Raw genomic sequence first — 88,491 nt, forward strand, 5'->3', positions numbered from 1 at the left:
CCGCCTACTCGACAAACCTCGAGGGGCCGTCTTTTCCAGTCCGGTCGAGCGCGCACCCCTCTTAGGCTGGTTGAGCGAGCGAAGCGAGTCGAAACTTTGCACAGAGGCAGAGTCGCCTCGATACGCCGTGCTCGCTACGCTCACTCGCCTACTCGACGAGCCTCGGGGCGACGGCTGGTTGAGCCCGAAGCGAGCCGAAACCATCACACGAGGCGCAGAGTGGTCTCGATACGGCGTGCTCGCTGCGCTCGCCCGCCTACTCGACGATCCTCGGGGGACGGCGATCGGCTTCCCGCAGTTATGGACTGTGTTGATACGGCGGGGTTCGTGTGCGGGGGCCGCGGCGCGATCTGGGCTACGAGGTTGCGGGCAGCAGCTCGCGGCCGAGGCGGTCTCGTTCGGGGTCGGGGGCGGGGACCGCGTGCACCAGAGTGCGGGTGTAATCGGTGGCGGGCTGAACGAAGATCCTTGTCGCACTGCCGGACTCGACGACACGCCCGGCCTTGAGGACGGTCACGCGGTCGGACACCTGGCGGACGACGGCGAGGTCGTGGCTGATGAACAGTGCCGCGAAGCCGATGTCGGCCTGCAACTGTGCGAACAGCTCCAATACGCGGGCCTGGACGGAGACGTCCAGCGCGCTCGTCGGCTCGTCGGCGATGAGGAGTTTGGGGTCCGTCGAGAGCGCACGGGCGAGGGCGACGCGCTGACGCTGACCACCCGACAACTCGTGTGGCAGGCGAGAGGCGAACGAGGTCGGCAATTGCACGGCCGACAGCAGTTCGGCGACCCGAGCCGCGCGTGAGCGGCGGTCCCCGATCCTTTGGATCTCCAGCGGCTCACGGATGGACTCGGCGACGGTGAAGCGCGGGTCGAGAGAGGCGGTCGGGTCTTGCGGAACGAAGGCGATGCGGCGCCGCGCTGCTCGGAGGTCCTTGCCGGAGAGTTCGGCGAGATCGTCGCCATCCAGCAGGATACGGCCGCCGGCCAGGGGCAGCAGGCCGCCGATGGCTCGCCCGAGGGTCGTCTTTCCGGAGCCGGACTCGCCGACCACCCCGACCACCTCACCGGACTCGACCACCAGCGACACGTCCGACAGCGCTACGTGCGGGTTCGACCCGAACGATCCCGGATGCTCGACGGTCACGCCGTCGACCACGACGACCGGCGTCGGTCCGTGCGCGGCGTGGCGTCTGCTGTCCCGCGACGCGGTGTCCAAGCGCGGAACGGCGGCCAGCAACTGGCGTGTGTAGGGTGCGGAGGGCTCGGCGAAGATCCGTCCCACGTCGCCGGTCTCCACCGTCTCCCCGAGTTGCACCACCACTACGCGGTCAGCGATCTCGGCGACGACACCGAGGTTGTGCGTGATGAGCAGAATGCCTGCGCCCGTGCGCTCGCGGAGACGGACGAGGAGTTCGAGGATCTCTCGCTGCACCGAGACGTCGAGGGCTGTGGTCGGCTCGTCGGCGAGCAGCAGGGCCGGGTCGCCGGCGAGCGCGAGTGCGATGACCACACGCTGTTTCTGGCCGCCGGATAGCTGGTGCGGATAATAGCCGACACGGACCTCCGGTTCAGGTAGGTCGACGAGTCGGAGCAGTTCCACGGCCCTGGCGCGCACCGCCGCCCGGGACAGACCGCTGTGCCGGGTGAGCGCCTGGCGAAGCTGCCAGCCGATGGTCTGGACCGGGTTCAGCGCGGTCTGCGGTTCCTGGAAGACCATGGCCACGCGGTCGCCCCGAAGGCGAGCGAGGTCCTTCTCCGGAAGACCGAGAATCTCGCGTCCGTCGACCCGAACCGAACCGGTGGCCGTCGCACCGTCGGGCAGGAGACCGATCGCGGCCCGTGCGGTCATGGTCTTGCCCGATCCGGATTCTCCTACGAGAGCGACGATTTCGCCGCGATCGACGCGGAGGCTGATTCCGGAGACCGCCGGACGCGGATAGGCGAACCGCACGTGCAGGTCGGTCACTTCCAGGGCCGGAGGAACGGACGGTACGGGTACGGCGGGGGAGGACGCGGCGGTCATCGGAGGTTCCTTCTGTCGTTCGAGATCGACTGGGCGATCAGGTAGAGCCCGAGTACGAGAGCGGAGATGACGAACAGTGGTCCGAGCGAGAACCACGGATTGGTCTCCAGGTAGTTGTTTCCGGCGGCGATGAGGCCGCCGAGCGACGGAGTCGATGGGACGACGCCGATCCCCAGATAGCCCAGCGCACCTTCGATGAAGACCCCGAGCGACAGCGACAGCGCGAACTGCACGCCGAGCGCCTCCACCGAGTTCGGCAGCACATGCCGCAGCAGGATCCGTCCGGTCCCGGCGCCGCTGACCCGCGCTGCTTCGACATACGGCTGCTCGCGTACTCGCAGTACCGAGGTCCGCACCAGTCGGCCGAAGACGGGGATCTCGGCGATCGCGATGACGATGCCGACCGTGAGCGCGCCGGGACCCAGGATCGCGGCCAGCGCGATGCCGAGGATCAGCGCCGGGAAAGCGAGGATCACGTCGAAGACGCGCTGCGCGACGCTGTCGGCGAGCGGCACGGTGACCGACACAAGCCCGACGAGCGTGCCGAGGGCGGCACCGATGGGGACGGCGATGAGAATGATGAGCAGGTCCACGCGGATGCCGACGAGCGTGCGTGCGAGGACGTCGCGGTTCACGTCGTCGGTGCCGAACCAGTGATCGGCGCTGGGCGCAAGCAGATACGCGCCCTCGATCTGCTGGTCGGCGCCGTGCGAGAGGAAAAGGGGACCGAATACCCCGGCGGCGACGACAGCGAGGACGAGAACGGTCCCGACGAGGCCGGAGCCGCGTAGGAGGCTCCGGTAGAGCGGCAGCCGCGCGCGTGTCTCGTCACGGTCTGCGGGTGCCTCCGGCAGCAGTCCCGGACCGACGGGCAGGGCTTCGCCGGACGAACTGGATGGTGGCTGCGGTATCAGCACCCCGGGCCTGGGGTCGGATGGTCGGGCGTCGGAAGAACGAGTCACTGTGCACCTGCCAGTCGGATTCGAGGGTCGAGCCAGGCGTGTACGACGTCGGCGGCGAGCTGAATCAGCACGAACGCGGTGACCGACAGGAGCACGAGCACCTGGACGAGGGGGTAGTCGCGGGCGGAGATGCCCTCTTCGGTGAGCAACCCGAGCCCCGGCCAACCGAAGATCGATTCGACGAGCACCGCCCCGCCGAGCAATGCGCCGACGATCAGACCGAAAGCGGTGACGGTGGACGGCAGCGCGTTGCGCAGAGCGTGCTTGAGGACGACATCACGACGGGTCGCGCCGGTGGCGATCGCAGTGGTGGCGTACGGCTGTGCGAGTTCGGTCCGCAGGGCTTCGGTGAGGAACCGCGCCAGCATCGCCCCGGCGGGAAGCCCGAGGGTGAGGGCGGGCAACAGCAGATACTGCGCGGTGATCCCGAGGTCGTCGGTGAGTCCGTTGGGCGGGGTGCCGCCTGCGGGCAGTACTCGCCAGCGGATGCCGAAGAGGGCGATCAGGACAGTGCCGACCACGAAGGTGGGCAACGCTATCGCGACCGCGTTGATCCCGGTGAGGACCGCGTTGAGTACCCGTCCTCGCCAGATCACGGCGCTCAGCGACAACGCCAGCCCGAGGCTCACCGCCACCGTGGTCGCAGCCGCGGTCAGCACGAGGGTGTTGGTGAGGCCGAAGGAGATCAGATCGCCGATGTCGCCGCCCACCTGGTAGCTGGTTCCGAAGTCGAGGGTGACCAGGGCGCTGATCCATGCCCAGTACTGACTGAAGAAGCCACGGTCGAGTCCGAGGTCATGACGGATGGCGGCGAGTTGCTCCGGCCCGGCGTCGGGACCCGCCAGAGCCGATTCCGGACCTCCGGGGATGAGCCGGAGCACGGCGAACACGAGCAGAGAGGCGGCGAGCAGAACGACGACGGCCGTCGGAATCCGACGAATGAGATATCTGGTCATGGTCAGGACCTCCGATCAGAGGTGGCGAGGCTGGTGTGATCGAAATGGAGCTGGTCGCGGCGGTCCCAGTCGACTCCGTGGACCGTCGGCGCCGCGGTCACGCTCGAGATGACGACACCGATCTCGATCAGGAAGAGGTCGTCGAGCCAGACACGGTCGAGTCGGCGATAGGCGTCCAGAGCCTGCGGAGACGCCGGATCGGCGATCTTCCAGGCGGCGTCGGCCGCCGACGAGTACTCGGCGCTCGAGTAGTTCGAGGAGTTCTTGGCTGCGTTGAACGGATACGCCGAGACCGCCAGCGTCGACGGTGTGAACTGCGCGAAGGCATGCTGCAGTATCCACAGCCCGGAGAACTGACCGCCGATCAGTTTGGTGGCCTGCACGGTCCGGTCATTGGGAACGAGATTCGCGGTGATCCCGACCTCGCGCAGGTTCGACTGGATGATCTCCGCAACGATCCGGTCCGAGCCGCCGGTGGTGTAGTCGAGGTCGATCGGCGGGACCGGCCCGGCCTCACGCAGGAGGTCGCGGGCCCGCTGGAGATCCCGGCGATAGGTACGGTTGCCCGACTCGTCGTAGGCGGGCGAGGTCCGGGGCCACGGCAGATTCACCGGATAGCCGGAGCCGCGATAGACGTCCTTGATGATCCGATCCCTGTCGACCGCGTAGGCGATGGCGCGACGCACCCGGGGGTCGCCGAGCGCCGGGTTGGCCACATTGACGCCCACATACACCTGGGACTCGCCGCCGGTGAGCTGAATGTCGCTGAAGCCGTAACGGCGCGTGGCGATCTGGTGGTCGCTGTCGGTCAGTCCGCTGGCCACGTCGAGCTGTCCGGTGCGCAGCCGGGTGTAGAGCGACTTGGGATCGCGGGCTTCGACGAAGGTGACGGCGTCGAGCGGCGCCGCCCCGCCCCAGTACCCGGTGTTGCGGACCAGACGCACCGAGGAGTTCGGCGTCCACGAGTCGAACCGGAACGGGCCGGTGCCGTTGAACGACTTGCCGGCCTTGAGCTCATCGATCTTGGATCCGTCGAGGACGGGCGCGGAGTCGAGCAGGTCGAAGACGTTGCCCGTGGGGTGCGCGAACGTCAGCACGATGCGGTGGGGATCGCTGACGTCGTACGAGGTGATGGCGGCCGCGGTGCGCTTGAACTGCGGTGTCCACGGACCGCCCAGGTACGCCTGGAGCGACGCGCGAACGTCTGTCGAGGTGAACGGGCGCCCGTCGTGGAAGCGGACGTGCTCGCGCAGATTCAGCGTCAGCGTCTTGCCGTCCGGTGCCGTGCTCCACGAGGTCGCCAGTGAGGGCCGCGGCGTGAGGGTGGCGTGGTCGTAGGTGATCAGAGTGTCGTACACGTTCGCGAGAACGTGGCCGTTGACGCTGCCGGTACCGATCTGCAGGAAGGTCTTGGGCGAGAGGTCGCCGAGTACTCCCACGCGCAGATCACCGCCGGCCGCGACGGGGCCGGACGTCGCGGTGGTCTGCTGCGCCTCGACCGCGCTGCGGCAACCACCGAGGCCGAGCACGACGACGACGGTCAGGGCGAGCACCCACGGTTTTCGCGAGCGCGGAATCGGGAACATGCGAAGGTCTGCTTTCTCGAAGAGGACGGTGATCGCGGAAATGCGCGACTTCGAGGAATCATTCGCGGGTGGCGACCGAATGTAATCGGTTGCGTTCAGCCCGAATCTAAACTTTGACCGCAGATCGGAGAGTGAGGCATCTTCGCGCAAGCGCCGAAACGCTGATTCGGCGAATAACGCGAACAGGAAGCAGGCAGATGTCCGGCAACGACGGCAATTCAATTCCCGCTCACGCGCGAGGTTACGAGGATTTCGGCGGCGCAGTCGGCCGCACCACCTCGGTGTCGACGCCGTGGTGGCCGCCCGAGCCCGAACCGCCGGCCGGCGCGCCGAACATCGTCGTGGTCCTGGTCGACGATCTCGGATACTCCGATGTCGGTCCCTTCGGCGCCGAGATCCCGACGCCGAACATCGACCGGCTCGCGCGGAGCGGGTTCCGGCTGAGCAACTACCACACCACACCGGTGTGCTCACCGGCGCGTGCGGCGCTGCTGACCGGCGTCAACCCGCACCGTGCGGGCTACGGCAGCGTCGCCAACTCCGACCCCGGCTTTCCCGGGCTGCGCCTGGAACTGGCCGACGACGTGCTCACGCTGCCGGAGATACTGCGGGAGTCCGGGTACGCCACCTTCGCTGTCGGCAAGTGGCATCTGGTGCGGGACGCCGACATGAGCCCGGGGCGGTCGCGGAAGTCGTGGCCCCTGCAGCGCGGCTTCGACAGCTACTACGGTTCGCTGGAGGGCTTGAACTCGTTCTTCAACCCGAATCAGCTGATCGCCGACAACTCGGTGGTCGACGTCGACGAGTATCCCGACGGGTACTATGTCACCGACGATCTCACGGACCGGGCGATCGACCAGATCACAGCGTTGCGCGCACACGACGCGGACAAGCCCTTCTTCCTGTACTTCGCGCACATCGCGATGCATGGACCGCACCAGGCGAAAGCCGACGACCTGGCTCGTCACCGCGGCAGGTACGCCGAAGGCTGGGACGAGGTGCGCCGCAAACGCTTCGCGCGACAGATCGCCGACGGTCTGTTCGACCCCGGCACGCCGATCGCCGAGCGCAACACCGAACCCGGCTACGACGCGCCGTGCTGGGACGACTTGAACGACGACGAGAAGCGCCGCTACCAGCGTTACCAGGAGGTGTACGCGGCGCTCGTCGACAGCGTCGACCAGAGCGTCGGGCGGCTCATCGGCCTACTCGAGGATCTCGGTGAGCTCGAGGACACGATCATCGTGTTCACCTCCGACAACGGTGGCACCGCAGAGGGCGGGGCCACCGGAACACGGTCGTACTTCAGCCAGTTCGTGCACGGTCCGGTGCCCGATGACTGGGAGCGCGACGTGCCGCACGACGAGGAGCTGATCGGCTCGGCCGACCTCGGCGTTCACTATCCGCGTGGCTGGGGCCAGGCGTCCAACACCCCCTTCCGCTTCTACAAGGGCCAGACCTTCGCAGGCGGCGTGCGGGTGCCGTTCGTGATGTCGTGGCCGAGCGGGCTGCCGCGGACCGAGGGAGACAACGGCGTCCGGCGGCAGTTCTCGTACGTCACCGACCTCGCGCCGACTCTGCTGGAGCTGGCCGGCGTGCCGACTCCCGCGACACGTCAGGGCGTGCCCGCGGTGGAACGGGACGGCGTCAGCATCGCCGAGGTGCTCCGCGACCCGGCGGCGTCCTCGCCGCACATCGAGCAGTACGCGGAGTTCGGGGGCCATCGCGGTTTCTATCGTGACGGCTGGAAGCTGTTGTCGCTGCACGACCACCGCCCCGACCGCGTCGACGCACCCCGCTGGCAGCTGTACGACGTGCGCACCGACCCCGCGGAGACGAACGACGTGGCCGCGGAGCATCCCGACCTCGTGGCGGAACTGGCGCGGGCATGGGACGCCGCGGCCTGGCACAACACGGTGTTCCCGCTCTTCGACACCGCGGACGCACCGCAGCGGCGACGCCCGGCCGAGGGCCGCCGGTACGCATCGCCGGTCCGGATCCTGGCCGGGACGCCGACCCTCGAACGGTACCGGTCGAGTCGGCTCATCGCCTACCGAGACTTCGACGTGATCGTCGAACTGCGGGGCTGGTCGGCCGAGGACGAAGGGGTGCTGGTCGCGCACGGCGACCAGCAGGGCGGCTACCTGCTGGCGGTGGAGGACGGGCGGCTGACGTTCACCTTCAATTCCTACGGCCGGATCCAGCGGGTCACCGGTGCTCTGCCGCCCGGAACGGACACCGTCACCCTCCGGGCGGCCGCGACACCGCGGGTGAGGTGGGACTTCACCGTGCTCGCCTCGGCCTCAGGCGATGAGACGGTGGTCGCGTCCCTGCCCGATGCGGTGCAACTGGTCGGAATGGCGCCGTGGACCGGGATCTCGGTGGGTCGCGACGCACGCGGCGCCGTGGACCCGCAGCTGCGCCGCCGTCGCGGCGTCTTCCGTGCCGGTCCCGCCCTGGTGGCCGTCACCTACCGGCCCGGCCCGGTGCGGGTCCCCGAAGACGTGCGGCGAGAGATCGACGATCACGCCGCCGACCACGCGGATTGAGGCTCTGCGTCCTTTCGATCAGGGTGAGTGAATATCTCGCGGCAGATCGAGCCGACTGATTTCATTGAATTACCGAATCGGTATCTCATCAATCAGTTCCTCACTCACAGGCGAAGCATCGGCATTCGCCGATTCAGTGATGAATTCACACCATTCCAACCACATTCTTCGAGAGGGATCTCGCTATGACCGTCACGTCCATCTCCAATCGCGCCGACCGCGAAGAGGCCGCGCGAAAGATCTATTCCGAAGCAGGCATCACGGTCGACCGACTCGGTGAGAACATCGGCGCCAGAATCGGCGGAGTGCGCCTGGGCGGGGAGTTGCCCGCCGAACAGGTCGAGGCGATCCGCCTCGCCCTCGCCGCGAACAAGGTGGTCGTCTTCACCGACCAGCATCGTCTCGACGACGACGGTCAGTACGCGTTCGCCGAACTGCTCGGCGATCCGACTCTTCCGCACCCCACGGTCACCTCCCGCGGTTCGCAGCTGTTGACGATCGAAGGCGCCGCCAACAGCTGGCATACGGACGTCTCCTTCGTCGACCGCGTCCCGAAGGCGTCCATCCTGCGCGCGGTGACGCTGCCGGCGTGGGGCGGAGCCACCACCTGGGCCTCGACCGTGGCGGCCTACGAGCAACTGCCCGCGCCGCTGCGGGCGCTGGTCGACGGGCTGTGGGCCAAGCACACCAACTTCTACGACTACGTGACCGCCGAACACGACGGCGGTGACGAGGAGACGCGCCGTCGCGCCGACCACTACCGCGAGTTCACGAGCGCCGCGTACGAGACGCTCCATCCGGTGGTGCGGGTGCATCCGGAGACCGGGGAGCGGAGTCTGCTGCTCGGGCATTTCGTCAAGGAGTTCCCGGCGCTCAAGCCCGCCGAGTTCGGTCCGCTGTACCAGCTGCTGCAGAACCGAATCACCCGGCTCGAGAACACCTTCCGGTGGAATTGGAGTCTCGGCGATGTGGCGATCTGGGACAACCGTGCCACGCAGCACTACGGCATCGCCGACTTCGGCGGGCAGAAGCGGGAACTGCACCGGATCACGCTCGCCGGCGACGTCCCGGTGAGCATCGACGGCGAGAGCAGCCGGATCATCGCCGGCGACGCATCGCACTACTCGGTGGTGGAGGAGCCGCGCCGGTTGGGCGTATACGCGGCGTGACCTACGCTGCGTGACTTACGCGGCGGCGGCCCGGCACTGCGGTGTCGGGCCGCCTCGGGCTCACCGCGGCCGGGGTCCGCCCGCCGTCTCACTACTCTCCCGCGCAAAAGAACGCCCACATCACGCCGAATCGGTCGAACACCTGGCCGTACCATCCGCCCCAGGGCGCGCGGGCGAAGGGCATGGCCTCGCGGCCGCCGCCCTCGACCAACCGCTGGAGGTAGGTGCGCGCCTGGTCCGGAGTGTCCGTCGTGTAGAGCAGCGAGTAGGCCGTTCCCTGCACGGCGTAGTCGTGACCGTCCGGCATCGCGTCGGCGCCGGCGATGATGCCTGCGTCCGTCACCAGAGTCGCGTGCGCTACCGCCTGCGGGTCGGGGTCGAAGGGCATTCCGGGCATCGGGTTGTCTCCGTAGCGGAGGATCTGGAGCTCCCCTCCGAAGACGTCGTGCCAGTGCTGCATTGCCTCGGCTGTGGTGCCGGGCAATGCGATGTACGTTGCGATCGACTCTGCCATGTCTCGCTCCTTCGGGGCCGGTGGTCTCTGTAGTATGCGCGCACCTCGAGGGCGCGGGGGAGGTGTCCGGCCGACCTGGCTCATACCGCGGCCCGTGAGTGAAACCGGACTCTTTCCGCGCCGGAGGCTAACGCGTGGTGCGTCGTCGACGACACTCTGGATAGGGAGTGAGCCTACTGCGGGCTCGGAGCGGAAAGGACAGACATGCCGACGAGTCGCCAACGACGCAAGACCCCGCGAACGATGCTCGCGCGTGTCGTCGGCAACTGGCGCCGTGTTCCCCGGGAGCTGTCTGAGCAGCGAGAACGTCTCGTCACTCAGCAGGAGCTCACGGAGTTGAAACTCGCACGCTGATTCCGCCCAGCTCGACCACGTCGCCGTCGCGCAGCTGACGGCCGCGGCGGATCTCCGGCCGGCCGTTGACCGTGACCAGCCCGTCGGCGATCACCGCCTTGGCGTCGGCCCCGGACTCGATCAGGTTCGCAAGCTTCAGGAACTGCCCGAGTCGGATGCTGTCATCCCGGATTTCGATCTGATCCACTCCTGCATTGTGCCGCGCGTCCTTCTCCGTCGGCCGGGCGCCCGGATAATTTGAAGGCATGCCAGAACTGGAGAACGGATCCCGTGACGCGATGCCGAGTGCGGCGACGCGGGAGGCGAGTCGACACGTGACCGCCAATCGTCGATCGTCCGCGATCGTCCGGCGCATCTCCAATCCCAGCGGCTTCGGCCGGCGGATACCGCGGATCGCGGGGACCGTCGTGGGGTTGCTCGCGACCGTCTCACTGCTGTCGACGCTGATCCCGCCGTTCCGGCATCTGATCCGCATTCCGCGGATGTTCGTCGACGACTACCTGTTCCCCATGCCCAGCACCAGCCTCGCGTGGACGGTGGTTCTGGGGCTGCTCGCGGTGTCGCTGTCGCTGCGCAAACGTGTGGCGTGGTGGATCACGGTCGCCTACTTATCGCTCTACACCGTGCTGAACCTGCTGGTGGTCCTGGTCGCCGCGTCGGACCCGGGCTGGGCGGACGAGTGGCGGCAGTCGGTGAGCGGTCTGATCGTCAACATCGCGCTGATGGTCGTGCTGATCGCGGGCTACCGGCAGTTCAACACCCGTGTCCGGCGCGGCGCCCTCCGGTGGGCGGCGGTGGTGCTGGTCGGCGGACTGGCCGCCGGAACCCTCGCCGGCTGGGCGCTGCTCAGCGTCGCACCCGGTACCGTGGCACCGAACGAACGGCTGCCGTACGCCTTCAACCACGTGGTCGCCTTCGCGACCATCGATGTGAAACCCTTCGCGAATCATCACGCGCCCTGGATGGTGAACTGGCTGCTCGGTCTGTTCGGGGCGCTCGCGCTGATCTGTGCGGCCGTCGTGCTGTTCCGGTCGCAGCGGCTCAGCTCGCTCATGACCGCTGAGGACGAACGCCTGGTGCGTGCGCTTGTGGACGCCTACGGCGACGAGGACTCGCTCGGCTACTTCTCGACGCGGCGCGACAAGGCGGTCGTCTTCTCCCCCGACGGACGTGCGGCGATCACCTATCGAGTGGAGATGTCGACAGCGCTCGCCGGCGGCGATCCCGTGGGCGATCCGGACTCCTGGACCGAGGCCATCGCCGAGTTCTTCGCGCTCTGCGAGACCTATGGGTGGCATCCGGCAGTGCTCGGCGCCAGCACCAGGGGAGCCGAAGTCCTGCACGCTGCCGGCCTCGACGCAATCAACCTCGGCGACGAGGCGATCCTGAACGCGGCCGACTTCAGCCTGTCCGGGCCCACCATGAAGGGTGTGCGGGGGTCGGTGTCGCGGGTCAGACGGCTCGGTGTGACCGTCCGGATGCGGCGCATGAGCGAACTGCCGTGGGCCGAGGTGGAAGGAGTGGTCCGGCGCGCCGACGAATGGCGCGACACCGAGCAGGAGCGCGGCTTCGCGATGGCGCTGGGCCGGGTGGGTGACCCGGCGGACGGCGATGCACTGCTCGTCGAGGCGGTGGAGGCCGAGGGCACCGCCGACGAGAAGGTCATCGGCATGCTGTCGTTCGTTCCCTGGGGCCGCAGCGGTGTCTCGCTGGACCTGATGCGGCGCGACCGCAACGGCCCGAACGGCGTGGTGGAGACCATGGTGTCCGAGCTGGCGCAGAACGCCGAGTCGGTCGGCGTCACGAAGATCTCCCTCAACTTCGCCACCTTCCGAGACGTCTTCGAGCACGGGCCGCAGGTGGGGGCCCGACCGGTGCTGCGGCTGGTGTACGCGGTGCTGAAGTTCTTCTCGAAGTTCTTCCAGATGGAGTCGCTGTACAAGTCGAATGCGAAGTATCAGCCCCGGTGGAAGCCGCGCTACATCTGCTACGAAGACGCCAAGGTGATTCCACGCGTCGCTCTGGCCGCGATGGTCGCCGAGGGATTCGTCCAGCTTCCCGGCAAGCACTGGCGGGCCAGGCACTATCGGAGCGGTGCGTCGTCGGTCCCGGACGGCATCGACGTCGACGAACTGGTCGCCGACCTCGAATCGGAGTCGCGGACCCGAGGGATCGCCGAGGTGCGTCGGCCCGAACAGGTGCGCGTGCGGCTGGACAAGCTGGAGCGGCTGATCGACGACGGAGTGGACCCGTACCCGGTGGCGCAACCGCCCACGCACACCGTGGCCCAGGCCGCGGCCGCGCCGCTCGGGACCGTAGTGCGCATCGCCGGAAGGCTCACGCGCAAACGCGATTTCGGTCGAGTCACGTTTGCCGACGTGCACGACCAGAGCGGCGAGATCCAGATCCTCGTGGAGCCCGCGGCGATGGGGGAGCACTCGCTCGACTTCGCTTCCACCGTGGATCTGGGAGACCTCGTCGAGATCACCGGAACCATCGGGACCAGCCGATCGGGCGAGCTGTCGGTGCTCGCGACGCAGTGGCGTCTGAACGGCAAGTGCCTGCACCCGCTTCCGGACAAATGGAGCGGTCTCACCGATCCGGAGGCCCGGGTGCGGCAGCGCTACCTCGACCTGGCGGTCAACGCTCGCAGCCGCGAACTGCTGGCGACCCGCAGCGCCGTGGTCCGCGCCCTCCGCGATCATCTCGCCTCGGAGGGATTCCTGGAGGTGGAGACGCCGATCCTGCAGCAGGTGCACGGAGGGGCGAACGCGACTCCGTTCCGTACGCACATCAACGCCTACGACATGGACCTGTACCTGCGCATCGCCCCCGAACTGTTCCTGAAACGACTGTGCGTGGGAGGCATCGAGAAGGTCTTCGAGATCGGCCGGAACTTCCGCAACGAAGGCGTCGATTTCTCACACAACCCGGAGTTCACCAGTCTGGAAGCCTATGCGGCACACCATGATTACGAGTCGATGATGACGCTCGCGCGGGAGCTGATCGTCGCAGCGGCCACCGCCGCCAACGGGCGGGCGGTGATCGAGCGCACCGGGGACGCCGGCGTGGAGACGGTCGACATCTCCGGACAGTGGCCGGTGAAGTCCGTCCACGCCGCGGTGTCGGAGGCTGCGGGAGTGCAGATCGCTCCGGAGACGGGGGTGGACGAGTTGCGGCACGTGTGCCGCGGGCTCGACATCGCGTTCCGCCCCGACTGGGACGCCGGGCATCTGGTCCTGGAACTGTACGAACACCTGGTGGAGGCACGGACCACGTTCCCGACGTTCTACAAGGACTTCCCGACCTCGACGTCGCCGCTCACCCGCGCGCACCGCCTCGTCGACGGCGTCGCGGAGCGCTGGGATCTGGTGGCCTGGGGTGTGGAACTCGGCACCGCCTACACCGAACTGACGGACCCGGTGGACCAGCGAACGAGGCTCACCGAGCAGTCGATCCTGGCGGCGGGCGGTGACTCGGAGGCGATGGAACTCGACGAGGACTTCCTCACCGCGCTCGAGTACGCGATGCCTCCGACCGGCGGTCTCGGCCTCGGCGTTGACCGCATCGTCATGTTGATCACCGGTCAGTCGATCCGCGAGTCGCTCGCGTTCCCGCTGGCCAAGCCGCACCAATAGACCCCGAAAACTCTTGGCTCCCGGAACGGGCTGTGAGACCGGTCCGGGAGCCAAAGTTTTCGAGCGCGTGCGGTCAGACCGCGGCGAGCGACAGCGTGCTGTCCGCCGCGGCCATCACCTCGGGGTCGTGGGTCGCGATGACCGTGATGCAGCCGGACTCGGCGGTCACCTGCTTGATCAGGGCGGTGATGCGGCCGGCCTGGCTGCGGTCCACCGCAGCCGTCGGCTCGTCGATCAGCAGCAGTCGTGGCTCGTGGACCAGGGCGCGTGCGATCGCGACTCGCTGGCGCTGGCCGCCGGAGAGTTCATCGGGCCGCTGCTTCTCGTGTCCGGCCAGCCCCACTTCATCGAGCAGGTGCAGGGCGCGGTCGCGGGCCTGCGACGGTCGGCGTCCGGAGATGACGGCCTGGGCCAGCACCTGGTCGAGAACGGTGAGTCCGGGAAACAGGTTGCCGGACTGGAACACGTAGCCCACCCGGGTGCGCCGCATCCGGTCGCGGGCGCGGACCGACAGGCCCGTGACCTCGGTGTCGTCGAGGGTGACGCTCCCGCTGTCGGGCTGTCGCAGGATGCCGCACACACCGAGAAGGGTGGACTTGCCCGAGCCCGACGGGCCGACGATGGCCGTGGCCTCACCGGCTCGGAAGGTCGCGTCGAATCCGTCGAGGACGGTGAGACGCTCCTCACCCGAGTGGTATTCGACGCGGACGTCGCGGAGGTCGAGGCTCATCGGGATGCTCCCAGCATGGTCAGGGGATCGGCAGAGACCACCCAGCGGAGGGTGACGGCGGAGCCGACGAGCGATGCCGCGATCACCGCCAGCGTGGTCGTCGCCAGGGACGAGAACGAGAGGTCGAAGGGAACGGCGTCGCCGAGCAACAGGCCGAGCAGATACGCGACCGCCGAGCCGATGATGGTGGAGAGCGCGACGACCACCGCGGCCTGGGCGAGTGCGGAACCGATCAGCGACCAGCGAGACACGCCGAGCGCCCGCTGCAACGCGTACACGCCCTGACGCTGCAGCACCCAGACGGCGAAGAACGCGGCGACGATCAGCGGAGCGATCACGTAGAGGAAGGCGAGGATCGAGTTCATGGTGAGCCGCTCGCCGGAGTAGCCGGGAGCCGCGGCGAGCAGGACGCCCTCGCTCTGCGTGGTGGTGCCGCCGAGCGTATCGGGCGGTGTCCCGCCGACGATGACCACGGCGGCGGCGGTTCCCTGCTGGCGCGGGCCCAGACCGGTGGTGCCGTACCGGATGGTCCGCCAGGTGTCGAGCGAGGTGTACGCGGCGGGGACGTGGCCGTACGAGCGGGCCTCGGAGATACCGACCACCCGCAGTCGGACGTCGCTGTTGTCGATCGCGAGCACGTCGCCGATGCCGACGCCGTCGTCGTGCAGCTTCTCGGAGACGACCACTTCGCCGGGTGCCGGCGTCAGTCGATCACCGCTCTCGGTGTCCGGAGCCAGCGGACCGTCCGGATCGACGCCGAAGACCGCGAGGTCGACCATCGTGCCCTTCTGCGTCTCGCCGTGCGACATGGTGACGCCCATCGGCGCCGCCTCGACGCCGGACTGGAATCGCCAGGCATCCACGTCTTTCGCCGAGATCACGCTCCGGTTGAAGTCGGAGGTTCCGTCGGCGAAGGCCACGGACTGGGCGTTGAGCGCACGCAGCGCCGACACCGTGTCGTTGCCCAGGCCGATCGTGAAGCCCGACACCATTCCGACCAGGGCCGCGACCAGCGCGACCACCAGGCCGATCATCGCGAAGCGGCCCCAGGCCGCTCGCAGTTCACGCAATGCGATGAACACCATCGCTCCCATCTTAGAGACACTATGTCGCGAAGGACGGTACATGATCGCGACAGGGTGTCCCTAACTGGGCTCAGTCGGAGTCGACGATCGCCTCCGCGGCGCCGCACATGAAGTCGATGACCGACTCCGAGTCCTGTTCCGGACCGACCAGGGCGAGTGAGGAGTCCACGAGCGCCCCGACCGCGGCGATGACCAGGTCGGGGTGCGCGGCGCCGGAACGCGCGACCGCCTCGTGCAGCACGGCTGCGATCTGTCCGTGCAGGTCGGAGATCCGCTCACGGGCGGACTCCGACAGACCGGCGTGGGCGAGTGACCGCTGCAGAGCGTGCTCGCCGCCGGCCGCGAGTGTGAGGTTGCTGCGCACGTAGGCGACCACGGCGGCGCGCGGGTCGGCAGCGGCGGCGACGTCCGCGCGGACCTGCGACGCCCACTCCTCGAAGCCTCGCGCGACCACCATGTCCACCAGATCGTCGATCGAGGAGACGTAGCGGTAGATGCTGTTCCGGGCGATGCCCGCCTCGGCGGCGACCGAGGCCGCGGTGAGCCGTTCCCGGCTCAGCAGAATCCGCTCGGTTCCGTCGATCAACGCCGACAGCACTGCCTCGCGGTGCTCGGCGAGCGAGTCGGCACTGATCTTCGGCACGTCGGTCGGCCGCCTTTCCGGAAGTGGAGACTCGGGTCGTACGGATAGAACACGCTACCGCCGCCGCGCGGGCCGCCGAAGCCGGTGCCCGAAGCCGGTGCTCACCGGCTGCGGCAGCTGTGACGTAACCGGGCGTTACAGATAAGAGTCCGCCCGCCTAGAATCGATGGCCATGAGCACGTTGAACTTCACCCCGACCGCCGACCTCGTCGACGAGATCGGCGCCGATGTCCGGAGCTGCGACACCCAGTTCACCCAGTACGGCGGGAACCGTGAGTTCGTCGGTACCGTGACCACGGTCCGGTGCTTCCAGGACAACGCGCTGCTCAAGTCGATCCTGTCGGAGCCCAACCCGGGCGGCGTGCTCGTGATCGACGGCGACGCGTCGGTGCACACCGCGCTCGTCGGCGACATCATCGCCGAACTCGGTCGGTCCAACGGCTGGGTGGGAATCATCGCCAACGGCGCGATCCGCGACGCGAAGACCATCGGCGGCATGGCCATCGGTGTCAAGGCGCTCGGCACCAACCCGCGCAAGTCGACGAAGACCGGTGCGGGCGAACGGGACGTGCCGGTGGAGCTCGGCGGCGTCACCTTCAATCCGGGCGACATCGTCTACTCCGACGACGACGGCATCGTCCTCGTCGCGCCCCAAGCCTGACCGCAGGCCACAGAACTCTAGGAGCACATCATGCCGAAGCCCGCACCCGCATACTTCCAGCGTCTGGCGGCGCTGGCCGCGATCGACAACCCGGCCGACCGCCCGACCCGACCGGTTCTCGAGGCCTACAGCGGCGTCGAGATGGCGACCGTGCCAGTGGGCACCGCCGAGGATCTCGAGTTGGCCGTGGCCCGCGCCCGCGCAGCTCAGAGCGCATGGGGCGATCGTTCGGCCGCCGACCGAGCCAAGGTGATCAACCGCTTCTCCGAGCTGGTCAACGACCACGCCGAGGAGCTCATGGACATCGCGCAGGCCGAGACCGGCAAGGCGCGGATCTATGCGCAGGAAGAGGTCATCGACGTCGCGCTTACCGCCCGCTTCTACGCGCAGCACGGTCCGAAGATGCTTGCCGATCGCAAGGTGCAGGGCATGCTTCCGGGCGCGACCGACACTCGGGTCCGCTACCAGCCCAAGGGCGTCGTCGGCGTCATCAGCCCGTGGAACTACCCGCTGACGCTGGCGGTCTCCGACGCGGTGGCCGCGCTCATCGCGGGCAACGCCGTCGTCATCAAGCCCGACAGCAACACCCCGTACTGCTGCCTCGCGCTGGCTGAACTCCTGTACCAGGCGGGACTCCCGCGCGAGCTGTACGCCGTGGTGCCCGGTCCGGGCTCGGTGGTCGGGCAGGCGATCGTCGCGCAGACCGACTACGTCATGTTCACCGGATCCTCGGCCACCGGGTCGACTCTCGCGGCTCAGGCGGGCAAGCGGCTGATCGGTTTCTCGGCCGAGCTCGGTGGAAAGAATCCGCTGATCATCACCCGCAACGCCGATGTCGACCGGGCCGTCGCCGGTGCCGCCCGCGCGTGCTACTCGAACTCCGGGCAACTGTGCATCTCGATCGAGCGGATCTACGTCGATCGGGCCATCGCCGACGAGTTCTCGGAGAAGTTCGCCGAGCACGTCAAGGGCATGAACCTGGCGGGCACCTATGACTTCAGCGCCGACATGGGCTCGCTCGCCTCGGCACAGCAGGTCGACACCGTCGACGCGCACGTCACCGACGCCGTCGCCAAGGGCGCCAAGGTGCTCGCCGGCGGACGCAAGCGCGCCGACCTGGGCCCGTTCTTCTACGAGCCGACCGTGCTCGCCGGCGTCACCGAACAGATGACCTGCTACGCGGACGAGACCTTCGGCCCGCTGGTGTCGATCTACCCGGTCGACTCCACCGACGAGGCGATCAAGCGCGCCAACGACACCGAGTACGGTCTCAACGCCAGCGTCTTCGCGGGCAGCAACGACGAAGCGCAGAAGATCGCCGAGCAGATCCACGCGGGCACGGTCAACATCAACGAGGGCTACGCCGCCGCATGGGGTTCCACGGCAGCTCCGATGGGCGGCATGGGCATCTCGGGCATGGGACGCCGACACGGTGAGGAGGGGCTGCTCAAGTACACCGAGCCGCAGACCATCGCCACCCAGCGGTTCATCGGTCTCGACGGCATCCGCGGGATCCCGCAGAGCCTGTACTTGAAGCTGACCCCGCAGATCATCAAGTCGCTCAAGTACCTGCCCGGCCGGTAAGCGTGGGTTCGAGGCCCGGTCGCGTTACCCGCGGCCGGGCCTATCGTCAAGGTGGCAGATCTGCCAATGGCTCCTGTCGACGGCTCCGAGTGAACTGTGGGACACCTCATAGTTTCGACAAGGAGTCCCTGATGCACCTCGACGAGTACACCACCCACGACGCCACCGGTCTGGCCGAGCTGATCTCGACCGGTCAGGTCGGTGCCGACGAAGTCCACGCCGCCGCGCGCGAAGCACTCGCCACAGTCAACGACGATCTCAACGCGGTCGTCGCCGGACCGTTCGAGGAACCGCTCGAGTACTCGTCCGACGGTCCGCTGGGTGGCGTCCCGTTCGTCATCAAAGACCTCATCTGCCACGCGGCCGGAGTCCGGACGTGGATGGGCACCCGGCTGACGGGCCCCGACGGTGTCGTGTTCGATCACGACACCGAACTGATGTCGCGGTTCCGCGCGAGCGGTCTGGCGACGCTGGCCACGTCCACGACCCCGGAGCTGGGCTACAACGCGAACACCGAGCCGGTGACGTCGGGATCCACCCGCAACCCGTGGGACACCTCCCGGTCGGCGGGCGGATCCAGCGGCGGCTCGGCCGCGTTGGTGGCGGCCGGTGCGGTGCCCGTCGCGCATGCGAACGACGGCGGCGGTTCGACGAGGATCCCGGCGGCGTACAACGGTCTGGTCGGATTCAAACCGAGTCGTGGGCGGGTCAGCCTGGCGCCGGACATGCAGGAGGCCTTGTACGGGTGCGCGGCGGAGTCGGTGGTGACCAGGTCGGTGCGCGACACCGCGACCGTGTTCGACACGATCTGCGGAGCCGCACCGGGTGACAAGTACGCCTGGTCCGGCGAGGACTACGGCTTCGCCGGGCTCGCTCGGCAGGACCCGAGGCGATTGCGCATCGCCGTCCACACCGAGTCGTGGGCTGGCACGTACGTCGATCCGGAGGTCGTGGCCTCGGTGGAGGCCGCAGTGCAGACGCTGCAGGATCTCGGCCATCGTGTGGAGGTCGCGACGCCGTCCTTCGACTGGGACCAGTTCATGGAGGCGCACTACCGCTACTGGGGCGGGTTCGTCGCCGAGTCGATCGCGGGGATCAGCGCGATGTCCGGCCTGGAACCCGGGCCGGAGACCCTTGAAGCCGCGATCCTGAAGGGCTGGGAGTACGGCAGGTCGCTGACCGTGCTCGACATGGCGGAAGCGTCGGCCGTGGTGAACACGATCACCCGGTCGGTCGCCGCGTTCTATCGGGACTACGATGTGCTGCTGACCCCGACCACCAACACGGTCGCGCCTGTTCTCGGTCATCTCGACTCCGACGACTCCTCGTTGAGCCACGAGGAGTGGACTCGGAGGATCTTCGACACCGTCAGCTTCACGCCGTTGCAGAATCTCACCGGGACCCCGGCGGTGAGCGTTCCGGCACGGCCGAGTTCCACCGGTCTGCCGATCGGTGTGCAGTTCGCCGGGCGCATCAACGAGGACGGGCTGCTGATGCAGTTGGCCGGCGAGTACGAGCGGGCCGCCGGATGGTCGGACCGTCGTCCGCGCGTTCACGCCTCGGCGATCAGCTGACGGGGACTTGTCAGGAGCTCGGGCTGCGGAGATCCTGGTCTGAGGTCGACGGACGGAGTGGTGCATGGCCGATGGCATCGGGTCGCTGGGGTTCGAACTGGCCGAGATCTGCGTCGCCGAATCCGTCGACCGCGCCCGGAGCGTTCTGCAAGTGCTGATGAATGCGACGGGCGCGGTCGCTGGTCTGCTCGCCGGACCGGATGGTGTCCGGACCGGTCCGGTTCTGGCGGTTCAGGAGTATTCGCCGCCGCTGGTCGAGGCGATCACCGGCGATTTCACCCGCGGACCCAGTTACCGGGCGCTGGCCGACGACCCCGTCCGGCCCCTCCGCAGCTGGCGGGACGTGGGTGAGGAGTTCGTGTCCAGCGCCATGACCCGCGACCTTCTCATCCCTGCCGGATACCGGGGCGGGGTGTCGATGAGAATCGTCGACGAGACCGACGGCTACGTCGGAGACCTCCACCTGAGTACGACCTGCCGGAGTCGGCCCACCGAGTCCGGGATGGTGGCGTTGCATCGGGTCCGCCCCATCCTGGCCGGTCTGTGCCGCAGCGAACTCCCGCGGACCGAACCGGTCCACGGGACGGGTGACGATGCTTCCGTGCAGACCGTGGCCCGGCTGATCGTCTGCTCGGACGGCTGCGTGGAGACGCTGCTCGCGCCGGGTGGGCCCGAGGGGAGTCGGCTGAGGGCTCTGGCGGCCAGTCTGAGCCGCGTTCGCGATCGACGTGATGTGCGCTGTCTGTGGTCGGCGGCGGACGGTCGTCCGTTTCGGGTCCAGGTCCGCTACTTTCCCGACGGTGCGTCCGTGACGGTGCTTGACGCGCCTGTCCCGTATGGACTGACGCATCGGGAGACCGAGGTGCTCTCGTACGTCTGGGCGGGGCTGTCGAACTATTCGATCTCCATCCGCACCGGCGTTCGCGAACGGACCGTCGCCGCCCACGTCAGTTCGATCCTGGCCAAAACGGGCACGTCGTCGCGGGCACGGGCGGCGGTGCTCGCTGAACGGGAAGGGCTGGTGTGGGCAGGGCTGCTCGCGAACTGATGCCGCCGGGCCCGGCCGCCTGACCCTCAGGCGGCCAGGGCCGATCGGCCGGGCGCCAGGGACGCCGCCGTGATGCCGAAGTCGGCGAGGTCGGCGGGCAGATCGTCGGTGAGTGCCAGCGACGCTCCGGCGCGCGCGAGCGCCGGGGCCATCTGGATTCCGTAGCCGCCCTGGCCTGCGAACCAGAAGAGGCCGTCGACCGCGGGATCGGGTCCGACCACCGGCGTGCGGTCGGCGGTGAAGCTGCGGAGGCCGGCCCACGACGTCGAGACGCTGCGCACGGCCAGCAGCGTCGCCTCGTTGAGCCGTTCGATCGCGCGGGCGATCTCCAGATCGTCCGGTTTGGCGTCCGAGGGCGGCTGCGGTGTCTCCTCCGCGGGCGAACACAAGAAGCCGGCGCCGTCGGGTTTGAAGTAGAAGTCCTCGCTCGCCGACATCGTCATGGTGCGGCGCGCCGCGATGGAGCGGGCAGGGGTCTCCCGCGGGCCGGGAACCATGAACGCGGTCCGGCGGAGCGGAGCGATGCCGATCGGGGCGGCGCCGAACATGCCCGCGACTTCGTCGCACCACGCCCCCGCCGCGTTGACCACGGTGCGGGCGCGCAGTTCGTCGCCGGCCGCATCGCGCAGCACCCAGGACGACCGCTCGCGGCGGGCTTCGACGATGCCCGCCGACTTGAGCACGGTGCCGCCCCGGCGCCGGAGCCCGCGCAGAAATCCCTGGTGCAGGCCGTGAACGTCGAGTTCCAGCGAACCGTAGTCGACCATCGCGAGGTCGGTGTAACCCGACCGGAGCATCGGATTCAGCTGTTCCGCCGCGTTCCCGTCGACCAGCTCGATGGTCTGGCTGCGCGGACTCACCGTCTCGTACAGGGCGCGAAGTCCGTCGACCTCGGTCTCCTCGGCGACGATCAGCAACGGCAGTTCGGCCACCAGCGGGCCGTCGACGATGTCGGGCGGCGCGACGAAGAAGTCGCGGCTGGCCCGGGTGAGCGCACGCACGGTGGCGTTGCCGTAGCTCTCCAGGAAGGTCGCGGCCGAACGGCCGGTGGTGTGGTAGGCCAGCGTCGATTCACGTTCGACGAGGGCGACCGATCGGTGGGCGGCCAGTTCGTACGCGATCGAGACGCCGGCGATTCCGCCGCCGACGACGATTGTGTCGAAGTCGGCGGCGGTGATCGAAGCGGTGTTGTCCATGGGGCTTCCCCTCGGCAGGTCGAAGAGGCGAGATGTGTCCTCCCCTCCGAGGGTAGGCACGAGATGTGATCCACGTCTTGGTCATCAGCACGAATCGGTAGGCCGCCGATCGGTGAGATCCACAAACCGACCAGTCGGAGAGGTCAGTCGGGCGGACGTCCGCCGGCGAGGCGCTCGATCAGCGGAAGGGTCCGATACCCGATCGCCTCGTGCATCACCACCGATACCGTCGTCCGTTCCACTCCCGGAACGGCCAGCACATGTCCGGCGATCCGGTAGAGATCGTCGGCGTCGGCGGCGACCACCAGCAGCTGCAGATCGGCGATGCCGGAGACGCCTACGGCTTCGAGTACTTCGGGAATCCCGTCGAGCGAGTCCAGCACCTGCTCCAGGCGATGCTGGTCGACCACCACGGCGATATAGGCGCGCAGGGGGAAGCCGAGGTCGCGCGGATGCACGCGACGGTCGAAAGGGGCCAGCACGCCTTCGGTCTCCCACCGCCCGATCCGGGCCTGGACGGTGTTGCGCGCCATGTCGACCAGTCCCGCCAACTGCACGCCGGTGGCGCGCGGGAACTCGCACAGAGCACGGAGAATCTTCGCGTCGGTTCGGTCCAGCCTGGCCATAGCGCACAGTATCGCTCGTCGAACGGTGCCGATGTTGGGCATTCTGATCAATTTCCCCGATGGACCTTGCGCAGGCTGCAATCTACTGAGACGGTGGCCACACGGACCAGGAAGCGTGCGATCCACGCGGACGTCCCGAAGGAGGCAGTCGTGTCCGACATCGACGAAATCGTTCAACTCGTCACCATCACCGGCGAGCGGCACATCCATCCCGACTTCTCGACCTACGTCGACGACATCGACATGGCCGAACTGCGGAGACTCTACGAGGACATGGTCGTCGTCCGACGCATCGACGCCGAGGCCACGGCGCTGCAACGCCAGGGGCAGCTCGGTCTGTGGGCGCCGCTGCTCGGGCAGGAGGCCGCTCAGATCGGTTCGGCCCGAGCGCTCGACGCCGAGGACTTCGTCTTCCCGAGCTACCGAGAACACGGCGTCGCCTACTGCCGCGGCGTGGCGCTCGAGGAGATGATGCCGTTCTGGCGCGGCACGTCATTGTCCGGCTGGGATCCGCACGAGTACAACATCGCGACTCCGGCGATCATCATCGGGGCGCAGACCCTGCACGCCGCGGGCTACGGGATGGGACTGAACCTCGAGGGTGCGGGCAGCGCGGTCATCACCTACTTCGGCGACGGCGCCACCAGCCAGGGCGATGTCTCGGAGGCGATGGGCTTCGCGGCGAGCTTCGCCGCGCCGGTGGTCTTCTTCTGCCAGAACAACCAGTGGGCCATCTCCGAGCCGGTGACCCTCCAGAGCAAGACGCCGATCGTCAACCGCGGCCGCGGATACGGGATGCCGACCGTGCGGGTGGACGGAAACGACGTGCTGGCCGTGCTGGCGGTCACCCGGGCGGCTCTGGAACTGGCGCGAGAGGGCGGCGGCCCCACCTTCATCGAAGCGGTCACCTACCGCCGCGGACCGCACACCACGTCCGACGATCCCACCCGCTACCGCACCGCGGCCGATGATGCCGAGTGGATCCGGCGCGACCCGATCGAGCGCATCCGCCTGCTGCTCGAGGCCGCGGGCGCGCTGTCGGACGAGGACGCGAAGCTGATCGGTGAGCACGCCGACGCCGCGGCCGCCGAACTCCGGCGGGGATGCCTCGCGCTGGACGACCCGCCTGCGCTGTCGATCTTCGACGACGTGTACGCCGAACCGCACCCGTTGATCGACGCCGAACGGCGCGAGTACGCCGCCTACCTCGACACCCTGGAGGCATGATGACCGCCGCGGCGCCCGCCCCGACTCCACTCGGGAAGGCCGTTACCGCGGGTCTGCGAAAGGCGCTCGCCGACGATCCGAAGGTCGTCCTGATGGGCGAGGACATCGGTCGCCTCGGCGGGGTCTTCCGCATCACCGACGGATTGCAGGAGGAGTTCGGGACCGGCCGGGTCATCGACACCCCGCTCGCCGAGTCCGGCATCATCGGTACGGCGGTCGGGCTCGCCTTCCGCGGCTACCGCCCGGTGTGCGAGATCCAGTTCGACGGCTTCATCTATCCGGGGTTCGATCAAATCGTGTCGCAGGTGGCCAAACTGCACTACCGGACTGCGGGCCATGTCTCGATGCCCATCACCATCCGGGTCCCCTTCGGCGGCGGCATCGGCGCGGTGGAACATCACTCCGAGTCGCCTGAGGGCTACTTCGCGGCGACCGCCGGTCTGCGGGTGGTGACCTGCAGCAACGCGGCAGACGCCTACACGATGATCCAGCAGGCGATCGCCTCAGACGATCCGGTGCTGTTCTTCGAGCCCAAACGACGCTACTGGGAGAAGGGCGAGACGGACTACCCGGCTCTGGACGCCGATCCGTATCCCCTCCACAAGGCGCGCGTCGCACGTCCCGGCGAGGATGTCACGCTGGTGGCCTACGGGCCGCTGGTCACCACCGCGCTGCAGGCGGCCGCCGTCGCAGAGGACGAGGGACGGTCCGTCGAAGTGGTCGATCTGCGATCGATCTCGCCCCTCGACACGGACACGCTCTCGGCCTCGGTCCGGCGCACCGGCCGGCTGGTGATCGCGCATGAGGCGCCGGTGTTCATGGGCGTCGGCGCCGAGATCGCCGCCCGCGTGATGTCGGAGTGCTTCTACCATCTGGAGGCACCGATCCAGCGGGTCGGCGGGTTCGCGACCCCCTATCCGCCGGCGAAACTCGAACGTCACTTCCTGCCCGACGTCGACCGCATCCTCGCCGCCGTCGACGCGGTACTCCTCGACTGACTCCTGCGGAAGGACCCGGCATGTCCGTCATCTCGACCTTCGATCTGCCCGACCTCGGTGAGGGGCTCACTGACGCCGAACTGGTGCGCTGGGAGGTGACGGTCGGTGACACCGTGGAACTCAACCAGGTGATCGCCGAGGTGGAGACCGCGAAGGCCGCCGTCGAACTGCCGTCGCCGTATGCGGGCACCGTGGTGAAGCTGCACGTTCAGGAGGGGGAGACCGTCGACGTCGGCAGCCCGTTCATCGACATCCGGGTCGCCGGCGACGAGGCGGATGCGCCGGAGGCCGATGCCGCCGAGCCGCAGGCACCCGAACCCGTGCTCGTCGGGTACGGCGTCGCGGCGGAGAGCGGCACCCGGAGGCGGCGGAAGCCCGCGCCCGCCTCCGACGCGCGCGACACGGTCGGGGCGGTCGGCGACAGCGCTCCGGAACGACCGCTCGCTGCTCCGCCCGTCCGCAAGCTCGCGCGCGAACACGGCGTGGACCTGACTGACGTGCGGCCGACCGGACGCTCGGGCGAAGTGACTCGAGCCGACCTCGACCGGCATCTGACCGCGGTGAAGGCCGGTGCGGTCGACGAGGCAGCGCCGACCGCGGCGGGGGCCGCCGGGCCGGACGAGGAGCGCACCGCGATCCGCGGCGTCCGGCGCCGCACCGCCGAGGCGATGGTGGCGAGCGCGTTCACGGCTCCGCACGTCACCGAGTTCGTGGACGTGGACGTGACGGCGATGACCGAACTCGTCGACGACCTCGCCGCTCACCGACGCTTCTCCGGAGTACGGCTGACACCTCTCGCACTCGTCGCGAAGGCGGCGCTGGTGGCGCTGCGCGGCAACCCGTCGCTCAACTCGACGTGGGACGAGGACGCGCAGGAGATCGTCACCAAGCACTATGTGAACCTCGGGATCGCGGCGGCCACGCCCCGCGGACTGCTGGTCCCCAACATCAAGAACGCCCACACGATGAGCCTGCTGGAACTCGCTCGGGAGCTGGGCGAACTGACGACCGTCGCGAAGGCCGGTGCGACGCCGACCGCCGACCTGCTCGGCGGCACGTTCTCGATCACCAACGTGGGCGTCTTCGGCGTCGACTCGGGTACGCCGATCATCAACCCGGGTGAGGCGGCGATCCTCTGCTTCGGCGCGGTCCGGCCTCGACCCTGGGAATGGCAGGGTGAGATCGCGTTGCGGCAGGTGACGACCCTCAGCCTCTCCTTCGACCATCGGCTCGTCGACGGCGAGCAGGGCTCGGTCTTCCTGGCGACGGTCGCCGACGCGCTCTCGGACCCGCTGTCGCTGATCGCTCTGAGCTGAGCGGGGTACCGGGCCGGGGCTCGCGGGTCGCGCTACAGGTGCCGGGCGACGTAATCGGCGGCCTGATCGGCCATGCCGTTCACCGAGTACAGCAGGTGCAGCGCGTTCGGGCCGCCGAGCGGTGCGCCGTTGCAGATCGTGTCGCCCTGGATGCAGTACTCGACGGTCCGGTTCCGGTAGACCGCCTGCGGCTGGACCGGGGGAGCGCCTGCCTCGCGGAGGAAGCGCGCCGACGGCGGTGCGAACTCCACTACGGCGGCGATGTGGGGCGCGACGGCCGCGGGCAGGGGTTCGGGCACGTATGTGCGGTACTGCTGATAGCGATCGGGGACCCGGTAGGCCGAACTGATCGCGTATCCGGCGAGTGCGCCGCCCTGCGAGTAGCCACCGATGACGATCCGCGTGTCCGGGCACGCGGCGGCGATCGACTTCACCCGCCGCTGCGCGGTCTTGACTCCGTCGACGAAGGTGCGCGCGAACGCGAGCCGGTCGGTGAAGTTGCCGCTCGCGGCGTAGTCGACGGCTTCGATGCGGACAGACTTACCGGGCAACCGGTTCCTGACGGCGTTGCCGAACGCGATCCCGGTGACGCCCAGCGGGGGAGCCTCCTCGACGGTGCCGCGCGCGAACAGGACGTGCACGTCGACGCACCGCGGTGCCGCGGTCGAGGGGGCGCGGCCGAGGGTCGCGCCGCCGGTCAGCAGACCGGCGGCCGCAACGATCAGGCAGGACAGCAGCGCGAGTACCCGGCGCGTCACGGCTCAGCCCGCCTGGACCGGATGGACGTTGAGCCGCGCCAGCAGATCGTTGTCGATCGCCGTCAACTCGTTGTCGATGGCGCGCTGGGCGTTCTTCCGCTGCTGAGCGGGCATGGTGTCGGCGGCATCGGCAGCGACCTGGAGGTTGTCCAGGCGGCTGGACATCGCCGAGACGAAGGCCTTGCCCTCGGCCGACTGCTCGAGCTCCGCGACCTCGTCCGCGGTGGCGCGACAGGCCGCGATGCGCGCCCGCAGCGATGCGCTGGGGCCGCCGTACTGGGTCAGGAGCGCCGGCGACACGCCCGCTCGGCGGGCCTGGACGGCGGTCACCTGGCTGCGGGCGCCGACCGCGGCCCGATACGCGATCGGAACCACGATCGGGGCCGCCATCCGGGCCACCGCGAGGTACCGTTTCATCTTCGCCGGCGTGAAGAACGCCGCGGCGGCGTCGGCCTTCGCCTGTTCGGCTATCGCCTTGGCCTCGGCGGCCGCCGCCTTCTGCTGGGCCTTGCCGGTGGCCTTGACCGTTTTGCGATCCTGTTTCTGCGCCCGCTTGTGGAACTTGTGCTCATCCTTGAGCCGACGCTTCTGCGCCTTGCGGCTCGCGCGGGACTCGGCCTCCGCCTGGACCTCGGCGCGCTTGCGGATCGCCTTCTCCTCCGCCTTGCGAACCTTCGCATCGGCCTTGCGCTGAGCCCTCTTCGAGCTCATAGATGAGAGCAGTCCCATGGCGACCTTCCCGTCGGATACCCGACACCTGCGATCAGTTGTCTCCAGCTTTGCATAGTCTCTGTGGGTAATGAACAACTCGGCCCCCGTGGCCGTGTTGCCGCTCGGAAACGGAAAGTCGAGGCCGATCACGTGGGATCTGCGATTCTCGGTGCGCGGAATCTCACGGGTTGCGAGCACCGGCTGGCGCTCGACTCCGCGGCTGCCGCGGACGGTGTCGCGAAGCCGGAGACCGCCGAGGCGAATCGACGGATCGAGGCAGCTCAGGCGCATCGACGTCACGTGCTCGATCTGATCCGCGGGTTCTGGAGCGACCGTCCGGAGGGAACGGTGGTCGTGGTGGAGGCGGCCGATCACCGAGACCGGGTGGCGGCGACCCGTGCGGCGATGGATCGCGGGGCGCAGTGGATTCTCCAGGCCGCACTGCCGACCGACGTGGAGCGCGGCCGTCGCGGTCACGCCGAGGCGCTGCTGCGGCAGGGGGAGGGCTATCTCCCGATCATCGTCGTCAACCACCGTGTCACCACGACGATCGCCGAACCCCGCGAGGGCGAGGTGCCGACGTTGCGGACCAGTCCGTTGTTCGGCTGGCATCCCGAGCCGGATGCGACGCGGTCGTTCCGCAGCCGGCGCGGCGACGTGATGCGGCTGGCGCAGATCGCGGCGATGCTCGACGACCTCGGACGGCTGCACGCCGCGCGGGAGGAGGCGCTCGGCGGACTGATCGGTCTCGACGCCGACTGCATCGTCGTGGTCCCGCTCGGCGAATCGGCCCACGACTACGACGAGACCTTCGATCGCCGCCGGGCGATCGCCGCGGGGGACATCGCGACCTCGCCCCGACGGGTGAGCGAGTGCCGCAGTTGTCACTGGTGGCCGCGGTGCGAGGCCGAACTCACTGAGAAACGTGACGTGAGTCTGGTGGTCGGCGGGAACCAGGGGCAGATTCTCCGCGACATCGGGGTCGTCACCATCGATCAGCTCGCCGATTATCGCGGCGCGGAGCCGGCCGAGTGGGTGGGTGCGGTGCGCTTCGACGACACCGTCGTGTCCGCGAAGTGCTGGGTCCGCGAGATCCCGCTGGTCCGGCGGCACGACCGTCCGCGCGTCCAGCGGGCCGATGTCGAGGTCGACGTTGACATGGAGAGCTATTCCGAGCGTGGCGCGTACATGTGGGGCACACTCCTGACCGACAACACCGATCCGGCGCGGCCGGTGGCCTATCGTCCGTTCGTCACGTGGGATCCGCTGCCCACGCGCGACGAGGGGCGGTCGTTCGCGCAGTTCTGGGCGTGGCTGACGGCCGAACGCGATGCGGCGCGTGCCGCAGGCAAGACCTTCGCCGCCTACTGCTATTCGCAGCATGCCGAGAACCGGTGGCTGCGCGGCAGCGCCGACCGGTTCGCCGGCATGCCGGGTGTTCCGTCGCGGACCGCGGTGGACGCCTTCATCGCATCCCGCGAGTGGGTGGACGTGTTCGAGGCCGTCAACGCCAACTTCGTGTGCCCGAAGGGTAAGGGACTCAAGCGCATCGCTCCGGTGGCCGGGTTCAACTGGCGCGACGACGAGGCGGGCGGCGAGGCGTCGATGGAGTGGTACGCCGCCGCGGTGGGTCTGGACGGCGCGGTGCGCGACGAGAGTCAGCGCGAGCGTCTGCTTCAGTACAACGAGGACGACGTCCGCGCCACCAAGGTGCTCCGCGAATGGATCGACTCGGACGAAGTGCTCGAGCTTCCGCTGGCCGCCGATCTGTTGGCCGAGAACGCCGGCGGCGGCGTTCGGCCCGGCGGGCGGTGACGGGCCGGCGTTCACCGGCCGGCCCGCCACCGCTGCGCGAGGTCCTCTAGCGCGGAGCCATGCGCAGTGCGCCGTCCATGCGGATGGTCTCGCCGTTGAGGTAGTCGTGGGAGACGATGAACGCCGCGAGGTCGGCGTACTCCGAAGGCTCGCCGAGACGCTGCGGGAACGGGATGCCCGCCTCGAGCGTCTTCTTGAACTCGTCGGTGACGCCGGCGAGCATCGGGGTGTTGATGGTGCCCGGGGCGATGGTGCACACGCGGACGCCGGCTCGAGCGAGGTCGCGGGCGGCGGAGATCGTCATGGCATGCACGGCACCCTTCGAGGCCGTGTAGGCGATCTGCCCGATCTGGCCCTCGAAGGCCGCGACCGACGCGGTGTTGACGATGACGCCGCGAGCGCCGTCGTCGGTGACCGCGGACTCATGCTGCATCCGGTTGGCGGCCAGGCGCATCACGTTGAACGTGCCGACGAGGTTGATGTCGATGACCTTGCGGAAGAGCTCCAGATCGTGCGGGCCCTCCTTGCCGAGGATGCGTGACGCCCAGCCCACGCCCGCGCAGTTGACCGCCGCGCGCAAGGGCAGACCGGCTTCGACGATCTGATCGATGACGGCCTGGACCTCGGATTCGCTGGTGACGTCGGCGGCCACCAACTGCACGCCCGGGACGGACTCCGCCTTCTCGATCGACTGCGGCAGGTCGATGCCGAAGACGGTCGCTCCCTGCTCGGCGAACCGACGTGCCGTGGCGGCACCCAGGCCGGATGCGGCGCCGGTGACGATGACTGCGGAACCTGTGACGTCCATGGACGAATTCCTTTCAGGCGGGTGCGGCCCGCACCGGACCGGGCACCGTGACGGATTGATCGGCCACAACCCCGAGCGCTCGCTCGGTAGGGCCGATGCAATAGTACCCGCAAGCCTCTCTCAGTACAGTTCGCGGATCCGTTCGGCTTCGGCGACGTCGTGTTCGGCGACCTGCGAGCGCGCCTGCCTGCGCCGATGCGTCACCCGGATCCAGAACACACCCGCGACGACGATCAGGACCGCGGCCGGGACCGCGACGGCCACGAGGACTCCGGAAGCACCCGACAGACCCTCGACCAGCAGCCAGACGGCGAATCCGAAGAACAGGACCGCCGCGCCCACCGCGATGGCGCGCTCGGGGAGATGCCTGCCGAGCAGTCGGCCGACGACGATCGCGAGCGCGTCGGCGGCGACCATGCCGACCGTCGAGCCGATCCACACGCCCACCCAGTCGTGATCGGTGGCGAGCGTGATGGTGGCGAGCATCGTCTTGTCGCCGAGTTCGGCCAGCATGAACGAGCTCATCACGGCCAGGAACACCGATGCACCGACCCGTCGCGCCCGGGCGGACTCCGCTTCGTCGAGCTCGTCGCCCCGCAACGTCCAGAGTCCGAAGACCAGCATCGACAGTCCGGCCAGCACCGACATGATGTCGGACGGTATCGACAGGCCCAGGAAATGACCGAAGAAGACCGAGACGGCGTGGACGAGGGTGGTCGCGGTCAGGATCGCGGCCAGTACCACCCACCAGCGGTATCGGAGAGCGTAAGTCATCGCCATGAGCTGAGACTTGTCGCCCAGCTCGGCGACGAAGATGATGCCCGAGCTGAGCATCAGAGCGGCGAACATATCGCCAGGTTAGGGCGGCCTATCTGCCGTACGCAACAGATCGTCGGCCTGGAAAATCGCTGGTAGGGAGCCCAAAAGGGGTGATTCGGGTACCCGTACCGACCCGCCCCGGGAGCCCTGAGCGTCGGTGTCCGGCACCCCGACCGGGCACAATGGACAGGTGGTCAGCAAAGCAATCGACGTCCCGGCGACGCCGACAGGGGGCCTGCGTGCCCGTGAGATCGCGGCCATCGCGATCTTCAGTGGTCTGACGGTGGTGCCCGCCGTCATCGTCTCCGTGGTGCCGTTGGCGGCGGCGCTCGGGTTCATGACACCGGTGCCGGTCGCGCTGCTCGCGGCGCGCACCCGCCCGCGGGCGGTCCTGGCGGCGATCGTCACGACGGTGGCGGTGACCTTCGTGGTCGCCGGGCTGGGGCCCGCCTTCGCGGTGCTCGTCTCGGCGGTGATGGGCGGATTGATCGGCGAGGTGCATCGGCGCGGCGGGCGGATGCCCGCCATGGCGCTGATGTCGCTGCTGGCCTCGCCGATCCTCGCCGGGGTGTCGGTACTGCTGATGTGGGTACTGGTGCCGCTGCGCAAACTGGCACTCGAAGTCCTCGACAACGTGCTGACCGGAATCGCGAAGACCGCGCGCGCGATCAGACTCGACGCCGTCGGCGACGCGATGGACGCGCTCTCGCGCAATGTGGTCGACAACTGGTGGCTGTGGATGTGGATTCCCGGCGTGATCGGAACGCTGGTGACGCTGCTGATCGCCGGGTGGCTGCTGGGCAAGGTGCTCGACCGCCTCGACGAGGTGCCGCTGGAGGACACCCTGGAGATCGCCGGGATCGCCGACGGCGATCGCCCCGTGGAGCCCCTTCCGCTGCGCATGGCCGGGGTCGGCTACACCTATCCGGGGTCGGACCGGCAGGTGCTCCACAACATCGACCTCTCGCTGATCAGCGGTGAGTTCGTGGCTGTCGTCGGCGCAAACGGTTCGGGGAAGTCGACGCTCGCCAAGCTCTTGGCCGGCGTGGATCCGACCATCGGTATCGTCGACCGCCCGGGTGCGCCCGGCCTCGGCCGAGAGGGCGGAACGGCACTCGTCCTGCAGCGGCCCGAAGCACAGATGCTCGGTGCGCGGGTCGCGGACGACCTCGTGTGGGGACTGCCCGACGACGCGGAGGTCGACGTCGACGGACTGCTCGCGGAAGTGGGTCTCGCCGGACTCGGCGACCGCGAGACCACCGATCTGTCCGGCGGTCAGCAGCAGCGACTGGCGGTGGCCGCCGCGCTCGCGCGCAGCCCGCAGCTGCTCATCGCCGACGAGGTGACGTCGATGGTCGACCCGGTCGGGCGCGCCGAGTTGATCGAGATCCTCGCTGAACTCCCGCGCCGCCGGGCGATCACCGTCGTGCTGATCACCCACCGCGACTCCGAGGCCCGCGCCGCAGACCGCGTGATCCACCTCGAGGCGGGCCGGGTGGTGGAGCACCATCCGGAGTGGATGCGGCCGGAGGCGATCAGCCCCCCGCTACCGCAACGGCACGACGAGCACGGGCAGGCGCTGCTCGTGGTCCGCGATCTGGCGCACACCTATCTGCCCGGATCGCCGTGGGAGGTCACCGCGCTGAAATCGGTGAACTTCCAGGTCAATTCCGGTGACGGTGTCCTCATCGTCGGCGGCAACGGCTCCGGGAAGTCGACCCTCGCCTGGATCCTCGCCGGACTGATCACCCCCACCCGCGGCTCGGTGCTGCTCGGCGGTGAGCCGACGGCGGAGCGGGTGGGCGACGTGGGACTCGGCTTCCAGCACGCGCGACTGCAATTGCAGAAGACGACGGTCGCCGACGAGATCATGGCGGTGGGCGGTCTCGAAGTCGGTACCGCCGAGGTCGGGCATGTGCTCGACCTGGTCGCGTTGCCGAGGGAGATCGCCGCGCGGCGGGTAGACGCCCTCTCCGGAGGTCAGATGCGCCGCGTGGTGCTCGCCTCCCTGATCGCCTCGGGGCCGGAACTCCTGGTGCTCGACGAGCCGCTGGCCGGACTCGACCCGCAGGCGCGCGAGGAGGTCCTCGCCGTCCTCGCCGGACTGCGGGAGAAGGGCGCGACCATCATCATCATCTCGCACGATCTGGAGTCGCTCGATCGGGTGTGCAACCGTCGGATCGAACTGGTCGACGGCGTGCTGGAAGGCGGTCTGTGATGCAGATTCCGATGCTGCGCGAGATCCCCGGCGATTCGCCGGTGCACCGGCTGTGGGCCGGCAGCAAGCTGATCATCATCTTCGTCCTGGGGCTCATGACGTGGGTCCTTCCCTCCTGGCCCGGGCTCGGCTTCGTCGCGATCTGCCTGATCGCCTTCGTGCTTATCGCCAAGATCCCGCTCGGCGCGCTGCCGCGGCCGCCGTGGTGGTTCTGGGCGCTGATGGCGGCGACGGTGGTGTGGTCGTGGATCGCCCGCGGCAGCGACGGCGGCATCACGGCGTTGCGCGGGGTTCTCCTCGGCCTGCTGGTGGTGTCGATGTCGGTGCTCGTGATCTGGACGACTCCGATGGCCGAATTGGCGCCGGCGCTGGCGCGCCTGATGTCGCCGCTGCGGATCCTCCGGCTTCCCGTCGACGAATGGGCCGTCACCATCGCCCTGGCGCTCCGCGGCCTTCCGCTGCTCGTGGAGGAGATCCGGCTCCTGTGGGCCGCGCACCGACTGCGACCGCGGTCGAGTTCGGACTCCGGACACCCTTCGGCGGAGCTGTCGGTGCTCGACATCATCGTGGCCGCGATGTCGTCGGCCATGCGGCGCAGTTCGGAGATGGCCGAGGCCATCACCGCGCGCGGCGGCACCGGGCGGCTGACCGCGTATCCGTCCCGTCCCGGCCGCATCGATGCGCTGGTGCTCGGGGTGTTCGCGGTGGCGTGTGCGGCCGCGGTCACGGTGAGCGTGATCTACCTGTAGTCAGCGGCGGCCCGTCGAACACAGCAAGAACGGTCAAGCGTCCGGCCGAGCGCCCCGGGGATACTCGGTGCATGAGCGAACCGAGGCCCGATCCGCTGCGCATGCTCCTCGACGCGGTTCTCGACGACGCGAACGACGATCTCGATGCGATGGCGGGCGAGGCGTACACCTCGCAGTTCCACTTCGCGCGGCAGGTGCGGCAGGGAAGTGGCGAGTCGCCGGTGGCGCTGCGGCGCAGAGTGACCCTGGAACGAGCCGCGTGGCAACTGCAGCGCGGCGCCTCGGTGACCGAGACGGCCTTCGCCAACGGCTACGAATCGGTGGAGGGGTTCAGCCGGGCCTTCGCCCGCGCGTACGGACACCCCCCGACGGCTCTGCCGCCCGCCGATCGATCCGGCCACTGGCTGCCGGCCCCGAACGGCATCCACTTCCATTCGCCGACCGCGCTCTACGTGGACGCCGGCGACAGCCGCACGGCAGGCTCCGGACCGGCCGGGGACGTCGTCGAGATCATGTCCAGGCACGACGTCGCGGACATCGGTGTGCTGATCGACGCCGTCGCGCAACTCGGCGACGACGAGTACACGCGGCGCAGGCTGCCCGGGAGCCGTCCGCGTTCTTGGGACGGGCCGGACGAATCACTGTCGGAGGTGATGTGGCATCTCGTGGTCAGCAAGCAGCCGTGGCTGGCGACGATTGCCGGCGAACAGATGCCCGACCTCACACCGGTCCGCGAGATCGGGGCGCTGAGGGACCGGCACGCCGATGTCTCCGCGCGCTGGCTCGCCACCGTCCGCGACATCGATCGTCGCGACGCGTGGTCGGACCGAGTGGTCGATGCGCTGTGTGTACCGCCCGAGTCCTTTCTGCTGGGCCAGATCGTGGCTCATGAACTGACGTTCTCGGCACACCGTCGGCTGCTGGTGCGATGGATGCTCCGCGACGCGGGCGTCGACGTCGACGTTCCGGCCCTCGACCCCGACCCGATCGTCTGGCACCGACGCCACACCGGAGGAGGAACCCCATGACCGACTACACGTACTACACCGCTTCCACACTCGATGGATTCCTCGCTGATCCGGACGATTCGCTCGACTGGTTGCTGTCGCAGCCGATCGACGAGGACGGTCCGTTCTCGATCGCCGACCTGATGGCGGCGACCGGCGTGATCGTGATGGGCGCGACCACTTACGAGTGGGTGCTCGAGCACACGCCCGACGAGCCGTGGCCCTATCCGGATCAGCAGACCTTCGTCTTCAGTCACCGCGAACTGCCCCTGGTGCATCCCACGGTGAGAGTGATCTCCGGAAGCCCTGCCGAGCACCGCGAACTCCTGGAGACCGCGGCCGGTGAACTCGGCGTGTGGGTGGTCGGCGGCGGCGGCCTCGCCGCCGCCTTCGCCGCGGACGGGATGCTCGACGAGATGGTGGTCTGCTACGCCCCGGTCGCGCTGGGAGCGGGGCGGCCGCTGTTCACCCGGCCCTTCGACTTCGAATTGCTCGAGACCGCCCGGAACAAGGCCTTCGTGATCGCGCGCTATCGCGTGGTGGGGGCCAGGGGCCCGTCGCAGTGACAGTCGGACCGGTCCCTTCCGGGCCGGCCCCTCCCGAGACGCAGAGCGGCCCGGCACCTTTCGGTGCCGGGCCGCCGTGCCGGGTATGTCGCCGGGCCCAGTGTCAGGCCGGGACGATGAGGCCCGCGCCCTGGGTGCGGGCGCGATCGAAGCGCTCGCCGGCGTCGGCCCAGTTCACAACGTTCCACCAAGCCTTGACGTAGTCCGGCTTGACGTTCTGGTAGTCGAGGTAGAAGGCGTGCTCCCACATGTCGAGCATGACGACCGGGATGAGGGCGGCGGAGGTGTTGCCGCTCTGGTCGGTCAGCTGCTCGATGACCAGACGCTGTCCGATGGTGTCCCAGCCGAGGATGGCCCAGCCGCTGCCCTGCAGGGTGGTGGCCGCCGCGGTGAAGTGGGCCTGGAACTTGTCGAAGCTGCCGAAATCGTTGGCGATCGCGTCGGCGAGGTCGCCGACGGGCTTGTCGCCGCCGTTGGGCGACAGGTTCTTCCAGAAGATCGAGTGGTTGGTGTGGCCACCGAGATGAAACGAGAGGTTGGCCGACAGTCCGTAGACCTTGCCGGCGATGGTGCCGTCTTCGCGCGCCTCGGCCAGCTTCTCCAGAGCGGTGTTGGCACCGTTCACGTAGGTCTGGTGGTGCTTGCTGTGGTGGAGCTCCATGATCTTGCCGGAGATGTGCGGCTCCAGGGCGCCATAGTCGTAGTCCAGCTCAGGCAGAGTGTATTCAGCCACGATGGTCCTCTCTGTGGAAAGTGTGAAAGATCCGTACCCGGGTCTGGTTTCTACATTTCCGTAGACCGAGACGCTTTGCAACAGAGGGCGGCCGACTGCGCGAAACCCGCCGACCGCCCGGGCTCAGATGAGCACGACGAGCACGATCGCCACGATGATCGCCGCGATGGTGGCCGCGGTCGCGGCGCACTGCTGTCCGATGTGCAGGTCGAGACGTGAAGTGTCCTCCGCGGGCCGATCGAGTGCTGACCGTGCCTGTCCCGCCATCGTTGAGCCTCCCCGACTGTTGGACGTGATGTGCCTCACACCAGACTTCCTGGGTACCAGACGCTACTCGGGATCGACGGCCCCGACAACCGTCCGGATCGACGTACGCTGGAATGCATGAGCCTCTTCGATCGGATTCTGGCCGCAGCCGACGTCAAGCGCGTGATGGTGGCTCGCGACGACGCACTTCCCGGCCGTCGGGCGCCGATGCCGATACCGGCGGAGCATCGGGTGCTGCATCGGCCGCTGCGCGGGGCGGCCGACGAGAACGGAGAGTTCGCTCCGGCGGGTATCGGCGACTGGGGCCCGGACCTGCGCGCCGTGGTGTTGGCCGGCGGATGCTTCTGGGGGTTCGAGGAGATCTTCTGGCAGCTGCCCGGAGTCCACACCACCGCCGTCGGGTACGCGGGCGGCTACACGCCGAATCCCACGTATGAGGAGGTGTGCACCGCACAGACCGGCCACACCGAGTCGGTGCTTGTGGTCTACGACCCGGAGGTGCTGACCTTCCAGAAGATCCTCGAGGTCTTCTTCACCTCGCACGACCCCACCCAGGAGATGCGGCAGGGCAACGACATCGGCACTCAGTACCGGTCGGCCGTCTTCACCTTCGACGAGGCCGAGGCCGACCAGGCCGCGGCCGCCGCACGCCGGTTCGAACCGGTCCTCGCCGCTGCCGGCTACGGTCCGGTGACCAGCCAGATCTCGCTGATGTCGGAGGCCGGCGACGGGATGTTCTACTACGCCGAGGACTACCACCAGCAGTATCTGTTCACGAACCCCAACGGATACCGCTGCCATGCCACCACGGGCCTGGAGTTCCCGGCGGCAGGCTGACTCGCGGCCGTGACCGGAGCGATCAGTCTGCGCCAATGGAACCGCACGCTGCTCGAGCGGCAACACCTGATCGAGCGGGTGGACGAGGACGCCGTGGAGGTCGTCGACCGGTGCGTCGGCCTGCAGTCGCAGGATCCGCAGGCCGCGTTCTATGCGCTCGCCTCCCGGATCGAGGACTTCGATCCAGCCGAATTGGACAGTTTGATCCAGGATCGATCGATGGTCCGGATGGCGCTTCAGCGGGGCACGGTCTTCCTGATGGACGCCCTCGACGCGCGGTGGATCAGGGCGCTGCTGAGCCCGACGCTGATCAGCGGGGCTCGCCATCACGTCCGACGACTCAACGGTCCGGCCCCGGACGAGGTGGCGGCCGTGGGCGCGCGGATCATCGGCGGTGGACCCGAACCCGTGACGGCGGCCCGGCTGCGTACGGCGCTCTCGGAGACCTGGCCGGCCGAACCCGTCGACGCGATGGCCGCGGTGGTCCGGGCGTGGATGCCGCTGGTCCAGACGCCCCCGCGGGGACTGTGGCGACGGTCGGGCGGCCCGGCCTTCCGCCTGCTGGACGACTGGATCGGACCGGGGGAGCCGGCCGTCGCCGGTGATGAGGCGATCCGCGACCTGATCCGCCTCTACCTGAGGGGTTTCGGGCCGTCGACGGTCGCGGCGGTGCAGACCTGGTCCGGTCTGCGCGGACTGCGCCCGGTACTGGAGCAGATGACGGACGACTGGGAGTTGGTGCGTCTCACCGGACCCGACGGACGGACGCTGTACGACCTGGACGGGCTGGCGCTCGCTGATCCGGAAACCGCGGTGCCGATTCGGCTCGTCGCACCCTTCGACAACGTGATCTTCACCGCCGCCGACCGCGCCCGAGTCGCCGACCCGGACGTCTACGCGCGGACCGTGACACCCAACGGGCAGTCGCCGGGATTCATCCTGGCGGACGGGCGACTGGCCGGGACCTGGCGGCGGACGGCGGCCGGCGTCGAGCTCACCGAGCTCGTGGACCTGCGGCCGGCGCAGCGCCGTGAGTGTGAACGTGAGGCCCGCAGACTCGCCGAATTGGGCTGACGGACGCGTGGGGCAGTCGGGGGTGGTCTCACACACCGGTCCGCGGATTGCGCGCAGTGATGCAGTAGAGCCGGCCGCACGGGTCGGCCATCTGCACACAGTCGGCGGAGCGTGCGACGACCGTCGCGCCCCAGCCCTCGTGCCGCTCCACTTCGTCCGGCACGTTGGTGGCGGCGATCGCGGTGTGCGCGCTGGCGACGCTCTCGTCGGTCCGCATGATGACGACCTGCAGCGAGAGTCGGGGACTGTTGTTGAGAGCGACCGCATCGACGCCCTCGGTGGGGCCGGCGTCTTTGCCGGTGAGTCCGGCCCAGAACTGCACCTCGGTACCGAAGTCGGCGGACGGCACCTGGAATCGGAGCTGATCGATGATGCTGATGCCTCCTCCGGGCCACCGGATGGGCCGGGCCCGGACTGATTCGTTCCGCCACGGGATGAGGCAGAACACGCCGCCGGCGGGCGAGCGCATCGTCACGACACCGTCGGCGACGGACTCGACCGTCGCGCCCCTCGACTCGGCCTCGAGCATCGCCTGCGACGGATCGTCCACGTGGAGATCCAGATGCATCCCGCCCGGACCGTCGTCGACCCGCTGAACACGCAGATAAGGGTCGCCGTGGAACGGTTCGAGCGTCGCGAACTCCTTGAACTCGCCGCGCGGCGGGGACACCGTACTGCCGGAGATCGCGCGCCAGAAGGTCACCTCCGCGCCGAATTCGGAGGCCGGGAAGTCGAAGAAAGCGGTGAGCCAGCGCACGTGCACAACCTCGGAGTGTAGTGTGCCGCGATCAGCGCCCGAGCAAGTCGCAAGTAGAACTTGAGGGTTTGTTCGACTGGGTTATCCCCACGTTGTCCACAGTGCACTTGGGGAAGAATCGCTTGGCCGTCAGGCGACAATCCAGGGGAAATGCGATGAAGATTCAGGGAATTGTCAGACGGAATGAGACGTGCGACACAGAAAGTCTTGCTTCACCTCCCCTTATCCACAAATCCACAGGGCTGTCCACAGGACTGGCGGAGGTTGTGGGTATGTGTGGATCGACAGTGCGACACGCCTCTGTGGATAAAAATATGCAACCTTGCATATGGGTGAGCGCGTGCGCCGCTGGGCGGTTGTGGTAGCGCCGAAGGCTCCGCGATGCGGTCATCCGCGGCGGCTCCGCATCGAGTTCCGGGCACTTGTGGAAGCATGGGAACGGTGAGCATGGACGAGATCGAGACGGTGGCGGTCACCGACCTCCCCGACGACTTCAGCGATGTCACCGACAAGGTCCTTCTCGACGTTCGAGAGAACTACGAGTGGGAGGAAGCCCACGTGCGCGGGGCGCTGCACATCCCGCTCGACGACGTGCCCGCGCGGATCGACGAGATCGACCTCGACTCCGAACTCCTGGTGATATGCCGGACCAGTGGGCGATCGTTCCGCCTGCTCCAGTACCTGGCGATGCGCGGTATCGACGGAACCTGCGTGGAGGGCGGCATGGTGGCGTGGCAGGCGGCGGACAAGCCCGTCGACACCGGAACCGAAGGGATGTATGGGAGCGGCGACGCCTGATGCTCGACGTCTGCCCCAGCTGCCGCATCCAGGCGCCGCATCGCGAGGGACGTGAACTGTGCCCGCGCTGCGGCCGTCGGCTCATGGTGCTCGACGCACAGGGCCGCGTGGTTCAGCGGCCGCAGTCCGGTGCCGCGCGAGGGGCTTCGGCACCGCGCACGAGTGTCGCGCGGGCCGGTCTGCGCTGGGTCGCCGACCGTCCGGCCGAGGCGCGTCCGGCTCCGGTCACGGTCCGCGCGCACGAATGGACACCGACCCCGTCGTACCGGTACATACCGCGCTGGGGTCTGTCGGATCGCGGGCCGATCTCGCCGGGGGAGAACCCGGAGCCCGCGGACCCCGGCGACGCGCTGCTGCGCGCGCTGCGGATGGCGACCTCCATGCTCGGCGCGGCGGCGGTGGTGCATCTGATCCGGTACGTCATCGCGGCCGTCAACCGCTCGACGCCGATTCCGATGTGGCTGGATCTGCTCTCGGGCGCCGCGGTGCTCGTCTTCGGAGTCTTCGCCTTCGTCGCAATGCTGGTGGCACTCGTGGCCTTCGTGCGCTGGCTGCTTCCGGCGCGGGCCGCAGCGTATCGGGCCGCCGACCGCCGGGACCCGCGGCCGGCCCGCGTGGTGCTGGCGCTGGCGGCGGTGCCGCTGGCCAATGTCGTCGGAATCCCCCTGCTGCTCAGCGAGGCCGCGCTGTGCGGCGACGCTCCGGCTCCGGCGATCGGACGCATCAAGCGTCTGGGGACCGCGTGGGCGATCGTCAATCTCGTCGCGCTGATCGCGGTCTGCTATCGAATCGGCTCATGGTTCAGCGACTCGGTCCAGGTGAGCGCCAATGCGCTCGCGCTGGTCACGTTCTCGCTCGCGGTCTCCGCGGTCTTCGCCCACTGGGTGGGTCCGCGGCTGGTGACGGTCCTCACCGGTCCGGTCGGTTCCAGCGCATCCGGACGACGACTGGTGGCGGCATGATGTCGGCGGGTATCTCGCGCTCGGGCAAGCCCGCGGTGGTCGCGCATCGCGGCGCCTCCGGCGAGCTGGCCGAGCACACGTTGGCCGCTTACGAGCTGGCGCTGTCGCAGGGCGCCGACGGCCTCGAATGCGACGTCCGGCTGACCGCCGACGGCGAACTGGTCTGCATCCACGACCGCACCATCGACCGGACGTCCGACGCGAGTGGTGTGGTGAGCGAGATGAGCCTGGCGCAACTGCGTGAATACGACTTCGGCTCGTGGCACCGAAGCGGCCGGGCGGCGTCGGTGCTCACCCTGCGCGAATTGCTCACCCTCACCCTGGACTGGCATCGGCCGGTGCGGTTGTTCATCGAGACCAAGCATCCGGTCCGCTTCGGCAGCATGGTGGAACTCAAACTCCTCGAAGTCCTCCACGAGTTCGGCGTCGCTGCGCCGCCGTCTGCCGACCACAGCCGTGCCGTCGTGATCTCGTTCTCCCCGGCGGGTGTGTGGCGGGTGCGGCGCACCGCACCGATACTCCCGACGATCCTCCTCGGCGACAGCATCCGCATCATCGGCGGGACGGCGGCCACGGCTGTCGGCGCCACCGGTGTCGGACCGTCCATCGAGACCCTGCGGCTGCACCCCGACCTCGTCGATCGGGCCGCCGCAGCAGGCCGCGTCACTTACGCGTGGACGTGCGACGACCAGGCCGACGTGCAGCTGTGCGCCGACCTCGGCGTGCGCTGGCTGGCGACCAATTACCCGGCCCGAGTCCGGGACTGGCTCGTCACGGTGGAGTGAGACGTCAGCGATCGGGTGCCCTCGTGCGCCGCGTCCCGGCGGATGAGAGGCTGGTCGCATGGGAAAGAAGAGTAAGCGCGGCAGCGGCCCGCGTCCGGGGAGCAATCGAGCCGAGCGGATCGCCGCCCGCAAGGCGCGGCAGGAAGCCGCACTGGCGGCGCCGGCGCGCCCGTTCGAAGGACTCAAGGCGGAATGCGATCTGGTGGCGTTGCGCGCCTTCATCGCTTCCGCCACTGCCCGGGTGCCGTTCGCCGCAGGGTTCGACGCGGCGCACGAAGCCGACTTCGCGACCATTCTGCCCGGTGCGGTGCCGGTCCAGGTCCGGCAGCGCGACGCAGCGGTCTTCGGCGAGCGCGGAGCGGCGGAGGGGGACGAGGGCGGGAAGGTCACCGGAGGCCTCGTGGCCCTGCAGACCAACCCCGAGCCGGCCGACCTCGCCGGCTCGCTGGCCGCGGCGCTGACCTGGGCGAGTGCAGCCGCCGCCGGCGACACCTACCCGGGCGGCGTACTCGGTCGTCCGCTCACCGAGATCATCGACCCGGAGGCCGAGCTCCAGGTGGTCGTGCATGAGGACTTCGGGTGGTGGTTCGCCGACGACTCCGACGTTCCGGCGGAGCTCTCGATGATGCTCGAGCGCGCCAACGCGACAATCCTTCCGACCGCCCGGCTGCACCCGTCGAGCGGGGTCGGTGCACCGTGGTGGGTCGACGCAGGCGATCGTGCACATCTGAGGTGGGTGCGTCCGGAGGAGGAGACCGCGTTGATGAACGCACTCGCCCGCGTGCACGCGGCCGGCGGGCTGACCTTGGGCGAGGGTTCGCGCTTCGCGGGTTCGTTCCGCACCCACGGTCTGGTGGTTCCGGTTTTCGACCTCGATCCCGAGGCGCACCACGAGGAATGGCACTCGGGAGTCGAGGAGTTCGACGCCCGGCTGACCGAGGCGCTGGCGGAGACCTCCGACCTCACCGCCGCCGAGCGAAGCTCCCGGGCGGGCATCATCGGGCGTCAGGTCACGCTGCGGTAGCCGCCGGAGCCGTCCCGCCGGCCGTCAGAGGTTTCCGCCCGCGGCCGGCGGTTCGGCGGCGTCGGGTGCGGGGCCGCCGTTGTTGACCTCGCGTTCCACGAAGTTCTCGAGATCGAAGATGTTGCCGTTGGCGCGGTCGGCGATGGTCTGGAGCGTGGTGATCGTCGCGACCTCCTCCACCTGCTCCTTGAGGAACCACTGCATGAACTGCTCGCCGAGGTAGTCGCCGCTGTCGCGGGCGGTCTTCGCCAGATCGACGATCTGCTGGGTGACGATCTTCTCCTGCTTCAGCGCGAGTTCGATCGGGCCGCGGTAGTCGTCGAACTCGGTGATCGGGGCGTCGGCGGCGGGGATCTTGACATCGATGTCGCGGTCCAGGAAGTACTGGACGATCATCATCGCGTGATTGCGCTCTTCCACGGACTGGGCGTAGAAATGCTTCGCCAGCTGCGGCATGTCGTGGCTGTCGTAGTACACCGCGAGCGCGATGTACTGCTGAGATGCGGAGAACTCGTTGCTGATCTGGTCGTGCAGCAGCTGATGGAACGGCGTGCGCGGCGTTTCGGTCATGGGACGAGTCTAATGGCCCGGCTCCGCACCCGGCTGGTGGCGACGGGCGGCGCCCGACTCCGATTCGGTGGCGGCGGCCACTACGACACGGCGCCGGTTCCTCCGCTCAGCAGATCGGCTGGAACCGCCCGGCCGCGCGCGATGTAGTCGAAGAAACTCTTCGTCGTCTCGCCCGGTATCAGCGAGTCGCCGTCGTCGGTGAACTCGTCGCCGTCGGCCGGCGCCGTCGTGGTGATCGGATCACCGCTGATCTTGTACGCGAGCCAGGCCAGGTTCCAGATGTGGTCGCCGCTGTCGACGGTGACCGCGTCGACCGCCCCGCTGACGAACGGGAACAGCCGGAACGGGTTGAGCAGCACCCCTGGGCTCGTGGCCTTCGACATCAGTGCCGCGAGGAACTTGCGCTGGTTCACCACTCGCTCCAGGTCGGCGTTGGGGAAGGCGCGGGTGCGCACCAGTCCGAGTGCCTGAGCGCCGTCGAGTCTCTGGCATCCCGCGGGCAGGTTCAGCCCGGCCTTGGGGTCGTGCAGGGGCTGATCGAGGCACATCTGAACCCCGCCGACGGAATCGACGAGGTTGTCGAAGCCGCCGAACCCGATCTCGGCGTAGTGGTCGATGCGGACGCCGGTGAACTCTTCGACGGTCTGGACCAGTAGTTGCGGCCCGCCGTTGTTGAAGGCGGCGTTGATCTTGTGGCTGCCCATTCCGGGGATCGGCACGTACAGGTCGCGGGGGATGCTGATGAGCATCGGCTTACCCGAGGTCGGCAGGTGCGCCATCATGATGGTGTCGGTGCGCGCTCCGTCGGCGTCACCGGTCGCCAGGTTCTTCTTCTGTTCCTCGGTGAGTCCCTGACGGGAGTCGGTTCCGACGATCAGCCAGTTGGTTCCGGGAGTATCGCCGATCCGTCCGGGATAGCCGGACAGGGCGTTGACCCGATGCAGCTTGCCGTCGTAATAGAACAGCAGCCCGACTGGAATCACGACGAGCAGGAGCACGATCACGAGCAGGATCCGGCCCAGCCGGAACCGCCTGCGCTTGCGCGGTTTGGGAGAGGTCGCGGCGCGGCCGCGGCGCCGGGGCGGAGTCGGCGGCGGTGTGGACCGCCTCTCGTCGGAGCGACGGCGAGGCGGTGCGTCACCTGCGGCCGGTGCGGGAGACGGAGGGCGCCGCCGCCCCGCCGGGACCGGCTGGGGCTCCTGGCGCGGGGCGTAGCCGACCGCGCCGGGAGCGGCCGGGCGGGGACCGGCGGGCNTGGGGCGGCGGCGCGGGCGAACGTCGCCGCGAACGGGGGTCGGGTTCCTGCGACCACGCGAGTGGCGGCCGGTAGCCCGGCTCCCCGGGCGGCGGACCGGAGACCCTGCGGGTCGGCGCCTCCGGTCGAGGGCCTCCGCTCGGTCGCCGCTGGTACGGCGGCTCGGGTCGCTGGGAGTTCATCTGAACTACGCTACCGGTCTCGCCACCGTCGGTGCGGCCGCCGAGCGGCGCGGCACCTCGGGCGAGGTCGCCGGTCAGACCGTCGCCGCAGCCGTCGTCTCAGCGACGAGACTGTCAGGCTCGTCGTGAAAGGGCCTTGAGGACGACGAGGAGCAACACCGCACCGGCGAGCGCGGTGAGGAATGTGAACCACATCCCGGCGCTGGCGGTGTCGAGGAAGAAGCTCAGCACGAATCCGCCGATCAGAGCACCGACCACGCCCACGACGATGTTGGCGAACAGGCCCATCTGTGCGTCCACGCCGGTGATCTTGCTTGCGAGCCATCCCGCCACGCCGCCGATGATGATGTAGCCGATCCAGCCCACAGAGGTGAACATGGACGAGCGCGCCAGAACCTCGTCGGCGAGCAGTAGGTGGTCGGTCATGCCGGCTCCTTGAGTGAGATCTCGGTCTTTGCAGGTCGGTGGAGAACTTCACGGGGAATGCCCGCGGACCCCGGAGACGAAACATCCGTCGGCATCGGCTGTGCGCGCTCGTACGCCCACGTACGACCGCGAGAGCCTTCTCCTCGGGGAGTCGCGTCGAGATTCGCCGAGGTTTCAGAGCGGTTCGGTCGGGTACCCGCTGGGCAGCGACAGCGTTGTCAAGCAGGGGAGTGATGGCCGTGACCGACATCTGGGGGCCGCGCACCCCGTACAAGAGGGCCCAGATGTGGCCGCGACGGGTCGATACCGAGCTGGCGGCCGGCACGACGTCAGACGACGTGGACTGTTGGGTACCGACCGCGTCGGTTCTTCACTCGAATGGCGACGGCCTCGAGATCGCCGTCCGGAGAGGTCGGATCGTCGGAATCCGAGGCCGTGCCGACGACCGGATCAACCGCGGAAGGCTCGACGTCAAAGACCGCTACGGCTGGAAGGCCAACGCCTCCCCGGACCGGCTCAGCACGCCGATGGTGCGCAAGGACGGTGAACTCGTCCCCACCGACTGGGACACCGCGATGAGCCGGATCGCCGAACACGCCGAGGACCTGCTGAACTCCAGCGGCCCGAGTTCGATCGGGTTCTACACATCCGGCCAGCTGTTCCTCGAGGAGTACTACGCGCTGAGCGTGATCGCCCGCGCCGGGATCGGTACGAACCACCTCGACGGCAACACTCGCCTGTGCACCGCTACCGCCGGTGAAGCACTGAAGGAATCGTTCGGCAGTGACGGCCAACCCGGTACGTTGGCAGATGTCGACCATGCGGACGTCATCGCGCTTTTCGGGCACAACGTCGCGGAGACCCAGTCCGTCACCTGGATGCGGATACTCGACCGTCTCGCGGCTCCGGATCCGCCGAAGCTCCTCTGCGTCGACCCGCGGACAACCGCGGTCGCGCGACGGGCGAGCGTCCATCTGGCGCCGCTGCCCGGAACGAACCTCGCACTGATGAACGGTCTGTTGCGCGAACTCGTCGTCAACGGGTGGATCGACGACGAGTTCATCCGGGAACACACCGTCGGATTCGAGGACCTGTCCGACCTCGTCTCGCAGTACCCGCCGGAGCGAGTATCAGACATCTGCGGAGTCGGGGCCGACGACATCCGGCATGGGGCGAGGCTGATAGGCGAAGCCCAGAGACTGTTGTCGACGGTCCTGCAGGGGTTCTACCAGTCGCATCAAGCCACGGCGTCGGCGGTACAGGTCAACAACATCCACCTGCTCAGAGGAATGCTGGGACGTCCGGGCTGCGGCGTACTGCAGATGAACGGGCAGCCGACCGCACAGAACACCCGTGAGTGCGGCGCCGACGGCGACCTGGCCGGTTTTCGGAACTGGGCCAACCCCGCACACGTGAGAGAGCTCGCCTCGGTCTGGAACGTCGATGCGGCGACGATCCCGCATTTCGCGCCGCCGACCCACGCGATGCAGATCTTCCGGTACGCCGAGCAGGAATCGCTGAAGATGCTCTGGGTCTCCGCGACCAATCCCGCTGTCTCGATGCCGGAGCTGCGCCGGGTACGGTCGATCCTCTCGAAGGAGAGTCTGTTCTTGGTGGTGCAGGACATCTTCCTCACCGAGACCGGCATGCTCGCCGACGTGGTGCTGCCCGCGGCGGCGTGGGGCGAGAAGGTCGGTACCTTCACCAACGCGGACCGCACCGTGCACCTGTCGGAGAAGGCGGTGGACCCACCCGGAGGGGCCCGTGCGGATCTGGACATCTTTCTGGACTTCTCGCGACGGATGGACTTCCGTGACCGAGACGGCCGCCCGCTGACGCCGTGGTCGAACGCGGAGGCCGTGTTCGAAGCGTGGAAGCGGTGCAGCGCCGGCAGACTCTGCGATTACAGCGGCATGAGCTATGCGGGGCTGCGTGAGCAGGGCAGCGTGCAGTGGCCGTGCACGGACACCGCGCCCGGCGGCACGGCACGCCTCTATGCGGACGGTCGTTTCTGGACCGCGGCCGACGAGTGCGAGACGTACGGCAAGGACCTGATCACCGGATCTCCCGTCGACGCCACCCGGTACCGGGCGAACGATCCGAAAGGACGCGCGCTGATCAAGTCCGCAGACTATGAGACGCCGCACGAACCACCGTCGGCGCAATACCCTTTCGCCCTGATCACGGGGCGGACCGTCTACCACTTCCACACCCGAACCAAGACCGCCCGGGCACCGGAACTCAACGGTGCGGCCCCGGAGGTGTGGGTCGAGCTGTCAGCGGCAGATGCGGCCACCCACGGCATTCGCGACGGCGATCCGGTCGAGATCCGAAGTCCCCGCAGCACGGTGCGCGCCGCCGCACGGATCGCGGACATTCGACCGGGGGTGCTGTTTCTGCCCTTCCATTACGGCTATTGGGACGTGGAATCACCGGCAGCTCACGACCGGGCCGCCAACGAGCTGACGCTCACGGACTGGGATCCGGCGTCCAAGCAACCGATATTCAAAACCGCGGCCGCCGCCATCGCATTGCTCTCCAGGGAGAGCGAGGGGACGCGATGAAGAACCTGGGCCTCCTCCTTCGTGAACTCGAGCGCTCCGAACGACTTCTCGCCCTGGAGCTGGAATCGATCGCACGAGACCACCCGACCGACCCTGAGATCCACTATCTCGCTGCGGATCTCGCGGCCTGGTCGCGCAATCACGCCGGTGCCGTCAGATCGCTGGCCGTCGCTCGCGGCGTCGAGTCGGAGGCGACGTTCGACACTCAGGCCGCCGTCGGCCCGTCGAGTGTGTTCGAGACTCCGGCCCGAGAGCTCCCCGCGTCGCTTCTGCCGGTCGCCGAATTGTGCGGCGTCTGTCAACGGATCGCAGGGCTGACGATGCAGTGGGAGATCCTCGGCCAAGGCGCCGCCGCTACCAACGATTCCGAGTGCTCCGCGCTCGTCGATCAGTGTCTGTCACAAGCTGAGCGCCAGTTCGAATGGGCCAGGAATCTGGTCAGAACCCTCTCGCCGCAGGCACTGTCCGCCGGCTGACGCAGATCTCACCGCTGTCGATTCTCACCTGCCAGCGCGGCTCCGGCACCGCGGCCGGCCCTCGCTCGATGCCGCCGTCCGCGAGACGGAATGTACTGCCGTGCAGCGGACACACGAGGCACGGGCCGGAATCTTCATCGATCACCATCCCGTCGTCGAGCCGGCCCCCGGCGTGGATGCACGTGGCCGAGAGCGCATGGACGCGGCCGTCGACGAGCACGAGAACGACGGGCACCGCCGCGGCCTCGACACGCAGGGGTTTGCGTTCTTCGAGCTCGTGCAGCGCCGCCACTCGCGTCCACTCGGTGACCGCTGGTTCGAATGCGGTTCGGTTGACGCCGACGCCGCGGGCGAACGAGAGATGGCCGCCGAGGTACCCCGCCCCCGCCGTGAGGGCGAGACCTATCGTGCTCAGCGCCACCCCCGCCTTCGATCGCCCGCGCATCCGGGCCACCCATGAGCAGGCGTGCACACCCGTGGCCGCCAGGTTCATCACGCCGTGGACGAGGCCTATCCGCCGGTCGCCGCCGTACGAATCCGACCAATCGGAGGCTCCGGCCGCAGCGGCGGGCGCAGCGCTGAGCACACCGAGCGCGACCAGCCGCCTCGCGCCGTCCGCGTGACGAGTGCCGCCGAAGTAGTCGAGCGCGGACGCCATCGTCCAGGCGCCGATCGGCAGATCGGTCAGCACCGGATGCAGTTGATGGCCGAGTGCGCTGCCCGACAGTGCGTTCTTCACCGCATCGCGCCGAGTCACGCGGTGTACCGCACCGGCGAGCGGCGCTGCGGCCCGATCGGCCTCCTCGAACTCGCTGATGCGATCGATCAGTCTCTGTGGCACGTCCATCGACCCGAGGTCCTCTCTGGCGGTTTCATCCGTGCCGTCGGATACCCGGCGACGGCACGGATGAAACGGTTTCGAGGGCGCGGACGACGACGTCCGGAATGCCGACTACACCGGTCGGATGTGTTCCACCCCGACGAACCGCGCGAGTTCCTCGGGAAGGCGAACCGAACCGTCCGGCTGCTGGTGGTTCTCGAGGATGGCGACCAGCCACCGGGTGGTCGCGAGGGTGCCGTTGAGGGTCGCCGCGATCTGAGGCTTGCCGTTCTCGTCCCGGTAGCGGACAGAGAGTCGTCGTGCCTGGAAGGTGGTGCAGTTGGACGTGGAGGTGAGTTCGCGGTACGTGCCCTGCGTCGGAACCCATGCCTCGCAGTCGAACTTGCGGGCGGCCGAGCTGCCCAGGTCCCCGCCTGCCACGTCGATGACTCGGTACGGCACGTCGATCGCCGCGAGCATGTCCTTCTCCCAGCCCAGAATCCGCTGGTGCTCGGCCTCGGCGTCCTCCGGCTTGCAGTAGATGAAGCCCTCCACCTTGTCGAACTGGTGCACGCGGATGATGCCGCGGGTGTCCTTGCCGTACGACCCCGCCTCGCGGCGGAAGCAGGTGGACCAGCCCGCGTAACGCTTCGGTCCGCCGGAGAGGTCGAGGATCTCGTCCTTGTGGTACCCGGCGAGAGGCACCTCCGACGTGCCGACGAGGTACAGGTCGTCCTCGTCGAGGTGGTAGATCTCGTCGCTGTGCGCGCCCAGGAAGCCGGTGCCGCCCATGATCTCCGGTTTCACCAGGACCGGCGGGATCATCAGCGTGAAACCGTTGGCGGTCGCCTTCGCCGCGGCCATGTTGAGCAGACCGAGCTGCAGCATCGCGCCCAGACCGGTGAGGAAGTAGAACCGCGAACCCGACACCTTGACACCGCGGGCCATGTCGATGAGGCCGAGGCTCTCTCCGAGTTCGAGATGGTCCTTCGGGTCGTCGATGGCGCGCGGTTCACCGACGTGTTCGAGGACGAGGTAATCGTCCTCGCCACCGGCCGGGGCATCGGTGATGATGTTCGAGATGGCGCGGTGCGCGGCCTGCGACGCGGAGTCGGCGTCGTTCTGCTTCGCGACGGCGGCCTTCACCTGCTCGGCCAGTTCCTTGCCCTTGGCGAGCAGAGCGGTCTTCTCGTCTCCGGATGCCTTGCCGACGAGTTTGCCGAGCGACTTCTGCTCCGCGCGCAGGGCGTCGGCTTCGGCGATCGCCGAGCGCCGTGCCGCGTCCGCCTCCAGGAGCTGGTCGACGAGTCCGGGATCCTCGCCGCGGGCACGCTGGGAGGCACGTACAAGGTCGGGGTTCTCACGCACGATCTTCAGGTCGATCACACGTTGAACCCTACTCGGAACACGAGGCGAGCAACGACCAGGCATGATGGAACGCGATGACTTCGAAGAGGGATCAACCGATGCATGACGGCCGCGGCGACGACGAGGCCCGCCCCGTCGTCGACGGCGATGCCGACGTGTGGGGGCCGGTCGGTGCCGTCGAAGGCGATGAGCAGGCGACCGCAGAGCTCCCGGAGATCGGCGGGGAGGCGGAGCCGACGGCCGGACTCGACGACTACGACGCGGAGGTCGAGGACGACGTCGAGGAGTGGGGCGTCGAACCGGAGGACGCCTACGACTACGGCGACGACGGATACGGCGACGACGACTACGGTGACGACGGAGAGCGCGATGGGGACGACGGGGGGCCCGAGCCCGCCGACGGCCGCGAGCCGGCCGACTCCCGCAACCGGATGCCGAAGAACTCGTTGCGGCTGGTGCTCGGGGCCGTGCTCGTCGGTGCGCTCGCCGCGGGCGGAGTGATGCTCGGAACCGGTGTCTTCGACGACGTCGGCGATGTCGGCTCGTCGGTCATCGGTGAGGGATCGCCCGCGCAGGAGAACGACTTCACCCGATCCGAGGCGGGCGACTGCCTCACCTGGAGCGCCGACACACCCGGCGAGCCGAGCGCGGTGGCGTGCGAGTCGCCGCATCGGTTCGAAGTGGCCGGTGTGCTCGACACCTCCGCGTTCCCGAGCTCCGAGTTCTCCTCGGAGGCACCGTGGCCCGGACCGGAGCGCTTCGCCGCGATCCGCGATGAGAGCTGCGGCGTGATCGTCGACCGCTACCTGGGCGGTGGACTGGATCCGCAGGGCCGGCTCTCGCCCGGACTGATGTTCCCGTCGAAGGTGGAGTGGGAACGCGGCGTGCGCAGTCTGCGCTGCGGAATCGAACAACCCGGTGCCGGCGGCGGCCAGGAGGAGTTCACCGGCCGCGTCCGCGATGTGGACCAGTCGTTCGCATGGCCCGACGGCACCTGCATCGGCATCGACAAGACCACCCGCAAGGCCACCAGCAGCGTCGTGAACTGCGCCGAACCCCACGCCTTCCAGGTGACCGGCACCGTGGACCTGTCCCAGCGCTTCGGGGGCCGCAACTCCGGCAAGCCGTGGCCCAGCGTCGCGGATCAGAACGACTACCTGAAGACGATCTGCCCGACGCAGACGAACAGGTTCTTCGGCGGCGCGCAGAAGTTCAAGGCGACCACGCTCAACGTGCAGTGGTCGGTGATCTCCGAGGTGAGCTGGCTGACGGGAAGCCGGCGTGTGGTCTGCTACGCGGCGCTGCCCGACCGCGGCGGCTTCGCGACCCTGGTCGGCGACGCCCGCGGCGGACCGGACACGCTGCTCATCAACGGCGGCAGTCCGAAGCCGGTCGACGTCGGCCCGCCGGGACGGTCGGTGGGCGAGCCCGTGCCACTGCCTCCCGGTTACACGCCGAACGACGCGCAGCTTCCCGCGCCGGCAGGCGGCTGACATGCCGCTGCGGATGTCGGAGCGAGAGTTCGAGAACCTCGTCGGCGATGCGCTCGACCTCCTCCCCGAGGAGCTGATGCACGCCATGTCGAACGTCGTGATCCTGGTGCGTCCGCACAACGAGGACGATCCCGGCATCCTGGGCCTGTACACGGGTGTGGCGCTCACCGAGCGGACCACCGAGTACAGCGGCTTCCTGCCCGACACGATCGAGATCTATCGCGAGCCGCTCCTCGCGATGTGCCATTCGGCCGAGCAACTGCGCCGAGAGGTCGCGATCACCGTGCTGCACGAGGTGGGGCACCATTTCGGTATCAGCGACGAGTGGCTGCACGCCAACGGTTGGGGCTGACCGGATCAGGCCGTCGGGGCCGGGTCAGCCCATCGGATCCTCGTAGCCGGGTGCGGTATCCGAACCGTCGGCGTCCGGCAGTGCGGCTTCGCCCCATCGGTGGCAGACCCACAGATCGCCGGTGAACTCCAACTCCACCGAACCGGTGTTGTTCAGGTAGTTCTTCATGGCGAACTCCGGGTCGAGCCGCGTCAGGTGTGCGGCGATCAGCCGGATCGCCGCACCGTGGGAGACCAAGTACACGTCCCGCTGATTCGCGCCGGTGAGGTACCGCGACGCCAGATCGTCGATGATCGGCAGATAGCGGTCGTGAAGCATCTCCAGCGACTCGCCACCGGGCAGCCGGGCGTCGAGGTCGCCCCGGTGCCAGCGCGCGACGATCTCGTGGAACTGCTCATGCGCCTCGCGGTCGCTGCGCCCCTCGAGGTCGCCGACCTGGATCTCGTGAACGCCTTCCACGGTCTCGGTGGACGAGTCCCACACCGATCCGATCAGTTCCGCGGTCTGCTGCGCCCGATTGGCGACAGAGTTCACCAGCACCGCCGAGTCGGTCAGCGGGTGTTCGAGCCCGAACCGCACGCCCTGTCGCGCGCCGAAATCGGTCAGCGACGCGCCGGGAAGTGCGGTGTCGAGACGTTTGAGCACGTTGGACGTGGTCTCGCCGTGCCGGACCAGGTGAAGCCTTGCCATGTCTTTAGAGTTCTCCAGAAAGAAGACGGTGGAACCACTCGCGTGACTCGGTGTGGTCGGGCGGTGTCGCGGCCGTGGTCACGGCCAACTGCGGGTCGACCGGCCACGATCCGAGAAAGACCACACGTTCGGCACTGCGGTGCAGGGCGCGGAGCGCCTCGCCGACCGCAGCGTCCCGAACGTGGCCTCGCGCGTCGAGATAGAAACGGTACTGTCCGGGGCCGACCGGCCGCGATTCGATACGGGTCAGGTCGATGCCGCGCATCGCGAACTCGTTCATCGCCGCGACCAGGCTTCCGGGCGTGTTCGGAAGGTCCAGAATCACCGACGTGCGGTCTGCTCCCGTCGGTTCCGGCGGCGGCCCCGCAGGCCCCAGCAGCAGGAACCGGGTGACGGCGTCGTCGGAGTCGGCGACGCCGTCGGCCAGCGTCGCCAGCTCATGCATCCGCGCCGCGGCGGCCGTGGTCACGGCGGCGTCGGCGCGACCCTCGGCCACGTCGCGCGCTGCGCCCGAATTGGAGGTGGCGACGACCACCTCGGCCCGCGGGAACAGCTCTTCGATGCTGCGGCGGACCTGACCCGCGGCCACCGGATACGCCGCGACGGTCCGCACGTCGGCGGGGTCCATGGGCGTTGCCGCGGCGACGGTGAAGGAGATGTCGAGAGCCGCCTCCGCGTACGCCTGGACGCGCGGGAGGCCGGCGCTCGGCGACAGGGCGTCCATCGTGGCCGGGACCGCTCCCTCGAGCGAACTCTCGATGGGGACGCAGCCGAAGTCCGCGCCCCCGCTGCGGATCAGATCGATGACGGCCGGCGGATTGCTCACCGCGATCTTGGTCGCCGTCGATGCCTCGCCGCGTCGGCGCAGGACGGCATCGAGCGCCATCTCGGTGAACGTGCCGGCGGGGCCGAAGTAAGCGTAGACGGGCACCATTTCACAGTAGTCGAGAGAAACCGGCCGTGCGGCCGGGGCGTTGACGGCGAAAAGCCCTCAGGTTAGGTTAGGTGAGCATAAGTTAGGCTTAGCTAATTAGACCGTTTCCTGGAGGTGGACGTGAACACGATCCTCGCGCCGTGCGATGCCGAACTGATCCAGACGGCCTGCCGTCGTGCTCATTCGGGAACGCTGTCGGTCAGTGCGCCGGACTGTGCGGCGACCGAGCCGAAGGGGTGCGATTCGGTCGGGATGGTCCATCTGTTCGAAAGCGACGCCTTTCTCCTGGTTCCCGACGAGACGCCGGCGCTGCGCCTGGTCCGCGAGGGCGGAGACGTCACGGCGATGGTCGAGGTCATCGACGTCGCACCGGTCAGGATGCGCGAGCGGGTGCGGTCGCTGATCTGGTTGTCGGGCACGCTTCACGAGGTGCCCGCACGGCTCGAGCGCGACCTGGCGGTGGAGATCGCCGGTGACCACCCGGACGAGAAGCTGCTCGACGTGGGCCACGGATACAGCCTCATGCGAATGGCGCTCGAGTCGGCTGTCATCGCGACGTCGACCGGGGCGGGCGGCGTCGACGTGGACGCGCTCGCCGCCGCGAGTCCGGATCTGTTCTGGGAGTTCGAGAACGACTGGCTGGTGCACCTGGACGCCGATCACCAGGACCTCATCTGCCAACTCGCTCAGCGCTTGCCCGACCACGTCCGAGGCGGGCGCGCCCGGCCGCTGCGCCTGGACCGGTTCGGCATCACCTTCCGCGTGGAGGTCGGCAATCGCGATGAAGACGTGCGGATGCCGTTCGCCCGCCCGGTCTCCCGCATCCCGGAACTGTCCGCGGCGATTCACTCGCTGGCCCTGCATCCCTGCTTCGGCGAGGACTGAACGCATCGCCTCAGTGCTGCCGCTACCGTTGGAGCGGTGAGTTCTGAGGCGGGCGGCATCCGCGGACTTCTGCGGGCTTTCGTCCACCCGCCCGCGCCTGCCGTGGGACGCGTCGACGACCGCCGCGAACGGCGTGCGATCGTCGTCGAACTGATCCTCGTCGGCGTTCTCACCTTCGGGTTCTCGGCCGTGTACGCGGTGCTGTCGTTGGCGGAGAACGCTCTCACCGCGGGCATCGGCGACACGACGGTCGCCCTCAACCCGGTGAGCTCGTCGGTGGCCGCGATCGACGTGATCCGTCAGTCGATGAGCGTGGTCCGCCTGCTGGCGATCGGTGGGTTGGGCGCGTACCTGCTGTGGCGCAGCGGAATCGGCCTTCGGCGGATCGGCCTCGGGCGGCCCGTGCGTGCGGATGTGCCGCCCGCCGCAGTCCTGGCGGCGATCATCGGACTGCCCGGTCTGGCGCTGGTCGCGTTCTCTCAGGCGATGGGCTGGAATTCGCAGCTCGTGGCGGCGCCGGACGACGGTCTGTGGTGGCGGATCCCGGTTCTGGCGATGAAGGCGTTCGGCAACGGGTTCGCCGAGGAGGTCGTCGTGGTCGGCTACTTCATGACCCGGCTACGGCAGTTGGGCGTCGGAGAGCGGGGTGCGCTGGCGTCGTCCGCGCTTCTGCGCGGCGGCTACCACCTGTACCAGGGCATCGGGGCCGGTGCGGGCAACCTCGTGATGGGTCTGGTGTACGGACGCTGGTATCAGGCGACGGGGCGGCTCTGGCCGCTGGTCCTGGCGCACGCGCTGATCGACACCGTGGCCTTCATCGGTTATGCGGTCCTGGTCGCGACCGGTGTGCTGAATCCGTCCTGACCTGCGGCAAGAGAAAGCGCGGCGCAGTTTGCGGATTCTCCCCCAAACCGGCGCCGCGCCCTCCGGCGATCCGAGCAGCTCCCTCCCAAGAGCCCCGATTCCACCCGGACCGAGCACGCGGTGTGAGACTCTAGCGTCTCAGAACCTGTGCCAAAGCTATCACGGTTAACCGGCTGTGTGCACTAGTCAGTGCGGTCGATTGCGATGTGAACGAGTATGTCCGACAGCAGATCTACGATCTCCGACCGGTCCGGACGCTCCTGTGCCGTCCCCCAGCGGTGAACGACCGAGGTCAGCGCGCCGATGAAGGCAGTCGCGGCGTAGTCGACGTCTTTTCGCGTGGTTCCCGGGATCGTTGAAATCGTGTCGGCGATGAACCGCGCCCATGTCACACGACCGGCGAGACGACGCCGTTCCACTTCGGCGGAGACGCCGACGACCTCGATGAAGGAGCATCGGATAGCTCGCGAATCGGTCGCGATCGTGTCGATGTAGGCGCTCATCGCCGCGCGCGCCGCCTCGCGGGGATTCGTCTCCCCGAGCGCCCGCACCGCGTCGACGACAGTCTTGCGTGCGTGTTCCTGGATCTTGTCGTAGACCTCGGCGAGCAACGCCTCCCGGCTCGAGTACTCCTCGTAGAACTGTCTCCGCGACAATCCGGCCTCGGCGCACAGCGCCGAGACCGTGACGGAGGAGAAGCCGAGGGTGCCGAACAGCTCGAGGCCGGCCTCCTGGAACCGTTCCCGCCGCTCAGCCCTCCGCTCGGCCAGTGAACGGCCGGCATAGCACCGGCTGGGGGCGTCCGGACTAGGGCTCGGCACGCTGTGCTCGCAGCTCGTGTCCCTTCGACGTCAGGCAGCGCCCGCTCGCCAGATCCCACTGCCAGCCGTGCAGGTTGCACGTGAGCTTCTCGCCCTCGATCACGCCGAACTTGCTCAGATCGGCCTTCAGGTGCGGGCAGCGGCGCTGGATCTCCCACCCGTCGAGCTCGATGGACGCCGAGTCGTCGTGCGCCTCGGAGAACCAGCCGTCGGCGTAGGCGATGCGCTCATCGGTGAGGCACTTGAAGAAGGTGTACAGGTACTCGTTGTATCCGCCGATCCGCCAGGTGGTGAACCGGGTCGAGAGGAAGATGGTGTTCACCCAGTCGGGTTCGTCGTCGCGCAGCACCGTGCGCACCAACTCGGGGGCGATCCGGAATCCGTACCGGTACTTGCCGTCGCCGTCCTCGCGCATCCGCACCGTTCGCTTGGGGAAGTCGAGCACGTACGTCTCTTCTCCCACCACCAGACCGACGGGGTAGCCGATGCCGTCGCAGATCAGGTCCGACTGCTTCATGATCGGCTCGAACTTCTCGCGCAGCGGTTCCAGGAGCGACGGTCCGTCGGGCGAGGCCCAGGTGGCCTTCTGCGCGGCGATGACCGGAGCGAACTTCTCCTTCATCGCCTCCAGGTAGGCCTTCTTGTTCTCGCCGAAAACCGTCTCCGGGGGATACGGGTGCACGATCTCGCGAAGTTCGTCTCCCGCGAAGTCGGCCGCCGACCCGGAGACCATCATCAGTCCGCGGTGTTTGACCCCGTCGTCGGTGCCGTGCGTGCGCATCTGTTCCAGGAACTCCGCCTGATCGGGGAAGATGCTGGCCTTGTCGGCATCGCTGCCGGTGTTGAAATCGTTGAGACCGAACAGGTCGTCGTCCAGGAACATCGGCGGCCCGGCCGACGGGACCACCCACGTGGCACCGACCTGCTCGATGTACGAGCGTGCGCGGTCCATGCCGCGCTGGCGCTTCTGCATCGCGAAGTTGGCCTTCGACTTGCGGGGGATGTCGTAGACCATCGGGTACCAGATGGCGCCGGAGTACTGCAGCAGGTGCACATCGACGCGGCCGAACTCGTCGGCGATCACGTCGAGATCGATCGGGCGGGCGTCGTTCATGTTGAAACAGACGGTCTCGCCGTCGTCGACCACCAGACCGGAGTCGCCGATGGGGCCGTCGGCGGGCGCGCGGAGCGCGATGATCATGATGTCCAGATCGCCCTTGGGTCCCGAGACGGTGTGCTTCGTGGAGTCCTGCGTCTCGACGAACTTCGTGAAGCCGAGGCGTTCGAGCTCGCGGCGCAGATCCGGCACCGGGTAGTCCGGCAGCAGCACGGTCGCGTCCTTGTTCACGTTCTCGAGCAGGTTCTGCTCGTCGTAGTGGTCGCGGTGCAGGTGCGAGACGTACAGGTAGTCGCAGTCGCCGAGCGCCTTCCAGTCCAGATCGGAGTTGTCGGGGAAGGGCACCCAGGAGGCGAAGTACGCGGGGTTGACCCAGGGATCGCAGAGAATCGATCCGGCTGCGGTCTGGATGTGGAATCCGGCGTGGCCGATGCTGGTGATCTGCACGGGGTGCTGCCTTTCGGGTGGCGCAGGGGCTGTTGTTCCAGGGTATCGCCGAGCACGGTCGGCGGTGGGGGCAGATCGTCGCGCCGTGACCGGCGTCGCTATCGCGGATCGGCGCGCATCAGGTCAAGTGCGAAGCCGACGTACAACTGTGCCACCCGCTCCGGCGACAACGGGCCGCCCGGTCGCCACCAGCCGGAGATCGCCGTGCACATGGTCACGACCGCGCGCGAGGCCTCGTGCGGATGGTCCGGGTGGAACCGCCCCGCGCGCACGGCGGCGTCGACCTCCTCGTCCACCATGTGCTGCAGATCGGTGCGGCGTCCGGCGATCCGGCGCCGATTCTCCGGATCGAGACTGCGCAGTTCGCTGGTGCCGATGAACGCGAGCTCGCGCCGGTAGGTGTGCAGCAATGCCAGATGCTCCACCAGGAAGCAGAAGCGTTCGACGGGGTTCCGGCCGTCCGCGCGGGCGACGGCGCCGCGGTCGGTCGCCGCGCTGACGGCGAGCTCCTGCAGCGTCATCAGGATGTGCTGCTTGTTCTCATACCTGGTGTAGAGAGCCGAGACCGTGCTTCCGCACCGGTTCGCGATGCTGCGGATGGTCGCGCCGTGGTATCCCACTTCGACGATCTCGTCGAGCGCTGCGGCGAGAACGGGATCGAGGACGAGTGGGCGGTACCGTCGCCAGTCGCCGTCGTCGGGCAGGATGCCGCCGGCTGTGGGCGGCCCCGGAGCCGGCGGTTCGGGGACTTCGGGGCACAGGAGCGCCGCCGGCGGAAGTCCGAGTGCGTCGGCGATCCGGGCGAGCCGAGCCACGCGAAGCCCGGATCGCCCGTTCTCGATCAAGCTGAGCGTGGCCGTGCTGACGCCGACCGCCGCGGCGAGATCGCGGAGAGTCCGCCGCTGAGCTAGGCGTGCCGCTCGGATCCGCGATCCCAGCTCGGCTTCGATAGTGGCGGCCGACGCCGAATCATCGTTCATGGATTTAAGGATACTAAATCTGCCGTGTGCGATCGGAGCGGTTCACGAAAGGACTGACGGTCTGTTTTAACGGGCTTGAAGTGCGTGGATCGGGCTATTGACGGAACGCGTCCGAGCCTTCTACGTTCGGATCGAATACGAACGATCGATCTGGGCCGTCACGGCTCGGATCGGTGGACAGGAAGGCGACCATGACCGAGACGGGTTCACTGCGCGGCAAGACGCTCATCATCTCCGGCGGCAGCCGCGGCATCGGCGAGGCTGTCGCGATTCGCGCGGCGCGCGACGGCGCGAACATCGCGCTGCTCGCCAAGACGGCCGAGCCGCACCCGAAGCTCCCCGGGACCATCTACACCGCGGCCGCGGCGATCGAGGAGGCCGGCGGGCGGGCGTTGCCGATCGTGGGCGACGTCCGCGACGACGAGTCCGTCGCCGGCGCCGTGGCGCAGACGGTGGAGCGGTTCGGCGGCATAGACATCGTGGTCAACAACGCATCGGCGATCGATCTCACCGCCACCGACGACATCCCTATGAAGAAGTACGACCTCATGCAGGACATCAACGCGCGCGGCACGTTCGCACTCTCGAAGGCGGCGATCGAGCACCTGCGGAAGTCGGAGAACCCGCACATCCTGACCTTCTCGCCCCCGGTGGACCTCGCGCCCGAATGGTTCGATCAGGTCGGGGCGGCGTACACCGTGTCGAAGTTCGGCATGACCATCCTGACGCTCGGCTTCGCGCGGGAGCTCGCCGCGGACGGCATCGCCGCGAACACGTTGTGGCCCCGGACCTCGATCGCGACCGCGGCGGTCCGCAATCTCCTCAGCGAGGAGATGCTCCGGGGTGCGCGCAGTGCCGACATCATGAGCGACGCCGCGTACGCGGTCCTGACCAAGCCCGCGGCGGAGTTCACCGGCCGGTGCCTGATCGACGACGACGTGCTCGCCGCGGAGGGGATCACCGACTTCGAGCCGTACCGGGCCGAACCCGGCACCGGACCGCTCGAGTTGGACTTCTGGATGCGATGGCCGGACCGGTCGCCTGGGCGCTGACCTGGCCGCGGATGATCCGGGTCAGGCGCTGATCCCCGCTGTGAGGAGCGCCGCCAATTCGCGGTAGGCGCCGGCGTCGTCGAGGCCCGTGGCCGCGCGCACGTCGCCCTGCTGGATCCGGACCATCGCGGTCGCGGCCAGGTCGGCGGCGAAAGCCGCGTGCACGTCCCGGAACTGGCCGGTGGCGACGCCCTCGTCGATCAGCTCCCGCACGCGCGCCGCCGCGATCCGGGTGTTCTGCTCGTACGCCTCTCTCGCCGGAGCGAAGGCGGCGAGATCGGTCATGAACGCAGGCGAGGCCCCGCCGAGTGCGTCGCCCACCGCCTCCAGATAGGCGGTGATCTTCTCGCGCGGCGACGCGGCCTCCGCTACGGCGGCCTCGACGTCGTCGGTGGCCCGGCGGAAGAAGTGGATGGTGGTCGCGCGGACCAGTTCGCCCTTGCTGGCGGCGAGCGTGTAGAGCGTCGACTTGGAGCACCGCAGGCGCCCGGCGATGGCGTCGAGGGTGAAGTGGGCGAAGCCCTCCTCGAGGAACATCGCGAGCAACTCGTCGAACAACTGCGAGCGGCGTCGCGTGGCGAAGTCGGGATCGGTCGGCGCGGACATGGGTTCGATAGTACTGACCAGGGGTACTGCTCCTTGTCTTGTAGTACTGCCGGCCCGGCAGTACTCTGAAACCGTTCCCAGTACTGTTCGCTTTCGAATCCCGAGGAGTCCGACGTGCCCGTCGACCGCCTGCTGCCGACCGAAGAAGCCCGCGATCTGATCGACCTGACGCGCGACATCGCGGACAAGGTGCTCGCTCCGATCGTCGACGAGCACGAGAAGGCGGAGAAGTATCCGGAGGGCGTGTTCGCGAAGCTCGGCGAGGCGGGGCTGCTCAGCCTCCCGTATCCCGAGGAGTGGGGCGGCGGAGGCCAACCGTACGAGGTGTACCTGCAGGTACTCGAGGAGATCGCGGCGCGCTGGGCGGCGGTCGGCGTCGCAGTGAGCGTGCACAGCCTGGCATGTCATCCGCTGTTCGCCTTCGGCACCCGGGAACAGCAGGAACGCTGGCTTCCGGAGATGCTCGGCGGGGCGAGCATCGGTGCGTACAGTCTGTCCGAACCGCAGGCCGGATCCGATGCCGCGGCCCTGGCATGCCGCGCGGAGGCGGTCGGCGACGACTACCGGATCACCGGCGAGAAGGCGTGGATCACCCACGGCGGCGTCGCGGACTTCTACAACCTGTTCGCCCGGACCGGCGAGGGGTCCAAGGGAATCTCCTGCTTCCTCGTGGCGGACGGCACGGAGGGCCTCAGCTTCGGGCGCCCCGAGGAGAAGATGGGCCTGGCCGCCGTGCCGACCACCTCCGCCCGGTACGACGGTGCGCTGGTGCCGGCCGAGCGCCGGATCGGTGCGGAGGGCCAGGGACTCCAGATCGCCTTCAGTGCGTTGGACTCGGGACGCCTCGGCATCGCGGCGGTCGCGACCGGCATCGCACAGGCGGCCCTCGACGAAGCGGTGGCCTACGCCAAGGAGCGCGAGACCTTCGGCCGCAAGATCATCGACCACCAGGGGCTCGGCTTCCTGCTCGCGGACATGGCCGCGGCCGTCGACTCGGCGAGGGCGACGTACTTGGACGCGGCACGGCGCCGAGACGCCGGACTGCCGTATTCGCGCAATGCGTCGGTGGCCAAGTTGGTGGCGACGGATGCGGCGATGAAGGTGACCACCGACGCGGTCCAGGTGTTCGGAGGCAACGGCTACACGCGCGACTTCCGGGTGGAGCGATTCATGCGCGAAGCGAAGATCACTCAGATCTTCGAGGGCACCAACCAGATCCAGCGGCTGGTGATCAGTCGATCGCTCGCATGAGCGCGGGAGCCGGCGACGACGGAGTCCTGCGGTGTCGGAGCCGGTGACTAAGCTCTGTTGACATGGAACCCGTGTACGCCGGAGTCGTGTCCACCGCCCGTCTGCTCTGGCTCGCCCAGGGCTTGAAGTTCGATATCTCCGGTGTGGAGAACATGCCGGCCCACGGTCCCGGGGTGGTGGCCATCAACCACACCGGCTACCTCGACTTCACCTTCGCGGGCATTCCCGCATTCCTGCAGAAGCCGCGGCGGTACGTCCGCTTCATGGCCAAGAAAGAGGTCTTCGACAACGCCGTCGGCGGACCGATCATGCGGTCCCTGAAGCACATCCCGGTCGATCGCGCCAACGGTGCGCAGAGTTATCGCGACGCCGTCGACTACCTCAAGCGCGGTGAGTTGGTCGGCGTCTACCCGGAGGCGACGATCAGCCGGAGCTTCGAACTCAAGGAGTTCAAGTCCGGAGCGGCGCGGATGTCGCTGGAGTCGGGCGCGCCCATCATCCCGACCATCATCTGGGGAGCGCAGCGGATCTGGACCAAGGGACATCCGCGGCAGCTGGGCCGGACCGGATTCAAGATCATGGTCGGGGTCGGCGAGCCCCTGAGGCCGGAGGGCACGCCGGAGGAACTGACTCAGCGGTTGTTCGACTCTATGCGGGCCAAGCTCACCGAACTGCAGGACGGCTACGGCGAGTACCCGGCGGGTGAGTTCTGGGTGCCCGCGGCGCGCGGCGGCGGTGCCCCCACGCTCGAGGAGGCCAACGCGATGGACCGCGCGGATGCCGAGGCCAAGGCGGCGAAGAGGGCTCGGCGCGAGGCGTCCGGAGATGCGGACTGACGATGGAGCCGGTCTATCGAACCCTCGAGGGGATCGCCGGATCGATCATGCTGGCGCAGGGGGTTCGGCGTCGCTACTTCGGCCTCGAGAACGTTCCCGCCGCGGGCGGGGGTGTCGTGGTGATCAACCACACCAGCTACGTGGACTTCATTCCGGCCGGTCTGGGGCTCCACCGGCGCGGTCGACGCGGGCGGTACCTCATCAAGTCCGAAGTGATGGACCTGGGCATCATGAGATTTCTCGTCAAACACGCCAGGGCGGTGCCGGTGGACCGTTCAGCGGGCGGGGACGCATATCGATCCGCCGTCGACGCGCTTCGCGGCGGTGAACTCATCGTCGTGTACCCCGAGTCGACGGTCAGCCGCAGCTTCGAACTCAAGGAGTTCAAGTCGGGAGCTGTGCGGATGGCGGCCGAGGCCGGCGTACCCGTGATCCCGACGATCGTCTGGGGCGCACAGCGGCAATGGACCAAGGGCGCCAAGCGCCGGATCGGATTCCATCGCATCCCGATCGACGTCGAGTTCGGTGCGCCGATGACCTTCTCCGCCGACGAGGATCCCGCCGTGGGCACGGCCCGACTGCGCGAGACGATGACCGTCCTTCTGCACCGGGTGCAGGACCGGTACCCGGAGGCGCCCGCCGGTGCCGATTGGTTGCCGGAGAGACTCGGCGGCAGTGCGCCGACACCCGCGGAGGCACTGGTGATCGAGGACGCGGAAGCAGCGGAGAAGGCGCGACGTCGCGCAGCCAAACGGGGGAGCCGATCCGAATGACCACCGACTCGCCGACTCCGACGATGATCGCCTCGGACGTCGACGGCACCCTGATCGACGACGACAACCGGATCTCCGGCCGCACGGTCTCGGTGCTGCGCCGCGCCCGTGAGCGCGGCGTCGAACTGGTTCTGGCTACCGGTCGCCCGCCACGCTGGATTCCCGAGATCACCGATCAACTCGCGGACACCCCCGCCGCCGTGCGCTACGCGGTCTGTGCCAACGGCGCCATCGTGTATGACGTCGCCACCGACACGGTGCTGCACGCCGCGACCCTCGAACCGGGCGCACTCGCTCGGATCGCCGAGATCTGCGCGGACGTACTGCCGGGATGCGGGCTCGCCGCGGAGCGGGCCGGAGGCTCCGCCTACGACACCGCGACGCCGCCGTTCGTCGCGACGCCGGGCTACGAACACGCCTGGCTCAATGCCGATCACGTCTATGTGAGCCAGGACGAGGTCGCCGCGTCGCCTGCGGTCAAGCTGCTGGCACGAATGCCGAGCATGTCCTCGCGCGCGATGGCGGAGGCGGTGGCGCCGCGCGTCGGCGACCTGGCGGAGATCACCTTCTCGATCGACACCGGCCTGATCGAGTTCTCACTGGCCGGAACGCACAAGGCCGCAGGGCTCGCGTGGCTCGTGGAGCATTCGGACGTCGACGGACGGGCACCGATAGCGTTCGGCGACATGCCCAACGACGCCGAGATGCTGCGGTGGGCGGCGCACGGCGTGGCGATGGGGCACGGCGATCCGGCAGCGGCGGAGGCGGCCGACGAAGTGACTTCGTCGAACCTCGACGACGGTGTCGCCCAGGTCCTCGAACGCTGGTTCTAAAAGCGTGACTCGGTTGTGACCGTCTGAACTTGTCGTGTCCGCAGTCTGGTCACTACTGTCACAGGAGTCCCACTAGTCACACGGGCCACACGCATGCAGTGGTCCCGCCATAAGGGGTTGTGCAGTTGCCGAATGTTCGACCGAGCCGAGCCAAGAAGCGAACTCTGACCTTCGCTGCCCTGGGCCTGGCGCCCGCGTTGCTCGCGGGTGGTCTGGTCGTCGGCGGCACCGACGTGTTCTCCTCCGACGGGGTCGCCCTGGCGGCGAACACGCCGATCGTCCTCGACGGGCACGGGCACGGGCACGGACGCGGTCTGGGCCAGTGGGGTGCGTACGGCTACGCGAAGCAGGGGTGGTCGGCGGATCAGATCCTCCGGCACTACTACGGAAACACAGTCGCGGGGAAGGTGAGCACCCCCGACGTCACGGTCTCGCTGAGCGAGAAGGCGTCGGTCGGTGTTCATGCGGCTGCCGGAATGCGCGTAGGCACGCAGACGGTCGCTCCCGGGCAGGCGGTCAGCCTGTCCGGGGGTACGGCCACGATTACCGACGGCTGCGGCGGCGCCGTCGTCAGCACTGTTCCGGCCACGCAGGTGGACCCGATCAACCCGGGGACCAACCGGCCGGACCAGGAACTGCTGACCTTCTGCAACGGGGGCGACAAGTACCGCGGCTCCATCGGCATCGGTCCGGGCGGCGTCTACAACAAGCTGCACGTGGACGACTACGTCAAGGGTGTGATCCCCAAGGAGTCGATGCCGTCCTGGGGTGACACCGGCGGATTCGAGGCCCTCAAGGCGCAGGCGGTCGCGGCGCGCTCCTATGTGTTGGCCGGACTGGCCGCGGGTCGCAAGATCGACAACACCCAGGCGTCCCAGATGTATCACGGCGCCTCCGGCGAGGATCCCCGGACCAGCCGGGCCGCCGACGCCACCGCCGGGCAGATCCGGTTGCTGAACGGCAAACCCGCTCTCACCGAGTTCTCGGCCTCCACCGGCGGGTACACCGCGGGCGGACTCTTCCCGGCCGTCCGCGATGCGGGCGACTCCATCGCACCCGACCACTCGTGGTCCGCGACCGTCAGCGCGTCGAGCATCGGCTCCGCGTTCGGCGTCGGGTCGCTCAAGAGCTTCGAGGTGATCGAGGCCAACGGTCTCGGCGAAGGCGGCGGCCGCGTCGTCAAGGTCCGGGTGACCGGCACCGGCGGAACGGTGGAGGCCTCGGGCAACGACGCGCGGGTCAAGCTGCAACTGAAATCGGACTGGTTCTCCGTGCGGGGCCAGAAATCGATGCCGAAGATCGTCAAGCCGCAGGTGGGACCGGACTCGCCGGGAGGGGGACTGCTCGACCTCAGCCCGCTGGGCGCCGTCCTCAACCAGATCGTGCCCGGGCTGTCGGCGGTGGGACTGCCCGACGTGACCGGCATCGTGGGCGAGGTCACCCCGATGCTGGAGAAACTGGTCACCGAGGGACTCAAGCAGCTCACCGCGAAGCAGGTGGATCTGAAGCAGGTGAATCTGGAGCGCAGCGACAACTCGCAGGGCTCCACGGGCACCGTCGCCAAACCGGAACTGCTCACCGACGGCAAGGGACTGCCGGGTCTGGTGCAGGTGCTGGAGAACGGCGTCATCTACTTCAGCCCGCTCACCGGCGTGCACGCGCTGATGGGCCAGTCGCTGACCGACTTCCTGAACGCGGGCGGCCTCGCCGCGCTCGGTTTCCCCACGCGGGACGGCCTGGGCTGACGGTTCTCACGGCCTCTTTCACGGACGAATCTCACACCGCCGGGCGGGCCGTCGCGCGTGCTCGCTGCGGGAATACTCAGGATCGGTCCGATAGGCTGAACAGTCGTGACGAACAACAGCACCTACGACTTGATCGTGGTCGGCTCGGGTTTCTACGGCTTGACCGTCGCCGAACGCGCAGCGACGCAACTGGGGAAGCGAGTGCTCGTCGTCGAACGGCGTGACCACATCGGTGGCAATGCGTACTCGGAGGCGGAGCCGGAGACCGGCATCGAGATCCACAAGTACGGCGCGCACCTGTTCCACACGTCCAACGAGCGTGTGTGGGAGTACGTCAACCAGTTCACCGACTTCACCGGCTACCAGCATCGAGTCTTCGCGATGCACAACGGCCAGGCCTACCAGTTCCCGATGGGCTTGGGCCTGGTGTCCCAGTTCTTCGGCCGCTACTTCACCCCCGACGAGGCGCGTGCGCTGATCGCCGAACAGGCGTCCGAGGTCGACACCGATGCGGCGGCGAACTTCGAGGAGAAGGCGATCAGCCTGATCGGCCGTCCCCTCTACGAGGCATTCATCAAGCACTACACCGCCAAGCAGTGGGAGACCGATCCGAAGAACCTCCCGGCGGGCAACATCACCCGTCTGCCGGTCCGTTACAACTTCGACAACCGCTACTTCAACGACACCTACGAGGGTCTGCCGGTGGACGGCTACACCGCGTGGCTGGAGAACATGGCGGCCGATGAGCGCATCGAGGTGCGGTTGTCGACCGACTGGTTCGACGTCCGCGACGAGCTGCGCGCCGCGAGTCCCGACGCACCCGTCGTCTACACCGGCCCGCTGGACCGCTACTTCGACTACTCGGCGGGCCGGCTCGGCTGGCGCACGCTCGATTTCGAGCTCGAGGTGGTGCCGACCGGCGATTTCCAGGGCACCCCGGTGATGAACTACAACGATGCCGACGTGCCGTTCACGCGGATCCACGAGTTCCGCCACTTCCACCCGGAGCGGAAGAGCTATCCGACCGACAAGACCGTCATCATGCGGGAGTACGGCCGCTTCGCCAAGGACGACGACGAGCCCTATTACCCGATCAACACCCCGGACGATCGCGCCATGGTGAACGCCTACCGCGAATTGGCGAAAGCCGAGGCGGCCTCGTCCAAGGTGCTCTTCGGCGGTCGCCTCGGCACCTACCAGTACCTGGACATGCACATGGCCATCGCCAGCGCGCTGACCATGTTCGACAACACGCTGGCGCCGCACCTGCGCGACGGTGCGCCGCTGGCCGAGGGAGCGGCCCGATGACTCAGGCACAGCAATCCGGAGCGGTCAGCCTGCTTCAGCGCGTGATCTTCCCGCGTCCCGGTGAACCGCTGGACGTTCGGTCGCTGTACCTCGTGGAGTCGCCGAGCAACGCCTCGCGCGCCCACGCGCCCGACCGCACCAGCGTGCGGCTCGGCGCCGATTCGGAGATCAGCTTCGCGACCTACTTCAACGCCTTCGCCGCCTCGTACTGGCGCCGCTGGAGCGTCCTGGACTCGGTGGTCCTGCGCGTCGAGGTGCGCGGAAATGCGCGCGTGGACCTCTACCGATCCAAGATCGACGGCTCCCGTATCGCGATCGGCGGCGATCTGGTTCCGCTCGGGGACGACGGGACCGGCGTGTTCGAGTTTCAGACCGACCTCGGCCCGTTCGAGGACGGCGGCTGGATCTGGTTCGACATCACCACCGACACGGACACCGAGATCCTCTCGGCCGGGTGGTATGCACCGATCGAGCCCGCACAGGCCGGCACCGACCGCGTCACCGTGGGCATTCCGACCTTCAACCGCCCGGCCGACGCGGTCGCGGCATTGAGCGCGCTGACCTCGGACCCGATGGTCGACGCCGTGATCGACGCCGTCCTGATGCCCGACCAGGGCACCCGCAAGGTGGTCGACGAGGACGGCTACTCGGCCGCCGCCGAGCGCCTCGGTGATCGTCTGCACATCTTCGACCAGGGCAATCTCGGTGGGTCGGGCGGCTACGCGCGCATCATGTACGAGGCGTTGCGGCTCACCGACAGCCCGTACATCCTGTACATGGACGACGACATCATGATCGAGCCGGACTCGATCCTGCGTGCGCTCGCGATGTCGCGCTTCGCCAAGTCGCCGATGTTGGTCGGCGGTCAGATGCTGAACCTGCAGGATCGCAGCCATCTGCACTGCATGGGGGAGGTGATCGACCGCAACCGGTTCATGTGGACCGCCGCTCCGTTCGTCGAGTACGACCACAATTTCGCCGAGTATCCGCTCAGCGATCGCGAGAACTCCAAGAACCTGCACCGGCGCATCGACGTCGAGGGCAACGGCTGGTGGATGTGCATGATCCCCCGCGAGGTCGCGGAGACCATCGGCCTGCCGATGCCCCTGTTCATCAAGTGGGACGACTGGGAGTTCGCGCTCCGTGCCGAGCGGGCGGGCTATCCGACCGCGACCATCCCGGGCATCGCCATCTGGCATATGGCGTGGAGCGACAAGGACGACGCCATCGACTGGCAGGCGTACTTCCATCTGCGCAACCGCCTGGTGGTCGCGTCGATCTACACCGACGGCTCCATCGACGGCATCCTCAAGTCGATGGCCAAGGCCACCGCGAAGCACCTCCTGTGCCTGGAGTACTCCACGGTCGCCATCCAGAACGAGGCGATCCGCGACTTCCTCGCCGGGCCGGAGCACATCCGGTCGCTGCTGCCCACCGCCCTGGGCAAGGTGGCGCAGATCCGCAAGGGCTACCCCGACGCGGTGGTGCTTCCCTCGGCCACCGACCTGCCGACCGCCACTGGGGAGGCCACGGCGCTGGGCGCAGACGTCCCCACCGGCCCGGTCGCGAAGGTGAAGGCACTCGCCGCGGCGGTCGTGAACAACGTGCGCCCGGCCGATCCCCGGCATCACAGCGTCCCGCAGGCCAATTATCCGCCCATCGAGGCGCGCTGGTTCTCGCTCGGCCGGGTCGACGGCGTCACCGTCACCACCGCCGACGGTCGCGGGGTGGTCTACCGCCAGCGTGATCGCGACAAGATGCTGTCGTTGGCAAGGGAGTCGGCGGCTCTCGTCAAGCGTTTGCGCGATGAGTTCGACGCGAAGCGGGACGAGTACCGCGCCGCACATGACGATCTGGTGAGCAAGGAGAGCTGGGCCCGTGTCTTCGGAATCGATTGATCAGATCGCCGCGCCGGAACCCGCGACCGGCGAGGCGGCGATGCTGGTGGCCGTTCAGTCGGCGATCGCCGACCGGCCCGGCGTGCTCTCCGGCGCACGCGGACTCTCGCATTTCGGAGAGCACTCGCTGGGCTGGCTGGCGCTCGCCGGGGCCGGCGCCTACGCCGCGCACCGACGTGGCGACGAGGTCGCGCGCCGCCGCTACCTGGAAGCCGGTGCCGGCGCATTCGTGGCGCATGCCGCGTCCGTGGTGATCAAGCGCGTGGTGCGCCGCAGGCGTCCGAGCCACCCCGACATCCGCGTCGGCGTCGGGACCCCCAGCAGGCTGAGTTTCCCGTCCAGTCACGCCACGTCCACCACCGCTGCGGCGATTCTGCTGGGGCGGGCCGCGGGCAGTCCCGTCGCGCAGGTGCTGGTGCCCGCTGCGGTGGTTCCGCCGATGCTGCTTTCGCGTCTGGTTCTGGGTGTCCATTACCCTTCCGATGTGGCCGCCGGCGCTCTTGTCGGTGCAGTGACCGCGGGAGCGGTGATCGCCGCCGATGCACAATCCCGCAACCGAGACTCGAGCAAGTGAGGAAGCACCGATGAGCGAGGAGCCGATCGAGCACGGCGTCCCCGGTCCGCCGAAGAATCTGGCGACGGGTCTGATCAAGGCACTCCGCCCGCGCCAGTGGGTGAAGAACGTCCTGGTCTTGGCGGCGCCGCTGGCGGCCGGAACCGAGGTCCTCAAGGATTCGGACCGGATGCTGAACGTCGGCATCGCGTTCATCTCGTTCTGCCTGGTCGCGTCGTCGATCTACCTCATCAACGACGCTCTCGACGTGGAAGCCGACCGCAACCATCCCACCAAGCGCTTCCGGCCCATCGCGGCGGGCGTGGTGCCGCGCAACCTCGCCTTCGTGCTCGCCGTGGTGCTGGCCGCCGGATCGATCGGCATCGCGTTCATCGCCAACTGGCAGACGGCCGTGACGATCGCGGTGTACCTGGGCGTGCAACTCGGTTACTGCTTCGGGCTCAAGCACCAGGCCGTCGTCGACATCTGCATCGTGTCGTCGGGCTTCCTGCTGCGCGCCATCGCCGGCGGCGTGGCCGCCGAGATCGACCTGTCCAAGTGGTTCCTGCTGGTGATGGCCTTCGGTTCGCTGTTCATGGCCGCGGGCAAGCGCTACGCCGAGTTGCAGCTGGCCGAGCGCACCGGGGCCAAGATCCGCAAGTCGCTCGAGTACTACACCACTACGTACCTGCGGTTCGTGTGGACGCTCTCGGCCACCGCCGTCGTCCTCTGCTACGGACTGTGGGCCTTCGACGGCATCCACTCGCAGAACGTCTATTACGCCATCTCGATGGTGCCGTTCACCGTCGCGATCCTCCGCTACGCCGTCGACGTCGACGGCGGCCAGGCCGGCGAGCCGGAGGACATCGCGCTCGGCGATCGGGTGCTGCAATTCCTTGCGGTGGCGTGGGTCGTGCTGGTGGGTGTTGCGGTCTATGTCCCGCTCTGATGAGTCCCGGTCCGATGATCCGACGACGGTGATCCCGGTCGTCTCCGACGACCCCGATGGCCCGGAGGCCCTCGACGAGCCCCGCGACGGCGGACGGCCCGCGAACCGCGGCGACCGGCGCAGGCTGATCGCACCGATCGCCAGCTTCTCGATCGGAGCCCTCGCCGTCACCGTGCTGTTCGCGATCGGTGCGTGGCAGCGCCGCTGGATCGCCGACGACGGCCTCATCGTCCTGCGCACCGTGCGCAACCTCCTCGCGGGCAACGGACCGGTCTTCAACGCCGGTGAACGGGTGGAGGCCAACACCTCCACCGCGTGGACCTACCTGATCTGGTTCTGGAGCTGGGTGACCGGCGCCGAGCACACCGAGTACGTCGCACTCTGGGTGGCGCTGGTGCTGTCGGTGGCCGCGCTGCCGCTCGCCATGTACGGCACGGCGCGCCTGTACGGTCGCCGGGTGCTCGGGCCGGGGCTCACACTGCTGCTGCCGTTGGGCGCGATCGTGTACATCGTGATTCCGCCCGCGCGCGACTTCGCCACGTCCGGCCTCGAGAACGGTCTGGTGATCTTCTGGATCGCCGCGCTGTGGTGCCAGTTCCTCGCCTGGGGCCGGCGTGACCCGGACGACGGGAGCCGGCGGTCGCGGATCGCCTTCCTGCTCCTGGCTTTCACCGCGGGCATGGCGCCGCTGATCCGTCCGGAGATCACGGTCTTCGGCGGACTGGTCCTGCTGGTGCTGTTCGTCTCGCGGATCGGCTGGCGCATGCGTGTGGCGATGGTGGTGGTCGCGGGAGCCGTCCCGATCGGCTATCAGATCTTCCGCATGGGCTACTACGCCGTCCTGGTGCCGAATCCGGCGATCGCGAAGGATGCGAGCGGTTCCAAGTGGAAGCAGGGCTTCGCCTACCTGGACAACCTGTTCACCCCGTACACCCTGTTGCTGCCGGTGATCGTCGCGATCGTGGCGGGCGTACTGCTCGCCGTCGGCGCGTACCTGGCTCGCCGCGAGGCTCCTCGGGCGGCGTCTGCCGTCTCGGCGGCCCCCGCCGACGATGCCGATGCGCCGGAGATCCTCGGGGCGCCGCCGGTCCCGCCGATGCAGCGGCTCCGTCGCACGTGGTCGTCGGCCGTCGACCACGTGCAGTCCCAGAACGCCGTCGTCGTCACGACGCTGGTGGCCGGGCTGATCCTCGGCCTGTACTGGATTCGGCAGGGCGGGGACTTCATGCACGGCCGCGTCCTGCTGGCGCCGCTGTTCATTCTGCTGCTGCCGGTGATGGTGATCCCGGTGACGATTCCCGCCTCGCTCTCCAGCGCGCGGTCGCGGTACCAGCTCGGCGCCGGGCTGCTGCTGCTCGGCGGCGTCGTCACCACCGTGTGGTGGGGGGTGGCGGTCAATCAGACCGTGCTGCCCAACGCCGGTATGGACATCGGCCGCGACGGCATCGTCGACGAGCGTCGCTTCTATGTGACGAACATGGGCAACGAGAACCCGGTCACCGCAGAGGACTACCTCGAGTATCCGCGGATGCGCGCGATGGTCGAGAAGATCCGGCAGACCGAGGCCGCCGGAGGCGGGGTGATCCTCCCGTCGGCGAACTTCGACGAGTGGTACGTGGCTCCGCTGCCCGAGCACTTGAAGCCCGGGATCCCGAGACAGACCACGGTGTACTTCCTCAACCTCGGCATGACGAGTATGAACGCTCCGCTCGACGTCCGGGTGGTGGACCAGATGGGCCTGGCGTATCCGTTGGCGGCGCACACGCCGCGGCTGACCGACGGGCGCATCGGGCACGACAAGCATCTGCCGACCGAGTGGGTGGTCGCCGAGAGCGGAAGCGTCTCGGGTTTCCCGGCGTTCATCGACCGGGACGAGGTGAAGATGGCCCGCGTGGCACTGACCTGCCCGATGACCGAAGCGCGATTCGCCTCGTACAAGGGCACCTGGACATTCGCTCGATTCCGGCACAATCTGCGGCAGGCCGCAGAGTTCAATTCCTACCGGATCGCCCGCGAACCGAAATACGAGATCGAGCGGTGCGGCTTGGCGATGCCCAAGGGGCTGACCTCGGATAACTGAGAGCCGCCTCAGGTGAAGCTGAGACGGACATGTGTCAGATAGCTCTCACCGATTGGCGGGCCAGATATCGAAACGGTAACGTCCTTGCTCGGTTGCACGATAGAAACGGCGTGGCCGCAACGAGGGTGAAGGCCCGCGGAGCGGCTGTGCACAAGTCGACTGACCAGGCGATGTGATTGCGATCACAGGGTTTGGTGAGGGTGGGAGAGTCGAATAGGCTCGCTCTATCCAGTTGCAGATGTGACTTTTGTGACGTCAACGACGGTGCCCACGCGTGCCGAAGAGGTTCACAGGTGGTCTCAGGACCGCCGGTGAGTGCAAAGCAGAGTTAGGGAGAATGCAGTCAATGCGCGTAGCTAAGAGCAAACCGCAGGCCGGCCATCGCCGGTTCACCGCGGTCCTCGTCGCAGTGCTCACTGCCATGGGGCTGATGGGTACCGCCATCGGAGCGGGTCAGGCGAGCGCCGCGTCGTACGCGGGGTTCTGGATCGACGCCTGTGGCATGCCGACCAACGGCGCCTTCGGCAACAAGTCGATGGCCCCCGGTCAGGTGAAGGTGCAGGCCTGGCGCAAGCCCGGCAACACCCGCACGGTGATCCTGCTGGACGGAATGCGTGCGCGCTACGACCGCAGCGGCTGGGACATCGAGACCAACGCCCGCGCGATGGCCGATCGCGGCGTCAACGTCGTCATGCCGGTGGGCGGTCCCGCCAGCTTCTACACCGACTGGGATGCGCCGTCGAACTTCAACGGCCAGCGCAAGGCGTACAAGTGGGGCTGCGTGCTCGACAAGCGCCTCGTCCCGGCTCTGCGCAGCAAGGGCTTCGCGAGCAAGGGCGGCAAGTACGCCATCATGGGTCTGTCGATGGGCGGCGGTGCCGCGCTGACGCACGCCGCGCAGCGTCGTGACCTCTACTACGCGGCCGGCTCGCTGTCGGGCTACCTGACGCTGTCGGCGCCGGGCATGCGCACCGCGCTCCGTCTGGCCATGCTGGACGTGGAGCCGCAGCCGTGGAACATCGACGCGATGTGGGGTCCGCCGTGGAGCCCGCGTTGGACGCAGAACGATCCGTTCATGCTCATCAACCGCATGCACGGCCTCAAGATCTTCGTCGGCTCGGGTAACGGTCTGTTCGGCCGCTACAACTACCCGCAGAACACCTTCGACGACCTGTTCAAGGGCACGCCGCTCGAGCTCCTGGCGTTCGCGCAGGCCAAGGCCTTCGAGGCTGCGGCCTTCGTCCAGGGAGTCCCGGTGATGTCGTACTCCGCCAACGGCACCCACGCCTGGGGCTACTGGAGCGACATGCTGTGGAACGCCAAGGCCCGGGGATTCTTCAACTGATCCCGCTGGCCGCGCGCTAGAGCACATCTCGCCTGAGCCGCGACATCGCATCCGCGATGTCGCGGCTCAGTCCGTTGTCGGGCCGACTGTGGCCGGGCGGGGGGCCGGGCGGGGCTGGTTCGGTCGCGTCATTCCGGGACGTCTTAGACACTTCAGTCACATAATTCACACGAGTCACAGCGTGGCGCGCACCGAACTGAGGATTTCCCGTGTAAAAACACGGGAGACGCCCGGTGTCGCGTGGGCGCGAGAAGGCACGGCCGGGGACTTGTGAGGAGTACGCAGTGAAGATCTGGACCAAGACGACGACCGCGAGACGAGGCGCGGCGAGTCTCGCCGTGGCCGTATCGATGGTCGCCGCCGGTGCGGGGCCCGCGCTCGCCGATCCGGCGCCCCAGCCGCCGCAGCAGGCGCCCGCCAAGCCGGCTCCCAAGCCCGCGCCCAAGCCGGGCGCCGCCAAGCCCGCCCCCGCCAAGCCGGACGCCAAGCCCGGCGACAAGCCGGGAGCCAAGCCCGCTCCGGCCAAGCCGGCACCGCCGGCCGTGGTCACCAAGACGTACTGGTACAGCTCGCACCGCGTGGCGCTGTGGGTGCACTCGCCCGCGATGAACACCGACATCCAGGTTCAGATCCTCCTGGCCCGCGACTGGTTCTCGAACCCGGGCGCCAAGTTCCCCCAGCTGACCATGCTGGACGGACTGCGGGCGCAGGACGACCAGAGCGGTTGGCTCATCAACACCAACGCCGAGCAGTTCTATCAGGACAAGAACGTCAACGTGATCATGCCGGTCGGCGGTGAGTCGAGCTTCTACACCGACTGGAAGGAACCCGACCGCGGTAAGAACTACCAGTGGGAGAGCTTCCTGATCCACGAGCTGCCGCCGATCCTCGAGGGACAGTGGCGATCCACCGACGTGCGCGGCATCGAAGGTCTGTCGATGGGCGGGTCGGCGGCGATGATGCTCGCTGCCCGCAACCCCGGCTTCTACCGGTTCGCGGCGTCCTTCTCGGGCATTCTCCAGCTGTCGTCGTACGGGATGCCGCAGGCCGTCCAGTTCGCCCTGCGCGACGGCGGCGGCTACGACTCGATGAAGATGTTCGGACCGCCGAGCGACCCGGCTTGGAAGGAGCACGACCCGTACGTGCTCGCATCCAAGCTGCGGGGCACCAGCCTGTACATCTCGTCGGGCAACGGCGTGGTGGGCCCCCACGACAAGCCCTCCGACATCCCGCTGTTGGCGACCAACTACTCCGGCGTGGGCCTGGAGGTCCTCTCTCGGGTCACCAGCCAGCAGTTCGCCTCCCGCCTCAACAAGCTGGGCATCCCGGGGCAGGCCGTCTACCGGCCGTCGGGTACGCACACCTGGCCCTACTGGGAGTTCGAAATGGCACAGGCGTGGCCGCAGGCCGCGAGCGCGCTGGGACTCAGCGGCGACAAGGTGGCGTGCCAGGTGGGCGACGCCTTCAAGAAGGCGCCGCAGGTCAAGGATCTCGGCGGCTGCCTCACCCCGCAGTACCCGGTGCCCGGTGGCAGTGCCCAGGACTTCCGCAACGGACGCATCTTCACCGGACCCAAGGGGCCGAAGGTGGTCGGCGGCGCGATCGGCGGCGCGTACGTGCCCGCCGCGGACCGGTTGGGACTGCCGACCAGCGACGAGCAGACCGGCCGCGACGGCGTCAAGTTCAACACCTTCGAACGCGGCAAGATCACCTGGACTCCGCAGGGCGGTGCCCGGGTCGAGTGACCCGCACCACCACTGCCTGAGTTTCGTCTGAGGAATTGCCATGTCTTCGCAGGTGAACCCCTTTGCGCGGCGGGTCGGGCCGCTCGACGGCGGTAGGCTGGCCGTCATGACTGCCAAGTACCTCCGGCTCGCCGTCGCGGCGGGAGCGCTCGCCGTCGCGGTCGGCGCGCTCACCGCGTGCAGCGATTCGTCGACCGCGAGCGCCCCCATCGGCACCGCGCCAGTCACCACCACCACGATGCCCGGATCGGATTCGAGCAAGGCGTCCGCATCGGCTGAGGCGTCCAAGCAGGCCGAGAGCGGGGCGTCGAAGGCCGCCGTGTCGCCGCCCGAGACCAAGCCGAACTCGTCCACCACGCCGCCGGGCAACTTCCCGGGCGGATCGCCGCCGCCGAGCGGCATCAAGCTGAGCGACAAGGACAAGGCGTATCTGACGGATCTGAAGAAGCAGAACGTCTCGTTCATGGGCGACGACGACAACAACGTGGCGCTGACCATGGGTCACTACGTGTGCGACGCGAAGTCGCAGAAGGCCGATCCCATGCTGGTGAAGGCGTACGTGCGTGCCGCGATCGGCCCGATGACCAAGAGTGACGCCGAGGCGAACACGAAGTCCGACAAGGTGATCGCCGCGGCAGAGAAGAACCTGTGCTGAAGCGCCGCCGAATCGGGCGGCTGCTGCTGATCGTGCTCGTCCTCGCGATCGTCGCTGCGCTGCTGATCGGATTCCTGATCTATCAGTGGCTCAAGCCGCCGCCTCCTCCGCCGGGGCCCGGGCAGCCGGGCACCACCACCACGGCGCCGTCGAACCGTCCGCAGGCGCAACCGGCCGACTGTCCCGACGTGTTGACCCTGGTGATCCCGGGAACATGGGAGTCGAAGGCGGGCGACGATCCGTACCATCCCACCGCGAACCCGAAGTCGCTGATGCTGAAGGTCTCCTCGCCGCTGGAGGAGAAGTTCGATCGGTCGCGGACCGAGGTGTACACCGTGCCGTACAAGGCGCAGTTCCGAAATCCGACCAACCTGGCGGACCGTCAGGCGAGCTACGACGATTCGCGTGCTCAGGGCACCCGGCGTGCAGAGGAGAAGCTCCGCAAGACGCATGCGCACTGCCCGCTGACGCGGTACGTGCTGATGGGCTTCTCCCAGGGCGCGGTCATCACCGGCGATGTCGCGAGCGATATCGCCAACGGCCGCGGTCCTATCCCGGCGGCCGACCAGGACCTGGTCCTGGGCGTGGGGATGATCGCCGACGGCCGTCGTCAGCCGGGCGGTCAGCACGACGTGGCGCCGAGCCCGGCCGGTGTCGGCGCCGAGATCGCACTCGGCGGTTTCGGCAGCATGGTTCCCGGAACCACGCTGTCCGGCGCTCGCAGCGGCGGTTTCGGCGACCTCTCCGATCGCGTCTACTCGATCTGCGCGCCCGGCGACCTCATCTGCGATTCGCCGACCGTCAACGATCCGCTGAGTGCGATCGGCAAGCTGGCGAACGCGGCGGGCAACCCGGTGCACGCCCTGTACGCGACCACCCGGTACTGGAAGTCGAACAGCGGACAGAGCGCCACGCAGTGGATGACCGCGTGGGCCTCGAAGCTGATCTCCGGTGCGCCGCATCCCGAGCACACCTGAACCGGAGACCGGCTCCCCGAGACCCGCGCCGCCCGACAGGGGCGGTATCAGTGCCGGTCAGCTTGGGCGATGCGACTGCCTGCGATAGCCTTCTCGGGTTGGGGCCCGCGCAGCGGGCCGCAGACCTATGAGGAGAACGCTTCGTGACGACTGCCAAAGACTCGTCGACGCACACCGCCGACGGACTTCGGAAGTTCCGCTTCGGCGCGGGCGGCGAGGGCAACAAGGACGAGGGCGGCGCCCGGAAATTCGTCAAGCTCGCCCAGACCGCTGAAGAGTACGGGTACGACACCTTCGCGATACCGGATCACATGGGCAACCAGGTGGGGCCGCTCGCGGCCCTCGGTGCGCTCTCGCAGGCCACCAGCACCATCCGTCTCGCGACGTCCGTGCTGGCCAACGGTTTCCGGCATCCGGCCGTGCTGGCCAAGGAGGCCACCACCATCGACGTCCTGTCGAAGGGCCGGCTGGAGCTGGGCATCGGCTCGGGCTGGATGAAAGAGGAGTTCGACAAGGCGGGCATCGAATTCGGCACGCCCGGCGAGCGGATCCGCAGGCTCGACGAGTCGTTGACGATCCTGGACAAGCTGATGCGAGGCGAGACCGTCGACTTCGACGGCGAGTTCTACCAGATCAAGGGCCTCGAGGGGTCGCCTCGACCGCGCCAGGGGCCGCGACCGCCGATCGCGGTCGGCGGCGGAGGTCCCAAGATGCTCGCGCTCGCCGCCAAGCACGCCGACATCATCTCGGTGGCGACCGGCACCACCCGCGAGGGCAAGCTCCGGCTGTCGGACATGACGATCGAGAAGACCATCGAGCGCGTCGACCGGATCCGCGAGGCCGCCGGCGACCGGTTCGATCAGATCGAACTGAACTGGACCATCGCCACCATCGTCGTCACCGACGATCGCGTGGCCACCGCGGAGATGGCGCTCAAGGCTCTGGAGCAGGGGTATCCGCCGAACATCGCGCGCGATGTGGAGCTGACCGTCGACGACATCCTCTCGTCGCCGTACCTGGCCTTCGGCTCCTTCGAGGAGATCGCCGAGCAGATCCGTGAAGTCCGCCGCCGGACCACGATGAGCTACGTGGGAGTATTCCCGACGCAGATGGACGCGTTCGCGCCTGTCATCCCGCTTCTGCGGGGAGAGTAAACTGACCGAGGTTTTCGTACGTTCGGGGGGCTGGGCACCGTGGTGCCACGGGGGGACGCGTGCGGATCAATTGACCCAAGGCCGTGCAAGAGTGCGGGTAACAGGAGTTAACGGATGCTGAATACCGAGTTCGAGCAGTTCCTCGACGAGACCGGCAACCTCCATTTCGAGGACGACGTGACGCTGGTCGACTATGTCGAGCGCAACGTTCGGGAACAGGCCGACACCCTGGCCTACCGCTTCCTCGATTTCAGCCGGGAGCGGGACGGTGAGCGCATCGACCTCACCTGGGCGCAGTTCGGCAAGCGTCTGCGCGCCGTCGCCGCGCGGCTGCAGCAGGTGACGCAGCCGGGTGACCGGGTCGCGATCCTCGCGCCGCAGTCGCTGGAGTACGTGATCGGCTTCTTCGCCTCGCTGTACGCGAGCAATATCGCCGTGCCGTTGTTCAGTCCCGACGAGCCCGGCCACACCGACCGGCTGATCGGTGTCCTCGAGGACTGCAAGCCCTCGGCGATCCTCACCTCGACGAAATCGGCCGAGGCGGTGCGCGACTTCTTCGCCGACCGTCCGGCCAAGGAGCGCCCCCGCGTGATCGCGGTGGACGCGGTTCCCGACTCGGTGGGCGCCTCCTGGGTGCCGCCGGTGGCCGACCGGAACAGCCTCGACTCGGTCGCTTACCTGCAGTACACCTCCGGCTCGACCCGCGTGCCCGCCGGCGTGGAGATCACCTACCGGGCGGTGGCAGCGAACTGTCTGCAGATCTACGACACCATCGAGATCGACCGCAACGCCCGCGGCGTCACCTGGTTGCCGCTGTTCCACGACATGGGTCTGCTCACCGTGATCCTGCCCGCGCTGGGCGGCCGCTACGTCACGATCATGAGCCCGATGGCTTTCGTGCGCCGCCCGGGCCGCTGGATCCGCGAGCTGGCGGCGGTCGACGACCACGCCCCGACCTACGCCGCGGCCCCCAACTTCGCCTACGAGCACGCTGCGCTGCGCGGTCTGCCCCACGAGGGCGAGACGCTCGACCTGTCGAACGTGATCGGCCTGATCAACGGTTCCGAACCGGTCACCGTCAGTTCGATGCGCAAGTTCAACGAGGCCTTCGCGCCGTACGGGCTCTCGCCCAAGGCGATCAAACCCTGCTACGGCATGGCCGAGGCCACGCTGTTCGTCTCTGCCACCCAGCGCGACAACGAGGCGCTCGTCCGGTACGTCGACCGCGAGAAGCTAAATCAGGGCGAATTCGTGCCGGTCGACTCGGAGGCCGAGGGCGCCGTGGCGCAGGTCTCGTGCGGTCAGGTGGCGCTGAGCCAGTGGGCCGCCATCGTCGACCCGGAGACGGGCGAGGAGCAGGCCGACGGGCGGGTCGGTGAGATCTGGCTGAACGGACTGAACATCGGCGAGGGCTACTGGAACAAGGACGAGGAGACCGTCGAGACCTTCCACAACCGGCTGGCCAAGCGGCTCGAGAGCGGCAGCCACGCCGAGGGCGCACCCGACAACGACCGCTGGATGCGGACCGGCGACTTCGGCGTCTGGTACGAGGGCGACCTGTACATCACAGGGCGAGTCAAGGACCTGGTGATCGTCGACGGCCGCAACCACTACCCGCAGGATCTCGAGGCGAGCGCCCAGGAGGCGAGCGTCGCGATCCGTCCGGGCTTCGTCGCCGCATTCGCGGTGCCGGCCAACCAGTTGCCCGACGAGGTCTTCGAGGGCGGTTTCAGCGGACTCACCCGCGATCCCGACGACTCGTCCGAGCAGTTGGTGATCGTCGCCGAGCGTCCCGGACGCAAAGCCGACCCGCAGGAAGTGGCCGACGCCGTACGCGCGACCATCGCCGGCAGGCACGGCGTGATGGCCCGCGACGTGCTGCTGGTCCCGAACGGTTCCATTCCGCGCACGTCCAGCGGCAAGATCGCACGCCGCGCCACCAAGGCCGCGTACATCGACGGAACCCTGCGCGGCGGGTACCAGCAGACCGCGTTCCCCGACGCCGACGCATGAGACGGCGACCGGCCCGGTATGTCACGCCGTGACATACCGGGCCTTTTGCTGAGTAACGAAATGATTAACGCCACCGGTAGGCTGAATACGATGTCTGAAACTGAGAACACCGCGCCGTCTGACAGCACTGCGCCCTCCGACACCACTGGGCCCACCGAGCGCACCGGGCCCTCCGAGAGCACTGAGTCCCCGGCCGGCCGCGCCGTCTCGAACGGCGAGACCGTCGGCGACCTGACCGTCGACGAACTGCGCGACTGGCTCCGCAACTGGGTGTCGCGGGCCACGGGTGTGGCCGTCGAGCAGATCTCCGACGACCGCCCGATGGAGGAGTTCGGACTGGCCTCGCGGGACGCCGTCGCGCTCGCGGCCGACGTCGAGGACTTCACCGGGGTCATCCTCACCGCGACCGCCGCGTACAACCACCCGACGATCGCGTCGCTGGCCAAGCGGATCATCGAAGGCGATCCCGACGAGGGACTCGACGTCGAGGCCGACCGGTTCTGGGAGCGTGAGCGATCGGCCGACGACGATATCGCCATCGTCGGCCTGGCCACCCGGTTCCCCAAGGCGGGCACCACCCCGGAGTCGACCTGGGAGGCGCTGATCAGCGGCGTCGACGGCATCACCGATCTGCCGGACGACCGGTGGCTCGAGTTCAAGGCCGACCCGCGACTGGCCGAGGCCATCGAGAAGGGCAACGTCCGCGGCGGCTACCTGGACGACGTGACGGGCTTCGACGCCGACTTCTTCCAGATGAGCCCGCGCGAGGTGGAGAACGTCGACCCGCAGCAGCGGCTCGCACTGGAGCTGACGTGGGAGGCGCTGGAGCACGCGCACATCCCGCCGAGTGACCTGCGCGGTGGCCAGGTGGGCGTCTTCATGGGCACCTCGACCAACGACTACCAGTTGCTGGCGACCCTCGGGCTCGGCGAAGGCGCATCGGAGACGGCCGCGTACGCGCTGACCGGTACGGCGACGTCGATCATCGCGAACCGAGTGTCGTACTTCTTCGACTTCCACGGCCCGTCGCTCGCCATCGACACGGCGTGCTCGTCGTCGCTGGTCGCCGTTCACGAGGGCGTGCGCAGCCTGCGGAACGGTGATTCGGATGTCGTCATCGCCGGCGGCGTCAACATGCTCATCACCCCGGCCGCGACGCTCGGCTTCGACCAGATCGGCGCACAGGCGCCGGACGGTCGGATCAAGGCCTTCTCCTCGGACGCCAACGGCATGATCCGCGCCGAGGGCGGCGGCGTCTTCGTCCTCAAGCGGATGGCCGACGCCCGCCGCGACGGCGACACCGTTCTCGCGGTGATCGCCGGTTCCGCGGTCAACTCCGACGGACGCTCGAACGGCATCTTCGCGCCGAATCCCGAAGCCCAGGTGGAGGTGCTGCGCTCGGCGTACGCCGACGCCGCCATCGACCCGCGCACCGTCGACTACGTCGAGGCGCACGGCACCGGAACCGTGCTCGGCGACCCGATCGAGGCCGATGCGCTCGGCCGCGTGGTCGGTCGCGGCCGCAGCGGCGACGCGCCGATGCTGCTCGGCTCGGCCAAGACCAACTTCGGTCACATGGAGTCGGCGGCGGGCGCCGGTGCGCTCGCCAAGGTGGTGCTCTCGCTTCAGAACGACAGACTCCCCGCTTCGCTGAACTACGCGGGACCCAACCCGTACATCCAGTTCGAGGCCACTAACCTCCGGGTGATCACCGAACCGACCGAGTGGCCGCGGTACTCCGGGCACGCCGTCTCCGGTGTCTCCGGATTCGGTTTCGGCGGAACCAACGCGCACGTCGTGGTCCGCGAGGTGCTGCCGTCCGACTTCGAAGACCGCGCGGCCTCGCCCGCCGACGCCGACGCCGCCGCCGGGGTCCCGGTGCCCGACGATCTCGACGACGACGACTTCCTCACCGAGGCCGAGCGGGCGGTGCTCGCGGCTCAGGCCAAGCGTGAGCCGGTGGCCGCGGAGGCACCCGAGGCCGATCCGGCGGAGGGCTTCGCGCCGGCCGCCGTCCCCGGCGCTGTAGTGCCCCTGGTGATCTCCGGTTTTCTGGCCTCACGCCGGCGCAAGGCCGCCGCGGAGCTGGTCGAGTGGCTGGAGTCGGACGAGGGCAGGCAGACGCCGCTGGCGGAGATCGGCCGTGCCCTGGCTCACCGCAACCACGGCCGCACGCGCTCGGTGGTGATGGCTCGTACGTACGAGGACGCGGTCAAGGGCATGCGCGCGGTCGCCGAAGGTAAGTCGCTGCCCTTCGTCTACACCTGCGACTCTCCCGACGCCGCGTCCGCGGTGTGGTTGCTTTCCGGTTTCGGCTCGCAGCATCGCAAGATGGCCAAGCAGCTGTACACCGAGAACCCGGTGTTCGCGAAGTACGCCGACCGCGTCGACGCCTACATCCAGCGGGAGCTGGGGTATTCGATGGTCGAGATCTTCCTCGACGATGCGCGGACGTACGAGATCGAGACCGCGCAGATCGGCATCTACACGATCCAGGTGGCGCTGGCCGACACGATGCGCCACTACGGCGCCGAGCCCGGCGTCCTTGTTCCGCACTCGATGGGCGAGGCGTCGGCTGCCTACATCAGCGGCGGACTGTCGCTGGAGGACGCCACGCGGGTGATCTGCCAGCGTTCGCGCTTGATGGGCGAGGGCGAGGCGATGCTGACCGGCGACGCGGTGCGCTTCATGGCGTTGGTCGAGTACAGCGCGGAAGAAATCAACGACGTCCTCGTGGACTACCCGGACCTCGAGATCTGCGTCTACGCGGCTCCCACGCACACGGTGATCGGCGGTCCGGGACCGCAGGTGGACGCGATCGTGGCGCGTGCCGAGGCCGAGGGCAAGCTGGGCCGCAAGCTGCAGACCAAGGGCGCGAGCCACACCTCGCAGATGGACCCGCTGCTCGGTGAACTCTCCTACGAGATCACCGGCATCGAGCCGCAGCCGTTGAAGTACGGCGTCTACAGCTCGGTGGACCGCGAGACCTTCTACCGTCCGGGCACCCCCGACGTGTTCACGATCGACTACTACCTCAAGGGCCTGCGCCACAGTGTGTGGTTCGCCCAGGCGATCGCGAAGTCGGTGGAGGCCGGGCACCGCACGTTCGTCGAACTCTCGCCGAATCCCGCCGTCCTGATCTCGGTGGCCGCCACCACGTTCGGCGCCGGGGTGCACGACGCGGAGCTGATCGAGACGCTGCGCCGCAAGGAGGACGAGAGCTACGGGCTCGTCAACGCGCTGATGAAGCTGTACGTCCACGGGCATCCGGTGGATGTGGCGGCTCTGTTCGGCACCGGACCGGATCAGCGGTTCGCGAACATTCCGCGAACGCGGTTCGAGCGCAAGCCGTATTGGATCGATGCAGTGATCTCCGGTGGCTCGGGTGCCGGTTCGGTGCCGGGCGCGCACGTCGCGCTGCCCGACGGCAGGCACGCCTGGGAGGTCAACGCCGCGGCGGTCACCGATCCGCGGGAGCTGGTGCTCGCCGCGGCGAAGCAGGTGCTCGGTTCCGGCGCCGCGGTGGCGGCAGTCGAGTCTCTCGGTGATTTCCCGACCGACGGCACGGTCACGACCACGCTCACCGGCCACCCGGGTGGCGCGGCGATCAGTGTGCACGCCGGTCCGCAGGGCGGATTCGCGCTGCTCTACCAGGCCGCGGTGACCGGCGGCACGGTGCGCGAGCCGGTGCCGTCCGCGACCGGCGCGGACGCGCAGACGCCTGCCGAGGCCGCGAAGGCCTCCGGCTTCGTCGACGAGAAGGTGGTCGTCGAGGACGAGGTCGTCGACGTGATCGGCGACCGGTGGAGCCCGGACTCGGGAGAGAGCGTGGGCGACCGCCTCGCGGTCATCGTCGGTGAGTCGATGGGCTACGACCCCGAGGACCTGCCGCGGGAGATCCCCCTCATCGAACTGGGCCTCGACTCCCTGATGGCGGTTCGCATCAAGAACCGCGTCGAGTACGAGTTCGAGATCCCGCAGCTGCAGCTGCAGGCGATGCGACAGGCTGATCTGTCGGACGTCGAGAAGTTCGTCGCCTTCGCGGTCACCCACCGCGATCAGCTCGACGACCTGGAGAAGGCCACCGGCGGCGGAGAACTCGACACCGCCGCGCTGAACGCCTACATCGATGCGGAACTGGCCAAGGATGCTTTGAAGGGACAGGCGCCCGATGCGCCGGAGCCTGCAGAGCAGGTCGAGCCCGTTGAGCCGACGACGAGCGCGAGCGAGGAGTCGAGTCGGAGCCAGGTGGCCGAAGCGCCCAAGATGGCCGAGACCGCCACCGACACCCCGCCCGCACAGGCTCCCACCATCACCGACCAGGCGTCGGTGGCGGAGGCCTCGGGCACCGATGTGCCGCCGCGCGATGCTGCCGAACGCCTGACCTACGGTGCGTACGCGGTGGTGACCGGCAAGTCGGCCGGTGGCGTCTTCAACAAGCTGCCGGTGCTCGACGACGAGACCGCGGAGAAGCTCACCGAGCGGCTGAACGAGCGCACCGGAGGCGAGATCGACGTCGAGGACGTCCTCGATTCGGAGACGATCGAGGAGCTCTCGAACTACGTCCGTCAGCACATGGAGGCGTCTGCCGACATCGACGGCTTCGTGCGGTTCCTGCGTGTCCCGAAGAATTCCGACGGCACGCCGAAGCACACGTTCGACACCGCCGCGGGCGACCCGACGCCGATGCTGGTGTTCCACCCCGCGGGCGGCAACACCTCGGCCTACGAGGCACTGCTCAAGCGGCTGCCGGACGACCAGCCGGTGATCGGCTTCGACCGAGTCGAGGGCACCATCGAAGAGCGGGTACGGCAGTACATGCCGCGCCTGCGCGAGGTGCAGCCGCACGGTCCGTATGTGCTGGTGGGCTGGTCTCTGGGCGGGGCGCTGGCCTACGGCGCCGCACAGCTGCTCCGCGAGGAGGGCGAGGAGATCGCCTTCGTCGGACTGATCGACGTGGTGCGCCCGACCCGGGACGTGCCCGACACCCCGGAGAACAAGCGAGCGCGGCTGGAGCGTTGGAAGGCGTTCGCGATCAAGACCTACGGGCTCGACGAGGACGTGCCGATCCCGATGGACCGGCTCGTCGCCGCCGACGACAACGAGCAGTTCGCGATCATCACCGAGATGATGTCGATGTCGGGGACCAAGATTCCGGGCGGGATCATCGAGCATCAGCGGACGTCGTTCCTCGACAACCGTGCGCTCACCGAGATCGATCCCACTCCGTACGACGGCAAGGTGGTGCTCTACCGCGCGGACAAGATGCACGACGGAGCCATCGAACTCGAGCCGCAGTGGGCCGAGATCGATGAGGACGGGCGCTGGGGCGAGGTGGTGGACGATCTGGAGATCATTCACATCGGCGGCGACCACCTGGCCATCGTGGATGAGCCCTACGTCGCGAAGGTCGCAGCCGACCTGGCCCGCCGCATGGCAGATATCAGTACCGAGAAGTGACGGAAAGGGCACACGTAGTGACTGACACGACTGCTGCCAAGCTCGCCGATCTGCGCGAGAAGCTCGAACTGGCGAAGGAACCCGGGGGCGAGAAGGCGATCGCCAAGCGCGCCAAGAAGGGCATCCTGTCGCCGCGCGCACGGCTGGAGTTGCTGTTCGACCCGGGGACCTTCGTGGAGGTCGGTGCGCTCGCCAAGATGCCGGGAGCCGGGGAGACCGGTTACGGCGACGGCGTGGTGACCGGTCACGGGCTGGTCCACGGACGGCCGGTGGCCGCCTTCAGTCACGACCAGACCGTGATGGGCGGCACCGTCGGTGAGATGTTCGGCCGCAAGGTGTCGGCGCTGATGGAGTGGGCGGGCAAGCTCGGTTGCCCGATGGTCGGTATCAACGACTCGGCCGGCGCCCGCATTCAGGACGCCGTCACATCGCTGGCCTGGTACGCCGAGATGGGACGCCGCAACGACCTGCTGTCGGGTCTGGCGCCGCAGGTCTCGGTGATCCTCGGCAAATGCGCGGGCGGCGCGGTGTACACGCCTGCCAACACCGACATCCTGGTGGCGGTCGAGGACAAGAGCTACATGTTCGTCACCGGGCCCGACGTCATCAAGCAGACCACGGGTGAGGAGATCTCGGCCGAAGACCTCGGCAGCGCCCACAACCAGGCGCGGTGGGGCAACATCCACCACATCGCACCGGATGAGGCGGCGGCATTCGAGTGGGTCCGCGAGTACCTGCAGTACATGCCGTCGAGCGCACACGAGGAGCCGCCGATCATCAACCCGGGTCTGGAGCCGGAGATCACGGAGTCGGACCTCAGCCTCAACACGTTCATGCCCGACAACGACAATGCCGGCTACGACATGCGGGACATCATCATCCGACTGTTCGACGACGGCGCCTTCCACGAGGTCGGGGAGTTGTTCGCCCCGAACATCCTCACCGGCTACGCGCGAGTGGACGGTCGGAGCGTCGGCGTGGTCGCCAATCAGCCGAGCGTCATGGCGGGAACCCTCGACACCGACTCGGCGGAGAAGGCGACGCGCTTCGTCCGGATCTGCAACGCCTACAACATCCCGCTGATCTTCCTCGTCGACACCCCCGGCATCCTGCCGGGCCTGGTGGAGGAGCAGAAGGGGACCATCCGGCGGTCGGGCAAGTTCCTCTACGCCTACGTGGAGGCCGACGTTCCGAAGATCACCGTGGTCTTGCGCAAGGCCTACGGCGGCGCGTATGCGGTGATGGGCTCCAAGCAGCTGGGCGCCGACATCAACTTCGCTTGGCCGACGGCCAAGATCGCCGTCATGGGTGCGGAGTCGGCAGCGGCCGTGCTGACCCGCAAGCAGACCGAGGGTCTGTCGGCCAACGACGCCGACAAGGTCCGGCAGGACTTCATCGCCTTCTACAACGCGATGATGGCGACCCCGTACCTCGCCGCGGAGAAGGGGTACGTCGACGCGGTCATCGAACCCGCGCAGACTCGACTCCAACTCCGCAAGGCGCTGGCACAGCTGCGCGACAAGCAGGTGCTGCGGAACCCGCGCAAGCACTACTTGATGCCGATCTAGCGATCGGTATCCTTCCGGCCGCGGCCGGTCTCTGCTCGTGGTCAGGCGGCCAGGAGGGTGTCGAGGTAGTTCTCGATGCGAGATTCGCTGGGTTCGGGCGGCGGTTGGGGTTCGTGGCCCGGTAACAGTTCGGCGTGGTGGATCTGGTTGATCCGCCACCCGGGCGGTCTTGTCCCGCCGCGGCTGGTGTTGCCGCTGGGTCGCCAGGCGACTCTGCCGGCGTGGGGTCCGTCGATCAGGATCATCGTCTGCCATTGCCCGCTGCGGGGGCCGACGGAGCGATTGTGGCGCCCGCATGCGGCGCCGAGGTGGTCGA

Annotated in this window: 75 protein-coding genes and 1 pseudogene; 46 read left to right on the plus strand and 30 right to left on the minus strand. The window is 68.4% G+C overall.

The features are described from left to right. Positions 1 to 355: 355 nt before the first annotated feature. The 4 genes from Y710_RS14990 to Y710_RS15005 are packed head-to-tail and all read right to left on the minus strand — an operon-like array spanning position 356 to position 5,530. Positions 356 to 2,026 (minus strand): dipeptide ABC transporter ATP-binding protein, encoded by a 1,671-nt coding sequence (locus Y710_RS14990; protein WP_062367812.1) that lies wholly within the window; start codon positions 2,024 to 2,026, stop codon positions 356 to 358. Continuing rightward, positions 2,023 to 2,943 (minus strand): ABC transporter permease, encoded by a 921-nt coding sequence (locus tag Y710_RS14995; protein ID WP_062367813.1) that lies wholly within the window; start codon positions 2,941 to 2,943, stop codon positions 2,023 to 2,025. Before Y710_RS14995 ends, Y710_RS14990 begins: the two co-directional genes overlap by 4 nt. Before the next feature lie 41 nt (positions 2,944 to 2,984). Continuing rightward, positions 2,985 to 3,944 (minus strand): ABC transporter permease, encoded by a 960-nt coding sequence (locus Y710_RS15000; RefSeq protein WP_062367814.1) that lies wholly within the window; start codon positions 3,942 to 3,944, stop codon positions 2,985 to 2,987. Positions 3,945 to 3,946: 2 nt separating this feature from the next. Continuing rightward, a complete protein-coding gene (locus Y710_RS15005; RefSeq protein WP_062367815.1) occupies positions 3,947 to 5,530 on the minus strand; it encodes an ABC transporter substrate-binding protein in 1,584 nt (527 codons plus the stop codon). Between the two features lie 197 nt (positions 5,531 to 5,727). On the opposite strand from Y710_RS15005, the gene Y710_RS15010 reads away from it, so the two are divergent. Both Y710_RS15010 and Y710_RS15015 read left to right on the plus strand, forming a co-directional pair. Continuing rightward, complete coding sequence (locus tag Y710_RS15010) at positions 5,728 to 8,079, plus strand: arylsulfatase (RefSeq protein WP_062367816.1); 2,352 nt, start codon at positions 5,728 to 5,730, stop codon at positions 8,077 to 8,079. A 185-nt stretch (positions 8,080 to 8,264) separates the two neighbouring features. Further along, positions 8,265 to 9,248 (plus strand): TauD/TfdA dioxygenase family protein, encoded by a 984-nt coding sequence (locus Y710_RS15015; protein WP_062367817.1) that lies wholly within the window; start codon positions 8,265 to 8,267, stop codon positions 9,246 to 9,248. Between the two features lie 91 nt (positions 9,249 to 9,339). Here Y710_RS15015 and Y710_RS15020 read toward each other — a convergent pair whose 3' ends face one another. Both Y710_RS15020 and Y710_RS15025 read right to left on the minus strand, forming a co-directional pair. Further along, on the minus strand, positions 9,340 to 9,762 hold the full coding sequence (locus Y710_RS15020) for a VOC family protein (RefSeq protein ID WP_045538342.1): 423 nt from the start codon (positions 9,760 to 9,762) through the stop codon (positions 9,340 to 9,342). A gap of 328 nt (positions 9,763 to 10,090) precedes the next feature. Next, positions 10,091 to 10,303, minus strand: coding sequence for an RNA-binding S4 domain-containing protein (locus Y710_RS15025; protein WP_045538343.1), 213 nt, complete (start codon positions 10,301 to 10,303; stop codon positions 10,091 to 10,093). 91 nt (positions 10,304 to 10,394) lie between these two features. Here Y710_RS15025 and lysX point away from each other — a divergent pair, with 91 nt between their 5' ends. Then, a complete protein-coding gene (lysX, locus tag Y710_RS15030; protein ID WP_231875760.1) occupies positions 10,395 to 13,754 on the plus strand; it encodes a bifunctional lysylphosphatidylglycerol synthetase/lysine--tRNA ligase LysX in 3,360 nt (1,119 codons plus the stop codon). A gap of 73 nt (positions 13,755 to 13,827) precedes the next feature. Here lysX and Y710_RS15035 read toward each other — a convergent pair whose 3' ends face one another. From Y710_RS15035 to Y710_RS15045, 3 genes are all read right to left on the minus strand, one after another. Further along, a complete protein-coding gene (locus Y710_RS15035; protein WP_006898107.1) occupies positions 13,828 to 14,484 on the minus strand; it encodes an ABC transporter ATP-binding protein in 657 nt (218 codons plus the stop codon). Continuing rightward, positions 14,481 to 15,578 (minus strand): FtsX-like permease family protein, encoded by a 1,098-nt coding sequence (locus Y710_RS15040; protein WP_231875758.1) that lies wholly within the window; start codon positions 15,576 to 15,578, stop codon positions 14,481 to 14,483. Before Y710_RS15040 ends, Y710_RS15035 begins: the two co-directional genes overlap by 4 nt. Before the next feature lie 61 nt (positions 15,579 to 15,639). Next, positions 15,640 to 16,212 carry a TetR/AcrR family transcriptional regulator gene (locus tag Y710_RS15045; protein WP_006898105.1) on the minus strand — a complete coding sequence of 191 codons (573 nt, stop codon included), beginning with the start codon at positions 16,210 to 16,212 and terminating at the stop codon, positions 15,640 to 15,642. 172 nt (positions 16,213 to 16,384) lie between these two features. On the opposite strand from Y710_RS15045, the gene rraA reads away from it, so the two are divergent. The 4 genes from rraA (at position 16,385) to Y710_RS18955 (ending at position 21,079) form a co-directional block, all read left to right on the plus strand. Continuing rightward, on the plus strand, positions 16,385 to 16,873 hold the full coding sequence (gene rraA, locus Y710_RS15050) for a ribonuclease E activity regulator RraA (RefSeq protein WP_039868113.1): 489 nt from the start codon (positions 16,385 to 16,387) through the stop codon (positions 16,871 to 16,873). A gap of 30 nt (positions 16,874 to 16,903) precedes the next feature. Further along, entirely contained in the window at positions 16,904 to 18,457 is a 1,554-nt protein-coding gene (locus Y710_RS15055) for a succinic semialdehyde dehydrogenase (protein WP_006898103.1), read from the plus strand. A 131-nt stretch (positions 18,458 to 18,588) separates the two neighbouring features. Then, the gene (locus Y710_RS15060) at positions 18,589 to 20,031 is read left to right on the plus strand and encodes an amidase (protein ID WP_006898102.1); all 1,443 of its coding nucleotides are present in this window, start codon (positions 18,589 to 18,591) and stop codon (positions 20,029 to 20,031) included. 64 nt (positions 20,032 to 20,095) lie between these two features. Next, on the plus strand, positions 20,096 to 21,079 hold the full coding sequence (locus Y710_RS18955; protein ID WP_006898101.1) for a helix-turn-helix transcriptional regulator: 984 nt from the start codon (positions 20,096 to 20,098) through the stop codon (positions 21,077 to 21,079). 26 nt (positions 21,080 to 21,105) lie between these two features. Here Y710_RS18955 and Y710_RS15070 read toward each other — a convergent pair whose 3' ends face one another. Both Y710_RS15070 and Y710_RS15075 read right to left on the minus strand, forming a co-directional pair. Continuing rightward, entirely contained in the window at positions 21,106 to 22,275 is a 1,170-nt protein-coding gene (locus tag Y710_RS15070) for an NAD(P)/FAD-dependent oxidoreductase (RefSeq protein ID WP_062367819.1), read from the minus strand. A gap of 143 nt (positions 22,276 to 22,418) precedes the next feature. After that, a complete protein-coding gene (locus Y710_RS15075) occupies positions 22,419 to 22,901 on the minus strand; it encodes an Lrp/AsnC family transcriptional regulator (protein ID WP_006898099.1) in 483 nt (160 codons plus the stop codon). Positions 22,902 to 23,051: 150 nt separating this feature from the next. On the opposite strand from Y710_RS15075, the gene pdhA reads away from it, so the two are divergent. From pdhA to Y710_RS15090, 3 genes are read left to right on the plus strand one after another with little or no spacing between them, the layout of a single operon-like run. Beyond that, positions 23,052 to 24,128 (plus strand): pyruvate dehydrogenase (acetyl-transferring) E1 component subunit alpha, encoded by a 1,077-nt coding sequence (pdhA, locus tag Y710_RS15080; protein ID WP_045538349.1) that lies wholly within the window; start codon positions 23,052 to 23,054, stop codon positions 24,126 to 24,128. Next, positions 24,128 to 25,126, plus strand: a complete 999-nt coding sequence (locus Y710_RS15085; RefSeq protein ID WP_006898097.1) for an alpha-ketoacid dehydrogenase subunit beta — start codon at positions 24,128 to 24,130, stop codon at positions 25,124 to 25,126. The genes pdhA and Y710_RS15085 overlap by 1 nt, the downstream gene beginning before the upstream one ends. Positions 25,127 to 25,146: 20 nt before the next feature. Further along, positions 25,147 to 26,442 carry a dihydrolipoamide acetyltransferase family protein gene (locus Y710_RS15090; protein WP_062367820.1) on the plus strand — a complete coding sequence of 432 codons (1,296 nt, stop codon included), beginning with the start codon at positions 25,147 to 25,149 and terminating at the stop codon, positions 26,440 to 26,442. 32 nt (positions 26,443 to 26,474) lie between these two features. On the opposite strand, the gene Y710_RS15095 is transcribed toward Y710_RS15090, so the two are convergent. Both Y710_RS15095 and Y710_RS15100 read right to left on the minus strand, forming a co-directional pair. Next, positions 26,475 to 27,200, minus strand: a complete 726-nt coding sequence (locus Y710_RS15095) for a cutinase family protein (RefSeq protein WP_006898095.1) — start codon at positions 27,198 to 27,200, stop codon at positions 26,475 to 26,477. A gap of 3 nt (positions 27,201 to 27,203) precedes the next feature. Then, positions 27,204 to 27,929, minus strand: a complete 726-nt coding sequence (locus tag Y710_RS15100) for a DUF6474 family protein (RefSeq protein WP_062367821.1) — start codon at positions 27,927 to 27,929, stop codon at positions 27,204 to 27,206. A 132-nt stretch (positions 27,930 to 28,061) separates the two neighbouring features. Between Y710_RS15100 and Y710_RS15105 the strand changes: the two genes are divergently transcribed. Next, entirely contained in the window at positions 28,062 to 29,726 is a 1,665-nt protein-coding gene (locus Y710_RS15105; protein WP_062367822.1) for a TM0106 family RecB-like putative nuclease, read from the plus strand. Positions 29,727 to 29,772: 46 nt separating this feature from the next. Here the strand turns inward: Y710_RS15105 and Y710_RS15110 are convergent, their stop codons facing one another. Together Y710_RS15110 and Y710_RS15115 are read right to left on the minus strand one after the other, a co-directional pair. After that, on the minus strand, positions 29,773 to 30,534 hold the full coding sequence (locus tag Y710_RS15110) for an SDR family oxidoreductase (protein WP_045539361.1): 762 nt from the start codon (positions 30,532 to 30,534) through the stop codon (positions 29,773 to 29,775). Between the two features lie 120 nt (positions 30,535 to 30,654). Then, a complete protein-coding gene (locus Y710_RS15115) occupies positions 30,655 to 31,383 on the minus strand; it encodes a TMEM165/GDT1 family protein (protein WP_062367823.1) in 729 nt (242 codons plus the stop codon). A 160-nt stretch (positions 31,384 to 31,543) separates the two neighbouring features. Here Y710_RS15115 and Y710_RS15120 point away from each other — a divergent pair, with 160 nt between their 5' ends. From Y710_RS15120 to Y710_RS15135, 4 genes are all read left to right on the plus strand, one after another. After that, positions 31,544 to 33,571 carry an ABC transporter ATP-binding protein gene (locus Y710_RS15120; RefSeq protein ID WP_045539365.1) on the plus strand — a complete coding sequence of 676 codons (2,028 nt, stop codon included), beginning with the start codon at positions 31,544 to 31,546 and terminating at the stop codon, positions 33,569 to 33,571. Next, positions 33,571 to 34,320: an energy-coupling factor transporter transmembrane component T family protein gene (locus Y710_RS15125; protein ID WP_006898089.1), complete on the plus strand. Its 750-nt coding sequence runs from the start codon at positions 33,571 to 33,573 to the stop codon at positions 34,318 to 34,320. The genes Y710_RS15120 and Y710_RS15125 overlap by 1 nt, the downstream gene beginning before the upstream one ends. Positions 34,321 to 34,391: 71 nt before the next feature. Then, positions 34,392 to 35,348, plus strand: a complete 957-nt coding sequence (locus tag Y710_RS15130) for a helix-turn-helix domain-containing protein (RefSeq protein WP_045539357.1) — start codon at positions 34,392 to 34,394, stop codon at positions 35,346 to 35,348. Next, on the plus strand, positions 35,345 to 35,893 hold the full coding sequence (locus Y710_RS15135) for a dihydrofolate reductase family protein (protein WP_006898087.1): 549 nt from the start codon (positions 35,345 to 35,347) through the stop codon (positions 35,891 to 35,893). The genes Y710_RS15130 and Y710_RS15135 overlap by 4 nt, the downstream gene beginning before the upstream one ends. 103 nt (positions 35,894 to 35,996) lie before the next feature. Here Y710_RS15135 and Y710_RS15140 read toward each other — a convergent pair whose 3' ends face one another. Next, positions 35,997 to 36,626 carry a superoxide dismutase gene (locus tag Y710_RS15140; protein ID WP_045539355.1) on the minus strand — a complete coding sequence of 210 codons (630 nt, stop codon included), beginning with the start codon at positions 36,624 to 36,626 and terminating at the stop codon, positions 35,997 to 35,999. Between the two features lie 123 nt (positions 36,627 to 36,749). Next, on the minus strand, positions 36,750 to 36,893 hold the full coding sequence (locus Y710_RS18790; protein WP_156150494.1) for a hypothetical protein: 144 nt from the start codon (positions 36,891 to 36,893) through the stop codon (positions 36,750 to 36,752). Positions 36,894 to 37,010: 117 nt separating this feature from the next. Between Y710_RS18790 and msrA the strand changes: the two genes are divergently transcribed. Further along, the gene (gene msrA, locus Y710_RS15145) at positions 37,011 to 37,730 is read left to right on the plus strand and encodes a peptide-methionine (S)-S-oxide reductase MsrA (RefSeq protein ID WP_006898085.1); all 720 of its coding nucleotides are present in this window, start codon (positions 37,011 to 37,013) and stop codon (positions 37,728 to 37,730) included. Between the two features lie 9 nt (positions 37,731 to 37,739). Beyond that, complete coding sequence (locus tag Y710_RS15150) at positions 37,740 to 38,804, plus strand: winged helix DNA-binding domain-containing protein (RefSeq protein ID WP_045539354.1); 1,065 nt, start codon at positions 37,740 to 37,742, stop codon at positions 38,802 to 38,804. Between the two features lie 28 nt (positions 38,805 to 38,832). Here the strand turns inward: Y710_RS15150 and Y710_RS15155 are convergent, their stop codons facing one another. After that, on the minus strand, positions 38,833 to 39,567 hold the full coding sequence (locus tag Y710_RS15155) for a VOC family protein (RefSeq protein WP_006898083.1): 735 nt from the start codon (positions 39,565 to 39,567) through the stop codon (positions 38,833 to 38,835). Positions 39,568 to 40,008: 441 nt separating this feature from the next. Between Y710_RS15155 and Y710_RS15160 the strand changes: the two genes are divergently transcribed. From Y710_RS15160 to Y710_RS15175, 4 genes are read left to right on the plus strand one after another with little or no spacing between them, the layout of a single operon-like run. Then, positions 40,009 to 40,359 carry a rhodanese-like domain-containing protein gene (locus Y710_RS15160; protein ID WP_006898082.1) on the plus strand — a complete coding sequence of 117 codons (351 nt, stop codon included), beginning with the start codon at positions 40,009 to 40,011 and terminating at the stop codon, positions 40,357 to 40,359. Then, on the plus strand, positions 40,359 to 41,321 hold the full coding sequence (locus Y710_RS15165; protein ID WP_062367824.1) for a DUF4328 domain-containing protein: 963 nt from the start codon (positions 40,359 to 40,361) through the stop codon (positions 41,319 to 41,321). The genes Y710_RS15160 and Y710_RS15165 overlap by 1 nt, the downstream gene beginning before the upstream one ends. Continuing rightward, positions 41,318 to 42,106 (plus strand): glycerophosphodiester phosphodiesterase family protein, encoded by a 789-nt coding sequence (locus Y710_RS15170; RefSeq protein ID WP_085950764.1) that lies wholly within the window; start codon positions 41,318 to 41,320, stop codon positions 42,104 to 42,106. Before Y710_RS15165 ends, Y710_RS15170 begins: the two co-directional genes overlap by 4 nt. 58 nt (positions 42,107 to 42,164) lie before the next feature. Next, complete coding sequence (locus tag Y710_RS15175) at positions 42,165 to 43,130, plus strand: DUF5926 family protein (RefSeq protein ID WP_062367825.1); 966 nt, start codon at positions 42,165 to 42,167, stop codon at positions 43,128 to 43,130. A 24-nt stretch (positions 43,131 to 43,154) separates the two neighbouring features. Here the strand turns inward: Y710_RS15175 and Y710_RS15180 are convergent, their stop codons facing one another. From Y710_RS15180 to Y710_RS15190, 3 genes are all read right to left on the minus strand, one after another. Continuing rightward, positions 43,155 to 43,700: a ferritin gene (locus Y710_RS15180; RefSeq protein WP_006898078.1), complete on the minus strand. Its 546-nt coding sequence runs from the start codon at positions 43,698 to 43,700 to the stop codon at positions 43,155 to 43,157. 80 nt (positions 43,701 to 43,780) lie between these two features. Continuing rightward, positions 43,781 to 44,482 carry an LCP family protein gene (locus tag Y710_RS19290; protein WP_331709908.1) on the minus strand — a complete coding sequence of 234 codons (702 nt, stop codon included), beginning with the start codon at positions 44,480 to 44,482 and terminating at the stop codon, positions 43,781 to 43,783. Positions 44,483 to 45,251: 769 nt separating this feature from the next. After that, positions 45,252 to 45,563: a GlsB/YeaQ/YmgE family stress response membrane protein gene (locus Y710_RS15190; RefSeq protein WP_006897154.1), complete on the minus strand. Its 312-nt coding sequence runs from the start codon at positions 45,561 to 45,563 to the stop codon at positions 45,252 to 45,254. 233 nt (positions 45,564 to 45,796) lie between these two features. Between Y710_RS15190 and Y710_RS15195 the strand changes: the two genes are divergently transcribed. Continuing rightward, entirely contained in the window at positions 45,797 to 48,127 is a 2,331-nt protein-coding gene (locus Y710_RS15195) for a molybdopterin oxidoreductase family protein (protein WP_006897153.1), read from the plus strand. Continuing rightward, positions 48,124 to 48,603, plus strand: coding sequence for a hypothetical protein (locus tag Y710_RS15200; RefSeq protein ID WP_006897152.1), 480 nt, complete (start codon positions 48,124 to 48,126; stop codon positions 48,601 to 48,603). The genes Y710_RS15195 and Y710_RS15200 overlap by 4 nt, the downstream gene beginning before the upstream one ends. On the opposite strand, the gene Y710_RS15205 is transcribed toward Y710_RS15200, so the two are convergent. Next, positions 48,566 to 49,450 (minus strand): Rieske (2Fe-2S) protein, encoded by an 885-nt coding sequence (locus Y710_RS15205; RefSeq protein ID WP_006897151.1) that lies wholly within the window; start codon positions 49,448 to 49,450, stop codon positions 48,566 to 48,568. The genes Y710_RS15200 and Y710_RS15205 overlap by 38 nt on opposite strands. A 105-nt stretch (positions 49,451 to 49,555) precedes the next feature. Further along, positions 49,556 to 50,809 carry a serine--tRNA ligase gene (gene serS, locus Y710_RS15210; protein WP_006897150.1) on the minus strand — a complete coding sequence of 418 codons (1,254 nt, stop codon included), beginning with the start codon at positions 50,807 to 50,809 and terminating at the stop codon, positions 49,556 to 49,558. 80 nt (positions 50,810 to 50,889) lie between these two features. Here serS and Y710_RS15215 point away from each other — a divergent pair, with 80 nt between their 5' ends. Next, on the plus strand, positions 50,890 to 52,284 hold the full coding sequence (locus Y710_RS15215; RefSeq protein WP_062367827.1) for a septum formation family protein: 1,395 nt from the start codon (positions 50,890 to 50,892) through the stop codon (positions 52,282 to 52,284). A gap of 1 nt (position 52,285) precedes the next feature. Beyond that, entirely contained in the window at positions 52,286 to 52,636 is a 351-nt protein-coding gene (locus Y710_RS15220; RefSeq protein WP_006897148.1) for a metallopeptidase family protein, read from the plus strand. A gap of 24 nt (positions 52,637 to 52,660) precedes the next feature. Here Y710_RS15220 and Y710_RS15225 read toward each other — a convergent pair whose 3' ends face one another. Both Y710_RS15225 and pheA read right to left on the minus strand, forming a co-directional pair. Continuing rightward, entirely contained in the window at positions 52,661 to 53,326 is a 666-nt protein-coding gene (locus Y710_RS15225) for a histidine phosphatase family protein (RefSeq protein WP_062367828.1), read from the minus strand. Between the two features lie 4 nt (positions 53,327 to 53,330). Next, entirely contained in the window at positions 53,331 to 54,260 is a 930-nt protein-coding gene (pheA, locus tag Y710_RS15230; protein WP_006897146.1) for a prephenate dehydratase, read from the minus strand. Between the two features lie 120 nt (positions 54,261 to 54,380). On the opposite strand from pheA, the gene Y710_RS15235 reads away from it, so the two are divergent. Together Y710_RS15235 and Y710_RS15240 are read left to right on the plus strand one after the other, a co-directional pair. Continuing rightward, positions 54,381 to 55,145, plus strand: a complete 765-nt coding sequence (locus Y710_RS15235) for a DUF2470 domain-containing protein (RefSeq protein ID WP_101841639.1) — start codon at positions 54,381 to 54,383, stop codon at positions 55,143 to 55,145. Positions 55,146 to 55,181: 36 nt separating this feature from the next. Next, on the plus strand, positions 55,182 to 56,009 hold the full coding sequence (locus Y710_RS15240; RefSeq protein ID WP_082781337.1) for a CPBP family intramembrane glutamic endopeptidase: 828 nt from the start codon (positions 55,182 to 55,184) through the stop codon (positions 56,007 to 56,009). A gap of 182 nt (positions 56,010 to 56,191) precedes the next feature. Here Y710_RS15240 and Y710_RS15245 read toward each other — a convergent pair whose 3' ends face one another. From Y710_RS15245 to Y710_RS15255, 3 genes are all read right to left on the minus strand, one after another. Then, positions 56,192 to 56,830: a TetR/AcrR family transcriptional regulator gene (locus Y710_RS15245; RefSeq protein ID WP_062367829.1), complete on the minus strand. Its 639-nt coding sequence runs from the start codon at positions 56,828 to 56,830 to the stop codon at positions 56,192 to 56,194. Beyond that, the gene (locus Y710_RS15250; RefSeq protein WP_062367830.1) at positions 56,817 to 58,394 is read right to left on the minus strand and encodes an MBL fold metallo-hydrolase; all 1,578 of its coding nucleotides are present in this window, start codon (positions 58,392 to 58,394) and stop codon (positions 56,817 to 56,819) included. The genes Y710_RS15245 and Y710_RS15250 overlap by 14 nt, the downstream gene beginning before the upstream one ends. A 98-nt stretch (positions 58,395 to 58,492) precedes the next feature. Next, on the minus strand, positions 58,493 to 59,374 hold the full coding sequence (locus Y710_RS15255; RefSeq protein ID WP_062367831.1) for a TetR-type transcription factor C-terminal domain-containing protein: 882 nt from the start codon (positions 59,372 to 59,374) through the stop codon (positions 58,493 to 58,495). A gap of 191 nt (positions 59,375 to 59,565) precedes the next feature. Here Y710_RS15255 and Y710_RS15260 point away from each other — a divergent pair, with 191 nt between their 5' ends. After that, entirely contained in the window at positions 59,566 to 60,426 is an 861-nt protein-coding gene (locus tag Y710_RS15260) for an SDR family oxidoreductase (RefSeq protein ID WP_006897140.1), read from the plus strand. Between the two features lie 21 nt (positions 60,427 to 60,447). Here the strand turns inward: Y710_RS15260 and Y710_RS15265 are convergent, their stop codons facing one another. Next, on the minus strand, positions 60,448 to 61,032 hold the full coding sequence (locus tag Y710_RS15265) for a TetR/AcrR family transcriptional regulator (protein WP_006897139.1): 585 nt from the start codon (positions 61,030 to 61,032) through the stop codon (positions 60,448 to 60,450). A gap of 114 nt (positions 61,033 to 61,146) precedes the next feature. On the opposite strand from Y710_RS15265, the gene Y710_RS15270 reads away from it, so the two are divergent. The 18 genes from Y710_RS15270 (at position 61,147) to Y710_RS15355 (ending at position 88,175) form a co-directional block, all read left to right on the plus strand. Beyond that, positions 61,147 to 62,283 (plus strand): acyl-CoA dehydrogenase family protein, encoded by a 1,137-nt coding sequence (locus tag Y710_RS15270; protein WP_006897138.1) that lies wholly within the window; start codon positions 61,147 to 61,149, stop codon positions 62,281 to 62,283. 62 nt (positions 62,284 to 62,345) lie between these two features. Continuing rightward, the gene (locus tag Y710_RS15275) at positions 62,346 to 63,119 is read left to right on the plus strand and encodes a lysophospholipid acyltransferase family protein (protein WP_006897137.1); all 774 of its coding nucleotides are present in this window, start codon (positions 62,346 to 62,348) and stop codon (positions 63,117 to 63,119) included. Positions 63,120 to 63,121: 2 nt separating this feature from the next. Beyond that, on the plus strand, positions 63,122 to 63,892 hold the full coding sequence (locus Y710_RS15280) for a lysophospholipid acyltransferase family protein (protein ID WP_045538147.1): 771 nt from the start codon (positions 63,122 to 63,124) through the stop codon (positions 63,890 to 63,892). Next, positions 63,889 to 64,725: an HAD family hydrolase gene (locus Y710_RS15285; RefSeq protein WP_062367832.1), complete on the plus strand. Its 837-nt coding sequence runs from the start codon at positions 63,889 to 63,891 to the stop codon at positions 64,723 to 64,725. Before Y710_RS15280 ends, Y710_RS15285 begins: the two co-directional genes overlap by 4 nt. A gap of 125 nt (positions 64,726 to 64,850) precedes the next feature. Next, on the plus strand, positions 64,851 to 66,470 hold the full coding sequence (locus Y710_RS15290; RefSeq protein ID WP_006897134.1) for a SpoIID/LytB domain-containing protein: 1,620 nt from the start codon (positions 64,851 to 64,853) through the stop codon (positions 66,468 to 66,470). A gap of 105 nt (positions 66,471 to 66,575) precedes the next feature. After that, a complete protein-coding gene (gene glf, locus Y710_RS15295) occupies positions 66,576 to 67,778 on the plus strand; it encodes a UDP-galactopyranose mutase (protein ID WP_062367833.1) in 1,203 nt (400 codons plus the stop codon). Further along, positions 67,775 to 69,676: a glycosyltransferase gene (locus tag Y710_RS15300; protein ID WP_062367834.1), complete on the plus strand. Its 1,902-nt coding sequence runs from the start codon at positions 67,775 to 67,777 to the stop codon at positions 69,674 to 69,676. The genes glf and Y710_RS15300 overlap by 4 nt, the downstream gene beginning before the upstream one ends. Continuing rightward, the gene (locus Y710_RS15305) at positions 69,657 to 70,250 is read left to right on the plus strand and encodes a phosphatase PAP2 family protein (RefSeq protein WP_006897131.1); all 594 of its coding nucleotides are present in this window, start codon (positions 69,657 to 69,659) and stop codon (positions 70,248 to 70,250) included. The genes Y710_RS15300 and Y710_RS15305 overlap by 20 nt, the downstream gene beginning before the upstream one ends. A gap of 10 nt (positions 70,251 to 70,260) precedes the next feature. After that, on the plus strand, positions 70,261 to 71,178 hold the full coding sequence (locus Y710_RS15310; protein ID WP_006897130.1) for a decaprenyl-phosphate phosphoribosyltransferase: 918 nt from the start codon (positions 70,261 to 70,263) through the stop codon (positions 71,176 to 71,178). Next, the gene (locus Y710_RS15315; RefSeq protein ID WP_062367835.1) at positions 71,165 to 73,258 is read left to right on the plus strand and encodes an arabinofuranosyltransferase AftB family protein; all 2,094 of its coding nucleotides are present in this window, start codon (positions 71,165 to 71,167) and stop codon (positions 73,256 to 73,258) included. Before Y710_RS15310 ends, Y710_RS15315 begins: the two co-directional genes overlap by 14 nt. A 346-nt stretch (positions 73,259 to 73,604) precedes the next feature. Beyond that, a complete protein-coding gene (locus Y710_RS15320; protein WP_062367836.1) occupies positions 73,605 to 74,603 on the plus strand; it encodes an alpha/beta hydrolase in 999 nt (332 codons plus the stop codon). A 284-nt stretch (positions 74,604 to 74,887) separates the two neighbouring features. Next, positions 74,888 to 76,348, plus strand: coding sequence for an alpha/beta hydrolase-fold protein (locus Y710_RS15325; protein ID WP_197462945.1), 1,461 nt, complete (start codon positions 74,888 to 74,890; stop codon positions 76,346 to 76,348). A gap of 106 nt (positions 76,349 to 76,454) precedes the next feature. Continuing rightward, positions 76,455 to 77,003: a DUF732 domain-containing protein gene (locus Y710_RS15330; RefSeq protein ID WP_062367837.1), complete on the plus strand. Its 549-nt coding sequence runs from the start codon at positions 76,455 to 76,457 to the stop codon at positions 77,001 to 77,003. Beyond that, on the plus strand, positions 76,997 to 77,980 hold the full coding sequence (locus tag Y710_RS15335; protein ID WP_045539322.1) for a cutinase family protein: 984 nt from the start codon (positions 76,997 to 76,999) through the stop codon (positions 77,978 to 77,980). Before Y710_RS15330 ends, Y710_RS15335 begins: the two co-directional genes overlap by 7 nt. A gap of 143 nt (positions 77,981 to 78,123) precedes the next feature. After that, a complete protein-coding gene (locus tag Y710_RS15340) occupies positions 78,124 to 79,134 on the plus strand; it encodes an LLM class F420-dependent oxidoreductase (RefSeq protein WP_006897124.1) in 1,011 nt (336 codons plus the stop codon). 114 nt (positions 79,135 to 79,248) lie between these two features. After that, entirely contained in the window at positions 79,249 to 81,147 is a 1,899-nt protein-coding gene (gene fadD32, locus Y710_RS15345; RefSeq protein WP_062367838.1) for a long-chain-fatty-acid--AMP ligase FadD32, read from the plus strand. A gap of 90 nt (positions 81,148 to 81,237) precedes the next feature. Further along, positions 81,238 to 86,607: a polyketide synthase Pks13 gene (pks13, locus tag Y710_RS15350; protein WP_062367839.1), complete on the plus strand. Its 5,370-nt coding sequence runs from the start codon at positions 81,238 to 81,240 to the stop codon at positions 86,605 to 86,607. A gap of 17 nt (positions 86,608 to 86,624) precedes the next feature. Continuing rightward, positions 86,625 to 88,175 carry an acyl-CoA carboxylase subunit beta gene (locus Y710_RS15355; protein WP_006897121.1) on the plus strand — a complete coding sequence of 517 codons (1,551 nt, stop codon included), beginning with the start codon at positions 86,625 to 86,627 and terminating at the stop codon, positions 88,173 to 88,175. 41 nt (positions 88,176 to 88,216) lie between these two features. Here Y710_RS15355 and Y710_RS15360 read toward each other — a convergent pair. Then, positions 88,217 to 88,491: pseudogene (locus tag Y710_RS15360) on the minus strand (HNH endonuclease); the annotation flags it as partial.

Source organism: Gordonia sp. QH-12 (genome assembly GCF_001578675.1).
GTDB classification, from domain to species: Bacteria; Actinomycetota; Actinomycetes; order Mycobacteriales; family Mycobacteriaceae; genus Gordonia; species Gordonia sihwensis.

What these genes read in the sequence shown, in the direction of transcription:
- Y710_RS15135 (WP_006898087.1), top strand. Translation starts at nt 35,345, where the DNA reads ATGACCGACTACACGTACTACACCGCTTCCACACTCGATGGATTCCTC.
- Y710_RS15265 (WP_006897139.1), bottom strand. Translation starts at nt 61,032, where the DNA reads ATGTCCGCGCCGACCGATCCCGACTTCGCCACGCGACGCCGCTCGCAG.
- Y710_RS15130 (WP_045539357.1), top strand. Translation starts at nt 34,392, where the DNA reads ATGAGCGAACCGAGGCCCGATCCGCTGCGCATGCTCCTCGACGCGGTT.
- Y710_RS15280 (WP_045538147.1), top strand. Translation starts at nt 63,122, where the DNA reads ATGGAGCCGGTCTATCGAACCCTCGAGGGGATCGCCGGATCGATCATG.
- Y710_RS15200 (WP_006897152.1), top strand. Translation starts at nt 48,124, where the DNA reads ATGAAGAACCTGGGCCTCCTCCTTCGTGAACTCGAGCGCTCCGAACGA.
- Y710_RS15090 (WP_062367820.1), top strand. Translation starts at nt 25,147, where the DNA reads ATGTCCGTCATCTCGACCTTCGATCTGCCCGACCTCGGTGAGGGGCTC.
- lysX (WP_231875760.1), top strand. Translation starts at nt 10,395, where the DNA reads ATGCCGAGTGCGGCGACGCGGGAGGCGAGTCGACACGTGACCGCCAAT.
- Y710_RS15005 (WP_062367815.1), bottom strand. Translation starts at nt 5,530, where the DNA reads ATGTTCCCGATTCCGCGCTCGCGAAAACCGTGGGTGCTCGCCCTGACC.
- Y710_RS15300 (WP_062367834.1), top strand. Translation starts at nt 67,775, where the DNA reads ATGACTCAGGCACAGCAATCCGGAGCGGTCAGCCTGCTTCAGCGCGTG.
- Y710_RS15220 (WP_006897148.1), top strand. Translation starts at nt 52,286, where the DNA reads ATGCCGCTGCGGATGTCGGAGCGAGAGTTCGAGAACCTCGTCGGCGAT.
- Y710_RS14990 (WP_062367812.1), bottom strand. Translation starts at nt 2,026, where the DNA reads ATGACCGCCGCGTCCTCCCCCGCCGTACCCGTACCGTCCGTTCCTCCG.
- fadD32 (WP_062367838.1), top strand. Translation starts at nt 79,249, where the DNA reads ATGCTGAATACCGAGTTCGAGCAGTTCCTCGACGAGACCGGCAACCTC.
- Y710_RS15315 (WP_062367835.1), top strand. Translation starts at nt 71,165, where the DNA reads ATGTCCCGCTCTGATGAGTCCCGGTCCGATGATCCGACGACGGTGATC.
- Y710_RS15225 (WP_062367828.1), bottom strand. Translation starts at nt 53,326, where the DNA reads ATGGCAAGGCTTCACCTGGTCCGGCACGGCGAGACCACGTCCAACGTG.
- pheA (WP_006897146.1), bottom strand. Translation starts at nt 54,260, where the DNA reads ATGGTGCCCGTCTACGCTTACTTCGGCCCCGCCGGCACGTTCACCGAG.
- Y710_RS15160 (WP_006898082.1), top strand. Translation starts at nt 40,009, where the DNA reads ATGGACGAGATCGAGACGGTGGCGGTCACCGACCTCCCCGACGACTTC.
- Y710_RS15310 (WP_006897130.1), top strand. Translation starts at nt 70,261, where the DNA reads ATGAGCGAGGAGCCGATCGAGCACGGCGTCCCCGGTCCGCCGAAGAAT.
- Y710_RS15255 (WP_062367831.1), bottom strand. Translation starts at nt 59,374, where the DNA reads ATGAACGATGATTCGGCGTCGGCCGCCACTATCGAAGCCGAGCTGGGA.
- Y710_RS15180 (WP_006898078.1), bottom strand. Translation starts at nt 43,700, where the DNA reads ATGACCGAAACGCCGCGCACGCCGTTCCATCAGCTGCTGCACGACCAG.
- Y710_RS15320 (WP_062367836.1), top strand. Translation starts at nt 73,605, where the DNA reads ATGCGCGTAGCTAAGAGCAAACCGCAGGCCGGCCATCGCCGGTTCACC.
- Y710_RS15125 (WP_006898089.1), top strand. Translation starts at nt 33,571, where the DNA reads ATGCAGATTCCGATGCTGCGCGAGATCCCCGGCGATTCGCCGGTGCAC.
- Y710_RS15205 (WP_006897151.1), bottom strand. Translation starts at nt 49,450, where the DNA reads ATGGACGTGCCACAGAGACTGATCGATCGCATCAGCGAGTTCGAGGAG.
- Y710_RS15165 (WP_062367824.1), top strand. Translation starts at nt 40,359, where the DNA reads ATGCTCGACGTCTGCCCCAGCTGCCGCATCCAGGCGCCGCATCGCGAG.
- Y710_RS15275 (WP_006897137.1), top strand. Translation starts at nt 62,346, where the DNA reads ATGGAACCCGTGTACGCCGGAGTCGTGTCCACCGCCCGTCTGCTCTGG.
- Y710_RS15015 (WP_062367817.1), top strand. Translation starts at nt 8,265, where the DNA reads ATGACCGTCACGTCCATCTCCAATCGCGCCGACCGCGAAGAGGCCGCG.
- Y710_RS15110 (WP_045539361.1), bottom strand. Translation starts at nt 30,534, where the DNA reads ATGGACGTCACAGGTTCCGCAGTCATCGTCACCGGCGCCGCATCCGGC.
- Y710_RS15075 (WP_006898099.1), bottom strand. Translation starts at nt 22,901, where the DNA reads ATGGCCAGGCTGGACCGAACCGACGCGAAGATTCTCCGTGCTCTGTGC.
- Y710_RS15190 (WP_006897154.1), bottom strand. Translation starts at nt 45,563, where the DNA reads ATGACCGACCACCTACTGCTCGCCGACGAGGTTCTGGCGCGCTCGTCC.
- rraA (WP_039868113.1), top strand. Translation starts at nt 16,385, where the DNA reads ATGAGCACGTTGAACTTCACCCCGACCGCCGACCTCGTCGACGAGATC.
- Y710_RS15040 (WP_231875758.1), bottom strand. Translation starts at nt 15,578, where the DNA reads ATGGGAGCGATGGTGTTCATCGCATTGCGTGAACTGCGAGCGGCCTGG.
- pks13 (WP_062367839.1), top strand. Translation starts at nt 81,238, where the DNA reads ATGTCTGAAACTGAGAACACCGCGCCGTCTGACAGCACTGCGCCCTCC.
- Y710_RS15100 (WP_062367821.1), bottom strand. Translation starts at nt 27,929, where the DNA reads ATGGGACTGCTCTCATCTATGAGCTCGAAGAGGGCTCAGCGCAAGGCC.
- Y710_RS18790 (WP_156150494.1), bottom strand. Translation starts at nt 36,893, where the DNA reads ATGGCGGGACAGGCACGGTCAGCACTCGATCGGCCCGCGGAGGACACT.
- Y710_RS15215 (WP_062367827.1), top strand. Translation starts at nt 50,890, where the DNA reads ATGCATGACGGCCGCGGCGACGACGAGGCCCGCCCCGTCGTCGACGGC.
- Y710_RS15035 (WP_006898107.1), bottom strand. Translation starts at nt 14,484, where the DNA reads ATGAGCCTCGACCTCCGCGACGTCCGCGTCGAATACCACTCGGGTGAG.
- Y710_RS15260 (WP_006897140.1), top strand. Translation starts at nt 59,566, where the DNA reads ATGACCGAGACGGGTTCACTGCGCGGCAAGACGCTCATCATCTCCGGC.
- Y710_RS15195 (WP_006897153.1), top strand. Translation starts at nt 45,797, where the DNA reads ATGGCCGTGACCGACATCTGGGGGCCGCGCACCCCGTACAAGAGGGCC.
- Y710_RS15000 (WP_062367814.1), bottom strand. Translation starts at nt 3,944, where the DNA reads ATGACCAGATATCTCATTCGTCGGATTCCGACGGCCGTCGTCGTTCTG.
- Y710_RS15115 (WP_062367823.1), bottom strand. Translation starts at nt 31,383, where the DNA reads ATGTTCGCCGCTCTGATGCTCAGCTCGGGCATCATCTTCGTCGCCGAG.
- Y710_RS15020 (WP_045538342.1), bottom strand. Translation starts at nt 9,762, where the DNA reads ATGGCAGAGTCGATCGCAACGTACATCGCATTGCCCGGCACCACAGCC.
- Y710_RS15085 (WP_006898097.1), top strand. Translation starts at nt 24,128, where the DNA reads ATGACCGCCGCGGCGCCCGCCCCGACTCCACTCGGGAAGGCCGTTACC.
- msrA (WP_006898085.1), top strand. Translation starts at nt 37,011, where the DNA reads ATGAGCCTCTTCGATCGGATTCTGGCCGCAGCCGACGTCAAGCGCGTG.
- Y710_RS19290 (WP_331709908.1), bottom strand. Translation starts at nt 44,482, where the DNA reads ATGATGGCGCACCTGCCGACCTCGGGTAAGCCGATGCTCATCAGCATC.
- Y710_RS15170 (WP_085950764.1), top strand. Translation starts at nt 41,318, where the DNA reads ATGATGTCGGCGGGTATCTCGCGCTCGGGCAAGCCCGCGGTGGTCGCG.
- Y710_RS15330 (WP_062367837.1), top strand. Translation starts at nt 76,455, where the DNA reads ATGACTGCCAAGTACCTCCGGCTCGCCGTCGCGGCGGGAGCGCTCGCC.
- Y710_RS15010 (WP_062367816.1), top strand. Translation starts at nt 5,728, where the DNA reads ATGTCCGGCAACGACGGCAATTCAATTCCCGCTCACGCGCGAGGTTAC.
- Y710_RS15060 (WP_006898102.1), top strand. Translation starts at nt 18,589, where the DNA reads ATGCACCTCGACGAGTACACCACCCACGACGCCACCGGTCTGGCCGAG.
- Y710_RS15285 (WP_062367832.1), top strand. Translation starts at nt 63,889, where the DNA reads ATGACCACCGACTCGCCGACTCCGACGATGATCGCCTCGGACGTCGAC.
- Y710_RS18955 (WP_006898101.1), top strand. Translation starts at nt 20,096, where the DNA reads ATGGCCGATGGCATCGGGTCGCTGGGGTTCGAACTGGCCGAGATCTGC.
- Y710_RS15055 (WP_006898103.1), top strand. Translation starts at nt 16,904, where the DNA reads ATGCCGAAGCCCGCACCCGCATACTTCCAGCGTCTGGCGGCGCTGGCC.
- Y710_RS15070 (WP_062367819.1), bottom strand. Translation starts at nt 22,275, where the DNA reads ATGGACAACACCGCTTCGATCACCGCCGCCGACTTCGACACAATCGTC.
- Y710_RS15175 (WP_062367825.1), top strand. Translation starts at nt 42,165, where the DNA reads ATGGGAAAGAAGAGTAAGCGCGGCAGCGGCCCGCGTCCGGGGAGCAAT.